Annotated in this window: 107 protein-coding genes, 5 pseudogenes and 1 other annotated feature (2 of these 113 cut by a window edge); of the genes and pseudogenes, 22 read left to right on the top strand and 90 right to left on the bottom strand. The window is 40.2% G+C overall.

The window, feature by feature from the left end:
• Positions 1-424 carry the 3' portion of a PucR family transcriptional regulator gene (locus tag EAF07_RS10725; RefSeq protein WP_245962679.1) on the top strand. It extends 257 nt beyond the left edge of the window, so only the last 424 of its 681 coding nucleotides appear in the window; its start codon lies beyond the left edge, outside the window; the stop codon is at positions 422-424.
• A gap of 42 nt (positions 425-466) precedes the next feature.
• Positions 467-1306, top strand: coding sequence for an aldo/keto reductase (locus EAF07_RS02420; protein ID WP_121834702.1), 840 nt, complete (start codon positions 467-469; stop codon positions 1304-1306).
• Positions 1307-1416: 110 nt separating this feature from the next.
• Here the strand turns inward: EAF07_RS02420 and EAF07_RS02415 are convergent, their stop codons facing one another.
• The 4 genes from EAF07_RS02415 to EAF07_RS02400 form a co-directional block, all read right to left on the bottom strand.
• Positions 1417-2442: a YeiH family protein gene (locus EAF07_RS02415; protein WP_121834701.1), complete on the bottom strand. Its 1026-nt coding sequence runs from the start codon at positions 2440-2442 to the stop codon at positions 1417-1419.
• Positions 2443-2546: 104 nt separating this feature from the next.
• Positions 2547-3254 (bottom strand): pyrimidine 5'-nucleotidase PynA, encoded by a 708-nt coding sequence (gene pynA, locus EAF07_RS02410; RefSeq protein WP_121834700.1) that lies wholly within the window; start codon positions 3252-3254, stop codon positions 2547-2549.
• Between the two features lie 793 nt (positions 3255-4047).
• The gene (locus EAF07_RS02405) at positions 4048-5541 is read right to left on the bottom strand and encodes a family 1 glycosylhydrolase (RefSeq protein WP_121834699.1); all 1494 of its coding nucleotides are present in this window, start codon (positions 5539-5541) and stop codon (positions 4048-4050) included.
• A gap of 19 nt (positions 5542-5560) precedes the next feature.
• The gene (locus EAF07_RS02400) at positions 5561-7411 is read right to left on the bottom strand and encodes a beta-glucoside-specific PTS transporter subunit IIABC (protein ID WP_121834698.1); all 1851 of its coding nucleotides are present in this window, start codon (positions 7409-7411) and stop codon (positions 5561-5563) included.
• A gap of 115 nt (positions 7412-7526) precedes the next feature.
• Here EAF07_RS02400 and EAF07_RS02395 point away from each other — a divergent pair, with 115 nt between their 5' ends.
• Entirely contained in the window at positions 7527-8525 is a 999-nt protein-coding gene (locus EAF07_RS02395; RefSeq protein WP_121834697.1) for an AraC family transcriptional regulator, read from the top strand.
• Between the two features lie 247 nt (positions 8526-8772).
• Here the strand turns inward: EAF07_RS02395 and EAF07_RS02390 are convergent, their stop codons facing one another.
• Together EAF07_RS02390 and EAF07_RS02385 are read right to left on the bottom strand one after the other, a co-directional pair.
• Positions 8773-10101: an NtaA/DmoA family FMN-dependent monooxygenase gene (locus tag EAF07_RS02390; protein WP_121834696.1), complete on the bottom strand. Its 1329-nt coding sequence runs from the start codon at positions 10099-10101 to the stop codon at positions 8773-8775.
• A 34-nt stretch (positions 10102-10135) separates the two neighbouring features.
• Positions 10136-11116 carry an NAD(P)H-dependent flavin oxidoreductase gene (locus EAF07_RS02385; protein WP_121834695.1) on the bottom strand — a complete coding sequence of 327 codons (981 nt, stop codon included), beginning with the start codon at positions 11114-11116 and terminating at the stop codon, positions 10136-10138.
• A 124-nt stretch (positions 11117-11240) separates the two neighbouring features.
• Between EAF07_RS02385 and EAF07_RS02380 the strand changes: the two genes are divergently transcribed.
• Entirely contained in the window at positions 11241-11792 is a 552-nt protein-coding gene (locus EAF07_RS02380) for a TetR/AcrR family transcriptional regulator (RefSeq protein ID WP_183121644.1), read from the top strand.
• A gap of 105 nt (positions 11793-11897) precedes the next feature.
• Here EAF07_RS02380 and EAF07_RS02375 read toward each other — a convergent pair.
• From EAF07_RS02375 to EAF07_RS02365, 3 genes and pseudogenes are all read right to left on the bottom strand, one after another.
• Positions 11898-12735 (bottom strand): annotated as a pseudogene (locus EAF07_RS02375) (alpha/beta fold hydrolase).
• A 3-nt stretch (positions 12736-12738) separates the two neighbouring features.
• Complete coding sequence (locus EAF07_RS02370; protein ID WP_121834693.1) at positions 12739-13743, bottom strand: NADP-dependent oxidoreductase; 1005 nt, start codon at positions 13741-13743, stop codon at positions 12739-12741.
• Between the two features lie 153 nt (positions 13744-13896).
• Positions 13897-14325: an Rrf2 family transcriptional regulator gene (locus tag EAF07_RS02365; protein WP_121834692.1), complete on the bottom strand. Its 429-nt coding sequence runs from the start codon at positions 14323-14325 to the stop codon at positions 13897-13899.
• Positions 14326-14820: 495 nt separating this feature from the next.
• Between EAF07_RS02365 and EAF07_RS02360 the strand changes: the two genes are divergently transcribed.
• Positions 14821-15060 carry a hypothetical protein gene (locus EAF07_RS02360; protein WP_121834691.1) on the top strand — a complete coding sequence of 80 codons (240 nt, stop codon included), beginning with the start codon at positions 14821-14823 and terminating at the stop codon, positions 15058-15060.
• Positions 15061-15150: 90 nt separating this feature from the next.
• Here EAF07_RS02360 and EAF07_RS02355 read toward each other — a convergent pair.
• From EAF07_RS02355 to EAF07_RS02330, 6 genes and pseudogenes are all read right to left on the bottom strand, one after another.
• Positions 15151-15381 (bottom strand): annotated as a pseudogene (locus tag EAF07_RS02355) (cupin domain-containing protein); the annotation flags it as partial.
• Positions 15382-15515: 134 nt separating this feature from the next.
• Positions 15516-16148, bottom strand: a complete 633-nt coding sequence (locus EAF07_RS02350) for a putative quinol monooxygenase (protein ID WP_121834690.1) — start codon at positions 16146-16148, stop codon at positions 15516-15518.
• 2 nt (positions 16149-16150) lie between these two features.
• Positions 16151-17046, bottom strand: a pseudogene (locus EAF07_RS02345) (amidohydrolase family protein).
• On the bottom strand, positions 17030-17488 hold the full coding sequence (locus EAF07_RS02340; protein WP_121834689.1) for a MerR family transcriptional regulator: 459 nt from the start codon (positions 17486-17488) through the stop codon (positions 17030-17032). The pseudogene EAF07_RS02345 and the gene EAF07_RS02340 overlap by 17 nt, the downstream one beginning before the upstream one ends.
• Before the next feature lie 129 nt (positions 17489-17617).
• Positions 17618-18568 (bottom strand): aldo/keto reductase, encoded by a 951-nt coding sequence (locus EAF07_RS02335; RefSeq protein WP_121834688.1) that lies wholly within the window; start codon positions 18566-18568, stop codon positions 17618-17620.
• A gap of 284 nt (positions 18569-18852) precedes the next feature.
• Positions 18853-20826 carry an elongation factor G gene (locus tag EAF07_RS02330; protein WP_183121642.1) on the bottom strand — a complete coding sequence of 658 codons (1974 nt, stop codon included), beginning with the start codon at positions 20824-20826 and terminating at the stop codon, positions 18853-18855.
• Between the two features lie 376 nt (positions 20827-21202).
• Between EAF07_RS02330 and EAF07_RS02325 the strand changes: the two genes are divergently transcribed.
• Together EAF07_RS02325 and EAF07_RS02320 are read left to right on the top strand one after the other, a co-directional pair.
• Positions 21203-23365 carry an ABC transporter substrate-binding protein/permease gene (locus tag EAF07_RS02325; protein WP_121834686.1) on the top strand — a complete coding sequence of 721 codons (2163 nt, stop codon included), beginning with the start codon at positions 21203-21205 and terminating at the stop codon, positions 23363-23365.
• Positions 23365-24105 carry an amino acid ABC transporter ATP-binding protein gene (locus EAF07_RS02320; protein WP_121834685.1) on the top strand — a complete coding sequence of 247 codons (741 nt, stop codon included), beginning with the start codon at positions 23365-23367 and terminating at the stop codon, positions 24103-24105. The genes EAF07_RS02325 and EAF07_RS02320 overlap by 1 nt, the downstream gene beginning before the upstream one ends.
• A gap of 620 nt (positions 24106-24725) precedes the next feature.
• Here EAF07_RS02320 and ffh read toward each other — a convergent pair.
• The 4 genes from ffh to EAF07_RS02300 all read right to left on the bottom strand — a co-directional run bounded on the left by ffh (position 24726) and on the right by EAF07_RS02300 (position 28378).
• Positions 24726-26306 carry a signal recognition particle protein gene (gene ffh / locus EAF07_RS02315; RefSeq protein WP_121834684.1) on the bottom strand — a complete coding sequence of 527 codons (1581 nt, stop codon included), beginning with the start codon at positions 26304-26306 and terminating at the stop codon, positions 24726-24728.
• A 63-nt stretch (positions 26307-26369) separates the two neighbouring features.
• Complete coding sequence (locus EAF07_RS02310) at positions 26370-26702, bottom strand: putative DNA-binding protein (RefSeq protein WP_121834683.1); 333 nt, start codon at positions 26700-26702, stop codon at positions 26370-26372.
• 324 nt (positions 26703-27026) lie between these two features.
• Entirely contained in the window at positions 27027-27725 is a 699-nt protein-coding gene (locus EAF07_RS02305) for a GntR family transcriptional regulator (protein ID WP_121834682.1), read from the bottom strand.
• An 11-nt stretch (positions 27726-27736) separates the two neighbouring features.
• Complete coding sequence (locus tag EAF07_RS02300) at positions 27737-28378, bottom strand: GNAT family N-acetyltransferase (protein WP_121834730.1); 642 nt, start codon at positions 28376-28378, stop codon at positions 27737-27739.
• A 110-nt stretch (positions 28379-28488) separates the two neighbouring features.
• On the opposite strand from EAF07_RS02300, the gene guaA reads away from it, so the two are divergent.
• A complete protein-coding gene (guaA, locus tag EAF07_RS02295) occupies positions 28489-30045 on the top strand; it encodes a glutamine-hydrolyzing GMP synthase (RefSeq protein WP_121834681.1) in 1557 nt (518 codons plus the stop codon).
• 208 nt (positions 30046-30253) lie between these two features.
• Here the strand turns inward: guaA and EAF07_RS02290 are convergent, their stop codons facing one another.
• Entirely contained in the window at positions 30254-31000 is a 747-nt protein-coding gene (locus EAF07_RS02290) for a class A sortase (protein WP_121834729.1), read from the bottom strand.
• Positions 30978-33434 carry a DNA gyrase subunit A gene (gyrA, locus tag EAF07_RS02285; protein WP_121834680.1) on the bottom strand — a complete coding sequence of 819 codons (2457 nt, stop codon included), beginning with the start codon at positions 33432-33434 and terminating at the stop codon, positions 30978-30980. Before gyrA ends, EAF07_RS02290 begins: the two co-directional genes overlap by 23 nt.
• Before the next feature lie 190 nt (positions 33435-33624).
• On the opposite strand from gyrA, the gene EAF07_RS02280 reads away from it, so the two are divergent.
• Positions 33625-34608 carry an L-lactate dehydrogenase gene (locus tag EAF07_RS02280; protein WP_121834679.1) on the top strand — a complete coding sequence of 328 codons (984 nt, stop codon included), beginning with the start codon at positions 33625-33627 and terminating at the stop codon, positions 34606-34608.
• Between the two features lie 273 nt (positions 34609-34881).
• Positions 34882-35232, top strand: coding sequence for a hypothetical protein (locus tag EAF07_RS10580; protein ID WP_183121641.1), 351 nt, complete (start codon positions 34882-34884; stop codon positions 35230-35232).
• A gap of 232 nt (positions 35233-35464) precedes the next feature.
• On the opposite strand, the gene EAF07_RS02275 is transcribed toward EAF07_RS10580, so the two are convergent.
• The 11 genes from EAF07_RS02275 to EAF07_RS02225 form a co-directional block, all read right to left on the bottom strand.
• On the bottom strand, positions 35465-35755 hold the full coding sequence (locus EAF07_RS02275) for a hypothetical protein (RefSeq protein ID WP_121834678.1): 291 nt from the start codon (positions 35753-35755) through the stop codon (positions 35465-35467).
• 18 nt (positions 35756-35773) lie between these two features.
• Positions 35774-36322 carry a hypothetical protein gene (locus EAF07_RS02270; protein ID WP_121834677.1) on the bottom strand — a complete coding sequence of 183 codons (549 nt, stop codon included), beginning with the start codon at positions 36320-36322 and terminating at the stop codon, positions 35774-35776.
• A 93-nt stretch (positions 36323-36415) separates the two neighbouring features.
• The gene (nox, locus tag EAF07_RS02265) at positions 36416-37786 is read right to left on the bottom strand and encodes a H2O-forming NADH oxidase (protein WP_121834676.1); all 1371 of its coding nucleotides are present in this window, start codon (positions 37784-37786) and stop codon (positions 36416-36418) included.
• A 688-nt stretch (positions 37787-38474) separates the two neighbouring features.
• Complete coding sequence (locus tag EAF07_RS02260; RefSeq protein WP_121834675.1) at positions 38475-39428, bottom strand: ABC transporter permease; 954 nt, start codon at positions 39426-39428, stop codon at positions 38475-38477.
• A gap of 3 nt (positions 39429-39431) precedes the next feature.
• Positions 39432-40493, bottom strand: a complete 1062-nt coding sequence (locus EAF07_RS02255; RefSeq protein ID WP_121834674.1) for an ABC transporter permease — start codon at positions 40491-40493, stop codon at positions 39432-39434.
• 14 nt (positions 40494-40507) lie between these two features.
• A complete protein-coding gene (locus EAF07_RS02250; RefSeq protein ID WP_121834673.1) occupies positions 40508-42028 on the bottom strand; it encodes an ABC transporter ATP-binding protein in 1521 nt (506 codons plus the stop codon).
• 139 nt (positions 42029-42167) lie between these two features.
• Positions 42168-43238: a BMP family lipoprotein gene (locus tag EAF07_RS02245; protein WP_121834728.1), complete on the bottom strand. Its 1071-nt coding sequence runs from the start codon at positions 43236-43238 to the stop codon at positions 42168-42170.
• Positions 43239-43311: 73 nt separating this feature from the next.
• Positions 43312-43782 (bottom strand): cytidine deaminase, encoded by a 471-nt coding sequence (locus EAF07_RS02240; RefSeq protein ID WP_121834672.1) that lies wholly within the window; start codon positions 43780-43782, stop codon positions 43312-43314.
• The gene (gene deoC / locus EAF07_RS02235) at positions 43688-44350 is read right to left on the bottom strand and encodes a deoxyribose-phosphate aldolase (protein WP_121834671.1); all 663 of its coding nucleotides are present in this window, start codon (positions 44348-44350) and stop codon (positions 43688-43690) included. Before deoC ends, EAF07_RS02240 begins: the two co-directional genes overlap by 95 nt.
• 23 nt (positions 44351-44373) lie before the next feature.
• Positions 44374-45651 carry a pyrimidine-nucleoside phosphorylase gene (locus EAF07_RS02230; protein WP_121834670.1) on the bottom strand — a complete coding sequence of 426 codons (1278 nt, stop codon included), beginning with the start codon at positions 45649-45651 and terminating at the stop codon, positions 44374-44376.
• Between the two features lie 154 nt (positions 45652-45805).
• Positions 45806-46399 carry a class I SAM-dependent methyltransferase gene (locus EAF07_RS02225; protein WP_121834669.1) on the bottom strand — a complete coding sequence of 198 codons (594 nt, stop codon included), beginning with the start codon at positions 46397-46399 and terminating at the stop codon, positions 45806-45808.
• 247 nt (positions 46400-46646) lie between these two features.
• On the opposite strand from EAF07_RS02225, the gene coaA reads away from it, so the two are divergent.
• Genes coaA through EAF07_RS02210 form a run of 3 tightly spaced genes read left to right on the top strand, consistent with a single transcriptional unit; the run spans position 46647 to position 48440 of the window.
• Complete coding sequence (gene coaA, locus EAF07_RS02220) at positions 46647-47567, top strand: type I pantothenate kinase (RefSeq protein WP_121834668.1); 921 nt, start codon at positions 46647-46649, stop codon at positions 47565-47567.
• A 34-nt stretch (positions 47568-47601) separates the two neighbouring features.
• Positions 47602-47868, top strand: a complete 267-nt coding sequence (gene rpsT, locus EAF07_RS02215) for a 30S ribosomal protein S20 (RefSeq protein WP_121834727.1) — start codon at positions 47602-47604, stop codon at positions 47866-47868.
• 50 nt (positions 47869-47918) lie between these two features.
• Positions 47919-48440, top strand: a complete 522-nt coding sequence (locus EAF07_RS02210) for an AAA family ATPase (RefSeq protein ID WP_121834667.1) — start codon at positions 47919-47921, stop codon at positions 48438-48440.
• A gap of 444 nt (positions 48441-48884) precedes the next feature.
• Here EAF07_RS02210 and EAF07_RS02205 read toward each other — a convergent pair whose 3' ends face one another.
• From EAF07_RS02205 to EAF07_RS02100, 21 genes and pseudogenes are all read right to left on the bottom strand, one after another.
• Positions 48885-50192: a sensor histidine kinase gene (locus EAF07_RS02205; RefSeq protein ID WP_121834666.1), complete on the bottom strand. Its 1308-nt coding sequence runs from the start codon at positions 50190-50192 to the stop codon at positions 48885-48887.
• On the bottom strand, positions 50185-50859 hold the full coding sequence (locus EAF07_RS02200) for a response regulator transcription factor (protein WP_121834665.1): 675 nt from the start codon (positions 50857-50859) through the stop codon (positions 50185-50187). Before EAF07_RS02200 ends, EAF07_RS02205 begins: the two co-directional genes overlap by 8 nt.
• A gap of 306 nt (positions 50860-51165) precedes the next feature.
• A complete protein-coding gene (locus EAF07_RS02190) occupies positions 51166-53697 on the bottom strand; it encodes a M1 family metallopeptidase (protein WP_121834664.1) in 2532 nt (843 codons plus the stop codon).
• 221 nt (positions 53698-53918) lie between these two features.
• Complete coding sequence (gene phoU, locus EAF07_RS02185) at positions 53919-54572, bottom strand: phosphate signaling complex protein PhoU (RefSeq protein WP_121834663.1); 654 nt, start codon at positions 54570-54572, stop codon at positions 53919-53921.
• A 30-nt stretch (positions 54573-54602) separates the two neighbouring features.
• Positions 54603-55361, bottom strand: coding sequence for a phosphate ABC transporter ATP-binding protein PstB (gene pstB / locus EAF07_RS02180; RefSeq protein ID WP_121834662.1), 759 nt, complete (start codon positions 55359-55361; stop codon positions 54603-54605).
• Positions 55362-55369: 8 nt separating this feature from the next.
• Positions 55370-56173, bottom strand: coding sequence for a phosphate ABC transporter ATP-binding protein PstB (gene pstB, locus EAF07_RS02175; RefSeq protein ID WP_121834661.1), 804 nt, complete (start codon positions 56171-56173; stop codon positions 55370-55372).
• An 84-nt stretch (positions 56174-56257) separates the two neighbouring features.
• The gene (pstA, locus tag EAF07_RS02170; protein WP_121834660.1) at positions 56258-57145 is read right to left on the bottom strand and encodes a phosphate ABC transporter permease PstA; all 888 of its coding nucleotides are present in this window, start codon (positions 57143-57145) and stop codon (positions 56258-56260) included.
• Positions 57135-58052 carry a phosphate ABC transporter permease subunit PstC gene (gene pstC, locus EAF07_RS02165; protein ID WP_121834659.1) on the bottom strand — a complete coding sequence of 306 codons (918 nt, stop codon included), beginning with the start codon at positions 58050-58052 and terminating at the stop codon, positions 57135-57137. Before pstC ends, pstA begins: the two co-directional genes overlap by 11 nt.
• Position 58053: 1 nt before the next feature.
• Positions 58054-58926: a phosphate ABC transporter substrate-binding protein PstS family protein gene (locus tag EAF07_RS02160; protein ID WP_121834726.1), complete on the bottom strand. Its 873-nt coding sequence runs from the start codon at positions 58924-58926 to the stop codon at positions 58054-58056.
• Between the two features lie 122 nt (positions 58927-59048).
• On the bottom strand, positions 59049-60356 hold the full coding sequence (locus EAF07_RS02155; protein WP_121834658.1) for an RsmF rRNA methyltransferase first C-terminal domain-containing protein: 1308 nt from the start codon (positions 60354-60356) through the stop codon (positions 59049-59051).
• Positions 60357-60405: 49 nt separating this feature from the next.
• Positions 60406-61185, bottom strand: a complete 780-nt coding sequence (locus EAF07_RS02150; RefSeq protein WP_121834657.1) for an inositol monophosphatase family protein — start codon at positions 61183-61185, stop codon at positions 60406-60408.
• Positions 61175-61453, bottom strand: a complete 279-nt coding sequence (locus EAF07_RS02145; protein WP_121834656.1) for a UPF0223 family protein — start codon at positions 61451-61453, stop codon at positions 61175-61177. Before EAF07_RS02145 ends, EAF07_RS02150 begins: the two co-directional genes overlap by 11 nt.
• Complete coding sequence (locus EAF07_RS02140) at positions 61446-61859, bottom strand: Spx/MgsR family RNA polymerase-binding regulatory protein (protein WP_121834655.1); 414 nt, start codon at positions 61857-61859, stop codon at positions 61446-61448. The genes EAF07_RS02145 and EAF07_RS02140 overlap by 8 nt, the downstream gene beginning before the upstream one ends.
• Before the next feature lie 79 nt (positions 61860-61938).
• Positions 61939-62853, bottom strand: a complete 915-nt coding sequence (locus EAF07_RS02135; protein WP_121834654.1) for a bifunctional riboflavin kinase/FAD synthetase — start codon at positions 62851-62853, stop codon at positions 61939-61941.
• Between the two features lie 5 nt (positions 62854-62858).
• Positions 62859-63737, bottom strand: coding sequence for a tRNA pseudouridine(55) synthase TruB (gene truB / locus EAF07_RS02130; protein WP_121834653.1), 879 nt, complete (start codon positions 63735-63737; stop codon positions 62859-62861).
• 118 nt (positions 63738-63855) lie between these two features.
• A pseudogene (locus EAF07_RS02125) lies at positions 63856-64098 on the bottom strand (PAS domain-containing protein); the annotation flags it as partial.
• Positions 64093-64258 (bottom strand): annotated as a pseudogene (locus EAF07_RS10890) (DUF1858 domain-containing protein); the annotation flags it as partial. The pseudogenes EAF07_RS10890 and EAF07_RS02125, both read right to left, overlap by 6 nt.
• Before the next feature lie 52 nt (positions 64259-64310).
• Positions 64311-64649: an ATP cone domain-containing protein gene (locus EAF07_RS02115; protein ID WP_121834651.1), complete on the bottom strand. Its 339-nt coding sequence runs from the start codon at positions 64647-64649 to the stop codon at positions 64311-64313.
• A 78-nt stretch (positions 64650-64727) separates the two neighbouring features.
• Positions 64728-65231, bottom strand: coding sequence for a GNAT family N-acetyltransferase (locus EAF07_RS02110; protein WP_121834650.1), 504 nt, complete (start codon positions 65229-65231; stop codon positions 64728-64730).
• Positions 65232-65249: 18 nt separating this feature from the next.
• The gene (gene dapA, locus EAF07_RS02105; RefSeq protein WP_121834649.1) at positions 65250-66185 is read right to left on the bottom strand and encodes a 4-hydroxy-tetrahydrodipicolinate synthase; all 936 of its coding nucleotides are present in this window, start codon (positions 66183-66185) and stop codon (positions 65250-65252) included.
• A gap of 72 nt (positions 66186-66257) precedes the next feature.
• Positions 66258-67334 carry an aspartate-semialdehyde dehydrogenase gene (locus EAF07_RS02100; protein ID WP_121834648.1) on the bottom strand — a complete coding sequence of 359 codons (1077 nt, stop codon included), beginning with the start codon at positions 67332-67334 and terminating at the stop codon, positions 66258-66260.
• 229 nt (positions 67335-67563) lie between these two features.
• On the opposite strand from EAF07_RS02100, the gene EAF07_RS02095 reads away from it, so the two are divergent.
• Complete coding sequence (locus EAF07_RS02095) at positions 67564-68064, top strand: transcriptional regulator (protein WP_245962677.1); 501 nt, start codon at positions 67564-67566, stop codon at positions 68062-68064.
• Positions 68065-68199: 135 nt separating this feature from the next.
• On the opposite strand, the gene tnpA is transcribed toward EAF07_RS02095, so the two are convergent.
• The 22 genes from tnpA to EAF07_RS01980 form a co-directional block, all read right to left on the bottom strand.
• A complete protein-coding gene (gene tnpA / locus EAF07_RS02085) occupies positions 68200-68664 on the bottom strand; it encodes an IS200/IS605 family transposase (RefSeq protein WP_121834646.1) in 465 nt (154 codons plus the stop codon).
• Positions 68665-68863: 199 nt separating this feature from the next.
• Complete coding sequence (locus EAF07_RS02080; protein WP_121834645.1) at positions 68864-70627, bottom strand: ABC transporter ATP-binding protein; 1764 nt, start codon at positions 70625-70627, stop codon at positions 68864-68866.
• Entirely contained in the window at positions 70581-72296 is a 1716-nt protein-coding gene (locus EAF07_RS02075) for an ABC transporter ATP-binding protein (protein ID WP_121834644.1), read from the bottom strand. Before EAF07_RS02075 ends, EAF07_RS02080 begins: the two co-directional genes overlap by 47 nt.
• An 86-nt stretch (positions 72297-72382) precedes the next feature.
• On the bottom strand, positions 72383-72994 hold the full coding sequence (locus tag EAF07_RS02070; protein WP_121834643.1) for a lysozyme family protein: 612 nt from the start codon (positions 72992-72994) through the stop codon (positions 72383-72385).
• The gene (locus tag EAF07_RS02065) at positions 72994-73968 is read right to left on the bottom strand and encodes a nucleoid-associated protein (RefSeq protein WP_121834642.1); all 975 of its coding nucleotides are present in this window, start codon (positions 73966-73968) and stop codon (positions 72994-72996) included. The genes EAF07_RS02070 and EAF07_RS02065 overlap by 1 nt, the downstream gene beginning before the upstream one ends.
• 8 nt (positions 73969-73976) lie before the next feature.
• Positions 73977-75227, bottom strand: coding sequence for a serine hydroxymethyltransferase (glyA, locus tag EAF07_RS02060; RefSeq protein ID WP_121834641.1), 1251 nt, complete (start codon positions 75225-75227; stop codon positions 73977-73979).
• Positions 75228-75713: 486 nt separating this feature from the next.
• Positions 75714-76553: a metallophosphoesterase family protein gene (locus tag EAF07_RS02055; RefSeq protein ID WP_121834640.1), complete on the bottom strand. Its 840-nt coding sequence runs from the start codon at positions 76551-76553 to the stop codon at positions 75714-75716.
• 29 nt (positions 76554-76582) lie between these two features.
• The gene (locus tag EAF07_RS02050; protein WP_121834725.1) at positions 76583-77323 is read right to left on the bottom strand and encodes a PHP domain-containing protein; all 741 of its coding nucleotides are present in this window, start codon (positions 77321-77323) and stop codon (positions 76583-76585) included.
• Positions 77324-77344: 21 nt separating this feature from the next.
• Positions 77345-77791, bottom strand: a complete 447-nt coding sequence (locus EAF07_RS02045) for a GNAT family N-acetyltransferase (protein ID WP_121834639.1) — start codon at positions 77789-77791, stop codon at positions 77345-77347.
• A gap of 11 nt (positions 77792-77802) precedes the next feature.
• A complete protein-coding gene (locus tag EAF07_RS02040) occupies positions 77803-78195 on the bottom strand; it encodes an NUDIX domain-containing protein (protein ID WP_121834638.1) in 393 nt (130 codons plus the stop codon).
• Entirely contained in the window at positions 78196-78711 is a 516-nt protein-coding gene (locus EAF07_RS02035) for a GNAT family N-acetyltransferase (RefSeq protein WP_121834637.1), read from the bottom strand.
• A 77-nt stretch (positions 78712-78788) separates the two neighbouring features.
• Entirely contained in the window at positions 78789-79223 is a 435-nt protein-coding gene (locus tag EAF07_RS02030; protein WP_121834636.1) for a riboflavin biosynthesis intermediates N-glycosidase, read from the bottom strand.
• Positions 79224-79232: 9 nt separating this feature from the next.
• Positions 79233-79829 (bottom strand): L-threonylcarbamoyladenylate synthase, encoded by a 597-nt coding sequence (locus EAF07_RS02025; RefSeq protein ID WP_121834635.1) that lies wholly within the window; start codon positions 79827-79829, stop codon positions 79233-79235.
• Positions 79816-80649: a peptide chain release factor N(5)-glutamine methyltransferase gene (gene prmC, locus EAF07_RS02020; RefSeq protein WP_121834634.1), complete on the bottom strand. Its 834-nt coding sequence runs from the start codon at positions 80647-80649 to the stop codon at positions 79816-79818. Before prmC ends, EAF07_RS02025 begins: the two co-directional genes overlap by 14 nt.
• The gene (prfA, locus tag EAF07_RS02015; protein WP_121834633.1) at positions 80649-81728 is read right to left on the bottom strand and encodes a peptide chain release factor 1; all 1080 of its coding nucleotides are present in this window, start codon (positions 81726-81728) and stop codon (positions 80649-80651) included. Before prfA ends, prmC begins: the two co-directional genes overlap by 1 nt.
• Before the next feature lie 267 nt (positions 81729-81995).
• Positions 81996-82577, bottom strand: coding sequence for a thymidine kinase (locus EAF07_RS02010; RefSeq protein ID WP_121834632.1), 582 nt, complete (start codon positions 82575-82577; stop codon positions 81996-81998).
• A 350-nt stretch (positions 82578-82927) separates the two neighbouring features.
• A complete protein-coding gene (locus tag EAF07_RS10720) occupies positions 82928-83116 on the bottom strand; it encodes an SH3 domain-containing protein (protein WP_245962675.1) in 189 nt (62 codons plus the stop codon).
• A gap of 128 nt (positions 83117-83244) precedes the next feature.
• The gene (locus tag EAF07_RS02000) at positions 83245-83784 is read right to left on the bottom strand and encodes a DUF1697 domain-containing protein (RefSeq protein ID WP_121834630.1); all 540 of its coding nucleotides are present in this window, start codon (positions 83782-83784) and stop codon (positions 83245-83247) included.
• 9 nt (positions 83785-83793) lie between these two features.
• A complete protein-coding gene (uvrB, locus tag EAF07_RS01995; RefSeq protein WP_121834629.1) occupies positions 83794-85785 on the bottom strand; it encodes an excinuclease ABC subunit UvrB in 1992 nt (663 codons plus the stop codon).
• 91 nt (positions 85786-85876) lie between these two features.
• Complete coding sequence (locus tag EAF07_RS01990; RefSeq protein ID WP_121834628.1) at positions 85877-86788, bottom strand: CPBP family intramembrane glutamic endopeptidase; 912 nt, start codon at positions 86786-86788, stop codon at positions 85877-85879.
• Between the two features lie 326 nt (positions 86789-87114).
• Positions 87115-87438 carry a putative heavy metal-binding protein gene (locus EAF07_RS01985; protein WP_121834627.1) on the bottom strand — a complete coding sequence of 108 codons (324 nt, stop codon included), beginning with the start codon at positions 87436-87438 and terminating at the stop codon, positions 87115-87117.
• An 89-nt stretch (positions 87439-87527) separates the two neighbouring features.
• Positions 87528-88025, bottom strand: coding sequence for a YkgJ family cysteine cluster protein (locus EAF07_RS01980; protein ID WP_121834626.1), 498 nt, complete (start codon positions 88023-88025; stop codon positions 87528-87530).
• Positions 88026-88104: 79 nt separating this feature from the next.
• Here EAF07_RS01980 and EAF07_RS01975 point away from each other — a divergent pair, with 79 nt between their 5' ends.
• From EAF07_RS01975 to EAF07_RS01960, 4 genes are all read left to right on the top strand, one after another.
• The gene (locus tag EAF07_RS01975) at positions 88105-88791 is read left to right on the top strand and encodes a phosphopantothenate--cysteine ligase (protein ID WP_121834625.1); all 687 of its coding nucleotides are present in this window, start codon (positions 88105-88107) and stop codon (positions 88789-88791) included.
• Complete coding sequence (gene coaC / locus EAF07_RS01970; protein ID WP_121834624.1) at positions 88784-89326, top strand: phosphopantothenoylcysteine decarboxylase; 543 nt, start codon at positions 88784-88786, stop codon at positions 89324-89326. The genes EAF07_RS01975 and coaC overlap by 8 nt, the downstream gene beginning before the upstream one ends.
• 16 nt (positions 89327-89342) lie before the next feature.
• Positions 89343-89921, top strand: a complete 579-nt coding sequence (locus EAF07_RS01965) for an ECF transporter S component (RefSeq protein WP_121834623.1) — start codon at positions 89343-89345, stop codon at positions 89919-89921.
• 88 nt (positions 89922-90009) lie between these two features.
• A complete protein-coding gene (locus EAF07_RS01960; protein ID WP_121834622.1) occupies positions 90010-91728 on the top strand; it encodes a phospho-sugar mutase in 1719 nt (572 codons plus the stop codon).
• Positions 91729-91831: 103 nt separating this feature from the next.
• Here the strand turns inward: EAF07_RS01960 and EAF07_RS01955 are convergent, their stop codons facing one another.
• The 15 genes from EAF07_RS01955 to EAF07_RS01885 form a co-directional block, all read right to left on the bottom strand.
• Positions 91832-92464, bottom strand: coding sequence for a deoxynucleoside kinase (locus EAF07_RS01955; RefSeq protein ID WP_121834621.1), 633 nt, complete (start codon positions 92462-92464; stop codon positions 91832-91834).
• A 781-nt stretch (positions 92465-93245) separates the two neighbouring features.
• The gene (locus EAF07_RS01950; protein WP_121834620.1) at positions 93246-96662 is read right to left on the bottom strand and encodes a S8 family serine peptidase; all 3417 of its coding nucleotides are present in this window, start codon (positions 96660-96662) and stop codon (positions 93246-93248) included.
• A gap of 285 nt (positions 96663-96947) precedes the next feature.
• Positions 96948-97676 (bottom strand): TraX family protein, encoded by a 729-nt coding sequence (locus EAF07_RS01945; protein WP_220702222.1) that lies wholly within the window; start codon positions 97674-97676, stop codon positions 96948-96950.
• Between the two features lie 139 nt (positions 97677-97815).
• Positions 97816-100992, bottom strand: a complete 3177-nt coding sequence (gene carB, locus EAF07_RS01940; RefSeq protein ID WP_121834618.1) for a carbamoyl-phosphate synthase large subunit — start codon at positions 100990-100992, stop codon at positions 97816-97818.
• A 143-nt stretch (positions 100993-101135) separates the two neighbouring features.
• Positions 101136-102221, bottom strand: coding sequence for a carbamoyl phosphate synthase small subunit (locus tag EAF07_RS01935; RefSeq protein ID WP_121834617.1), 1086 nt, complete (start codon positions 102219-102221; stop codon positions 101136-101138).
• Between the two features lie 325 nt (positions 102222-102546).
• Positions 102547-103479 carry an aspartate carbamoyltransferase catalytic subunit gene (locus EAF07_RS01930; protein ID WP_121834616.1) on the bottom strand — a complete coding sequence of 311 codons (933 nt, stop codon included), beginning with the start codon at positions 103477-103479 and terminating at the stop codon, positions 102547-102549.
• 2 nt (positions 103480-103481) lie between these two features.
• Entirely contained in the window at positions 103482-104003 is a 522-nt protein-coding gene (gene pyrR / locus EAF07_RS01925; RefSeq protein WP_121834615.1) for a bifunctional pyr operon transcriptional regulator/uracil phosphoribosyltransferase PyrR, read from the bottom strand.
• An 804-nt stretch (positions 104004-104807) separates the two neighbouring features.
• Positions 104808-105698: an RluA family pseudouridine synthase gene (locus EAF07_RS01920; protein WP_121834614.1), complete on the bottom strand. Its 891-nt coding sequence runs from the start codon at positions 105696-105698 to the stop codon at positions 104808-104810.
• The gene (lspA, locus tag EAF07_RS01915; protein WP_121834613.1) at positions 105689-106147 is read right to left on the bottom strand and encodes a signal peptidase II; all 459 of its coding nucleotides are present in this window, start codon (positions 106145-106147) and stop codon (positions 105689-105691) included. The genes EAF07_RS01920 and lspA overlap by 10 nt, the downstream gene beginning before the upstream one ends.
• A complete protein-coding gene (locus EAF07_RS01910) occupies positions 106144-107058 on the bottom strand; it encodes a LysR family transcriptional regulator (protein WP_121834612.1) in 915 nt (304 codons plus the stop codon). The genes lspA and EAF07_RS01910 overlap by 4 nt, the downstream gene beginning before the upstream one ends.
• 54 nt (positions 107059-107112) lie before the next feature.
• Complete coding sequence (locus tag EAF07_RS01905; protein ID WP_121834611.1) at positions 107113-107967, bottom strand: GNAT family N-acetyltransferase; 855 nt, start codon at positions 107965-107967, stop codon at positions 107113-107115.
• A 695-nt stretch (positions 107968-108662) separates the two neighbouring features.
• Positions 108663-108953 (bottom strand): 50S ribosomal protein L27, encoded by a 291-nt coding sequence (rpmA, locus tag EAF07_RS01900; RefSeq protein ID WP_027972895.1) that lies wholly within the window; start codon positions 108951-108953, stop codon positions 108663-108665.
• Positions 108954-108987: 34 nt separating this feature from the next.
• Positions 108988-109302: a 50S ribosomal protein L21 gene (gene rplU / locus EAF07_RS01895; protein ID WP_121834610.1), complete on the bottom strand. Its 315-nt coding sequence runs from the start codon at positions 109300-109302 to the stop codon at positions 108988-108990.
• A 34-nt stretch (positions 109303-109336) separates the two neighbouring features.
• Positions 109337-109408: a sequence feature (ribosomal protein L21 leader region), on the bottom strand.
• Positions 109409-109506: 98 nt separating this feature from the next.
• Positions 109507-110727, bottom strand: a complete 1221-nt coding sequence (thiI, locus tag EAF07_RS01890; RefSeq protein WP_121834609.1) for a tRNA uracil 4-sulfurtransferase ThiI — start codon at positions 110725-110727, stop codon at positions 109507-109509.
• Positions 110728-110730: 3 nt separating this feature from the next.
• Positions 110731-111873 carry a cysteine desulfurase family protein gene (locus EAF07_RS01885; protein ID WP_121834608.1) on the bottom strand — a complete coding sequence of 381 codons (1143 nt, stop codon included), beginning with the start codon at positions 111871-111873 and terminating at the stop codon, positions 110731-110733.
• A gap of 721 nt (positions 111874-112594) precedes the next feature.
• Here EAF07_RS01885 and EAF07_RS01880 point away from each other — a divergent pair.
• The 4 genes in view from EAF07_RS01880 to EAF07_RS01865 are tightly spaced (at most 13 nt apart) and all read left to right on the top strand, a layout consistent with a single transcriptional unit that may run on beyond the window.
• On the top strand, positions 112595-113362 hold the full coding sequence (locus EAF07_RS01880; RefSeq protein WP_121834607.1) for an amino acid ABC transporter ATP-binding protein: 768 nt from the start codon (positions 112595-112597) through the stop codon (positions 113360-113362).
• 8 nt (positions 113363-113370) lie between these two features.
• Positions 113371-114159: a transporter substrate-binding domain-containing protein gene (locus tag EAF07_RS01875; RefSeq protein ID WP_121834606.1), complete on the top strand. Its 789-nt coding sequence runs from the start codon at positions 113371-113373 to the stop codon at positions 114157-114159.
• Positions 114160-114172: 13 nt separating this feature from the next.
• Positions 114173-114877, top strand: a complete 705-nt coding sequence (locus EAF07_RS01870) for an amino acid ABC transporter permease (protein WP_121834605.1) — start codon at positions 114173-114175, stop codon at positions 114875-114877.
• Between the two features lie 12 nt (positions 114878-114889).
• Positions 114890-115343, top strand: the 5' portion of a protein-coding gene (locus EAF07_RS01865) for an amino acid ABC transporter permease (RefSeq protein ID WP_121834604.1). Its footprint extends 197 nt past the window's final position; 454 of the gene's 651 nt are visible here — the first part of the coding sequence; it begins with the start codon at positions 114890-114892; the stop codon falls past the right edge of the window.

The raw sequence follows: 115343 nt of genomic DNA, 5'->3' as shown, positions 1-115343 counted from the left end.
TACACTGATTTTTGGAGCTGGAACTCCTGGAAAAGGACATGGCGAGCTTAAAAAAAGCATTGATCAGGCCAAAACTGCTTTAAGTTGGAACAAACATTTTTCACATCAACAAACCTTAGCTTTCACTGATATGGCTTATGGTTTAGTTTTACACGATGTAAATGCCGGCAACAAATCGTATTTTCTAAACAATCTTTTTAATGACCTTCCCAAGCAAGACATTGAACACATGTTGTCACTGCTTGATACTTACGAATCATGCAATGGCAGCATTAAACAATGTGCGGAAACCTTATTCATTCATAAAAACACCGTCCAATACCAACTCAATAAAATAACCGATTTAACCGGTTATGATCCTCGTGTTTTATCGGATTTTTTCACCTTGAAATTGGCTTCAATCCTCTATAAACTTCAAGATTAGTCCTCTAACTAATAAAAACAACATCAAATAAAGGAGATTTCTATGACTAACACTCTCATCACACAACCTCATCTCGGTGTCGGTACTTGGTTTTTAGGCGAAAGTCCCCACAAAGAAAAAGAGGAAATTGCCGCGTTACAGTACGCCTTATCAAATGGTGTAACTATCGTTGATACTGCAGAAATGTATGGCAATGGCAGAGCCGAAACGTTAGTTGGCAAAGCCATCCAGCCATTTCAACGTGACAAGATTCACCTTGTGTCAAAAGTCTTGCCTTCAAATGCTAATGCTAAACGGTTAGAAGCTAGCCTTGACGCTTCTCTAAGTCGTTTGAAAACGGACTATCTTGACCTTTACCTTTATCATTGGCGAGGTAATACCCCACTGAATGAAACAATTGACATGCTCGAACAAATGAAAAAGAAAGGGAAAATACTGAACTGGGGAGTGTCTAATTTTGATTTAGAAGATATGCAAGAGCTGCTTGAATTACCAGATGGTAAACAGTGTGCAACCAATCAAGTTCTCTACCATCTAGGTTCAAGAGGAATTGAATACGCTTTAAAACCCTTTCAAGATGCTCATCAGATACCGACTATGGCATACTGCCCGTTAGCTCAGGCAGGTGATTTGAATCGTCGCCTTTTGACCAACCAAGATTTGCAAGCGTTAGCAGCAGATTTAAAACTAAACTGTTACCAGTTGTTGCTCTGCTTTACCCTTGCTCAGAAAAACATGGTATCCATTCCTAGAAGCGGCAAACTAGAGCACATGAAACAATTAGTAGCTTGCCAACAGATAACATTAACCCCAAAACAGTTGGACCTTTTAAACCAGCTATTTCCAGCACCACGTCATCGAGTTGCTTTAGACATGGAGTAATCTTAAAAAGCTAGGAATGATTTCCCAGCTTTTTCTTGTATTGGCATCTCAAGTATTGCTCCTACATGTTGAGCATTGGTCATGAGCTATACTAGTCCATTTCATCGGTCTTACCACATCCCCATTGCTTTTTGCATCATTAGACTGACAACAGTTATGGCTATCCAACAAGTGGCACCAACACCGATGGCTTGACCGCCTGTTTTGACTAATGTGATGATGTCTGTATTTAAGCCAATAGCTCCCATAGCCATGACGATAAAGAATTTTGATAAGATTTTGAATTGGTCAAAGAGTTCTACTGTCATTCCCAGACTACTAACTACGGTTGTTAACAGCGAAGCAAGTAGGAAATAAAGGAGAAACATCGGAAAAGATCGCTTAAAACTAAAAGTTGACTGAGCAGCTCCGCCATTTTTCAAAACCTGATAACTTCGATAAAAAGACAAGCCTAGTGTAATTGGAATAATGGCTAAGGTACGGGTTAATTTGACAATAGTTGCCCCATCTAGGGCGTTGCTACCGTGAATCGCGTCCCAAGCTGTCGCTGTCGCCGTCACAGAAGAGGTATCATTGACTGCCGTTCCCGCAAATAGGGCAAAACCTTCATTGGACAGCCCAAGCACCTCTCCCAGCGTTGGAAAAGTAAGCGCAGCTAAGATATTGAACAGGAAGATGACGGAGATCGCCTTAGCCACTTCTTCATCTTTGGCTTCGATAACTGGCGCTGTCGCGGCAATAGCAGAGCCTCCGCAGATAGAAGAGCCCACACCGACTAGAGTTGTGGTATTCACATCCAGTTTGAGCCACTTCTGCAAGACATAGGCGGTGAGTAGTGCAGTTACGATGGTGCTGATGATAATTGGTAACGACGTTAATCCAACAGCCCAGACTTGGGAAAGGTTCAGGCCAAAGCCTAAGAGTACCACAGCTGTCTGTAGCAGGTATTTTGATGTAAAAGTGATTCCTAAACGGGTCTTTTCTCGGTTTTGGTGGACACGTCCTACTAGCATACCAAGAAAAATCGCAAAAACAGGTGCCCCAACTAAAGGAAGCCACTTCCCAAACAACCAAGCTGGTATAGCAAGTCCGATACAAAGTAACAAGCCAGGTAATTTTTTCTGTAGTCCAAACATATATTCTCCTTATCTTGTGACCATTATAGACTTTTTTAAAGCCGTTGTAAAACGACAAAAGAATGGAACTCATCCACTCTTTTTGATTGATGTGCCATTGGTGACTAGCGTGTTTTCGCTTCAGCGGCTTGTAAAATGTCCACGATTTGGTCATAAGTCTCAGCAATATAGGTTGGAATGGCTGTGCTTTCGTTGACCAACTGAATCGGATTAAACCAAATCGTATCAATCCCAGCATTGCTACCGCCTTGAATATCTGCTGAAAGACTATCTCCAATCATGACAGCTTTTGGCGCTTCAAACCCGTCTACCTGCTCTGCTATGGTTTCAAAAAACGCCTTGTCAGGTTTATGGTGGCCAACTTCATCAGAAATGAAAATCTTCTCAAAGTACGGGGCAAGTCCTGAATGGGCTAAGCGACCTTTTTGGATAAAGGTCACCCCATTGGTTGCTCCAAAAAGACGGTAGCCCTGCTGGCACAAGGTCGCCAAAAACTCTGGAACCCCATCAAACACCTGTCCCTGCTGACTGAGGTGGTGCTGGTAACGTTCAGCCATGTAAGCACCGTCCACCTCTTGATTGAAGCGAGCAAATAACTTAGCAAAGCGCGTGCGGATGAGGTCGGGCTTACTGATTTTCCCAGCAGCTAAATCCTCCCACATAGCCTTATTCATCGGTACATAGTAATCTTTATAAGATTGAATATCAGTCACACCAGCTTCGGTTAATAATGCTTCTAAAGCCACATCCTCAGCCGCACCAAAATCAAGAAGCGTGTGATCAAGGTCGAAGAGTAGAAAGTTGTAAGGCATCATTATACCTCTCATGTATGTAATTGGATTTATTATACCATATAATTTAATACTTAACAAAAATCAAAAATTACTTTTTATTTCTTTCTTAAAAGTGCGGACGCTCAAAAGGTTTGGGGAACCTTTTGAGGTGGGAAATAGAGTTGACAAAGTCAATATCAAAACCTCCTACGGAGTTTCATTGCTAGATTTGAGCTTATCTCTATCGCAGTAGATGATTTGCTGTACTTGTCGACTACTCGACAGCGTCCAACCTAATCATCCTTGCGGGGGAACTACTACGAAATTGATTCTCAATTTCTGTAGTTCTCCCAAAAAGTCCGTTCTTATCAAGAGTTTACTCTGAGCTCCTGTATTTCTAAGCTCAGACTGAAACTGTCCACTGGGCAATTTCACTGCTAAGAATACCACTATAGCGAAAGAAACATTTCAGCCTCACTTCGTTCGATAGTGCCTCAAAAGTATTAGAGGTTCTAAAATGCTAATTTTGATTTTCGATGAGTATAAAACTTGTGCCCAACTATACTTTCCGTAACCTCTCATGAAAAAGAGAGTGGGACAGAAGTCATGATTTCGAAGAAATTGACTTCGTCGTCCCACCTCCGCACAGTTGATTAGGATGGCCGCTAACGATTGCGTGGTAGTAAAATAGTCCAGTGGACTATTTTAGGTGGACACTTGAAAATGAAGAAGTGTCCAGTTGCAGACCTTCAATCAACCACTGCGTCAATCTGTTATTACCATTAAAAATAGAAGGTTGAGATATTTATGTCCCAACCTCACTTTATCTATCTTATTCTAAATCTTCACCATTAGAAGCAATAACTTTCTGATACCAATAGAATGAATCTTTTGGAGTGCGATTGAATGTTCCATTACCCTCATCATCTTTATCAACATAGATAAAGCCGTAACGTTTTCTCATCTCTCCTGTTCCAGAAGAAACAATGTCTATACAACCCCAAGTTGTATATGCAATCAAGTCTACTCCATTTTCAATTGCTTTGGACATGGCAGCAATATGACTTCTGTGATAATTTATACGATACTTGTCATGGATACTTCCGTCATCTTCCACCTTATCAATTGCCCCTAGTCCATTTTCAACTACCATCAATGGAATTTTGTAGCGATCATAAATTTTTTCAAGATAGTATGTTAATCCTACTGGGTCTTCCGCCCAACCCCAGTCAGAGTACTCAAGATATTCATTACGGGCACCAGTTGAATAATTACCTTCAACACGGTCTTTCTCATCCAATGTATGAGTAGTGACGTTGTTGGACATGTAGTAAGAGAATGTGTAAATATCTACTTTACCTTTTTTGAGTTCTTCTAAGTCTTCATCTGTCATATCAAGTTTCACATCATATTGATTCCACAGACGCTTAGCATAAGTCGGATACTCTCCATTAACTTGCACATCACCACAATAATAGATACCTTGTTGCCACTTATACTCATTTGCGAGAATATCTCTTGGATCACAAGTTGCAGGGTAGAAAGTGATTCCACAAATCATGCATCCTATTTTATTTTCTGGGTCAATCTCGTGACCAATTTGTACTGCTTTTGCACTTGCAACAAATTGATAATGAAGTTGTTGGAAACCGTTTTGGAACATCTCATTTGTTGCCGTTCTGCCAAACATATCTAACATCATCACAGTATTATTGATTTCATTAAATGTTAACCAATATTTAACTAATCCTTTATACTCAGTAAAAATAGTTCTCGCATATTCTGCATAAAAGTCAATCAATTTACGGTTGTTCCAACCACCATATTTTACTTCTAGGTTAAGAGGAGTATCGAAATGCCAGATAGACACCAAGGGTTCTATTCCATACTTATGGCATTCTTTAAAAACATCACGGTAGAATTCAATCCCCTCAGGGTTTGGCTCCGCATCATCTCCGTTAGGAAAAATACGACTCCAAGAAATTGATAACCTAAAAATGGTATATCCCATCTCTGCAAACAACTTGATATCTTCTTTATAGCGATGATAGAAATCCACACCATCATGGTTGGGATAGTAATGGTCTTCTAAGATGGCATACTTAGCACCTTCAGGAATAACAGCATGATGACCTCGACCAGCAGCAGTATCCGGTTTACCATCTTTATCAATATAGGTTGTTTGCCTAGGAATATCTTTTGTTCCACCTGTTGTAACATCTAGTTTGATAAGGCCGCGCCCACCAACATTGTACGCACCTTCTGCCTGAGTGGCAGCTAAGGCTCCACCCCATAGAAAATCTTTTGGAAATTTTGTGTTTGACATAATCATTCTCTTTCCTATACTAGACTTCAATTGTAACCAATTGATCACCTGAATTCACTTGACCTGATGCAATGATATTAACTTTTGTAAAATCAGCAGAATTCGTAACAATAATCGGTGTAATTGTTTGCAGTTTTGCTTCACGAATTTCTGACAAGTTAAACTCGATTAATTTTTCTCCTGCTTGCACTTTATCACCCGCTTTAACAAAAGTTTTAAATCCTTTACCAGCAAGAGAGACTGTATCCATACCAACATGAATCAAGACTTCAGCACCATTATCAGTTTTCATACCAATAGCATGCCCTGTTGGGAAAACCAATGTAATTTCACCATTAGCAGGTGCGACTACTGTACCGTCAGCAGGATCAATTGCAATACCTTCACCCATACTTCCTGAAGCAAATACTTCATCTGGAACATTTTTCAAATCAACGATAGTACCAATCATAGGACTAGTTAGAACTTGTGAGGAAACAGGTTTTGAAGTAACTTTTATTTCTGAAGATTCCTCTCCACCAAATAGTGTTGGTACTGGTAAAACAAATTGAACAGCAAACGAAAGAGCAATAGCCAATAAATCAAGAGCGATAATAATAAACATTGGTTTCAAGCCTTCTGTTGGACTAATGTAGCCTGGAATACCAAAGATACCTAGTGCACCCATCGCATAGTTTTTAAGTCCAAAGAATTGTGTCCAACCACCTAGAACAGCAGATACAGCACATGAAATCAAGAATGGCGTCTTCATCGGAAGTGTAATACCATAGATAGATGGTTCAGTAACACCAAAGATTGATGAAATGAAAGCTGGCCAACCTACAGATTTAACTTTAGATTCCTTTGTTTTAAGCAAAATAGCAAGAAGAACACCTGTTTGAGTAAAGGCTACAATTGAGTTTTGAACAATGATAGTAGTCCAACCTTCGTTTGAGAATTGCAAAATAGCAAGAGGAATAATTGCCCAGTGTAGACCAAACATAACGAGCACTTGCCAAAGTGCTGCTAAAATAGCACCGTAAACAAACGGATTGAAATCAAGGATTGTCATAAATCCTTTTGATAGTCCATCAGAAATTAAATTAGCTACAGGCCCTACAATTGCAAATGTCAACGGCACTGTTACTAGCAAAGTCACAAATGGCACTAAAAACATTTTAGCAACTTCTGGTGAGACTTTTTTCATGAAACGTTCCACATGAGATGCAAACCAAATTGCTAAAATGATTGGAATAACAGTGGATAGATAGCTACCAGAAGCAGGTAGGGCAAACGGAAGACCTAACAATGTTGTTAAACCTGCTTCTTTCAATGCTTCAACACCTGCTGGAAGTGACGGGAATACTAGTGCCGCCCCAATAGCTGCTGTTACAGCAAGAATAATTGGTAAGAATTGGTAGAGACCATCACCAGTAGCATTTAATACTAGGGCTAAAGTTGATGTCTGAGGTGTAATTGCAAATACTGCTTTTAATAATGCCACTAAACCTTTAATAATACCAGCTGCCGCCATGACACCTAGAATAGGTTGAAAAATTCCTGAAATAACATCTATAACTCTACTAAAGATATTACCTCCAGTATCAGAATGAACAGTATCCCCTGAACGCACAACTCCTGCAATACCTTGTTCTAAGACTGCTGCATATACATCAGGAACATGATTACCAATAACAACTTGATACTGTCCACTTGCTTGAACAACGGTAACAATACCATCTCTTTTCTTTAAGTATTCTGTATCTGCTTTTGATACGTCCTTTAAAGTAAATCGTAGGCGAGTTACACAATGTTGTAAATCAACAACATTATCTTTACCACCAACGTGTTTCACAATATCTTTAGCCAAAGCTGTATAATCTTTTGCCATATTGAGTAACTCCTTAATAAATTTTATTTATGAACAAATTATATGATGGATAGCGTTTACATTCAATGGCATTAATTAAGTTGTTTACTGTCAAAAAGTAAGATATAATAATCTTATGAGACTAACTGAAAAACAATTACATGAGTTACTATTTACTCATACTGAAAATGAATCTTACTACCTTAATAATCCTGGAACTCTATCTGTTCGTTACAGTGAGGAATACACACCTCGGCAATTTATTAATGGTAAAGAAGTTATGATTATTGATGTCCCCCAGTTGAATGATTCTCCTTTATTTGTTAGAAAAGATTCACGCTATACTTTTTTACCATTCCATTGCTATAATGATATTAATATGAACTATATCTATTCTGGAACATGTACCTATTTTATAGAAGGCAAAGAAATTACTCTAAAAGCAGGCGACGTCTGCATTTTCGACAAACGCGTTATACGAGCAAAAATGCGACCTGATTACGGTGATATTATCATCAATATCAATATGAAAAATGATTATTTTAATTCTCTGCTATCATTTAATCAAACTAATGTACTTTTAGATTTCATGAATCGAACTTTAATAAATAATGACAGCCATGATAACTACATTATTTTCAAAACAAGAAATAACGATCAAATAACTAATCTCTTTAACAAACTTCTTATTGAGTACTACTCAAATCAAATTTACAGTTTAATTGCTATCCAACATTACTTTTCATTAATACTTTTAGAACTACTATACCTAGATTTTGAATCATCTGAAATTCATTTCTCTGATAAATTAGATACTCGTATTTTCCAAATTATAAATCACATTGAAAAAAATTATAAAACAATCACTCTGAGAGATTTAGCCAATCTATTTAATTATCATGAAAAGTACCTTTCTACTTTACTTAGTAAAAATTATGGTAAATCTTTTAAAGAGATTCAATTTGACTGTAAATTAAAAGAAGTCGAAAAATACCTAATTCATTCTGATTTACCAATCTCAGAAATAGCATTACTTTCTGGCTTTAGCAATCAGAACCAATTATATAAAAAGTTTAAAGAAAAATACGGTACTTTACCTAAAAAGTACCGCATACAGTATAAACTTCATCAATAATACCATTGTAAATAGTATCTTATTTCCTATAATGACTTAGAATACCATACTGATTTGCAAATAATTATAAAACACCATAAAGAATACAGCCAAGCTGAGTATGAATGCAGCTTTTAGAACTTTATACCTCACAAATAAAGCTTTAAAAATTCCAATCTGTCATTTTTATAATAACATGCACGTGTCGATCATCAAATCCAATTACTGCAATAATGTCGCTGTTACCTCATATCTGTTTTCGATATCATTATACTTCTTCTCTCACCCCGTATTGATAAGGGATTCCAAGATTTTCACGGAGGGTCTCCCCTTCATAGTCTGTATGGAAAATCCCACGCTCTTGAAGGATTGGAACAACTTCCTCAACAAAACGTTTTAAATCTGATTCATAGACATCTGGCATAACCCAGAAACCATCAGCTGCGCCACTTTCAAACCATTCTGTCAAGTGATCTGCAATGTCCTCTGGTGTACCGACTGCGGCAGGGTGATAGTCAATAACTGAGTGATAAACCACTTCTCGTAATGTCCAACCTTCACGCGCTACTCGAATGATGTTTTCTGTCCGTGGGTCGCTATATGGAGTAATCGTTACGCTGTCAAGAATTTCAGAAGCAATAGTTTTTTCAATATCCGCCATGGTAAATTGGACTCCCAAGGCATAGCCGATATGAGCTACCCGTTGATAAAAAGTATCTTCATCAATGAATCTTGCATGACGTTCTAAGGCGTCCTTTTTACTGTCTCCAATGAGAGGCATGACACCCGCGATAAAAGCAACGGATCCTGGTTGACGACCATTTTTAACAGCTGCTTGACTGAGTTCCTGGCGCATGGCTTTCCCTTGTTCAATGGTCCAGACTTCACCGACATAGACATCTGCATGCTGACCAGCAAAGGCAATACTATTACCAGAACCTCCTGAGTAAAAAATTGGCGGTTGACCTTGTTTTGATGGTGGAATTGGCAAGGTTCCCGATGTTTCAACATACTGACCTTTTACAGTAACAGACTTGACTTTCTCATAATCCGCAAAAATCTGCTTGTCATGATCTAGTTTAAGCGCATCTTCTTCCCAAGTTGCCCATAAGGCTTGGACTGCTTGCGTAAATTCTGCCGCCTTGCCATAACGGTCAAAGCTAGATGGAAGGTGCACACCATAGGCATTAGCGCTGACGCCATTAGCACCAGTTACGGCATTCCAAGCCACACGACCTTTACTAATCGCATCTAGCGTCTTGAATTGGCGAGCAACTTCGTAAGGATTGTTCCAAGACGTCGCTCTAGTAATCCCTAAACCAATATGCTTTGTCTGGCTAGCAATGACTGTCGCAATCAATAAAGGATCCAACCCCATGGTCTGCATATCAGCATCAGCCACTGCTTTTGTTCCTGGAAAATCACCAAAGAACATGAATTGGAATTTTCCTTTTTCAGCTAGTTGTGCCGCTTTGACATCCACTGAAATATCTGGGTAGTCTTGGAGGCGCACTTCCTGTGCTGTCCAAGATTTAAAGTTTAAACCAGCGGCTCCAAACATGGCAAGACCGAGTTTCATTTGTTTCTTTTCCGTCATGATAGTTTCCTCATTTTCATCTATATTAAATCGTTTAGATTAAATCCTCAATACCTGACATGAGTTTGTCCATGATTACTGAGACAGGCTCAATCTTGTCAATCATTGAAATACCGAGACCAAATGAGGCAAAGCCCTTGCTGAGATCTCCAAAGAGCATCCCATCACGCATGCCATTGTAGCCACGTTGAACAGCGAAAATCTCTTCTTCTGTCGCTCCGCTATTGCTCATTTCTAACAGTTTGTTTGGAATCTCACCTGGCAATGAGCGGTAGTAGGCCGGAACGGTACGGTATAGTAAGAGATCTGTAGCGTCAGCTTCCAAGGCCATGTCTTTGATATTTTGCGCCACGATAGATTCTTCTGACATCATAAAGGCTGTACCAACGTAGAGCCCTTCTGCCCCTAGGGCAAAGGCTGCGCGGGCAGTTCTTGCATCTGCGATACCACCTGCTGCCATAACAGGGACACGACCTTTAGCAGCATCCACAATCATAGGAACAATGGAGAAGGTTCCAATCACTTGACTAGGAACCGTTCCCCCTTCGTCAAATCCAGTTGCCACAATAATGTCTGCCCCACCTCGAATGGCTTCTTCCGTATTTTGAGCTGTTGGGTTTTCTGCTCGAAAAACAATTTTGATGCCTTTTTCTTTAAATTTTGCAGCCCAGTAAGCTGAAAATTGCCCAACCATAACAGCTACTGGAACCTTTTCTTCAACCATGAGCTCAAGCATAGGACCAGTAAAAATATCGGTTAATTCATGCCCAGGCGCCACATTGATACCCAGAGGTTTATCCGTAATCTCACGGGCAATACGGATTTCACGGCGCATGTTTTCAATGGTTTCTTCAACCGTTGTTGCAGCTACCTTTTGACCTGCACTAATCCCTAACACACCTAGTCCACCAGCTGCACTCACAGCCGCAGCGTACTTCCCATTTGTTAACCATGCTAAAGGTCCTTGAATAATTGGTTTTTCAATCCCTAAAATGTCTGTTACACGATTTGCCATCTTTTTCTCGCTTTCTTTGTTTCACTATGTTATAGTGTTTATATTACAAGTGTCATTTAAAAAGGTCAATGGACACTTAGCGAACATTTGTCACTTAGGTGACACATTAGAAAGGATTGTCATATTGAAACAAGATTTACGCTTTGAAAAAACCGAAAAAGCCCTCCAAAAGGCTTTTCTTAGCTTATTACAAACCAAAGAGCTCTCAAAAATATCTGTCAAAGAACTCTGTGAACTGGCCCAAGTATCTCGTAATGCTTTTTACCAACACTATGAAACGAAAGAACATCTTTACGATAACATTCTCAATGAGCTTCTCCTTTCTATCAAAGATGCTTGCCGTCCTGTTGCTAAAGACCTTAGCCATATCACACCGGGAGAAAACCGTCAGTTTTTAGACAATATCCTAAATGCTGTGGACCACAATCGTTTTATCATTCATCAGCTTCTGACCAGTCAACCAGCTAACTTTTCTACAGCTTTCCAACAGATGATTGTGACTGCTAATCTAGATGGCAGCCAAAAACTTGGTTTGACCATAGACACAGCTTCTATCCACATCTTCTCTGGCGCTATTGTCGCCTTTGTCGAATACTGGTTGTTAGAGACTGATTTGTCACTTACAGAGGCTCAAGATAAGCTTTTTGCCATCGTTGGACAGATGAGGGTGGGGTGAAAATGTCCAACACAATAACAAAAAACAAGTGTCTTCCATTACGTCATTAAGCTAGGAGGCCACTTGTTTTTTCTTATGATGACTATCGTTTCTGCAAAAAATACTTTATCTTAGAGTTAAAAACACTTCTAACTCCTTAGCAAAATCTTCCGCATACTGAAAGATCGACCCATGGCCTGCATGAGGATAGATAATCAGTTGGCTATTCGCAATCTTGTCATGAATGATGTAGGAGTTTTCTGTTGGTACCATCATGTCCTTGTCACCATTGACAATCAGGGTTGGTGGGGTCACAAACTGTAGGTCATCTTCAGGTGCTTCCCCCAGGTTTTAATGGCTTTTAACTGGCGCAAAAAACTGGGCACAGCCATCTCTTTGTCTGCATAAGCTTTCTTGCGACTGGCTAGGCGACTGAGCACCTTATCTGCTTCTGCTCTGCCATTGTCATCATGACCATAAAAAATATAACGTTTAGGGTCCACACGATGCCAAGCAGCTCGTGCCATATAACGGAAGGTCTTTGCTGTTACCTGATCAATACCAAGTCCGCCACGGTGACCAGTCCCTACTAAAATCAAGCGATTCACCAAAGTTGGAGCCATACGCACCACTTCTTGAGCAATCATCCCCCCATAGACAGACCGAGAAGGTTAATTTTGTTGTAGCCTAGGGCTTTGACAATATCTATCATCTGCTCTGCCATTCCTGGAATGGTACCTGCAACCTTACCGTCGCTGTCCCCAACACCAGGTAAATCAAGTAAAATGACATGCTGTGTTTGGGTCAAAAGGTCTATGAGTTTAGGGTCCCAATTATCCATGGTTGCTGCGAGATGGACTAACATAACCAAAGGATAGTCTGACTTCCCCTTACCGATTTCACGGTAGGCAATGTTCTTCTCTTGAACAGTAAGGTATTGGTTTTTGGTTTCTAAATAAGCCATGCGTTATCCTTTCATGCTGAGAACAGTTTTACCGCGTGAGCGTCCATTTGCCACCTTATCCAGCGCAGCATTGACCTCATCAAAAGGATAAACCGTATCAATAGATGGCTTAATCTCTAGTTTGGTAAAAATATCTGCTACTTCTTGGAGTTGTTGCCCATTGCTTTCGACAAAGATAAAGTGATAGTGAACGCCATATTTGTCAGCCATCTTGTCAAATTGGCGACCAACCAGTGTAAAGAGGATTTGTTTCCACTTAGGAAGTTTCATGCGTTTGGCAAAGGCTCCATTTGGCATGGCACGGAGAGATACCATCTGACCACCTTTTTTCATGATAGCCATTTGTTTCTCGGTCTCAGTACCACCTAGAGTGTCCAAGACATAATCAACATTGCTGAGGATTTTGGTGTAGTCCTGAGTCTTGTAATCTAGGAACTGATCGACCCCGAGCGCCAAGACTCGGTCACGATTCCTGATGTCCCCATTAGTGATAACGGTTAATCCTTTGGCTTTAGCAAGAGGAATAGCCATGGCACCGACACCACCAGTCCCACCAGAAATAAAGAGGGTCTTGCCAGCTTCAGCATCCATAAGGCCGAACGCTTGCATGATGGTTAGAGCCGTCAGAGGAACCCCTGCTGCCTCCTCATCTGTCAAATAATCAGGAACCTTAGCTAGAGCCACCGCATCCACAGCAACGTACTCGGCAAAAGCGCCAATACTATCTAGTGGCAAGCGACCAAAGACACGATCCCCTACGGCAAACTGGCTCACGCCGGTACCTATCTTTTCAACCAATCCAACCACTTCGTTTCCAGCGGTAAGGGGTGTTTTGTAAGGAACAATCATTTTGACCTCACCACGGGTAATCATATTGTCCAGCGGATTGACCCCGGCTGTCAGCACCTTGACCAAGACTTGCTTATCTTTTGGCTCAGGCCTTGGGACATCGACGATATTGAGGTTAAGGTTGTTTTTATTGTAGGCATTTAATTGTGCTGCTTTCATTAGTTTTCTTCTTTCTTTTTTGGAAATAGCAGAGCTGGTCTGCAAGGTTGAAACTTCAAACGACGTTTAGAGAATGTCATGATAATCTTTTTGTAACTTTTTGTATCTGTCGTAGATACAGATACAAATTCAATAATAGAAATTACCAAGCGCTTACTTGGTAACTCCTGCTTGACGGTACAAATTTGTAATGACATCTGCAAGGCTTTGACTGGCCAGCTCCTTTTCTAGCTGACGCTCTGCCTTTTTAAATACTGGATTGATTGCCCCTTCGATATGTTTACCAACAGGACATTCCAGATTGGCATGCTGATGCACTTGAAAGAGTTTGACTTGAGTCACTTCTTGCGTCGCATAGTAAATGTCTAAAAGACTGATTTCTGTTGGTGTTTTCGTTAACGCATACCCGCTCTTGCCTTGATGTGACATCAATAAATCGGCATTTTTCAAGAGAGCAATGACCTTACGAATATAACTGGCATTGGTGCCCACACTGGTTGCCAATGCCTGAGAAGATAAGGTCTCCTTACTCTCAGAAATCATGGTTAAAATGTGGATGGCTACTGAAAATTTCGTATCCATAAGACTCCTTCTTAAACAAATGTTAGATAAAATCCTCTAACTTGTTCTTGTTTATGATACAAGTGTAAGTTGAAGAGACAAAAATGTCAACTAAAATCTTTTATTTTTTAGTAAAACCTGCTAATACCGATTGCTATTGCTATGCTATCACGAGCAGGTGTGCATGATAGCTGTGAGGCACCGGACCATTTGTTACTTTAAAATAGTTCAGGAGGCTACCTACTTGCCTCAAAGACTACTTTATCAGATTTAACTCCGTCAATTTAAGACTAGGGCTTTACAACAATTCAAGGTCATATTGAATTGAAAAAGTAATCAGAAAGAGCAAGGAGCTACTGATAGAACTAAAATTGATCAAAGCGGCTTAACGCTATCCCAGCCTTTATGCCATTACTATATCATACAGAGTTTACCGTTTTCACCACACTCGTGGTCTTGTTCTATAGAAACTAATAGTGTACAATAAAGGAAACAAATATTAAGGAGACTAAACTCATGAAAAACACAATGCAAGCCTTCGCTAACTTAATATTAGGAATCGTCTTCATCGGTCTAGGATTTTGGATGCGTAGCGATATCCTGCTTTGGGAACAGACAGGCGGTACAAGACGACTAAATGCTATTATCTATGCGGTTTACAACATTGCTGGTGCTAACGGTGTTTTGGCATTGCTTATCTTAGTATCTCTTATTTTCTTCTACACAGCTTATCAAAAATTCACTAAGAAAGCTTAGGAGACAGTCTTGTCGGCAACAAAAAACGAGCAATCCTTTAGATTTGCTCGTTTTTTTGGCTGTCTATATTACGATTGGCGCTCTCTAATACTTACCGTCTTCCTCGCCTCCAGTAACAAGAAGAATTTGGTAGCCATCCAAATGCACATGCCAATTATTACGGCACCCCGGTTCAAAGGTCACATTTCCAACACTGGTAATACCATCTGGCGCTTGTGCCAACATTGCTAGATAGGATTGTCCCGTAAAACTAGCACCGTACGGATTTTCTTCTCCAAAGGCAAATAAGGGATTATTTTTAACACCTTCATGTTTAAACATGAGTCATCACTTCTTTCTACAATAATGTTAATCTCGATTACAGTATACCTCTAACTACTAACAGTGACAAATACCTATAATGAAAGTTAATAAATGCTTCAAAAGTATTTTAACTTGTCATCAGGCTACTAAATCTATCCTCGATTCACCAACATATCACCATGCAACGTCTGAAGGTGTTTATCTAGGACCAATTTAGCACTTCGTTCAATATAGTCTTTAAAATGCGGTGTTTCTCTGTGTTGCTCATAAGCAGTTTCATTTTGATAGACCTCAAAGAAATACCACGTATTAGGATTGTCCACATCTGTACCAGCATACATGACCCAAACGCCATCTTCTTTTTCCATGCTGGTCTGCATTTCAGGTAATACAATCTCTGAAAAAGCTTTGCTATCGCTAACCGTCACGGTAGCTAGTCGAACAGCTAACTGCTTATCATCAAAAATCCGCAAGGCTGTTGGTTTTTGAAGCAATAATTGTGGCACCAAGGTTACCACTTCACGACTAGTCAGTGCTTTTTGTGCTAAACCTACAAAAGCCTTAAAATGAGATGATTGAATATGCTTCTGATAAGCCTCTTCATTATCATAGCGTTCCACAACGATTTGCTGGCTGTAATCTTCTGGAAGGTGACTACCATACATAGCCAAAGTCCCTGGTTCTAGTGCCATTGATTGGGTAAAATTCGTATAGCCAATTTGCTTATATTCTTCTTTATAACCTAAGTCCAAACCAAGACGAAATAGTCTAAATATTTCTGTCATTTTCAACCTCCTAATCCAAAGAGCCTATTGGCATTCCCACGAAAAATCTTTTCCTTATCATTATCCGTCAAAGGTAGTTCTTTGATAGCGTGACGGATAACCTCTGTCGCTCCAGCTGGAAGAATCCCAAGAGGTGCATCAGTCCCAAAAAGAACATGGTCAACACCGTAATAGTCCACACAGAGTTCCAGAGCTTTGCTATTGCCTAAAAGAGCTGTATCTACATAGAATTTCTTGAAATCACTCGCCTGCTCCTCTGGTAAAATATGCTCAATCCGCCCCGCAAAATAAGGAACCATAGCCCCACCATGATGAACCAAGATGTTGAGATTTGGAAATTCTTGAAAATACCCAGCCTGCACAATGTCTAGCATGGCTTGAGTCAATTCGTACTCCCAGCTAAAAATAATATTATTGTCTGGCTTTCGTGGATCAAAAACTGGGTGGAGCCAGATTGGCATATCTGCCTTAGCAGCAGCTGCAAAGACGGGCTTGAAACTCTCATCTGCTAAAGATTTTCCTAGATGACGCGTAAATAACTGAATCCCAAGTATTTCAGGATGACTAGTGACAAAACTTTCTATCACGCGCACCGCTTCTGGAATATTGTTCATAGCCACCATGGCTACACCACCCGCAAAGGTATCCGTATTCGCTTTGACCGTCGCTAGCAATTCCTCATTCGCAAGTTCTACCAATTGAGTCGCTTCAGCAGTATTTACATCATCTCGATGTGTTTAGGGGTATCGGGCATACTCTCTCGACACTTGGTCATACCCGTCAAGACAGGATTTGGGACAAAGTGCATTTTTGAGACTAGATTCTTATCCAGCGCCAGCATTTTTCCAAAAAACTCAGGGAGTAGCACATGAGCAAAAGCATCAATTTTCAAAGTCATCCAGTCTCTCCTTCCAGCTGCCATCTTCATCAAAGATAATGCCATATTCTTCATAGTAAGTGTCCTTATTTAAAATCTCTCCAGATTCATAAAGACTAATTTTGCGTGTCAAGCGATCAATGGAACGTTGGAGATTTTTTTGCTTCTGTACAAGTACTGCTAGTTGCTCACGTAACAAGGCTTCACGCGCTTCCACCGTTTGATCACCCTGCATAAGTAACTGACAATAATCAATCAAAGCTTCTATCGGTATGCCAGAGTGACGTAGGCAAATAATCATTTCAAGCCACTTATTAAGGTCATCTGTAAAATAGCGATTGCCATTAGACTGACGGGGAATCTCTGGTAAAAGCCCTATCCGTTCATAATAACGCAGGGTATTGGGATTGATATCATATTTTTGTGACACTTCTGTAATGGTGTATTTTTTTGTTTCTGACATTGTATTACCTTCTATTACTAAACGTATCTTTCAATTCTAGTATACTAGAATTTTTGTTAAGTTACATTTTTTAGCACGTCAACTCTTGCATCATTTAGTTACTCAGACAGGCCTTGTTGATTCATTCTATTAAGCTTGTCCTTCCCAGCCACCGCGTGTATCGACACCAGCTTGTAAAGCCAATTCTTCTAATCTTGCCATTTCAGACGCACTGAGAACTAGGTCGCTAGCTTTAGCCGCATCTAGAACTTGTTCAACTTTTGTCACGCCTAAGATTGGTGTTGTTCCACGCCCGATTGCCCAAGCTGTCGCAATTTGTGCTGGACTAACCTCGTGTTGTTCAGCCAAGTGTTTCAATTCAGCCAGTAAATCGCCCAAAGCTGGGAACATCGGATTATAGGTTTTACCTCGATTGGAATCGGCTGGCATAGGATGCTGGTTATCATATTTACCAGACAACGCACCTTGTTCTAGAACCATGTAAGAAAAGAATTGGATATCATTTTCCTTGCAATAGTCAAGCAATCCATTCTCAATAGAATTGCGATAAAGCAAGCTAAAATGGTTTTGAACGGCTGAAATTTGTACCCCAGCTGGTTTCAAGATTTCCTGAACACGTTTCACTTGGTCAAGACTATGGTTCGACACACCAATCCGTTTCACACGCCCTGATTTAACTAAATCTGCTAAAAACGGTGTCCAACGTTCAACATCAGCTGCGTTATGAATCCAATAAATGTCAATATCGTCTGTTCCCAGACGCTTAAGACTGCCTTCTAACATATCTGCGACTGGATTTTCTTTGGTATCATCCTGCATTCCTGGTGTAAATTTGTCAGATAGGACGACTTCTGACCGGTCATATTGGCTCACTAACTCACCTAGAATCCTCTCAGATTCTCCATTAGCATAGGCAAAGGCAGTATCAAAGGTGTTGAGACCATTTTCCATAGCAACCGAAAAAACATCTTTCAAGTCAGTCGTATCAAGATGATTGCCAAAAACCACATTACCACCAGCAAATCCTCCAGTTCCCCAAGACCATGTTCCAAGTACGATTGATGCGGTATGTTTTGTCATTTTATTTCTCCTTTTTTGTTGATGGTGATAGTGTACCACTTGTAGTTGACTACAAGTCAAGTGTTTTTTTATGTAAAAATAAGTGAGACAAAAGTCATGCTTCCAAAATCAGGACTTTTACCTCACTCTCTTTTATACATTAATCGGTATGATCTAACATTTATCTTTTTAAAATAGATATCTGCAAATGATCATTTTTATACCTAAATAGCTAAATTTTACGTAGCAAAAACTCTGACAACAGATAACTATATTATCTTTTTATCAATTATTTCACTACCTATTTAGCCACTCATCGCACTCCGTTTGACTAGAATCCATTTATCACGATCTCTTGGATCAACACCTCGACGTTTACCGATAGCACCATCTTCTAGACGGCAGGGTTGATAACCATCAAAACGGACTGATAGCACCGCTTTTCCAGAAGACAAAGACGCTAAACGAATCGGATAATCAAGGCTAGTAGCCACAGGGACTCTCGCTTCTAGAGTACAAATCCCCTCTGAAATTTGTGGCGCCCCATAAGTGGCACGCATCTGGATCAAGTCTCCGATAATTTTACCAATTAGACTTTCATCAGCAGTAATACGCCATTTCTGCATAGGCTCAAGCAAAGTCATACCGGCATTCTGTAGACCATCTATTACAGCTAGAGGAGTTGCCAAGAAAAAATCTAATGGATGTGTGTGCATACGGTGATGTTCTCCACCAATCAAGGTAACTTTAATATCTGTTACTTCCCAATTATAAACACCCTGCTTAAGAGCGCGTGGTAATTCTGCCGCAATGTGGGATTGGTATTTATAATGCATGTCATCATCTGATACAATTGACTCAAATTCAATGCCAGAACCTATTGGTAGAGGCTCAATTTTCAAATCAATAACAGCCCAACAAGGTTTTGGCATGGTGTAGACTTCATGACCATAGCCAATTCCAGTTGGTGTTTCTTTATAAATCACCGTTGGTTGGGTAAAGGTGACCTCCAAACCATATCGCTCTTGAACCATTTGACTTAGAATTTCCAGTTGGATACGACCTGTTATCGTTATGTTTAGTTCACGTGTTTCTAAATCATAGGTACTATTAAGTTGTGGATCCTCAGCAGATAATTCACGAAAAGCCTCTATCACTTCAGGCGTAGCAGGCGAAACCCCAACTTCTAAAAGTGGAATAGCCAAAGGATAACTAATATGAGTTGGTTTCTGTCCAATAATATCACCGACTTCTGCGTCTGCCAAACCACAAAGTGCTACAACATCACCTGCAATAGCTTCTGATAAATCGTTAAATTTTTCACCTTGATATCTTCTAATTTGAGTCACTTTTGGGGCATACTTAGGCTCTTCTTCTATTGAATCATTTCTAAATTTAGAAATAGAAACACTGTCACGCACCTTAATTTTGCCACCAAAAAGTCTAACATGAGCTAAACGTCCCATGGTTTTATCATGGGAAATTCGCCAAACAATTCCTGATAATTTTTCTGACTGTTCTGCTATATTTTTTGACAAAAAATAATCTGAAGACAAGGCATTTAGTAGCGTATCAACACCAACATCATGAAGGCTACTTCCAAAAACAACGGGAACAAGTTCTCTTTTCCTAATAGCTTCTTTCAAGGTTGCTAAAACGTGATGCTCAGATAATTCCTTGCCATCTAAATAGGCTTCTAGCAACTCCTCATCAAAATCTGCTGAAACTTCTTGCCAAATAGTAGATGATGGGGTTAGACCTTGGCAGGTTGCTTCACGCGTTTCTTCAGCTAGGATTTGATTAAGGGGCAAAAGATGAGGAGTAAAGGTCTCTCGAATTTTTTTCATTACGGCTTGACTGTCACTCCCAACACGGTCAATTTTATTGATAAAAATAACGATATTAGTTCCTTGAGCTTTTAATGCTTCATAAAGCACTTCTGTCTGAGCTTGAATCCCTTCTACCGCAGAAATAACTAAAACTGCTGTATCAAGAACAGACAAGGCACGTTCAACTTCAGATACAAAATCAACGTGTCCAGGTGTATCCAACAAATTAAGACGAACATCATTATGAATAAAACTAACCGATGCAGCTTTGACAGAGATTCCTCGTTCTTTTTCCACTTGTAAATTATCAGTCAAAGCAGTACCTTCATCAACTTTTCCTAATTGGCGAGTCACACCTGCATGATACAAAAGGCTTTCAGTTAAGGTTGTCTTACTCGCATCAACGTGAGCAACTAGACCAACATTCATAATAGATTTAAAATCGGGCATAACTCCTCCTTTATTATTTGATTTCTCCATGACCAAATATCTCTCATTATGCAAAAATGCTATGTTGTATATCTAATACCATCCTAAAAAATGATGCAAAGCAACTTCAGGTTCTGGAAAAATCTTTATAGCCATAAGAACTAATAGAGCCACTGTTAATAATGTTAATAATATTTTTTTCATAATGACATTATAGCCAAAAAATAACTAGGATACCATTAACAGCTTTATTAGATTAAACAAATTAAAAGGTTATCATATAACGAGATTTCTGCTTTTTATGTCACATAATCTAACATATAAAAGAGGTGAGATTTGCTTTTGATTTTCTTTTTTGATATAATAGTCTTTAATTTTACAAAAAGGAGTTCTCTGTATGATGAAAAAAATGCAATTATTGATGGCAAGTTTTCTGTCATTGTTCCTTCTATTTGGAGGTGCAACCATCCTTGCTGATACCGTTGATGTGGTTTCAGACACTGCCTATGCTCCCTTTGAATTTAGGGATGCTGACCAAACTTACAAAGGCATTGACGTCGATATTATCACTGAAGTCGCTAAACGTTCTGGCTGGGATTTAAACATGTCCTACCCTGGTTTTGATGCAGCAGTCAATGCTGTCCAAGCTGGACAAGCTGACGCTTTGATGGCAGGAACGACTATCACTGATGCCCGTAAAAAAGTCTTTACCTTCTCAGACCCTTACTACGATACTAAAATTGTCGTTTACACACGCGCTGATCAAAAAGTATCTTCCTATAAAGAATTATCAGGAAAAGTTGTCGGAGTCAAAAATGGTACTGCTGCGCAAGCTTTTCTTGAAAAAAACAAAGACAAGTATAACTTCACAATCAAAACCTTTGATACCAGTGATTTAATGAATAACAGCCTTGACACTGGATCTGTCTTTGCGGCTATGGATGACCAACCAGTCGTTGAATATGCCATTAAACAAGGTAAAAACTATGCCATTAATATCGCAGGTGAATCTATCGGTTCCTTTGGTTTTTCCGTTAAAAAAGGCTCTGAGTATGAGTATCTTGTTAAAGATTTCAATACTGCTCTTGCTGCAATGAAAAAAGACGGTACTTACGATACGATTATGAATAAATGGCTTGGGGCTGATACCTCTAAATTAGCCTCAACAGGAGATAGTTCTGCTAAAGCAACACCTGTTAAATCATCTTATAAAATCGTTGCTGATTCATCATTTGCACCCTTTGAATTTCAAGATGACAGTGGTAACTACGTCGGTATTGATATCGAGCTAATCAAAGCAATCGCTAAACAACAAGATTTCACCATTGAAATTACCAACCCTGGCTTCGATGCAGCCTTAAATGCTGTTCAAGCTGGACAAGCTGACGCTGTTATTGCTGGTATGTCTATCACAGATGCCCGTCGCGAAATCTTTGATTTTTCAGACCCTTACTACACTTCTAACATTTTACTCGCTGTCAAAAAAGGGACAGTCGTTAAAGAATACGCTGATCTCTCAGGAAAAACAGTCGCCGCCAAAAACGGTACAGCTTCTTACAATTTCTTAGAAAAGCATGAAAAAGAGTATGGCTATAAACTAAAAGCCTTCGATGAAGCATCAACCATGTATGATAGCTTGAACTCAGGTTCAGTTGATGCCCTCATGGATGATGAAGCAGTTCTCAAATATGCCATCCAACAAGGACGAGATTTTGACACACCACTAGCTGGGGAAAAATCTGGGGAATACGGATTTGCCGTAAAAACTGGTACAAATCCAGAACTCCTTGCTATGTTTAACAATGGTCTAGCTGTCTTAAAAGAATCTGGTGAATACGATAACATCATCAATAAATACCTTGGTTCAAACAACAGCACTACTGCTGTCGATGAGACAACGATTTCAGGTCTTCTCTCAAACAACTATAGCCAACTCTTATCAGGACTTTGGACAACCCTTAGCTTAACCCTCATTTCCTTTGCTATCGCTACCCTTATTGGTATCCTATTTGGTATGATGAGCGTTGCACCAAGTAGAGTTCTGAGAACCATTGCTAGCATTTTCGTTGATGTGGTCCGCGGTATTCCTCTTATGATTGTGGCTGCTTTCATTTTCTGGGGAATTCCTAATCTTATTCAAAGCTTAACAGGCCAACAATCCCCTATCAATGACTTCTTTGCTGCTACGATTGCCCTTTCGTTAAATGGCGGAGCTTATATTGCCGAAATCGTTCGAGGTGGTATCGAAGCCGTTGATAAAGGTCAAATGGAGGCCAGCCGAAGCCTTGGTATTCCATATAAAACAACCATGCGTAAAGTCATTTTACCTCAAGCTGTCAAATTGATGTTGCCAAACTTCATCAACCAGTTTGTTATCTCACTCAAAGATACTACTATTGTCTCTGCAATCGGGCTTGTTGAACTCTTCCAAACAGGTAAAATTATCATCGCTAGAAACTACCAATCTTTCCGCATGTATGCTATCCTAGCAGTAATGTATTTAGTAATCATTACACTGCTTACCCGCTTGGCAAAACACTTAGAAAAGAGGACTAAATAATGGCTGAATTGAAAATTGATGTACAAGACCTCCACAAATATTATGGAAAAAATGAGGTTCTAAAAGGCATTGATGCCAAATTCTATGAAGGCGATGTGGTTTGCATCATTGGTCCTTCTGGTTCTGGTAAATCAACTTTCTTACGAACACTCAACCTACTTGAAACCATTACATCAGGTAAAGTTGTCGTAGACGGATTCGAACTATCTGACCCTAAAACAAATATCGACCGTGCACGTGAAAATATCGGAATGGTATTCCAACACTTTAACCTCTTTCCGCACATGACTGTTCTAGAAAATATCATTTTCGCTCCTGTCGAATTAGGAAAACAAACCAAGACAGAGGCTGAAAAACTAGGAATGGAACTCTTAGAAAAAGTCGGTTTAGCTGATAAAGCTAACGCCATGCCTACTAGCCTATCTGGTGGTCAAAAACAACGTGTTGCGATTGCTCGTTCCCTCGCTATGAATCCAGATATCATGCTCTTTGATGAACCAACTTCTGCCCTTGACCCAGAAATGGTCGGTGACGTTTTAAACGTTATGAAAGACCTTGCTGAACAAGGAATGACCATGCTCATCGTAACTCATGAAATGGGATTTGCTCGCAAAGTTGCCAACCGTGTCATCTTTACCGACGGTGGTCAGTTCCTCGAAGACGGGACACCAGAAGAAATCTTTGACCATCCAAAACACCCACGCCTTATCGAATTTTTAGATAAAGTCTTAAACGTTTAAAAGAAGTTCATCCCGAACTTCTTTTTTATGTTGTAAAGTCAATTAGTTTTTATTTAGTATTTTTGTTAGCACTTCTCCTAATGTGGTGTGGGGCGCTCAAAAGGTCTGGGAGACCTTTTGAGGTGGGAAATGAAGCTGACGAAGTCAACATCAAAACCTCCTACGGAGTTTCATTGCTAGATTTGAGCTTATCTCTATCGCAGTAGATGATTGGATGTACTTGTCGACTACTCGACAGCGTCCACCCTAATCATCCTTGCGGGGGAACTACTACGAAATTGACTTTCAATTTCTGTAGTTCTCCCAAAAATCCGTTCTTATCAAGCCAATTACCCTCACTTTTTAATTTCTAAGCTCAGGCTGAAACTGTCCACTGGACAGTTTCACTAATAAGAATACCACTATAGCGAAAGAAACATTTTTTCTCGTTACGCTCGTCACCATCTCAACGATATTAGTGGTTCTAAAATTCTAATTTTGATTTTGGATGAGTATTAGGTGGACTCTTGAAAATATAGAAGTGGCCAATTGCAGACTTTCAATCAACCACTGCTGCATTCTGTTATTACTATAAAAAAATAAGGCTGGGAAAATCACACATACTCCCAGCCTCTCTTTGGTTATTTACGCTTCTTCTTCGCTTTTTTGAGTTTGTTGGCTTGGCGTTTCATCATTTGCTTCATGGCAAATTGCCCAACTTTTCCTTTGAGGCCACCACCAAACATTTGGCTCATATCCGGCATGCCTGCGCCACCCAGAGCTGATAAATCAGGCAATCCTGAACCTCCCATCATGCTCTCTAAAGCAGACATGTCCATGCCACTCATATCTGGCATATTTGGCAAGTTCTTAGGAAGATTGTTAGGATTGATGCCCATTTGACGCATCATCTTATCCATATCACCTGACATGACACCTTGCATCATGGACTTAGCTTGGTTGAAATCTTTAATGAACTTATTGACTTCCACAAAGCTATTTCCAGAACCATTGGCAATACGGCGACGGCGACTCGGTGTCAGTAAATCTGGATTTTCACGCTCTGCTGGTGTCATTGACGATACAATGGCACGTTTGCGAGCGATTTCTCTTTCATCCACTTTCAGGTTTGCCAAGGCAGGATTGCCAGCCATCCCAGGTAGCATTTTAAGAAGGTCTTCCATCGGTCCCATGTTTTGGACTTGGTCCAGTTGCTCAATGAAATCATTGAAATCAAAGGTGTTTTCACGCATCTTCTCAGCAAGCTCAGCTGATTTTTGCATGTCGTATTCTTGAGAAGCCTTTTCAATCAGGGTCAACAAATCACCCATGCCCAAAATACGGCTAGCCATACGATCTGGGTGGAAGGTTTCAATGTCGGTAATCTTTTCACCAGTACCTGTAAACTTGATTGGCTTCCCTGTGATTTCACGGATTGAAAGGGCAGCACCACCACGGGTATCACCGTCAATCTTGGTTAAGATAACCCCTGTCACTTCCAATTGCTCATTAAACTCACGCGCAACATTGGCAGCTTCTTGACCAATCATGCTATCAACAACCAAAAGGATTTCATGTGGTTGCGCTAATGCTTTGACATCGCGCAATTCCTGCATGAGTTTTTCATCAATTTGGAGACGACCAGCGGTATCGATGAGAACATAATCATTGTGATTCTCACGCGCTTTTTCTAAACCTTGGCGCACAATTTCAACAGCCGGTGTATCAGTCCCCATATCAAAGACAGGGACACCGATTTGCCCACCCAGAGTTTTAAGTTGATCTATCGCAGCTGGACGATAGATATCCGCTGCAATCATCAACGGACGAGCATTTTCTTCCTTGATAAGCTTGTTTGCCAGTTTACCAGCAAAGGTTGTCTTACCAGCACCTTGAAGACCAACCATCATGATAATGGTTGGAATTTTAGGGGATTTTTCAATTTCTGCCGTTTCAGAACCTAAAATGGCTGTTAATTCTTCATTAACAATCTTGATGATTTGTTGAGACGCATCCAAGGTTTCGATAATCTCATGACCAACAGCACGCTCACGAACACGCTTAATAAACGTCTTAACAACCGGAAGTGCAACGTCCGCCTCAAGGAGTGCCAGACGAATTTCTTTTGTAACGTCTTGAACTTCTTTTTCCGTTAGCTTTCCTTTACGACGTAGATTTTTAAACACGCCTTGCAAGCGTTGTGTTAGACTTTCAAATGCCATCTGTTTTTATTTCTCTCCTTTTTTCTTCTCGCTCTTGCTGGCTACATAAGCTCAACAACCAGCTTAATCTCTATTATCAATACTCATTAAAATAGCGATTTTTTCTTGCAAATAGTCATCGTTTGCATATTTCTCAGTCATCTCATCAAAGATTTCACTACGCACAATATAATCAGAATACATGTGCAGTTTCATTTCATAATCCTCTAGAATTCTCTCTGTACGCTTAATATTGTCATAGACAGCTTGCCGACTGACCCCAAACTCTTCAGCGATTTCTGCCAAGCTGTAATCATCTGCGTAATAGAGTTCAATATAATTCATTTGCTTATCTGTTAAAAGCGCTGCATAAAACTCAAAAAGAGCGTTCATTCGATTGGTTTTTTCAATTTCCATATCCTATATTTTACCATAATATCTAGGATTTTAATAGGGGAAATGGCAGAGCTTTTGAGCTGTACCACCATGAACACTCTAGTTTAGACAAGGTAAACACTGGAATAGCTAACCAGCTATCCTGATTGCAAAGCTCAAGGTACTCACAAATAGCATGGCGCCCAAAAACCACTACATCACCTATAAAAATCACACAATCTAAAATACCTTATTTCCAACCTTGAGCATTAACGCAATACTATCTTCAGTAGTCGTTTCTCCCACAGATACCACCATATATGCGGATATATCGTTACAAATCAATCATAATTTGACTGGTGTCACCTAATTGTTTTCTAGGTAGAACTCAAATCGATCGCCTACATACTGACTTCTCACATATTCAAATGGGCGATTATCTGTGAAATAGGAAACTTGTGTGAGTGCTAAAATAGCATGACCTTTAGCAATCGAAAGATAATCTGCCACGCGCTCACTGGCAATTTTAGCTGAAATCACTTGCTGACTTTTGCCAATTTCATAGCCATTATCCGTTAAGGTTTTAAAAAAATGTTCCGTAATGGCTCGTCGTTCAACATTACGAATCAGTTCCTCAGGAATAGAAGCCACTTCATAGACAACAGGAACATTATCCGCATACCGTACCCGCTCCATTCGAATCACATAGTCCGTTTTCTTCAGCTGCAGACGGTCCATTTCCGTCTGGCTCGCCAGTTTCTTTTGATAAGAAATAACTTTCGTAGAAGGGGTCTTCCCTTGCGCTGTCACAATCTCGGTAAACGATGTGGTACCACGCATTTTTTCCTGAACCCATCTGCTGGCCACATAGGTGCCGCTTCCTACTCTCCGTTCTAAGATACCTTCATCAACCAGTAAAGTAATCGCTTGACGAAGCGTCATTCGGCTAACGGAAAAATCATCTGCCAAGTCACGCTCGCTAGGCAGACGGTCTCCAATCTTCCAAATGCCTTTATCAATCTGCTCCTTCAATGCATCGTGAATACTAATATAGGCTGGCGCCATCGCTTTTCCTCCTAATGATATCGCTTGAGGTAGGTGCGTTCTTCATAGACCTCCTCAATCTCAAACAACTCCAAATCTGTCTCTTTAGCGACAATATAATGCCCCTCGCGCTGATAGTATGGCAACTCCCCATCTTCAGTAACAAATGCTAGTCGCTTCTGATCTGGTAACACCTGAAAAGTGAATGATTGATCCTGTGATTTTGGTGTTCCTACAACCAGCCAGTCACGACAGATGACTTCTGCTCCCCATTTCTGATAAAGGTGGTTCGCTTTTTCATCGCCTCTTGTAAAAATGGCTAGCGCTTCAACCCCTTTTTCTCGAAGAAGAATCTCAGCTCGTTCAAATAATTGATTTGCGATGCCCTGCCCCTGATAATCTGGATGGACAGCTAAATTAGCAAAATAAGCGACTTTGTCACAGGAATAATAGGCATATGCTCTGCTATTTTCCCTAGAATAAATCCCAATATCTAGCAGACCAACAACAGTATCTCCCTCTAAAGCAACGAGTTCAATGCTGTCTTCGTAAAAATCCGTAAAGTTATCCTTAGTACGGCTGATATCATCAAAAAAGTCTGAATATAAGTAAGAAAGGGCTTTACAATAGACCCAACTTTTTTCATATTGGTTCTCAAAAGGTTTAATCGTTATCATAAGATTAGTTTACCATATTTAATAAAAAAAGGACTGCAAAAAACCAGAATTTATGCTAGAATAATAGAAACCGTCTATAACATCTGACGTAAAAAGAAAGGGAATCCATGACTGAAACGTTGACTGATGTTCAAAAAATCATCGTTCTCGATTACGGTAGCCAGTACAATCAACTGATTGCGCGTCGTATCCGTGAATTTGGTGTTTTTTCAGAACTTAAAAGCCATAAAATTACAGCAGATGAGCTTCGTGCCATCAATCCTATCGGAATCGTCCTCTCAGGAGGTCCTAACTCTGTCTACGCTGACAATGCCTTTGGTATTGACAAAGATATTTTTGAGCTTGGGATTCCCATTTTAGGAATCTGTTATGGTATGCAATTGATCACACATACCCTTGGAGGGAAAGTGGTCCCAGCAGGTGAAGCTGGTAACCGTGAGTATGGTCAATCTACACTACGTCTTCGTGCCGAATCTAAGCTATTTGCTGGAACACCTGAAGAACAACTTGTTTTGATGAGTCATGGTGATGCCGTCACTGAGATTCCAGAAGGTTTCCACTTGGTTGGTGACTCTGCTGACTGCCCGTTTGCTGCGATGGAAAACACTGAGAAAAACTTCTACGGTATCCAATTCCACCCAGAAGTTCGTCACTCCGTTTACGGTAATGACATGCTTCGCAATTTTGCGGTAAACATCTGCGGTGCGCGTGGTGACTGGTCAATGGATAACTTCATCGACATGGAAATCGCTAAAATCCGTGAAACAGTTGGAGACAAAAAAGTTCTCCTTGGTCTTTCAGGTGGGGTAGATTCATCAGTCGTTGGTGTCCTTCTGCAACGTGCGATTGGTGATCAGTTAACATGTATCTTCGTTGACCACGGCCTTCTTCGTAAGAATGAAGGCGACCAAGTTATGGAAATGCTTGGTGGCAAATTCGGTCTTAATATTATCCGTGTTGATGCCGCAGAACGCTTCTTGAGTCTTTTAGCAGGTGTTGATGATCCTGAGAAAAAACGTAAAATTATTGGTAATGAGTTTGTTTACGTCTTTGACGATGAAGCAAGTAAACTCACCGATGTTGATTTCTTAGCACAAGGTACCCTTTACACAGATATCATCGAATCAGGTACTGAAACTGCCGAAACCATCAAATCTCACCACAACGTTGGTGGACTTCCTGAAGATATGCAGTTCAAACTCATTGAGCCACTCAACACCTTGTTTAAAGATGAAGTACGCGCACTTGGTACTGCACTTGGCATGCCAGATGAAGTTGTTTGGCGCCAGCCATTCCCAGGACCAGGTCTTGCAATTCGTGTGATGGGTGAAATCACTGAAGAAAAACTTGAAACGGTTCGTGAATCAGATGCTATCCTTCGTGAAGAAATTGCAAAAGCAGGCCTTGACCGCGATGTATGGCAGTACTTCACTGTAAACACTGGTGTCCGTTCTGTTGGGGTTATGGGTGACGGTCGTACCTACGACTACACCATCGCTATCCGTGCCATCACTTCTATCGACGGCATGACAGCTGATTTTGCGCAACTCCCTTGGGACGTTCTTAAGAAAATCTCAACCCGAATCGTAAACGAAGTTGACCACGTTAACCGTATCGTCTATGATATCACAAGTAAACCACCTGCAACTGTTGAGTGGGAGTAAAGATTAGTAATTATCTTTAACTCAATAATAGAGATATAACCCCCTGCATGAATCATGTAGGGGATTGTTTATAAATTTCAGCATTCGTAGATGCGATAAGTTTATTATGTTGATCTGATTAACGGAATTTTCCCCATATACACAAAAAATGGTTCCTACTTCTAATAAGTAAGAACCGTTTTTTATTACCTTATTTCAATCATGTAACTCACCAAGCAACTTGGTTATAATTTTGTTCAAAAGATTTGAGAATCGATTTATCCGCATCATTAAATGCCACTTGTGTTTCAAGCAAACCTTTCACAATTGTACGTTGTGTTGCCTCAGCATCTGTACAAGTTACTAGTGTGATTTCGTTGACACCTTCATGATCTTCTAGGACATAAATAGCCTCTGGTTCAACGATTTCTACACTGTTAATCACATAAGTGTAAATAAATTCTTTGTCAGTCAGATAGATTTTCATACCATTTTGAGCTCTCTCAAGTGGTGAAAACAGCATATCTGAAGCACCGACCATCGAAAAAATATGATGGCTAGCCAGCGTATAATTGCCTTGTCCCATAACCTGACTTTCTTTCATGGTACCTGCACCATAAGATAATTCAGTGTTACCGAGACCTTTAAAAATAGGCAAATTAATTTTTAAATCTGGTATAGCTATACCACCTATTACAGGTAGAAGCTGTGCTTCCATTTGAGATTTTAAAATGGATTCTGTTGAGACAGATTCAACTGCTGAGAAATCAAAACTCGCTTCTTTTTCCTTATTCTTTTTGATGGTCTCCTTTGAAACTTGAGAAACTTGATATTTATTAGAATTCCAAGCAATCAAAGTATTTCGAATGGATTTATTAAATACCAATGCTAAACCAACAATAAACAAAAGAACAATTAGGGTGTTGTGTAAAAACGTTTTAAAGGTTTTCTTTTTATTCCGTCTCATCAGCACCATCCTCATCTGTAGCTCCAGATTTCACTAAAGCAAAGGTCACAATTTTAGCTTGTTCATCCAAACGCATCACTTTAACACCTTGGGTTGAACGTCCTGTCTGAGAGATATTTTCAATGCCTGTGCGGATCATGACGCCAGTATCGGTGATAATCATAATATCCTCATCACCACTAACTGTGACAAGCCCAGCAAGTGGTCCATTTTTCTCAGTAATATTAGCAGTTTTAATCCCTTTACCGCCACGACCTTTAGTTGGATATTCGCTTGCAGCGGTACGTTTACCATAACCTTTTTCAGTGATGACAAGAACTTCCTGATCTTGAGCAATAGCTGACGCACCAACAACGATATCTCCATCGCGTAGGGTAATCCCTTTAACACCTGTTGCAACACGGCTCATGCTTCGCACACTATCCTCACGGAAACGAACAGAGTAACCTGTTTTCGTACCAATGATAATGTCATCTTGTCCATTCGTTAAAATCACATTAATCAATTGATCATCATCTCGTAAGCCCAAGGCTTTCAAACCATTTTGACGAATGTTATTAAACTCAGAAACACTTGTACGTTTGACAATCCCTTGTTGGGTGATGAAGAAGAAATGCTTATCTTTGAAGTCTTCTTTCGTTAAATTAATCACCGTCTGGATAGTTTCCCCTTCATCAAGCTTCAAAAGATTGATAATAGGAAGACCTTTTGCGGTACGACCATATTCTGGGATTTCGTAAGCTTTTAGGCGGTAAACACGTCCCATATTCGTAAAGAACAACAAGTGGTCATGTGTCGAGGTAGATACCAAATCTTTGACAAAGTCATCATCATTAACACCTGTTCCTTGAACACCACGTCCACCACGTTTTTGGGCACGGAATTCATCCTGAGCCAAGCATTTGATGTAACCTTTGTTAGATAAAGTGATGAGAACATCTTCTTCTTCGATAAGATCTTCGTCTTCTAGTGACAATACCTCACCGACCATAAGCTCTGTACGACGATCATCAGCATATTTACGCTTGGTTTCATCCAATTCTTCTTTGATAATTGTCGCAACACGTTCAGGCTTAGCCAAAATATCAGCCAAATCTGCAATTAAAGTCAACAAATCATCATATTCAGATTGAATTTTATCGCGTTCCAATCCTGTCAAACGACGCAGACGCATATCCAAAATCGCCTGACTTTGACGCTCTGACAACTCAAAACGACTCATCAGCTCTGCTTGTGCCTCGGCATCAGTCTGACTACCACGGATAATCGCAATCACTTCATCAAGGTGATCAAGTGCGACTAACAATCCTTCTAAGATATGTGCACGCGCTTCTGCTTTCTCTTTATCAAAACGCGTCCGACGAACAATCACTTCTTTTTGGTGAGCAATATAATTGTCAATAATCTGACGTAGGGAGAGAATTTTTGGCACTCCCTTTTCAATAGCCAACATATTGAAACTAAAGTTTGTCTGCAAACTTGTTAGTTTAAACAGATTATTTAAAATCACATTAGCTGACGCATCACGACGAACTTCAATGACAAAACGAACACCTTCACGACTCGATTCATCACGAACAGCTGTGATTCCTTCAATGCGTTTTTCCTGTGCCAAACGAACAATATGCTCGTGAACCTTTGTTTTATTGACACCATACGGAAACTCTGTGACAACAATGCGTTCACGACCAGTCTTAGTCAATTCAATTTCTGTACGAGAACGTAAAACAATTGATCCTTTACCGGTTTCATAGGCACGATGAATACCTGATTTCCCCATAACAAGAGCCCCTGTTGGGAAGTCTGGACCAGGCATTACTTCCATCAAATCACGTGTTGTGACTTCTGGATTATCCATTACTAATTTAACCGCATCAATGGATTCTCCAAGGTTATGCGGTGGAATGTTGGTTGCCATACCAACAGCGATACCTGTCGCTCCATTAACGAGAAGATTAGGAAATCGTGCCGGTAACACTAGTGGCTCACGTTCAGAACCATCATAGTTATCCTGAAAATCAACCGTGTTCTTATTGATGTCACGGAGCATTTCTAGAGCGATTTTGCTCATGCGCGCTTCCGTATAACGTTGAGCGGCCGCACCATCTCCATCCATAGAACCAAAGTTTCCATGACCATCAACCAACATGTGACGATAACTCCACCACTGAGCCATACGAACCATAGCTTCATAGATAGAACTGTCACCGTGCGGGTGATATTTACCCATAACATCCCCGGTAATACGGGCCGATTTTTTATGAGGTTTATCTGGAGTAACACCAAGTTCGTTCATCCCGTACAAAATACGGCGATGTACCGGTTTTAGACCATCACGAACATCAGGTAGGGCACGTGCCACAATAACGCTCATCGCATAGTCAATAAAACTCGTCTTCATCTCACTCGTTAGATTAACATCTACCAAGTTTTTATCTTGCATGTACATGCCTCTTTTCTTTTCAAAAGTCTTTATTATTATATCATAAATTCCTTGGAAAATCTGTATTGGTATCGCTTTCTGTAAGCAATTTTCATTTTTCTTCTTTCTTCCGTGACAAACAGCAAAGAACATGGTAGAATAGTTAGATGTATGGGAATTCCCCAAAGAAAAAAATAAGGAGACGTTTAGCATGACTTTAACTAAACAACACAAAAAAGTTATCCTTGTCGGTGACGGTGCCGTAGGTTCATCTTACGCTTTTGCTTTGGTAACACAAAACATCGGTCAAGAGCTTGGAATTATTGATATTTTCAAAGAAAAAACTCAAGGTGATGCAGAAGATTTAAGCCACGCATTGGCATTTACTTCACCTAAAAAAATCTATGCAGCTGATTACTCAGACTGCCACGATGCTGACCTTGTTGTCTTGACAGCTGGTGCTCCTCAAAAACCAGGTGAAACTCGTCTTGACCTTGTTGAGAAAAACTTGCGTATCAACAAAGAAGTTGTTACTCAAATCGTTGCATCAGGTTTCAACGGTATCTTCCTTGTAGCCGCTAACCCAGTTGACGTTTTAACTTACTCAACTTGGAAATTCTCAGGATTCCCTAAAGAGCGCGTTATCGGTTCAGGTACTTCTCTTGACTCAGCACGTTTCCGTCAAGCACTTGCTGATAAAATCGGTATCGATGCTCGTTCTGTCCACGCTTACATCATGGGTGAACACGGTGACTCAGAATTTGCCGTTTGGTCACACGCTAACGTTGCCGGTGTAAAACTTTACGACTGGTTGCAAGCTAACCGTGATATCGATGAGCAAGGTCTTGTTGATCTCTTCATCTCTGTTCGTGACGCTGCTTACTCAATCATCAACAAAAAAGGTGCTACTTACTACGGTATCGCAGTAGCTCTTGCTCGTATCACAAAAGCTATCTTTGATGATGAAAATGCAGTGCTTCCATTGTCAGTTTTCCAAGCTGGTCAATACAACGGTGTTGAAGATGTCTTTATCGGTCAACCAGCTATCATTGGTGCACACGGTATCGTTCGTCCAGTAAACATTCCACTTAGCGATGCTGAATTGCAAAAAATGCAAGCTTCTGCTGCTGAGTTGAAAGCTATCATTGACGAAGCATTTTCTAAAGAAGAATTTGCATCAGCTTGCAAAAACTAATCTCTGAAAAAGACTGGAATACTGCTATTCCTAGTCTTTTTTATATGTTTTAATGATTGTTCAAGCACCTACAATTAGAATCTTTTGTATCGTTAGCTTCCAATCACCAGCTGCCTCAAAGTGCTTCTATTACAATATTTCAGACGGTTTAAAGATTTTTCTTATACTAGAGGAAGCAAATATTATGAAATATTAAAGATTTCTATCTCTCGTTGACAAATACCTTCATTCATTGTATTATGTAATCAATATAAATAACTACAGAGGTCTACAATGAAAAAACGTCCAGTTTCTGAAGAGTTTAGTAAAAGATTGTTTTATCTTATGCTAATTCTCATACTTTTCTGTTATTTACTAACATTTTTTGAAAAAACTACCTTAGGACCACTTGTGCATCTTACTCCCCTATTTGTAGGGATTAGTTACGATTGGAAAGCTATTTCAAAAGAAAGTATCAAATATCTTCTAGCTACTGTAATAGTCACCCTCAGTTATCCTTGCATCATGCTGATTATTGGTTTAGGTAAGCCATTGTCTCATTATTACACCATTGTCATCTATTTTTTAATAGCAATCTATATTCTTTACTTAAATGTCAAAAAGAGAGTGGGACAGAAGTCATGATTTCGAAGAAATTGACTTCGTCGTCCCACCTCCGCACAGTTGATTAGGATGGCCGCTAACGATTGCGTAGCAAGGGTTTAGGACCTCCAATCAACCACTGCGTCAATCTGTTATTACCATTAAAAATAGAAGGTTGAGATATTTATGTCCCAACCTCTTTTTATTATTCTAATAAATCCGATAACAATATTTGGATTATTTTTAATTCAAGCACATTCATAAAAGAAACCATCTACAAAGTCTTAACATAGCAAAGATAAGTTCCTCTTTCTTTAAACCCTAAAGCTCTTAACAGCTCGCACTCCTTTTCATCACTAAAAAATAATATTTGTCGAATACCTGACTGACGTGCTTCTTCTATAAGAGTATAAAGTAACTCACGAAGAATGCTTTGAGAATCATCAGCCATTTGTTCAGCAATGACATAGCCATAAATTTCCATTTGACAATCCCCAAATGGTCTTGCCCAAAGGGCACCTTTATCAGGAAACAAATAGATTACCCAATTGTCTAATTCTTCCATCAATCGTTCAGGTGACCACTAAACATTTTCAGAGTTATCCCGTGGAAACAGAGATTGAAAGTGTAACTGATTAGAATGGCTGACACGGATAATATCTGACTTAACAGCACATGGCTCACATCTTATAAACGGTTCTTCTAACAGATTGACGACTTGAGGTGCTTCTGCAATCCACCCCTTATCCTTTAAAACTGATTGATAAGTCGCATTTCTCGCATCAATGCCAAAAAGTATCTGAAAATCTTTAAAATGTGATTCTAAGTGCTCAACCAACTCCGTAAGATGTATGTCAGCATGATAAGATAGATTTAACAGATCAACTTGCAAATACTTGTCATCAGGCAGGTAAAAATACCCAATAATCCCTTCTACTTGTCCTTCAAACTCTGCAATCAATAACCTACTATTCTCATGTTCTAATCGCCTCATCAACAATCTTTCAAAATCATCCTTAGTCTTTGTCCCATCAAAATAGGCTGGGTAACCTGATGTTAATGGATTTAAACCTAGTTGATAAAAGGTGTCACCATATCTTTTAATATCACTAAGAGTAGCTTCTCGTAGCATAATATCTCTCCATTTCTAAGACACATTATAGCATAGGGAAAAATAAGCGTCAAAAAAACCAGCCAATCGGCTGGTTTGCATGCTAATCACAAATTAGTCTTTTGCACCAAGTGCTGCCATTGTGATGTAGTTGTATGGTTTGTTGAAATGTGGCAAGAAGAAAATATCTGTCAATGCCAATTTCTCAATAGTAACACCTTCTTGGATAGCAAGTGAGAACATGTGGATACCCATAGAGATATCTTCACGTGCAGCCATTTGCGCACCAAGGATACGGCGTGAATCTTTATCGTAAACGATTTTAAGTGTTACTGGGAAGTTACCATGCTCAATGAATTCTGGTTTTTGATTGTCAGTGTATTCAGTTACAGCAGCGTTGATACCAAGGCGAGTTGCTTTTTCAAGCGTTAAACCAGTTGAAACAAGGTTAAGACCATAGATTGAAATACCGTTTGAACCTTGTACACCAATACCTTCAAGGTCAGTTCCACAGATGTTGTGAGCTGCTACGATACCTGTACGAACAGCGTTTGAAGCAAGGGCGATATAACTTGTGTCACCAGTAGCATTGTCGTAGATTGTAGCACAGTCACCGATAGCATAAACATCTGGAAGTGATGTTTGTTGGCGTTTGTTTACAAGGAATGCACCATTGCGGAAGCGCTCAATACCTTCACCTGCGAAAGCAGTGTTTGGACGGAAACCAACAGCAAGGATTACCATGTCAACATCGTATTCATTTTTATCAGTAATGATTTTTTCAACTTTACCATCACCAGCAACTTCTTTAACAGTCTCACCGAAGGCAAGTTTAATACCATGCTCTTCCATGTTTTTCGCCATAAGATCAGACAAATCACGATCATAGTAGCCAGCAAGACAAGTATCAACAACATCGATAAGAACAACTTCTTTACCTTTGCGTTGGAATGCCTCAGCAAGCTCAACACCGATATAACCAGCACCTACAACGGCAACACGGTTAATGTCTTTGTTCTCAAGTTTTTGAATAACATCTGCTGAGTTTTGGTACAATTTAACAAATTGAAGATTTTCAAGAGTTGCTTCAAATTCAAGTGAGCCTTCTTTAATTTCAGCACCTTTAATTGGTGGCAAGATTGGTTGTGAACCTGTCGCAAAAAGCAATTTGTCGTAGCTTTCAACATGCTCTTTACCATTTACAAGAGCTGTAACAGTTTTAGCCTCATAATCAATAGCTGAAACTGGTGATTCCATGTAAACAGTTGCACCAAGTGATTCAAGTTCTTCTTTATCTGAGTAGAACAATCCTTCTGGACCAGAAATTTGTTCACCGATCCAAAGAGCCATACCACATCCTAAGAATGAAATATTTGAGTTTTGGTCGAAAACAACAATCTCATTAGCATCACCATAGTTTGTTAACATGGTTTTAATAGCAGCTGTACCAGCATGGTTGGCACCTACAACAACGATTTTAGACATAGTAAAATCCTCTTTCAAAAATATATTATTTTACTACTCTATTTTATCACATATTACAAGCGCTTTCCATATATTTGCTCACTATCACATGGCAAATTGAAAAAAATATTTATACTTAACAAAAATCAAAAATTACTTTTTGTTTCTTTCTTAAAAGTGCGGACGCTCCAAAGGTCTGGGAGACCTTTGGAGGTGGGAAATAAGACGAACAGAGTTCGTCACAGTCGATAAGGTTTGGGGAACCTTTTGAGGTGGGAAATATAACTGACTAAGTCAGTGTCAAAACCTCCTACGGAGTTTCATTGCTAGATTTGAGCCTCTCTATCTCAGTAGATGATTGGCTGTACTTGTCGACTACTCGACAGCGTCCAACCTAATCATCCTTGCGGGGGAACTACTACGAAATTGATTCTCAATTTCTGTAGTTCTCCCAAAAAGTCCGTTCTTATCAAGCCAATTACCCCCGCTCTTTTATTTCTGAGCTTGGGCTAAAACTGTCCACTGGACAGTTTTACTAATAAGAATACCACTATGGCGAAAGAAGCTCTGGAAAATCAATCCATTTATTGGTTCTTGATTTGATTTAAACTGCTAATTTTGATTTTGGATGAGTATTAGTCACTCCCTCCCCTACTAAATGATTTTATGTAAAAAATGAGATTAGTGTTTTACTAACCTCATTTTAGGATTATTTAGTTTTAATATAGTTAACACCATCTGCTTTTGGAGCAACAGCTTTACCAAAGAATGCTGCAAGAGCAATCACTGTAATTAGGTAAGGAGCCATTTGAAGGTAAACGGTTGGAATATTTTGTAATCCAGGCAATTGGCTTCCAATAACCGCCAAACTCTGAGAAAGTCCGAAGAAAAGACTAGCGAGCATAGCACCAAGCGGATTCCATTTACCGAAAATCACAGCTGCAAGGGCGATAAATCCAGAACCAACGATAGTCGTTGCTGAGAAGTTAATGTTCACAGATTGAGCACTTACTGCTCCACCAACTCCTCCAAGGAATCCTGCAATCATTACGCCTGCAAAACGCATTTTGTAGACATTTATCCCAAGTGTATCAGCCGCCTGAGGATGTTCCCCCACCGAACGGAGTCTAAGACCAAAACGAGTCTTATAAAGCACAAACCAAGCAGTGAAAGCTGTTAGAATAGCAACATACCCCATCAAGCTAGTATTCTTGAAGAATAGTTCACCAAGAACAGGAACATTTTCTAGCACTGGGAAAGAGAATTTACCAAATGACTGACGAATTGAGTCTGTTTGACCTTTACCGTAGATAACTTTAACGAGAAAGACTGAGAAGGCTGGTGCTAAAAGATTAAGTACTGTACCAGACACGACGTGGTCTGCTCGGAAAAGAACCGTCGCAGTGGCATGAATCAACTGGAACAAGATTCCAACAAGCCCACCAATTAATACTGCCAAAAGTGGTGTTACGCTGCCGAATTGTTCCGCAAATTCAATGTTAAATACGACACCTGCAAAGGCACCGATAACCATTGTCCCTTCAAGACCAACGTTAACAATACCTGCACGTTCAGAGAATACTCCTCCAAGACTGGTAAAAATCAAAGGTGCTGAATAGATTAACATCTGCGAAATCAATAAAGCTAATAAGTTTAAACTCATCTTTTACTTACCTCCTTTCGCAAAACGTTTAGATCTTAAAACTTGTTCAAAGATAAATTTCACACCGATAAAGAAAATGATTGAAGCCGTTACGACGTTAACCAATTCTGGTGGAATTTGAGCACGAACCATACCTGAAGAACCTACTGATAGTGCCCCGAAAAGGAAGGCTGCAAATGGAATACCTAATGGTGAGTTAGAGGCTAAGAGAGCAACTGACATCCCATTAAAACCGATATCTAGGTTAGCAGATTGGATGTAAACATTTTGGAATGTTCCTAAACCTTGTACGGCACCACCTAGACCTGCAAGAGCACCAGAGATAATCATTGAAAGAACGATTGTACGTTTCGTACTCATACCAGCATAATCTGCTGCTGTCGGATTAAGACCTGCCGCACGGATTTCAAATCCAAGTGTTGTTTTGGCAAACAAGAACCAGATAACTACTACTGCTATAAGGGCAAAGAAGATACCGATATTCATGCGTGAATTATCTGTTAGAGCTCGTAGCCACTCTGTCTGGTAAGAAGCGTTCGCAGAAACATTGATACTTGAGTCCGTATTTTTCATTAATTCATCCGCAAAAACATCACGAATAATGTGGTTAGAAAAATAGAGTAAGATGTAGTTCATCATAATCGTTACGATAACTTCACTTGTCCCAAGGAATGCTCGTAAAAATCCTGGAATCGCACCAGCAAGACCACCAGCAATCATAGCAATCACAACTGTCGCTAGTACTAATAGAGGTCTAGGCATATCAGGATTTGCTAAGGCAAACCAACCTGCAAAAACCCAACCAACAAGTGCTTGACCTGATAGACCAACATTAAAGAACCCTGCTCGGCTTGCAACTGCAAAACCTAAAGCTGTAAAAACAAGCGGAGCTACTGCACGGAAGATTTCCCCAACGCTCTTAACAGAGCCAAAAGCAGTATAGAGAAGCTCTTCATAACCCCAAACTGGGTCATACCCAAAGACTAACATAATCACTGCCCCAAGTAGCAAACCCGAAAGGACTGCCATCAAGGGAATCAGGATACTTTCATATTTTTTTAGCATAATGATTTCCTTTCTTACTTGAGATGATCTCCAGCCATGAGTTTACCAAGCTCTTGCTTAGTTGTCTCAGCTGGCAACACAATACCATGAATACTTCCATCGTGAATAACAGCAATACGGTCCGATACATCAAGAATTTCATCCAATTCGAAACTCACAACGAGTACCGCTTTACCTTTATCACGTTCAGCAATCAAACGTTTCCGGATATATTCAATCGCACCGACATCAAGTCCACGTGTCGGTTGGCTAACAATCAATAAATCTGGGTTGCGATCAATCTCACGAGCGATAACCGCTTTTTGTTGGTTACCACCAGAAAGGGATTTGCCTGGAATAAGTTCTCCTGCTCCACGAACATCGAACTCTTCCATTAGTTGACGCGCTTTTTCATTAATCTTAGAGTAATTTAAGATACCATTTTTAGAAATTGGTTCTTTATAATAAGTTTGTAAAGCAAAGTTTTCTGCAACTGTCATATCCAAAATCATACCATCACGATGACGATCTTCTGGGACATGACCAACGCTAAGCTCAGTAATCTTACGTGGAGGATAATGTGTGATATCCTCTCCTTTAATAGTAATTTTACCTGACTTAACTTTACGAAGTCCTGTAATAGCCTGGATTAATTCACTTTGTCCATTGCCGTCAATACCTGCAATACCTACAATTTCACCTGCTCTAACTTCCAAAGAAAGATTTTTAACAGCTGGAATTCCACGGTTTTCATTGACAACAAGATTTTCAACTGACAAGATAACTTCTTTTGGATTTGGAGCAATTTTTTCAGTTTTAAATGATACTGAACGACCAACCATCCACTCAGCCAAGTCATCGTTTGTAGCACCGGAAACTTCTACTGTTTCAATGGATTTACCTCGACGAATAACAGTGACACGGTCTGCAACTGCACGAATTTCATCTAGTTTATGAGTAATCAAAATGATTGATTTTCCTTCTGAAACCAAGACCTTCATAATTTTTAGAAGCTCTGCAATTTCATCCGGTGTCAAAACAGCTGTCGGTTCGTCAAAAATCAGAAGATCTGCTCCACGATAGAGAGTTTTCAAAATTTCAACACGTTGCTGTGCACCAACTGTAATGTCTGCTACTTTAGCAGTTGGATCAACTTCAAGTCCGTATCTCTTAGAAATTTCTGTAATTTCAGCAACAGCTTTTTTGAGATCAATCATGCCAGTAGCGTTAGTTGTCTCACTACCAAGAATGATATTTTCAGTAACGGTAAAGGCATCTACCAACATGAAGTGCTGGTGCACCATACCGATACCAAGCTGCGCAGCTTTCGATGGTGAGTCAATATTAACAGTTTTTCCGTTAATTAAAATTTCACCACTCGTTGGCTCAAGAAGACCAGCCAACATATTCATAAGGGTTGATTTACCTGCACCATTCTCTCCGAGAAGAGCATGAATTTCACCTTTTTTGACATTTAAATTGATATGGTCATTTGCAACAAATTCACCAAATCGCTTCGTTATGTCTCTCATCTCGATGACATAATCTTGTGTCATAATCATTTCCTTTCAAAACTGTCATTTTTTGTCAGTAAAACCTACCAAAATGTGATAGGCTTTACTGAGAGAAAATCTCCCAGTTCCCTAAAAAGAGCGACCGATGTCAGTCGCCTTTTCGGAAGTGTTTACTATTTCATTATTTTTTAGGCTTTTCTGGAACTTCAACTTTACCATCAAGAATAGCTTGTTTAGCATCAGCAACTGCTTTAGAAGCCTCTTCTGAAAGGTTAGTTTCAGCCAATTCTACACCTTTATCTTTAAGAGAGTAACGAACGATTTCACCACCAGGGAATTTATCTTCTGAGGCTTTAGTTGCAATATCTTTAACTGCAGCACCAACTTGTTTCAATGTAGAAGCTAATACAAAGTTAGATTCTTTACCATCTTTAGACTTATAAGCACCTTCAGCTGATTGGTCACGGTCAACACCGATTACCCAAACTTTATCAGCTTCGTTGCGAATTTCGTTTTCTGCTTTAGCTGCTGCAAACACACCATTACCTGTTCCACCTGATGCGTGGAAGATAATATCTGCACCTGCTGCGTATTGAGCTGCTGCAATTGTTTGACCTTTAGCAGAATCATTGAATGAACCCGCATATTGAACATCAATCTTAATTGATTCATCAACTGATTTAACACCAGCTACAAAACCAGCCTCAAAGCGGTCAATAACTTCACCCTTCATTCCACCTACAAAACCAACTTGTTTTGTTTTTGTTGATTTAGCAGCTGCAACACCTGCAAGGTATGATGCTTCATGGTCAGCAAATCCAACGCTAGCAACGTTATCTTGATCAGCTACAACACTATCAACGATAACATAGTGAGTGTCAGGGTTATTAGGAGCTACTTCAGCGATAGCTGATTCTAGGGCAAAACCGATACCGAATACAACATTGTAACCTCCTGCAACAGCTGAATCAAGATTAGTGATGTAATCTGATTCAGATGCAGATTGGAAGTAATCGTAACCGTTACCTTTTGAAAGACCAGCTGCATTTCCCCACTCTTGAAGACCTTCCCAAGCTGATTGGTTGAATGAACGGTCATCAACACCACCGATATCTGTGACGACAGCAGCTTTTAAGCTTGCTTCAGCTTTATCTGACGAAGCGGCCTCTTTTTTAGCCGTACGGCTTCCACATTCAGCAAGTGACAATGCTGCAACAGTAGCTAGACCAAGTCCAACAAATTTTTTGTTCATCTTCATGAACCCTCCTAAATATTTTTGTGCAACGATGTTGCAAGAATAAGATAACCCGAAGGCTAAATACAGATTAGGTCAAATCTGTAAAAGAGTATGGTAATAACTCCCCGACCGTCGTCTCGACCGTCTGACCGTTTTTAGCAATTAATGTAACTTTTGCTGTTGGTTCAAAGAACTCCACCATGACTTGGCGACAAGCACCACATGGAGAAATTGGTTCAGCTGAAGTGCCGTAAATCGCAATTTCTTCCAATTTTTGGTGCCCATCTGAAACGGCTTTAAAAATTGCCGTACGCTCACCACAGTTTGTCAAACCAAAGCTTGCATTTTCAACATTACATCCCGTATAGATTGAACCATCAGCCGTTCTCAGTGCTGCCCCAATCGGAAATTTTGAGTAAGGGACATAAGCACGACTACTGGCTTCAATAGCTAACTCGACCAGATTAGTAGCCACCATTGACTGTTTCTCCTTGAATAATAGCCACACCTGAAGATGTTCCAAGACGTGTTGCTCCTGCTTCAATAAATGCTTGCGCATCTGCAAGAGAACGTGCCCCACCAGCAGCTTTAACACCGATATCTGGACCAACAGTTTGACGCATAAGCGCAACGTCAGCTACTGTAGCTCCCCCAGTTGAAAATCCAGTTGATGTTTTCACAAAATCAGCACCTGCTTTTACTGAAAGTTCACATGCTACTACTTTTTCTTCTTCTGTTAATAGACATGCTTCAATAATAACTTTAACAAGCTTACCATTTGCAGCTTCGACAACTGCACGGATATCTTCTTCTACTAAAACAAGGTTTCCTGATTTTAGGGCACCGATATTAATCACCATATCGATTTCATCCGCACCATTTGCAATAGCATCCTTTGTCTCAAATGCTTTGACTGCTGGAGTTGTTGCTCCCAGTGGGAAGCCAACTACTGTACAAACCTTAACATCAGAGTCAACAAGAGCTTTTGCTGAGTAACCTACCCAAGTTGGGTTAACACAAACACTCGCAAAATCATATTCTTTTGCTTCTGCAAGCAATTTATCAATTTGACTTTGAGTGCTTTCTGGTTTCAATAGAGTGTGATCAATATATTTATTAATAGACATCAATTTTCCCTCTTTTCTTGCTACTAGCTAATAATTTTTAAAATTTCTTGTGACTCTACACGTTCATTACCTATTTTAACATTTTTTTGGAATTCTGTAAGCATTTTATCACTTAAAATTTCGTTTGTGTAAATGGTAGCGATTTTTTCACCCGTTTTCACAGAATCTCCAACTTTTTTGTCGAACACTATTCCAGTTTCATAATCTAAAGAATCGGTTTTTACGGCACGTCCTGCTCCTAATCGCATGGCAAAGAGTCCAAATTCTAAAGCTGGTAGGGCAGTGATATAGCCATCTGCCTCTGCTTTTACTTCTGTGACAAATGCTGCGCTTGATGGGCGATGTAAATCTACTAAATCACCGCCTTGGGCAATAATCATCTCTTCAAATTTTTGAAGGGCTTTTCCATTAACCAGGGCATCTCGAATATCATCTAATGATTTTTCTTGACCTGCCAATTGAAGCATGATTTGAGCAAGCTCACAAATAAAGTGAGTGACATCTTCACGTCCTTGTCCTTTCATGATTTCAATAGCTTCAAGAACTTCAAGACGGTTACCGATAGCACGACCAACAGGTTGACTCATATTTGTGATGACTGCAACTGTCTTACGACCAACTTCATTTCCTAAAGCGACCATGGTTTCAGATAGTTTTTCTGCATCTTCCAAGGTTTTCATGAAAGCACCATCACCAACAGTAACATCTAATAGTATACTATCTGCACCAGCTGCAATTTTCTTAGACATTACTGAACTTGCAATCAAAGGAATGATATCAACAGTTGCTGTCACGTCTCGAAGGGCGTAAAGAAGTTTATCTGCTTTTACCATATTATCAGATTGCCCAATGACTGATAAGCCGATATCTTGGACTTGTTTGATAAACTCTTCCTGAGTACGTTCGATTTGATACCCTTTTACAGATTCTAATTTATCCAGCGTACCACCTGTATGACCAAGACCACGGCCACTCATTTTAGCTACTGGAACACCAAAGGAAGCTACCAGAGGTGCTAAAATTAAAGTAACTTTATCACCAACTCCCCCTGTAGAGTGTTTATCCGTCTTAATACCTGAGATGGCAGACAAATCAATTTGCTCTCCTGAGGCTACCATACTCATCGTTAAATCACGTGTTTCTCTCATGGTCATCCCACGGAAGTAAACTGCCATTGCAAATGCAGCCATTTGATAATCAGGTACAGAGCCATCTGTATATCCTTCAACCAACCATTTAATTTCTTCGGTTGATAGTTCAAAACCATCTCTTTTTTTCTGGATTAAATCAACTGTTCTCATAGTTTCTTTATAATAGTGAGCAAATAAGACCTAACCAGACCTTTACTCCTTGCATTAAAATGGTATTTTACTGCGTAGAGAGTTTTTCTATCTAGAAGTTCTCCTCACATTACTTTCCTTTCCGTAAATTTATCTACTATAATTCTACTGAGCGTTACTTTTCCTTAACACTCTTTAAAATGTAATAGCCTTTATCTTTTTTGACGATTTCACAATTGCCAAACACCTCTTCCATCTTAGCTTTGGCAGAAGGGGCACCCTGTTTTTTCTGGATAACAATCGTTAAGTCACCACCGTCTTCCAAATGATGGTAGGCGCCTTCCAAAACTTCATGAACAACTGCCTTACCAGCTCGGATTGGGGGATTAGAAATGATATGCTCAAAACGTCCTTCAACCTTCTCATAAAGATTTGATTGAAAAATTGTCGGTGTGACACCATTTTTTTCTGCATTTTGCTTCGCCAAGTCTAAAGCGCGATTGTTAATGTCAACCATCGTTGAAGAAACACCCTGAACCTTGCTTAGTGCAATTCCCAGTGGGCCATAGCCGCACCCAACATCTAAGAGGCGGTCACCTTTCTCAAACGCTAAACAATTAAGAAGGACTTGACTCCCAAAATCAATCATTTTTTTTGAAAAAACACCCGAATCAGTCATGAAAGAAAAGGCTTCACCCAAGAGCGTCACTCGTAACTCATGTAAGTCGTGTGCGCTATCAGGATTTTCTGTGTAATACATATTTGCCATATCTTCTCCATTTTCAATAAATTAATCGGAAATTCTGAGCTATTCCCTCTTAAAGCTCGGAATTTAATTATAACATACCTCGGAAACGGTTGCAATCTCTCGAAGTTGATTTTAATTTTAATAATTTCCGAACGTTTTAGAAGTTATGATAAGAAGATTTCGTTTGAAGTATAAAAGTTATTTGCTTTTTCCATTTAAAAACACCCTATGAGCTCAGATTATTAAGAAAAAGTGCTATAATGGCACTATGACAAATGAATTTATAAATTTTGAAAAAATTTCGCGACTTCGATGGCAAGACCTCCATCAAACCACTACACCACTATTGACAGAGGAAGAATTAGAAAATATCAAATCCCTTAACGATAAAATAAATATACAAGATGTTATCGATATCTACCTTCCTCTGATTAGTCTTATTCAGATTTATAAGCATCACCAAGAAAATTTAGCCTTCTCAAAAGGGATCTTTCTACAAAAAGATGTTGGAAAACGTCCTTTTATCATTGGTGTTTCAGGGTCTGTGGCAGTAGGAAAATCAACGACCAGTCGTCTCCTACAACTCTTGTTAACACGAACTTACAAGCACAGTAAGGTTGAAATGGTCACAACCGATGGCTTTCTTTACCCCAACAAGGTACTGACTGAGCGAAATATTTTAAACAAAAAAGGCTTTCCTGAAAGTTATAATATGGAATTACTCATCAATTTTTTAGATGCCATGAAAAGCGGAGCTGAAGCTTCTATTCCTGTCTATTCTCATGAGATTTATGATATTGTTCCTAATAAACAACAGACCCTTTCAGCACCAGACTTTTTAATTGTTGAAGGTATTAATGTTTTTCAAAACCCACAAAATGAACGCCTTTATATGAGTGATTATTTTGATTTTTCTATCTATATTGATGCTGATAGTAAACACATTGAAAATTGGTATCTGGAGCGTTTCAAGGCTCTGCTTGATTTAGCAAAAATGGATACGACGAACTACTACCACCGCTTTACAGAATGGTCTGCTGACGAAGCGCTAGCTTTCGCCAAAAACATATGGAAAAGTATCAATCTCGTTAATCTTGAGAAATATATCGAGCCGACTCGAAATCGTGCTGAATTGATTTTACACAAGTCTGAAGATCATAAAATTGATGAAATTTACCTGAAAAAGTAATTTAGGCTTGCCAAACGACTGCTTTTTCTATATAATAAGGAGGTTAGTAAAAAGGGAGGTAAGAACATTGGCAAACATTAAATCAGCTATCAAACGCGCTGAGAAAACCGTTAAACAAAACGCTCAAAACTCAGCTCAAAAATCAGCTATGCGTACTGCTATCAAAGCTTTTGAAGCAAACCCATCTGAAGAGCTTCTCCGTGCTGCTTCTTCAAGCATCGATAAAGCCGCTACTAAAGGTTTGATTCACGCAAACAAAGCAAGCCGCGATAAAGCACGTCTTGCTGCTAAACTTGGTTAATTTTAGAACGACCTTAGGGTCGTTTTTTTGTCTCCTTACGAGGTAAGTTTATGAAAATTATCATTATTGGACATAGTGGATCTGGTAAATCAACATTAGCCAAAAAACTGGCTCATCATTATAATATTCCCTGTCTTCATTTAGATACACTCCAATTTTTACCTAACTGGGAAAATCGTGCTCCCGAGGACTTCACAGAAAAATTATTCGATTTTTTATCTCACAATAGCTCTTGGGTCATTGATGGGATTTATTCAAAGTTTCTTTTCGAAGAAAGATTAGCTCAGGCAGATTTGATTATTTATCTTAATCTAAATCGTCGGGCTACTTTCTACCGTATTTTGAAACGCTACTTCAATTATCGTGGGAAAAATCGGTCTGACAGGGCCATCGGCTGTCCAGAAAAACTAAATTGGAATTTTCTGTACTTTGCACTCTTTCATTCTCGTAGACCCAAACGGCTGCGGCTGTTTCATACTATTTGTCAAACCTATCGCGAAAAAGCCATCATGCTCACCAATCAAAGAGCTATTGATCAATTTATTATAGACCTTAAAAGAGCAGAATCCTAGGACCTGCTCTTTTAAAGTCAATTAGTTTTTATTTAGTATTTTTGTTAGCACTTCTCCTAATGTGGTGTGGGGCGTTCAAAAGGTCTGGGAGACCTTTTGAGGTGGGAAATGAAGCTGACGAAGTCAGTGTCAGAACCTCCACTCCTACAGAGTTCCATTCCTTCTTGGCAAGCCTAGGTCTCCTTCGCTCTCTGGTTTCTAAGCTCAGGCTGAAACTGTCCACTGGACAATTTCAGCCCCACACACTAAAACTTATTAGTTTTAGTGTTATCACCACTGCGGAAAGTGCTAGTTGTGGCGACTTCGTCGCTCGTAATGATTGCAGAAACTACCAGCAATAAGATATTATAAAACAACCATATGTTGAAGGGAAATTCTTTGTGACTGAGACAATTTATCTTAATCGAGTTTACTATTTTAAAGCTAAAACACTTTAACCTTTCTTTATAACTTCACTTCAAAAATGCTTCCTTTTGGCGTATTATCTTTTATTGTGATTTGTCCTCCAAGAGAATCTGTAATTTGTTTTGCCAAGGACAAGCCTAAACCAAAACCACCTTTTTGACGTGTTCTTGCCTTGTCAACACGGTAAAATCTATCAAAGACTTTCTTTTTATCCTCATCTTTGATACCAAAACCATCATCCATTGCTGTGATATAAAAATGTTTATCTGTCGTTCGCACTTCAAAATGAATCTTTCCGTCATCACTGGTATATTTCACAGCATTATCAAAAAGAATTGTCATCAATTGTTTCAGTAAAGTTTTATCAGATTTAATACTACGATTAACAAGATTTTGACTTGTAAATTCCTTCTGGGCATCTTCAGCAATCATCTGATAATTGTTAAAAATATCAGAAAAGAAAGTTGGTGAAATCTCTGTTATTTCTAATTGTAGACCATCATCTCTACGTGCAAGGTTAAGGAGATTCGTTGTTAACAGTCGCATATTTCTGACTTCTTCCAAACTGGATGCAATATTCTCACTATTTTCCAAAACCGTCGAGTCAGGTCTTCTAAACAGCGACTCTAAGCGATTTTGTAACACTGCCAAAGGCGTCCGCAATTCATGACTGGCATTTTCAACAAAACTTTTTTGCTTCTCATAACTTTCTACAATCGGCTTACGAGACCAATAGGCTAAATAGACACTCACACCTATAGAGACAAACCAAAAGAGTATCATAACCGTCATAATGATGGTGAAGGAGCGTTTGGTTGACTCTTCAATTTGTTTAATACTGACCAAAAATGTTGCATACTTAACCTGCGGATAACTCGCATTATCAACTGCTACCGTAATAGCATGATAGCTTTCAAGCTGACCATAGGGACTCACTGTATCTCCTTCGATAATTTTTCCGAGATGTTTGACATTTAAGGCAACATTAGAAAAATTGGAAAAAGCATCCGCTGTATTAAAAAGATTACCATTCTCATCATAAAAGAGGGCATCCACGTTCATCATTTTCTCTTTGGGTTTTTCCTTATTGGGAAAAGCTTCGATAATGACTGCTGTATCAGTATTATTAACATAAAAATTACGTGTCATTGCCATATTAACGTATGCATCTACCGAAGCCACTGCATTTGTCAGACTGGTATCAACAGACGAATAAATGCCCATCCGAATGACTTGAAGAATAATAACCGTCATCACAAAGAAAATGCCGGTAAAAACAGATAGAAATCTTAAAAAGGTTTTGGGATTTTCCTTATCTGTTCGCCACAACGTTACGATTTTAACCATTTTTTAAAATATACCCCACACTTCGCAAGGTTTGAAGGTTCTCTCCAAAATCAGACCCTTTTAATTTTTTACGAATTTTAGACACATAAACCTCGACAACAGAAATTGTGGTATCACTGTCAAATCCCCACAGACGATCAAAAATTTGTGTCTTAGGCAGGATAACATTCTGGTTTTGCAAGAAATAAACCAGCAATTCAAATTCTTTACCCAATAATTCCACTTCAGCATCATCAACAGTTGTTCTATTGGTCGTCAAATCGACAGAGACATTTCCATAAACCAGGTTATTATCTGTTAATTTCCCAGAACGCTTCAATAGTGCTTGTATACGCATTTTTAACTCTTCTAGGTAGAATGGCTTTGTGAGGTAATCATCCGCCCCTAATTCAAAGCCATGCCCCTTATCATCAAGACTTTCTTTAGCTGTCATGATAAGAACTGGGGTTGTAATCCCCTTTTCACGTATTTCTTTCAACACCTGAAACCCATTTTTTTCAGGCAACATGAGGTCTAAAAGGATTAAATCATAAATACCTGATTCAGCTTCATAAATACCCTCAGCACCATCAAAAACCTGTATGACATCAGCAAAACCATCATCTAAAAAATCAAACACAGAATTTGATAAACTCAAATCATCTTCAACAAGTAAAATTTTAATCATTACAACCACCTCTTTTATCTCTTGAATTAATTATAACACGCTTAACTGTTCTCATACTCAACTAAATTTAGGATACATTAAGTTTATGATACTTTTCTTAAACAGAGCTAAAAAGAGAGTGGGACAGAAGTCATGATTTCGAAGAAATTGACTTCGTCGTCCCACCTCCGCACAGTTAATTAGGATGGCCGCTAACGATTGCGTAGCAAGGGTTTAGGACCTCCAATCAACCACTGCGTCAATCTGTTATTACCATTAAAAATAGAAGGTTGAGATATTTATGTCCCAACCTCTTTTCATCTTTTTTTATTTTTTCAACAAGGCAGCTGATACAGCGGCTTTATTATTTTTCACAAGTTCAGCTCGTGCTGCAATTTCTTTAATTCCCATTGCAATGTTACGGCTTAATGCCATGTCAGACAAGAGTGGTTCAAAGAAGGCTTTATATTCAGCTAAGCGCTCTTCTGTTTTAAAGATTGCTGATGGAATAATGACAAACTTATCAAAGCTCATATCACCACCGAGTGCTCCTTTAATCCATTCCCAATCTTGGCGCGCCCATGTCCAAACGGTTTCTTGAGCAAATGATTTACGCAAGAAGGTCGCATACCAGATAGACAAGTCTTGTGGCTTGACAATATCTTTATTTTCAAAGGCAGCAACTACTGTTTCCAACACAGAGGTCTGCTTAGTTTCTGCTAAAGCTGCAATTAATTGACGTTGGAAGACACCATCAGTTGTCGTTGCGTAAGTATCCAATAACAAGTCTGTCAATTCTTTGGTCTCATCATGTTTCACTTGATTAATCAAGACATCTGAACGTACTGCTGCTGGAAGAGAAGCAATGTTGTCTTTATGCGCTTCAAAGAGTTCCTTAGCCTTTTCAACAGCATCTTCATAACCTGCGTAAAGCATGTAAGCTACTGCAAATTCACGAGTAAGTTCGTCTTCATCTGACTCACCCTCTTTTTTCTCAAACCCAAGACGAGCGTAGTTTTTCGCAAAGATATCAGAAATAATAGCTTGGAAGACTTTCTCCTCTTCACTACCTTCATCAATGAATTGCTTCAATCCACCAAGAACTTGTGAAAGTGCTCCTAGGACTGCTGAATCAGTTTCTTCTGTCATTCCAGAGACAAGTGACACTAATTCACTGTAAGAGATCACTCCACTTTCTGCTAAAAGGCGGCGCTCTTGCAAGACTTGAAGTTTAGAAATTTTATCTAAATTAGCCCATCCGCTCAAAAGGTTGTCTAACAATTCACCTTGATAAGCCGTCAAATAGTGTGACGTGTTTCCTGTGTTTAACTGTAGAGGCTCTTTATTAGCAGCTAATTGGCTGAAATTTGGAATGACAAGTTTTTCTTCTGTCAACGTATCTGGTAATTCGCTCCAGTTACTGTTGAGTGGAACAGGCCAAAGACGATTCTTAGGCTCATTTTCTCCAATAAAGAATTGTTCTTGAGACAGTACCAATTGGTCATCTTCCACTTTTGCAGTTACCAATGGGTATCCTGGTTGCTCTAACCAAGCATCCATAAATCCTGCCACATCACGACCTGATGCTTCAGACAAGGCATTCCATAGGTCACGTCCAATAGTATTACCATATTGGTGACGCTCAAAGTAAATTTTAAGCCCTGCACGGAAATCGTCGTCACCTAACCAACGGCGTAGCATGTGCATGAGGCGGCTACCTTTGGCATAAACGATAGCTGGGTCAAATAAGGTATTAATCTCATCTGGATGATTCACGGCAACGTGTACTGATTGCACACCATCTGTTGCATCACGTTTAAGAGCAGCTTGAACACCTGATGTCTGGAAGTCTTCAAAGATATTCCATGTTGGCTCAATGGCATCAATAGCCACATACTCCATCATATTGGCAAATGACTCATTTAACCAAAGGTCGTCCCACCACTTCATTGTCACAAGGTTACCAAACCATTGGTGAGCCACTTCGTGGGCGATAACAAGTGCAACCTGTTGACGACTTGAAACAGTTGAATTTTCATCAACAAGAAGGTACACTTCGCGGTAAGTAACAAGTCCCCAGTTTTCCATCGCACCAGCTGAGAAATCTGGCAAACCAACGTGAAGACATTGTGGAATTGGGTATTTGACACCAAAGTAATCTTCGTAAAACTCAATCACACGTACGGCAATGTCAAGTGAAAAGTCAAGTTCAGTTGGTTTATGAGCAATTGTTGCATACGAACCAACGAGTGTCCCATTTTTAGTATAGGTCGTTTTTCCATGCAACTCACCGAATGCAAAGGCTAAAAGGTACGATGACATACGTGGTGTTGTCGCAAAGGTCCAAATACCAGTTTCTTGGCGACGTTCAACATTGATTTCAGGCATGTTTGACAAGGCAATGTCACCCTCTACCTGATCAAATTTCAATGAAAAATCAAATGTTGCTTTCGCTTCTGGTTCATCAATACATGGAAAGGCTTGACGAGCAAAGTGACTTTCAAATTGCGTTGAAATAATCTCTTTTTTAACCCCATCAACTGTGTAATAAGATGGGTAAATCCCAGACATATTATCTGTGATTTTTCCTGAGAATTCCACGACAAGTGTCAAACTACCTGTTTCTGGCAATTCAATGTGCACAGCTTCATTCTCGTCATCCATGTGGAAGGCTAATTTTTCATTATCAAGTAAAACAGAGGTAATAGTCAAATCTTTTTGATGCAATGACATTTGATTATCCAATGCTTCACCACTGATAGCAACGTTACCATTAAAGGTTTTAGTTGAGCGATCAATATCCAAGAAAAGATTATAATTTTCTGGGATAAATTTAGTTATCAGATGTTCTACTGACATAAGGGTTCTCCTAAATCTAAATAAAAATGAGAGTGGGACAGGAATCAACTTTTACGGAATTTGATTTCGTCGTCCCACCTCAACACAGTTGATTAGGATGGCCGCTAACGCTTGCTATGCAAGGGTTTAGGACTTCCAATCAACCACTGCGTCAATCTGTTATTACTATTAACAAGAGAAGGTTGAGACATTTTTGTCCCAACCCCATTTTATCATATTTTTTACAATTCAACAATTTTTCCTGTTTTGAGGTAAACAACCCATTCACAGATATTTTTAGCATAGTCTCCGATACGTTCTAAGTACATTAAAACTTGGAAATATTCTTTACCTGCAAATACCGTGTCTGGATTTTCACGAATACGTTCAACGGCAAGGTTTTGAATTTCTTTGAACATGTTGTCAATCAATTCATCTGATGCAGCGATTTCATAAGCTTTTTCATCATCACCTGACATATAAACTTCAAGAGCTTCTTCAACCATTCGCTTAACAGCTTTCCCCATTTTGCGGATTTCTTCTTCCACTTCGGCAATGCGTTCTTCACCTTTGGTACGAATCGTCGCTTTGGCAATAGCTGACGCATGGTCACCCATACGCTCCACATCACTTGAAGCCTTCAAAACGGTGATAACAGTACGTAAATCATGTGCTACCGGTTGCTGAAGTGCGATGATTTCAAGCGATTTTTTTTCTAAGCGGGTTTCATAAGCATTGACAACGTCGTCACTTTCGATAACTTCTTTTGCCATTTCACGATCATGCGTCACAAAAGAACGAACAGCGTTGTTAATTTGCGCTAGAACCTCAGTTCCCATTGCGTAAAACTGATTGTGAAGTTTTGATAATTCTTCTTCAAATTGTGCACGTAACATGTATTTTTTCCTTTCGTAAGTCGTAAGAGATTACCCAAATTTACCAGAAATGTAGTCTTCGGTTTCTTTATGTTTAGGACTAAGGAACATTTCCTTGGTCTTGTCATATTCAACTAGGTTACCATCCAAGAAGAAGCCTGTGCGGTCTGAAATCCGAGAAGCTTGTTGCATTGAACGTGTCACAAGGAGCAACGTGTAGTCTTTTTTCAACTCGTAAAGAGTATCTTCAATCTTTCCAGCTGAAATCGGGTCAAGAGCCGATGTTGGTTCATCCATAAGCAAGATTTTAGGACTATTTGCCAAAACACGGGCAATACAAACACGCTGTTGTTGACCTCCTGAGAGCCCCAGAGCAGAATCATGAAGCCTGTCTTTGACCTCATCCCAAATTGAAGCCCCGATTAAGGATTTTTCAACTGCTTCATCTAAAACAGCCTTGTCTTTGATCCCCTTTAAACGAAGTCCATAAACGACATTTTCATAGATAGACATCGGAAATGGGTTAGGTTGTTGGAAAACCATCCCAATCTCTTTACGAAGTTCTACTGCATCCGTGCGTGGGCTATAAATATTATGTCCGTTATAGATAATAGAGCCTGTCAATGTCCATTCTGGATTGAGGTCTCCCATTCGGTTAATGGCACGAAGCAAGGTTGATTTTCCTGAACCTGATGGGCCAATCAATGCTGTAATCTCGTTAGGATAAAATTCCATACTCACACTATTGAGCGCTTTTTTCTGGCTGTAATAAACAGAAAGATCTTTTACTTCTAAAATAGGTTCTGTCATGATTCCTCCTAACCAAAGTGTCCAGTAACGTAGTCATTCGTTGACTTGAGCGTTGCATTTTGGAAGATATTTTTAGTTTTATCGTACTCAATCAAATCCCCTAAATAAAAGAACGCTGTGTAGTCACTCGCACGAGCAGCCTGTTGCATATTATGGGTAACAATAATAATTGAATAATTCTCTTTAAGGTCAAACATGGTTTCTTCCAGTTGCATCGTCGCAATTGGGTCAAGGTTTGACGCTGGTTCATCCATTAATAAAATATCTGGTTTTACAGCAATCGCACGAGCGATACAAAGTTTTTGTTGCTGACCACCTGAAAGGGTAAAGGCAGACTTGTGCAGGCTATCTTTAACCTGATCCCAAAGCGCTGCTTGTTTCAAAGAGGTTTCAACGATTTCATCAAGAACCTTCTTATCTCGAACACCTGCACGTTCATGTGCAAAGGTAATATTTTTATAGATAGATTTTGCAAATGGATTTGGTCGTTGGAACACCATCCCAATGTGCTTACGCATTTCGTAGACATTGATTTCAGGGGCATTCACATCGATTCCTTGGTACATGATTTCACCAGTTACTTTAGCAATATCAATAGTGTCATTCATGCGGTTAAGGCTACGAAGAAAGGTTGATTTACCACAGCCTGATGGACCAATAAGTGCTGTGATTTTATTTTTTTCGAACTGCATATCAATTCCCTTGATAGCTTCCTTTTGACCATAATAAACGTGGAGGTCTTTGGTTGAAAGGATTGTCTTTTCTTCTGGGAAGGTAATGATATGACGCTCATTCCAGTTATATTCTGACATGTGGTCTCCTTATTCATAAGATACCAAGCCTGTGATGTCTGCCGGGATAGATTCTAAATTCAGCACACATCTGGCAGGTTAAGTTTATTCAGCAGAAGTCAATTTCGCATGAAGGAATTTGCCAAGGCGACGAGCAACAAAGTTGAAAATCAAGATAAAAATCAAGAGCACTGCTGCTGATCCCGCTGACACAAGGGTTCCATCTGGAATTGTCCCTTCACTATTGACCTTCCAAATATGAACGGCCAACGTTTCTGCTTGACGGAATGGTGAGATTGGACTTGAAACGCTGAGTGGGTTCCAGTTACTCCAATCCATCGCTGGTGCAGACTGTCCTGCTGTATAAATAAGCGCTGCTGCTTCACCAAAAATACGACCCGAAGCAAGTACAATACCAGTGACAATTCCTGGAAGTGCTTCTGGAATAACCACATGGAAAACTGTTTCCCAACGTGAAATTCCCAGCGCTAAACCAGCTTCACGCTGGGTATGGTGTACCGTGCGCAAGCTATCTTCAACGGTACGTGTCATCTGAGGAAGGTTAAATACAGTCAGAGCTAGGGCACCTGAAATGATTGAAAAGCCGTACTCGAACTGAACAACGAAAATCAGATAACCAAAAAGACCTACGACCACTGATGGGAGAGATGACAAAATCTCGATACAGGTACGAATAAAGTTTGTCAACGGTCCTTTTTTAGCATATTCAGCCAAGTAAATACCAGCTCCCATTGATAGAGGTACTGAGATAATTAGGGTAATAATCAGCAAGAAGAAGGAATTGTAAAGCTGAATACCAATACCACCACCAGCCTTGTAAGACGATGATTTCCCAGTCAAGAAATCCCAGCTAATATGTGGAATTCCGCGGAGCAAGATGTAAAGAATAAGCGACGCTAGAATGGTGACAATGATACCTGCAATGGTATAAAGAACACCTGTCGCTAATTTATCCATTTTTTTAGCGTGCATAATTTCTCTTTCTCTCTCTCGTAATAAATTTAACTAACATGTTGAAGGCAAGGCTCATAAGGAGCAAGACAAGGGCAAGTGACCATAGTACATTATTTTGAACCGTTCCCATAACGGTATTACCAATTCCCATTGTCAAAACAGAGGTCAGGGTTGCCGCAGGTGTTGTCAAAGATGTCGGCATCACTGCTGAGTTACCTACGACCATCTGGATGGCCAGAGCTTCACCAAAAGCACGTGCCATACCAAAGATGACTGCTGTGAAAATCCCTGGACGAGCTGCATTTAAAGTCACACGCCAAGTCGTTTGCCAACGTGTCGCTCCCATCGCAAGACTGGCCTCACGGTAATGACGAGGCACCGCACGCAGGGTATCTGTTGTCATGAAGGTAACCGTCGGCAAAATCATAACGAAAAGGACAAATACCCCTGATAAGATACCAAAACCAGTACCACCAAAAATCGAACGAACGAATGGCACGACCACTTGCAAACCGATAAATCCGTAAACAACTGACGGAATACCTACTAAAAGCTCAACCGCTGGTTGAAGAATTTTAGCACCATACTTAGGTGAGATTTCTGTCATAAACACTGCTGCACCAATTGCAAATGGCGTCGCAATCAAGGCAGATAAAATCGTAACAATAAATGAGCCTGCAATCATTGGAAGAGCTCCAAATTCTTTTTGACTTGGATTCCATTTTCCATCAAACAAGAAGGTAAAGATATTCACACCATCTGAGAAGAAGGTCGACAAGCCTTTTTGAGCCACAAAAATCAAAATCATTGCAACGATGAAAACAATTAAGGCGAGACACATAAAAGTGATGGTTTTACCAAATTTTTCCAATCTTGAATTTTTTGAAGGTGACATCAGTTTTTTAGCTAATTCTTCATTTTTCATCTTAGTCCTCCTTCTCCGTTACCACACCATCAGCTGACTTAGTAACTTTCATGTCATTGATTGAAATATATCCCATACTTTCTACAATGCCTTCTTGTACTTCGTCTGAAACCATGTAATCTAAAAATTCTTTTGTCAGCTTTTCTGACTTACCTTTAGTGTACATGTGCTCATAAGCCCAAATTGGCCAATCATTAGTTGCGACATTTTCTGGTGTCGGAGCAAAGCCATTCAATTTCATGGTACTGATCGAATCATCCACGTAGGCAAAAGCTAGGTAAGAAATAGCACCTGGCGTCTGTGCGACGATAGATTTAACCATACCATTTGAATCTTGTTCCTGACTCTGTTTAGCATTTTTGCCATCCATAATGACGCTGTCAAATGTTGCACGAGAACCTGAAGAAGCCGCACGATTGATAATGGTAATATCAAGGTCTGAACCCCCGACCTCTTTCCAATTAGATATTTCACCAGTAAAAATTTGACGTAGCTGCTCTGTCGTCAAGTTATCTACTGTCACTTTTTCATTGACAATCACTGCAAGACCCGCTACTGCTACTTGATGGTCAACAAGCGCTGAAGCATCAATACCATCTTTTTCCTCAGCAAATACGTCTGAGTTACCAATATCAACTGCTCCTAATTGCACTTGAGAAAGTCCAGTACCTGAACCACCACCTTGGACATTGACTGATTTTCCAATATGGGTAGAACCAAATTCATCGGCCGCTGCTTCAACCAATGGCTGTAAAGCCGTAGAACCTACCGCAGTAATAGACTCACCTCGATCAATCCAACTAGAGCAAGCTGAGAGAGTTGCACTTGACAAACCGACTAGGGCTAGTAGTTGCCACTTAGATTTTTTCTTAATTGTCATTGTTTTTCCTTTTCATTTTTTTCTGAAAACAATTGTGGTGCTTTACACCAATTACATCATAACATATAGAAACTCTTGCTATCTAGAATATTTTTATAAATTGTATTCCATAACACTTAGGTGTTAAAACGCAAGCCTTTGGGGAAATAATTTTTGAGCGTATTCCCAACAACCTTAGCAAATCCCATGCCGTTGCCCTCTACAACCACTTGGTACCAACCATTTTTATACTGTTCTGGTAACTGAATGATATTTCCTGCGACATAAAGTTCAAACTGTTCTATATCAATTTTTACAAACTGTTCTACATCATCAGGCGATAAGGCAAGTCCTAAAGCAAAAGACGGTTCAAAACGTTTCTTTTTAAAGGTTCCAAGATGTAGACCGTTACGTGCAATTTTCAACTTTTTCAAATCAGGTAAGCCATCCGGTAACAGGTAAAGCTGATCACCAAAGGTCTGCAATAAACCTGATAAAGAAATCGTAAGGTGCTCTCTAGTAAACTCTTGCCAAAGCGACAACTGCTCACGGCTGAGATTGGTTTTGGACGTTTTCATTTTTTGAGTGACTGGCTGGCGCTGATCTTTCAAATGAGCGACAAATTGCCCTTCACCTTTAAAATGATGAGGATACATCCGCCCAACCTCTGGAATGCCAATCCCTTCAACCATACCATTGATTTTAGGAACATCTATCAAATCAAGTTCATATGAATCAAGGAGCCATTTAACCACCTCTTCATTCTCCTCAGGAGCCCAAGTACAGGTTGAGTAGACTAAGCGCCCGCCTGGGGCAAGCATTTTCATGGCATCTTTTAAAATGGATTTTTGCAGCTCTGCACATTCTGCGGGATAGGCTTCGTGCCAATACTGTGTCGCTTCATGGTCTTTACGAAACATTCCCTCACCTGAGCAAGGTCCATCAAAAACTATAAGATCAAAATAGTTCGAGAAGACTTTTGATAGTCTTTCAGCACTCTCATTAGTGACGACCACATTTCTAGCACCAAAACGTTCAATATTTTCTACAAGAATCTTGCTACGTTTCGTCGAAATTTCATTGGAGACGAGGACACCTGTATTTTGTAAATAGCTGAGCAGGTGTGTTGATTTTCCTCCCGGTGCAGCTGCAAGGTCCAAGACTTTCATTCCCTTTTTAGGCGCAGCAATTTGCCCAACAATCTGAGCAGCAGGCTCTTGAGAATAGACTAATCCTGTGACATGCTCTGCACTTTTTCCAGAAACTTTTCCATAAAATCCCCACGGGGTATTAGGAATAGGATCACTAAAGGACTTCTGCTCCTTCTTGAGAGGATTTATGCGATAAGCTGATTGCGATTCTTCATCAAAGGTTTTGAGAAAATCATCAGCCTCTTCTCCCAAAATAGAACGATATTTTTCGATAAATGGTTTAGGTAAATACATGTCTATATTATACTAAAATCACTGTTTTTAAGCAAAAAACAGAACTGAGCTATGCCCAATTCTGTTCATTTTTATTTAGTAAGTGTAAGACATCTGCCTTATACTGTCTTGGAAGAAAAACAACTTTCTCACGGCTGATAAAATCAACCGTCTGACCATCTAAGGTCAGCAGTTCATATCCCAATGATTGGCCTAAAATACTAGCTGCGGCATAATCCCAAGGATAAACATTTGAAAAATATGCCCAAAGCTGATTATTGAGAACCTTAGCCATGCTCAGACCAGCACAGCCATAATTTCTAATCCCTAAAGCATTCTGTAAAACCGCTAGAATATTATGATCATTTTGCACAATCATGCCTGTATTACACGCTACAAGAGATTGATTTAGTGGGCGACCGTCAAAAACAGGAAGTTCTCTGCCATTACAAGTTACTGGAAAAATGCCACCACCAGCGTAGAGTTTATCTGCCATCACATCATAAATCAATCCAAATTGACCAACACCCTGCTCAAAATAAGCTAACATAATGGCAAAATCGGATTTTTGTGTGACAAAATTAAGCGTACCATCTATCGGGTCAATCACCCAGACATTACCATCAGAAATCGCTTGCTGATTATCTGATTCCTCAGCCAAAAAATGATCCTTGGGGTAGGAAACCGTAATCTTCTGCATTAAAAAGGTTTGAATAGCAACATCCACCGACGTTACAATGTCATCATTTGTCGATTTAACGGTGATATCAAAGATGTCTTCCATTTGTTGAAGAAGTAATTTGCCTGCTTCTTTGATTACATTTTGAGCAAAGGTAAATTTACTTTCCAAGCGAAATCACACCCTTCCCCTTATTTTTTGCTGCTTGCACAGCACGGTAAGTCGAGTAACCACTGGTTGCCTCAAATTCACGGTCAATCTGCTTTTCTTGAGCCTTACTTTTCACAATGCTTTTAAAAATAGCATAGCTACTTAACAATTTTTCGGCGTCTATTTTAGACTCGTAGGCAAGCTCTACGGCGTTCAAAAAAGAAAGCACTGAAGTAATCTCATCAGTGCTCCAAGTCAAATCAAGTGGATAAGAATAACTCTTATGCATGTCTTCCCTCAATCTCTGCTCGAATAGTGGCTTGTCGCAAGCCCTGTTTACGATAATCGCGTGGTAAAAAGGCACGGATTTCATCTTCATTAAAACCAATCTGCATCCGTTTGCTATCCATAATAATCGGACGACGAAGAAGGCTAGGATTTTCAGCAATCAACTTAATCAACTCCGAAATAGACAATTCGTCCACATCAATATTAAGCTTCTGAAAAACCTTAGAGCGTGTTGAAATAATATCCTCAGTCCCATTTTCAGTGTAAGATAAAATATCTAACAATTCCTCGCGTGAAAGCGGACTTGTTATAATGTTATGTTCGCGAAACTCTACATCGTGCTTTAATAACCATGCCCTCGCTTTACGACAACTGGTACAGCTAGGCGATAAATATAGCGTAATCATGTCAACACCGCCTCTATCCTTAACTATTTACACTTTATTATACAAAAAAGTAAATCATATTTCTAGACTTTTTTCATAATTAAGCCCATTTTTTTGAAAATTGTTCATCTTTTTCCAATTGTGTAATCAAATCATCAATGCCAGAGAATTTGACCATGTCCCGAATTTTATGCAACCAGAAAATCTCAACTTCTTCACCGTATATTTCCCCAGTAAAGTCAAAAAGATGCGCTTCCAGTCGTAACTCTGTTCCACCAAACGTGACGTTCTGACCAATCGAAGTCATTGCGCGATAGATTTTTCCTTTGACACGAACGTCTGTGACATAAACCCCATCTGAGGGTAAATGTGTCCGATCAATCGGAGCTAGATTGGCTGTTGGGTATCCGATGGTACGACCACGCGCATCACCATGGACCACAATGCCTCGTGTCGTGAACGTATATCCCAGCAATTGATTGGTTAACCCGATATCGCCTTTCGTTACCGCTTCACGGATACGTGTTGAGGAAATCTTTTCACCATCTAGTTGGACTTCTTCTACGGTGTGCACAGTAGCATTAGTATTACGAGCTAGATAGTCGCTGTTTGTTTTATTGTGACCAAATTGGTAATCAAAGCCGACAACAATGTCCTGAGCCTGTAATTTTTCGACGTAATGCTTGATAAAATTGTCTGAACTGGTTTTCGCAAAATCACTGGTAAAGTTGGTCAAATAGAGGTAATCGACACCATACTCTTCAAATTTTGCGTAGCGCTTTTCAGGATAAGTCAGGTGCAACAGCAATTCTGGACTAAAACGAGCAAAGGTCAGCTTTGGAGACTCATGAAACGTCAACACTGAAATCGGCAAGTTTTTTTGCTCTGCTATTTCTCGTGCCTTATCAAAAAGAGCCTTGTGTCCCAGATGCAGACCATCAAAATAGCCTAAAACCAAGACTGTCGGTTGTGTAGTTAACAAATCGTGATGATTTTTTATCGTTATGATGTTCATGTTCGTTAAATCAATACTTTTCTAGGTTTATATAAGTCGTCACGCGCTTCTAAAATGGCAATCACTTTGCCCTCATGAAAACCTGCTATTAATTCTGCAGAAGTTTCCAGCTTGACACGACGACCATAGGAAATTTCAGTGACGTCCGCTGAAGTCAGTTCAACGTGCGGCAAGTCAGCAACACCGTACTCAATCGGCAGCAAAAAGCTCCAATCATCGTCATTGACCTTTTCTTTGATTTCTTCCAGAGTCAAAGCAGAGCTTAATTCCAATCCTGCCGAAGCTGTCCTTTGAAGAGCAGACATATGACTGGCATAGCCAAGCGCTGCGCCTAAATCAACAGATAAGGTTCGAACATACGTTCCCTTGCTGCAAGCCACTCGAAAGGTAAATACCGCTCTGCCATTTTCCAAAGAAATCGGTGAGGTACGTGCAAATTCCGTAATGGTCACTTGACGTGATGGGCGTTCAACCTCTTCACCAGCACGCGCATATTCGTAAAGTTTGCGTCCATTGACTTTGACCGCAGAATACATGGGTGGGGTTTGAGTGATTTTGCCAACAAAAGCAGACATGGCGAGATCAACAGCTTCCTCAGATAAATCTGATACCGGTGTTGTCTCAACAATCTCACCAGAAGCATCTTCTGTTGTGGTTGAAAAACCAAGCGTTATCTCACCCTCGTAGACTTTTCCAGCCTCAGTCATGTACTCAATAACACGCGTCGCTTTTCCAACGGCAATAGGTAAAACACCCGTCACATCTGGATCAAGAGTCCCCCCGTGACCAATCTTTTTTTCTTTTAAGAGTTTGCGAAGCTTGAAAACAGCATCATGGCTAGTCATTCCCGCTTCTTTTTTCAAATTAATAATTCCTGAAATCATAACATTTATTATAACAAAAAATCTCACCAATTGGCGAGATTTTACTATGTTTAAAAACGATAAAGCTTTTTAGAAATCCACAATTATTATCCTAACAGCATATGATGAAGAATAAGACCTATTTAATAGCACGCATAATATCTCCATCTAATTCAAAGAAATCCTGAATTTCTTGGATATATTCCAGAACGCCTTGAAAGTCACCAGATTCATCACATACAGCTACATAAGTCATGTGAACAAACTTACCCAGTTTTTCTGATTTGAACCACATGGCTACCTTGTCTTTTTGACCTGTTCGTAACAGTTGAAAAATCATTTAAACTTTATCAAGGACTTTGGGTGGATGGCAGAGCTCAACAGGAAGGCTAATCAATTTAGAACCAACTTTCAAACTGGTCACTTTTCCAACAGTATTTAACATGGTTGGGCTGCTAGTGGTTTAAAACCAAATTCAATCAAAATATTTTATGGCGTTTAATGACTTCTGCAATGGGTATCGTTAACTCAAGCGTATTTATCGTAACACCTTGTCTAAATAGTAGTCAAAAAGGAACCTAAGCTCCTAAAACATTATTTCGTCTGTTCAAAACGTAAATGCACGATAATGCTATCCCCGTAGCCATTGCGCTCCAAATCACGCTGCAGGCGGTAAGAAATGTAATGCTCTGCAATATTGATATAACCAGCATCCATGAGACGATTTTCAACACAAGACTGAATCATGCTAATCGTTGGTCGTTCAACATGGGCTTCTTCAAGGTCAATCGTCACCTTTTTAGTCACTTGGGCAAGGTTTTGACGCCACGTATCATCAATCACATAAACTGTTTGTGCTGCCTTGATAATCGCTTGATAAATTTTTTCAGGATCAAAGTTAGCGACTTGACCATCACGTTTGATAATCTGCATAAGAACACCTCTTTTCATTCGTTTTCATCTTTACTTACATTATGCAAGTGTTTTCATGATTTGTCAAGCTTTTCTTTGTTAAACTGAGCGTTTTAGATGAAAACTTCGAGGAAATGAGGGGGATTTCTTACTTTCAGTAGCGTATTGGAAGATAAAGCCCTGCTTTTCATAAAAAGACAAGCCAATCCGATTGCCCTCCATGGCAGAGGTAATCCATTGTTTCTCAATACCATAGGTTTCCTTTTGATAGGCTGTGAAAGCATCGACTAGCTGACTACCAATACCTTGTCGTTTCAACTCAGGGTCAACATAAAGAACATAGATGTGTCCTTCGTTATGCTCATCAATACCACCACCGATACAACCCAGAACCTTGTCGTCTTCTACAACAACCCAATAACCGTGATAATAAGGACTATCGTCCAAAACATCCTTAGTAACACGCGCTTCGTTATAATAGTCTTCAATCACTTGGTTGATATAGGATTGTGGCACCAAATCTTTATAGGTCTCTCGCCAACCTCGACTACAAACAGCCATAATCTGGGGGACATCTTTTAATACTGCACGCCTGATAATCATGCTAGCTTCTCCTTAGCCTTAGTAGTCTGGGCGCACAACCCCTGTTACAGTTGCACGAGTTGCCTCATAATCACCGTCAACGACAACTTTGACAATACGTTTCGCATCTTCTGCTGGCGCTGGTACAAGAGGGAGACGCAACGGACCAACATCGAAGCCAAGGTAGTTAAATACCGCTTTAACAGGCTCGGGACTTGGATAAGAGAAAAGAGCGTTGACTTTCGGAATGAATTGACGCTGAATAGCTGCCGCTTTCTTGATATCACTCTGCTCAATGGCTTGAAACATCTCATACATCTCGTCACCATTGGTGTGCGAAGCAACCGAAATAACCCCATCAGCACCCAAGTTCATGGCATGGAAAGCATCCCCATCTTCCCCAGTATAAACAAGGAAATCTTCTGGCTTATGTTCAATCAGATAAGCCATATTAGCAAGGCTGGTACACTCTTTAACGCCAATAATATTAGGATGCTCTGCTAAACGAAGCATGGTTTCAGGAGTCATTTCCACAACCACACGCCCTGGAATATTATAGATGATAATTGGCAAATCGCTCGCATCCGCAATCGCTTTGAAATGCTGATACATGCCTTCCTGAGACGGTTTATTGTAATAAGGTACGATGGCAAGACCTGCAGCGAAGCCGCCAAATTCAGCAACCTCTTTGGCAAACTCAATCGAGTCACGTGTATCATTGGTCCCCACACCTGCAATCAAAGGCACGCGCCCCTTCACAATCTTTTGGACCGCAGCAAACAATTCCAACTCTTCCTTGTGGGTTAAGGTTGGACTTTCAGCTGTTGTCCCTGCTAATAAAATCCCTTCTGTATGGTGGGCTAACAAATGCTCTACCAAATCAGGCAAAGCTTCAAAATTAATAGACCCATCTTCGTGAAATGGTGTAATCATGGCAGTAATAATTTTGGCTTGACGTAATTGCTCAATAGACATTTTGGACTCCTATCTTTTCCTTTTCTAGCAAAAAACTGAGACTAAGACTTCTCTTAATCTCAGTTAAAGCACTTATTTCAATTCAAAAACAAGTTCTTTTGTCGGACGTACCAACCCACGCTCATGAAGGCTTTCAGCAATTTGGACTGAATTCCATGCGGCACCTTTTAGCAAGTTGTCAGAAACCACCCACATATGGATACCATTTTCAGCATCCAAATCTTTACGGATACGACCAACAAATGTCTCACGACGGCCAACAGCATTGACAGCCTGAGGGTAGATTTGGTTAGCGACATCGTCTTCTAACACTGCCCCTGGGAAGTTGGCAATCGCTTCTTTGACATCAGCAATTGGAGCTGGATCAATCGTTTCAATGTAGACTGACTCTGAATGACCTGACAAAACAGGGACACGAACACAAGTTGCAGAAACCTTAATGGCATCATCTTCCATGATTTTCTTGGTTTCTTTTGTCATTTTCATTTCTTCATAAGTGTAGTCATTATCTGTAAACAAATCAATCTGCGGCAGAGCATTAAAAGCGATTGGGTAATGCTTTTTATCACCACCTGATGGTAAAATTTTAGCCGTCAAATGTTTAGGGGCAACACCATCAACAACTGCTTCATGCAATTGACCAAGCGTTTCTTGGATAGCTGTTGCACCAGCACCTGATACCGCTTGATAAGTTGATACGATGATACGGTCCAGTCCCCAACGCTGACGAATCGGCTCAAGCGCCACCATCATTTGGATGGTTGAACAGTTTGGACAAGCAATAATTCCCTTGTGAACATCCATGGCGTGAGCATTAACTTCTGGAACCACCAATGGTACATCAGGATTTTGACGGAAGTAAGAAGTATTATCAACCACAACAGCGCCAGCTTTTACCGCATAAGGAGCAAACTTAGCAGACGTTCCACCACCAGCTGAAAAGAGGGCAATGTCGACACCTTCAAAAGCCGTCTCAGTCGTTTCCTCAATAACGATTTCTTGCCCTTTATACGTCAAGGTCTTACCAGCCGAACGCGCAGACGCCAATAGGCGTACCTTGTCAATCGGAAGCGTTGACTCTTCCAGCATTTTAATCATTTGTGTTCCTACGGCACCTGTGGCACCAACGACAGCTACTGTATATCCCATGGTTTCTCCTTCATTTGAACACTAGCAGAGCTACTTTCAAAATATTCTAACAATTTATATAAATTTCATTATACTACAATAGCCAGTGCTTGAAAAGTTGAAAATTCAAAAAAGTTGCACAAAATGAAAAAAGTTCCCAAAACGTGAGAACTTTTCATCCTATTTTTAAAAGTCATCCACTGAAATCACCTCATCTGCCATTTCCCAGATTGATGGATTATGGGTCGCAATGATTGATTTTTACTCCAATAATAAGAAAGATGAGGCTATAGATACCCTAGAAACCTTGTCTAAACAGATCAATCATCAAACAGATATTTACTTGAAAATCCTAAATACTTTGGCAAATTTTTATGATGAGGTTGAACGACGTGAAGATTATGAAGAGATTTATCATAGGCTAATGAAGCTCTATCAAGAAAAAGATCTAACTAATCAAGAATATCTTTTTGGCTATCTTAAGGCACGTTACAACTATGCTCATCATTTACAATTAAAAGCGCAATACATGGAAGCTGCTGAGCTTGCTTTAGAAACGATTGCTATCTGTAAAGAAAAAGAGACCAGTCATCAACTTGCTCTCTTACTGATTATTGTTGGAAATGCTGGTAGGCATTTTATGGACGTTGAAAAAGTTAAGGGCTACTATCTACAAGCAAGGGATTTGTTTAGCATTTATGGTAATCACATCATGCTCCTTAAAATTGAAGATTACCTTCAAGAATCATGACCACCCGTCAAACGGGTGGTTTGAACAGGGGCTATAAGCCCACATCACCAGCCAGCGCCTAAAGACGCTGGCTTTCACTTTGTTCAAGCCTAATCGCTTTTGACTCGTCACTTGCCTCTTAAAGAGGCGCTGGTATTACTTGCCATCATCCCTAAAGGGATCTTCGTATTCTTTTACGCTCAATTTATCCAGAGCAATATCATGTTTTTCGTGTTCTTGGATATATTTTTTAATAGTCGCTTCATTCAGTCCAACTGTGCTCACATAATAACCCTCTGCCCAAAAATGGCGATTCCCAAACTTGTATTTGAGATTAGCGTGTTTGTCAAACATCATCAGAGCACTTTTACCTTTTAAGTAGCCCATGAAACTTGAAACGCTGATTCTTGGGGGAATACTAACTAGCATATGAACATGATCTGGCATTAAATGTCCTTCTATTATTTCGACTCCTTTATAACTACATAAACGTCGAAATATTTCGCCTAGACTGCTTCGATATTGATTATAGATTACTTCTCGTCTATACTTAGGTGTAAACACAATGTGGTATTTACACATCCACTTTGTGTGTGATAAACTATGTGCCTTTTGTGCCATATATTGCTCCTTTCGCTTTACTTCAGGCTTGAACACCTTTATTGTATCGCGTTTGGAGTTTTTTGGGTATAACCAACGATGCGCACCCGCATAGCGGGTGGTTTATTTGTTTCGCACCTACGGAGCGAAACGGACTTAAAGTCACATAACTTGAAAAGTGACCCCGAATGTTCGAGAGGTCACTTTTTCTGTTAGATTTCTAACTTGCTTGAGCCATCTGCATGTGATAGTAAACACCTTTTTGGCTCATGAGTGTGGTATGATTGCCATGCTCAACGATATTGCCATCCACCATAACAAGGATAATATCAGCTGATTGAATGGTTGATAATCGGTGCGCAATGATAAAGCTGGTTCTGCCTTCCATCAACTTTTCAAAAGCTTCTTGTACCAAAATCTCTGTTCGCGTATCAATAGATGATGTCGCTTCATCCAAGATTAACATTTGTGGTAACTTGACAAAGATTCTGGCAATGGTTAATAGCTGACGCTGACCTTGCGATAAGGAGTCACCACCATCAGTTAGTACGGTATCATATCCTTTTGGCAATTGGCGAATAAAGAAATCAGCATTGGCAGACTGTGCTGCTGCAATCACTTCTTCTCTTGTCGCATCTGGTTTGGCATAGGCGATATTATCATGTATGGTGCCATTTTTTAACCAGGTTTCTTGTAAGACCATACCAATCTGACTACGGAAATCGGCACGTTTATAGTCTGTCAATGGCTGCCCATCTAATAAAATCTGTCCACCTGTCACATCATAAAAGCGCATCAATAGATTGATTAGGGTTGATTTTCCAGCTCCTGTTGGACCTACCACTGCTACTTTGCTTGCTGCTGGAATGTCAATGGAAAGGTCATTGATCAAGGTGCGTTGGCTATCAGGATAACCAAACGAAATCTTGTCAAAACTAACATGACCTTTCAGTAAGTTCTGACCTAGCTCTGCTTGTCCCTCATCTACTAAACTTTGCTCATCTAAAATAGCATACAACCTCTCCGCACAGGCTAGAGCGCTCTGCAATTCTGCCAAAACCGAAGAAATATCGTTAAACGGCTTGGTATATTGATTGACATAATTAAGGAAGGTTGTCAGTTGACCAACCGTGAACGTTCCTGACATAATGCGATAGGCACCTACACCGGTCAACAGAGCATAGATAAGAGCATTGACAAATCGCGTCGAAGGGTTAACCGTTGAGGAGTAGAAAATAGCTCCTAGTGAGTTCTTAGCATACCGATCATTGATATTTTGGAATTGGGAAATGGCTTGCGCTTGACCATTGAAAGACTGAATAAGACTTTCTTGCCCAATCATTTCTTCTATGAGCTGCGTTTGTAGGCCACGTGACTGCGTTTGATTCTGATATAGGCGATATGATTTTTTAGCAATAAAGCGGGCTAAAAAGAGCGACAAGGGAGTCAACACTAAAACCAAGGCTAACATCACAAAGTCTAATGTTGCCATGGTTACGATAGAGACTACAATCGTTAAAGCACCAACTAAAAACTGATTAAAAATCATCAAGAGACCGTTGCTCAATTGCTCCGTATCGGTTGTTAATCGACTCACCATATCTCCCACACCACGCTTGTCTAAGTAAGCAATTGGTAGCTCATGAAGTTTCGTCATCACAGCTTGACGAAGATTTTTAATATAAGAGAAAATCAAGCGGTTATACAATATCGGAGATAGCCATTGTACCAAAGTATTGGCAACTATCACACATAACATTTGCACGATCAAGCCAGATAAAAGAGACAAAGCATCTGGCTTAACCACGCTGTCAACAGCTTCACCAATCAAAATCGGTAAATAAATGGTCAATCCCACCTGAGCAATGGTCAATAGGAGAATGGCAAATACTAACCAAGGATTAGCCAGTAAATCTTTCATCAATCGTTTAAACATGCTATTCCCCCTTTTCCTGTGATTTGCAAATGGCTTGATAAATCTCATTTTCTGACAATAATTCTTGGTGAGTTCCAAGTCCAGATTGTTGTCCCTTATCAAGAACTAAAATCTTGTCTGCCTGAGACAGACTCCCTGGTCTTTGCGAGATTAAGATTACAGTGGTATCAGATAATTGTTCACGAAGAGCAGATAAGAGACGGCTTTCTGTGAGGTAATCAAGAGCCGAGGTCGCATCATCCAAAACAAGAAATGGTGCTTTCCTCAAAATAGCTCTTGCAATTGTCAGCCTCTGCCTTTGACCTCCAGAAAAGTTTCGTCCGAAGGCCTCTACCTCAGCATCTAGCTGTCCATCTTTCTCACGGACAAAATCACTCGCTTGCGCCATTTCTAGTGCCTGCCAAAGCTCATCTTCACTAACAGGCTGATGTAAGCCTAAGGTAAGATTTGAACGAATCGTTCCTTTAAATAGCTCTGCTTTTTGTGGAACAAGGGCAACCCAATCACGCCACTCACCTAGTGACCTTGGACTTTGTCCATTTTGAAAAATAGCAAAGCTACCTAGAGTTGGACGGTAGAGACCATTAATCATTTTGACAAAAGTGGACTTCCCAGAACCAGTCCCTCCAATAATACCCAAAAATTGGCCCTTCGCTAACCTTAAATGAATCTGATGTAGAGAAGGTTCAGATGCATTTGGATAGGTAAAGGTGACCTCATCCACAACTAAAGCGTGTGAGGAGGTTTCCCGTTCTAATTCGGCCTCTACTTCCTCTGATGTTAAGTCAAAAACAGAGGAGATCCGTTGAGCTGAGATAAAGGATTGGTTAAGCGTTGTCACTAACATGGTCAATTTAATCAATTCAACTAAAATTTGTAACAGGTAATTAACAAGGGCAACTAACATTCCTTGAGACAGTAAACCTGTTCCGATTTTAACGCCACCATGCCAAATCACAATGACTAAGGTCACATTTACCACAAGATAGGTTAAAGGGGTAACAAGAATAGAAAGATTGCCTGTTTTGAGTTGCTGATGAGTATAACCTGCGTTAGCCTGACTAAAATCAACGATCTCTCGCTCCGTCTGATTAAAGGCACGTATCACTCTTATGCCCTGCATTTGCTCCCTAGTCAAAGACACAATACTATCTAATTGCTGGCGAAGACGCAGATACATTGGGCTAAGAAGTCGACTCATTATGCCTACAATGAGGAAAAGCACGACCACCATTAGCAAAAACCAAAGGGTAATGCCACGATCAATGGTCAAAGCCATGAAAATAGCACCAAAAACGATGAACGGAGAACGTAAAAAGAGACGTAAAAACATATTGATGCCTGACTGAACCTGCATCGTATCACTCGTCATCCGTGAAATCAAGCTAGACGTTCCTAGTTTATCACGCTCCTCTTGAGGTAAGGTCATGATTTTAGCAAATAAATCCTGACTTAATTTTTGAGTATAGCCAACCGCAGCCTTTGCTGAAAAATATTGAGCTGTTATCGCAACGACACAACCAACAACAGCCAGAATAAAAAGCAGAAAAATCATCATATACAGATGATTTTTATCTTGATGTGGAATGGCTTGGTCTAAAATTTGTGCTAACACCAGTGGTACTAGAAGCTCAAAAGAAGCCTCTAGTAACTTGAAAACTGGTCCTAAAATGGTTTCCTTGAGATAGCCTTTAAAATAGGCAAGTAGATTTTTCATAAGTTTCCTTTTAAGTCAGTGATAAGCTGAACTCGAGTTTTCGCAGCTGCAATTATTTCAAGTAATCATAACACTCTCATACCTTCTCAGTTAGAAAAAAGGCTAAAGAATTTGATGAGGTTTAAATTGACTTGAACCTGCCGTGAATAGTAAAAATTGCCACCGTTTTGATAAAGCTCCCTGTCACCATTAATGATTGAGAGAAAGCTATTGTAGGTATAGGTCTTTCCAGTTGTATTTCCAAGACTAGGAGCTAAAACATCACGTGAATAGACCTTAGCCAGTTCGATACTATTTTGACCACCGTGCTCAGCAACGTAAGAAATATAAGGCGAACCAAAATTATAAGCCTGCACTGCGGTCCAATCATCGACATGGTAATCCTCTGCCAAAAGCAAATTTTCTGATAGGACTAATACGCCCTGACGAACACTCTCACGACTATCGGTGATGGTATTGGTCTGCCCAGTAGAGCTTTCACTGGACTGCATGACATCTTGCTGTTCCCCTTTGGTTTCAGTGTAAATCATTGCTAGAACAAGATTTTCATTGGCCAGCGTATCATTTTCAGCTAACACTTCTCTGACCATACCACGGTAGGAAAGAACTGTCTGAACAGCCTGATTTGTCCGATACCCCCATCCTACAATACCAATCAGTAGCAACAGGACTGTCAAGCGTCTTAATTTTTTTAACATTATTTATTTTGAATATCCTGTATGTTCTTGATTAAAATGGAGTAGGTACCATCATTATTTTGGATGAATTCCACACTTTCCGCATCCTGATAGACATTATTTGGAACAATCAGCTCAATGCCATTTGACAAGGAGAGTTTCTGACTTTCCAGTTTCTTAATTTGACGTGAACTATCAATATCCGATATTTTAATTAGCTCTGGAATGGTTTCTTTTAACTCGTCAATAAAGGTCAAACGCGCCGTCAAATTATCGTCAAAGAGCTGGTTAGCCAATTTTTCTGGAGACAATTCTTGCTCTTCCAAATTGTTAAAGATGGCTGTCTTAACCTTTGATTGGAAGGCAAAATCATCCTTATTAAAGCTATCCGCCACCTTCTGTGCCACCTGCTCCACTTGCTTAATGGACTTCTTGACAGACTGCTCAGGCTTGACCTGCAAGAGATTTTCAGAGAAATAATTGGCAAAAGACCCATTATGCTTAATCCGTTTCTCGATTAAATAATACTGGTGTGTTTTTCGGTTAATGAGCAGGGCTTCATCTGGTGTCTGGGCAGCTGATGGGAGATTATTCTGAGTCACCTTGATAGGACTTTCGCTGTCGCCTGAAATATGCGTGAAGTTCTCTTTGAGTCCGACTCGAAGAAAGGCAAAGTATTCCTCGCCATCTCGATCAAACTGGATAAAGACCAAGTCGTTGGTCTTTTGATCCTCGGAAATCACAAATTCTTCCTTCCAGAGCTCTGCTATTTTCACTGAAGTTGCCATCAAATCGTCGGTCAAGTAAGACAAGAAGACATTGTCAGCCTCAAATTGGCCACGCTTAGCCTCATCTGAAAAAACTTTAGATAATTTCTTTCTGAAATAGTCATCAATCCGAGGGGTCAAAACCAAAGGATTTTCAGCTAAAATCAGCTCAGTATCGTCTGGGGTAAATTGGTGAATGATAATTTTTTTGATGTATAAATCTAGCATAACTCACCTTAGTACAATGGGAACGCATCTGTCAAAGCACGAACCTCTTGACGCACTTCGGCTAGGACTGTTTCCTGATCATGGTTTTCAAGAGCTTTGATAATGAGCTCGGCAACTTTTTGGCACTCTGCAACACCAAAACCACGGCTGGTCACCGCCGCTGTTCCGATACGAATACCAGAGGTTTTAAATGGCGATAGCGTTTCAAAAGGAATGCTGTTTTTGTTGAGGGTAATATTGACCTCATCAAGTAAATCTTGCGCTTTCTTACCGTTCTCAATCACCTTTGTCACATCAACCAGAAAGACATGGTTATCTGTACTACCTGAAATGACTCGGAACTTGTCATGTTGATTGAAAACGTCTGCCATAGCTTGACAGTTGGCAATGACTTGCTGAGCATAGTCTTTCCAAGCAGGATCAAGATTCTCTTTGAAGGCAACTGCCTTAGCCGCAATTACATGTTCCAGAGGGCCACCTTGCAGACCTGGAAAGACCGCAGAATTGATTTTCTTCGCTAATTCTTCATCATTCGTCAAAATCAAGCCACCGCGAGGGCCACGAAGGGTCTTGTGGGTGGTTGAGGTTACCACATCAGCGTAAGCCACAGGATTTGGGTGCAGACCAGCTGCGACAAGACCAGCAATGTGCGCCATATCTACCATGAGTTTTGCCCCTACTGCGTCCGCAATCTCACGGAATCTCTCAAAATCAATGGTACGTGAATAAGCTGACGCACCTGCAACAATCAATTTGGGTTGCACAGCTTTAGCCTGTTCCAAAATAGCATCATAGTCCAATTGCTCTGTCTCAGGATTGACAGAGTAACCTACAAAGTTATAAGTTTTTCCAGAGAAATTCACTGGAGAACCGTGAGTCAAGTGACCACCTGCTGCCAAGTCCATACCAAGAACCGTATCGCCTGGTTCGATAAGTGCCATGTAGGCTGCTGCATTAGCCTGACTACCTGAGTGCGCCTGCACATTGGCATACTGAGCACCAAAGATGGTTTTAGCACGCTCAATGGCTAAATTTTCCACCACATCAACACAGTCTGTCCCACCGTAATAGCGTTTGCCTGGATAGCCCTCGGCATATTTATTGGTCAAAACAGAGCCTTGCGCAGCCATAACTGCCTTAGAGACCACATTTTCTGAGGCAATCAATTCAATATTGTGCTGCTGACGGTCTTCCTCAGCTTCAATAGCTTGCCATAATTCTGGGTCAAATGCCTTGTAATCTTCTTTGTCAAAAATCATTTTTGTTCTCCTTTTATCTAACAGAGGTATACGGTAATACTACTATTTTATGCCAAATTTTGCCAATAATATTATTAATACTTAACAAAAATCAAAAATTACTTTTTTGTTTCTTTCTAAAAAGTGCGGACGCTCCAAAGGTCTGGGAGACCTTTGGAGGTGGGAAATATAACTGACGAAGTCAGTATCTCAACCTCCTACGGAGTTTCATTGCTAGATTTGAGCCTTCTTTTCGCAATATATGATTGGCTGTACTTGTCGACTACTCGACAGCGTCCAACCTAATCATCCTTGCGAGGGAACTACTACGAAATTGACTTTCAATTTCTGTAGTTCTCCCAAAAATCCGTTTCTATCAAGAGTAAACTCCTGATAGCAATACCACTATAGCGAAAGAAACATTTTGGCCTCACTTCGTTAGGAAGTCTATCAATGATATTAAAGGTTCTAAAATGTTAATTTTGATCTTGGATGAGTATAAAACATTTAGGTTAATAACTTCTCTTTAAAACCTTTCACATCGTCTAAATAATGATTTTCTTCAATCACTGTTGTAATCCATTCTCTGTCGTGTACGCGATTAACGCCTGTTTCAACCTGTGATTGGTACAAATCAACAAAAGGGAGTTTTTTCTCTTTGGCACGTTTAACCTCCAAAGAAACATCATAAGTAACCTTACGGAAGTCAATAGAAACGCCATGTTCATCTACCGTCAAAATCGCATACTGGGCACGTAGGTCATGTCGCAACTTTTCCCAAGGAAAAAAAGGGTTCCCAACCGAACCTGGATTGAACAAGAGTTGCCCTTTACTACTGTATCTTAAAACAGGAATATGAGTATGGCCATAAATGGCGACATCACAGGGATATTTTTCAAACAAGCCATCAATCGTTTCTTGACTTGCTGTCGGACCAAGCTCCCAGCCATAGTTTTTTTCAGGTAATTGGTGGGAGAGACTAAAAGAAATCCCTTCTCGATCAGTCATAACATGCATGGGAGTTTCTCGAATACTCGTTACAGATTCAGACGTTAACTCTTCCATGGCGTATTGCACCAGACGATTGAGGTAGATTTCCTCACAATCCTCAATACCAACATCACCATTCAAAACTTCCAAGAGACAATCATCCCAGTTCCCTCGAACCTTGATAGTTGAATTAACCTCATTAAGTAAATTGAAGAGCTCCATTCGTCCATGCCCTGGCAGCAATAAATCCCCAAGAATCCAATACTCTTCTACGCTCTGCTCTTTAGCATCAGCCAGTACGGCTTCTAATGCCGTGGTATTTCCATGAATGTCCCCTAAAACAGCTATTTTAACCATTTAAAACTCCTTGATAATTTTCTATAAGGTTAATGAATTAACATTTCAGAAGTAATGCCGTATTCGACCAATAAATCTGACACCCTATCAAAATACAAAGCATAATGCTCTAATTTATGACCATCTGAACCAATAGAGTACGAGGTACATCCAAGTTTTTTCAACAAATCTAAAGCATAGCGATAAAGATGTTCATGCTCATAAAGGTACATGCTTTTACTATTAATTTCAAAAGCTAAACCAAACCGCATCATTTTCTCAAAAATACGAATCAACTGTGGTTCATATTCTTTTAATTCCTCAATAGTCATTTCAAACGGTCTAAACCCATAATCAAAATGTGCTAGTACATCCGCCTCAACACGTCCAATAGCATATTCTAGCGCTTCAAGATACCTAGGGATAATATTGTCTTTACCTAGTGGAAAAACAAATTCTCTCTGTAGATAGTCAAACTGACCATTATGATGAACAGACAGGAGTTTTAAATCAAACTGCTTATCAGATAAATAATCTAAAATATCATTCTCTCGTGGCTGATAATAACCAATTTCAATGCCTTTTTTGATCCTAACACCCAACTGCTCTTCTAAAATTGAAATTTTTTTACAATAAGCTTGATAATCTGGGATATCATCATTTCCAGAATAAGGATTTGACAAATCAAAATGCTCAGTAGTCACGAATCCATCTGCCATAACTGGCAAATAGTTATCGAAATCCTCCTCACAATCATAAGAAAAATTAGTATGCAAATGATTATCTTGTATCATAACGAGACTCTCCTTTACTTATCTTAACTCCTTGATAAATCTCACTTGGGTTTTATCACCATTGTAGCCGATTTTTCGGTAAAAAGCATGCGCTTCTAAGCGATGGGATCCCGAGTTTAAGCGAATAAAGGCTAAATCAGCTTCAAGAGCTTGTCTTTCTAGTTCTTCCATTAGTAAGTGCCCAATCCCTTGTCCTTGATGGTCTAATGACACAGCTAAACCTAAGACATTCAGTCCTCTTTCCGAATAGATGGCTTCATAAATTTGTGCCTGAACATAACCAATCACTTGGTCAGTTTCATCTACTGCACCAATCAAGAAATGGCTGTCATTGGCTAAACATCTCTCAAGCTGCTTCTCCGTTTCTTCCAAAGAAAAAGGATAACCAAGCGCTGTTTCACTAATCACTTGAAGTTGTGGGGCGTCTGATAGAGTTAATCGTCTGAGGGTTACTTGCGTTGTCATTACTTGCTCCTTTAATTCAGTTGTCTGGCGAGCCATTCTCTGTCAATCTCAGGAAAAATGCTCAGCTCTGCCATTTCTTCCAAAGAAATCCAATGGGGTAGATATTGATTTTTAGGAGTTGAACGCTCCGCTTCTTCACCATGAATAGCCAAAGGACCAACACTTTCTTGCGACTGAATGAGAAAAAGCCAACCATCTTGCTGTTGCATTTCAGCCCTAATCGCTTCCGAAGGAACTTGGATAGCTAATTCCTCCGACAATTCCCTTAGGGCAGCTTGTCTAGGAGTCTCACCAGCCTCAATACCACCGCCAGGGAAAACTAAGTAAGTTTTATCTGGCTTTATTCGCTTAATCAGAACTATAAATTGGCCTGTCTTATCCAATAAAATCACACTTGCTCTCATTTAGTTCACCTTTGTTTTGACCATTCCTAAGAAAAATTGGCTGACATCTTTTGAAAAACCTTTCTTATCAAAAGGCTGTTTAGTTGTCATGATCTGATAGGTTTCTGTATTTTCCTGATAAAAATGGTCTGTTAATGTAAAACTGTTTTTCTCATAAAAAGCTAGTCGTCGTAATCTCTGCTCTGCATTTTCTGAAACCTCAAAAGGAGGTTCAATGGTCACAATCAGAGGCTTTCCACCAGCTTTTTCTTTTACCTTTTGTAAAATAGCGGTGCCATAGCCGTGTGACTGATGACTTTCAGCAACAGCCAGAAACAGTAAGAAATCACAAGACTGACCTTTTACAGTGTAGGAAAAACCAACCAGCTTTTCTTGGTCAAGGTAAGCAAAAAATTCTGCCTGTTTCAAGAGTAAAAACCAGTAGGGCAACCGTTCTTCCTTGGGAAAAGAGGCAAAATATAGATTTCTAACGTCTCTCGCTTTTGAACTAAATGGGGTAACCAAAATGACTTTCATGCATTATCCTCAAAAACAAAATTTAAGTTTTTCTAACAGAAAAATCATAGCTTACATATCAACGCTTCAATAATTCTTTATTTTAATAATTCTCGAGTCTCCATTAAAATAAGACCTAACATATTTTTGCCACGTCCATCACCACCGTCTGCCCAATAGGCATCATTTGTCGTGTGTTCAATCAAAGTAGCATCACCGGTTGAAAGAAGCAACGATTTAAGAACAGGATTTTGTTTAAATTTTTCTAGCACAGCGAATCGCATCACATCATCCTTAACCTCTTCCCAATCCTCACGCAGAGGATTAGACCGATTTCTTCCCTCTAAGGCAGCATCCATCGGAGAAACAATATTTCTAATTTTCTCTTGAATATCTCTGTCCAAAAATTTTTGTGCTTGAAAATAATGCTCAGAAGTTGGCCAAATCCTTTCGCCATCAGAAAAAGGATAAGCCGAAAAATTTGAGAATTCTCCATATGGGTCATTGACACGATAAAATAAAATTTCAGACATATATACTCCTTAAAATCGTAATTCTGGTACGACAGCTAATAAATCTTCCTTAGTAATCGCCCCTTGTCTTAAAATACGAGCCTTTTCTCTAGATAAGTCTAAGATGGTTGAATCTTGACCAGTTAAAACACCATCATCCTCATAGCCCGTCACTTGATTGTCAAAATCTTGTATAATTTCCTTGAAAACAGTACCACTACTCTTACCAGAAATATTGGCAGAAGGTCCAATCAAAACTTTCTGTGAACGAATAAGTTCTAATGTTCTGAGATGATTGGGTACTCTAAATCCAACTGTCGCTAAACCTGAATTAATCCAATTTGGTACCTCAGCATTCGCCTGTAAAATAATAGTCAAAGGGCCTGGTAAGAAGGCGTCATAGAGTTTTCTGAGATAGGGTGGCTGATTCTTAGAATAAGCTAAAATCGTCTCAAAATCAGCGACATTTAGGTTCATGGCCTTGTCTTTTGGACGCTGTTTCAGGGCATAGACACGTTCAACAGCGTATTCGTCAAGTGCTTTAGCAAAGAGTCCGTAGACTGTTTCTGTCGGTAAAACGAGCGCTCCGCCATCTTCCAATATTTTGATGAAATCACATTCTGCCATCTAGCACCACCATCCTATCCTTGCCAAACATATCCTGTATTACACGCACGCGAGCTTCAGGGAAAGCCTTATTAAGTAGCGAAGTCAGTCCATTCCCCTGCTTATAACCAATTTCAAAGTATAGTTTTCCTTTAGCTGTTAAATAAGAGGACGACTGCTCAATAATCTGACGGTAAATGGCATAGCCATCTTCATCCGCAAACAAGGCAAGGTGGGGTTCCGATGCTAAGACATTGCCACCGACTTCATCTTTATCATCGTAAGCAATGTATGGCGGATTAGACACGATAATATCAAAGGAACCCGACACCTTTTCAAACACATCTGATTGAACAAAAGTTACCTCAAGTTGATTGGCTTGCGCATTTTTCTGGGCTAAACTCAGGGCTTCTGATGAAATATCACTTGCCGTGACTTCCCATTCTGGTCGGGCTTTTTTGAGGGATAAAGCTATCGCACCGCTTCCTGTTCCAATGTCTAAAACTCGCAGGTCTGCTCCGCTATTTTCCCTTAAAATCAAATCAACAAGTTCCTCTGTCTCAGGGCGAGGAATCAGTACACGGTCATCAACCGCTAACTCAAGATCTCTAAAATAAGCTTTTCCTGTGATGTACTGAGGGGGAATCTGCTGGCTTAGTTGCTCAAAAATTCGGTGAAACAGTCCCTCGTCAGCAGCCGTAACAGCTTGCCGTAAATGCAAGACAAGGTCGGTCTTTGTCCATCCCTTTAAGGCTTGAAAGACATAGACCAGACCTTCTCTCTCCTCACCAAGCTGCTCAAGGCGCTCTTCTAGTTGCGCAATAAGGTTGGCGTAAGTCATTAGTTATTTAGTTTCTCCAATTTTTGTGTTTGGTCATAAAGCACTAGCGCATCAACGACTTCATCCATTTTACCAGACAAAATGGTATCTAATTTTTGAAGGGTCAAGCCAATGCGGTGATCGGTCACACGGTTTTGTGGGAAGTTGTAAGTACGGATACGTTCAGAACGGTCACCCGTACCGATAGTTGATTTACGCTCGGCATCTTGCTCATCTTGGGCAATTTGGGCAAAATGGTCAGCCACACGCGCACGGATGATTTTCATCGCTTTCTCACGGTTTTTCTGTTGTGTCCGTTCTTCCTGCATTTCAACCTTGATATTGGTTGGTAAGTGAACGATACGAACGGCTGTCGCAACCTTATTGACGTTCTGACCACCAGCACCTGAAGCGTGGTAAATATCCACACGAAGGTCTTTCGGGTCAATATCATATTCAACTTCTTCGATTTCAGGCATGATAAGAACTGTCGCCGTTGAGGTGTGAACACGACCTTGACTTTCTGTCACAGGAACACGTTGCACACGGTGAGCACCTGACTCGTATTTAAGTTTAGAATAAACTGACTGACCTGATACCATGGCAACCACTTCCTTGATACCACCAACACCATTGTAGGAAGCCTCCATGACTTCAAAGCGCCAGCCTTGGCTCTCCGCAAATTTTTGGTACATGGTCAAAAGGTCACCTGCAAAGAGGGCTGCTTCATCACCACCAGCTGCACCGCGAATTTCAAGGATGATATTCTTATCATCGTTAGGGTCTTTTGGCAAGAGAAGGATTTTCAATTTTTCTTCGTAGGCTTCTTTATCTGCCTTAGATTGCTTAAGCTCTTCCTTAGCCATTTCTTCTAACTCAGGGTCGCCACCAGCATCCTTAATCATTTCTTCTGCGTCAGCGATGTTTTGGATAACTTGTTTGTATTCACGATAAGCTGTCACTGTCTCACGCGTGTTCGCTTCTTCACGCGATAATTCCATAAAACGCTTCGTATCGCTCACCACATCAGGATCCGATAAAAGCTCTCCAAGTTCTTCGTAACGGTCTTCCACCGCCTGTAATTGATCATAAATGTTCATAATAATAAGATATTAATGCCGTTAAGCAAGGCAACGGAAAATAGGAATTCTGACGAAGAAGCTCCTGCTTCTAGGAAGAATTATCTTTTTCCTCAGCCTTGTAGGCATATTCAGTTCCTTTCTAAGATATTAAGGGCGTTAAGAAAGTTAGAGAAAAATAGGAGACTGACGCTTTGTGCACGCACACAAGGAAGGTCTATCTTTTTTCCGACGCTTTTAGCCCGTATTCAGTTTCTTTTCTATGATATTAATGCCTTATTGCATTATTCATTCTGTTTCACTAATCGGCGGGTTAAAATAATGTTTCCGACAAACTGAGGTATAGCTTTCATTGCCACCAATTTGCACCTGTGCTCCGTCATAAGTTGGCTTCCCATCTTCCATACGAAGAACCATAGTTGCTTTTTTCTTACAGTAATGGCAAATGGTTTTGATTTCGTCAATTTTGTCTGCTAATAACAGCAGGTGCTTAGACCCTTCAAAGAGCTCATTTCTGAAATCATTTTTAAGACCAAAAGCCATCACTGGAATATCCAATTCATCAACAATACGAGCCAAATCATACACATTTGCTCGTGTTAAAAATTGCGCTTCATCTATCAGAACACAATACGGTTGTGGGCTCTGCGATTGAATAAAACCAAAAATATCCGTATCTTCACTGATGGGATAAGCCTCACGTTTCATCCCAATTCGGCTAGAAACGTAACCAACACCATCGCGAGTATCTAGACTTGACGTCATCAGGATAACAGGTTTCCCCTGCTCCTCATAGTTGTAGGCAACTTTGAGAATCTCAATGGATTTCCCTGAATTCATAGCGCCGTAGCGATAATATAACTGTGCCAAAACACACTTCCCACTTTCACATAGTATCCTTATTATTTTACCATAAAGAGAAAAATATAGCACTTGTGGAATTTAAAAAAGAGACAGATTAACTGTCTCTTGCTTGATAATGGGGTTTTCAATAACTCTAAAGTTTTCACATCAATCAAACTCCAATGCTTCAACTTCTTCAAGTCTCCATTGTATTTCTCTACTTTACTGCAAAAAGTCCTGTTATTAGTGTCAATGAAACATATCAGTAATTTGAATTAAGTTTAGGACATTATTGGTTCATTTTAACCAACACTAATATCATGAAATACCTATGTTTTATCCTGTCCATGTTTCAACTAACGATAACTTTTTCCTTATCATGATGACGAGCGAAGGATAGAGAAGGGTAACCAGCCAATTTCTTCTTGGAAGCGAACCAAAGCCCATTGAAAATGTACTTCCAATAGTTCGACGCTATCTCCTACTTGCACCATTAACTCAGTAGGATTGTAATCTCTATTCAGTGCATTCCCCTCTAAAAAATCGGCAGATACATAGGTTTTCATACCTACTATTTCACAAGAAAACCAATTAGGATAATTGGAGCAGGGAGAAAGATTGACCACTCTTGTTCCTTTCGGAAATGTCGGAAACTTCCCTTCACCTCTATGATTTTGAGAGACATATAACTTCATCACTTCTCCTTTGCCAGAGATATTAGCTTATTGAACGTATTGGCATTTCGTAGAGTCACCATTTGATTGAAAGGCTTGGTCATGATTTTCTTAGAATGAGCTGTTTGTTTAGCATTAGCTTCCTCTCTCACTCGCCAAAACAAGGCTGTTTCACCAATCAAAAAATCTTCGTCTACCAATTCCCAATCCTCTATCAATGCTTCTATCGTTTGTTTTGTTGTTCCCGGTAAATAGAATAAAGCATCTTTACGTTTGGCAGAATCTTCCCACCAAATAGGTAGGCTTTCTGTCAAAATCAGACTCCTTTCTATCACTACAAAAGGAATTGAAAAATCATAGTGAAGAGAAAGAACATCAGTAATCTTTTTCTCAATATCAGACTGATTTTCTTCAGATGAAAAGAATAAATTTCCTGTATTGATATAAGAAGAGACCTCCTCTAATCCAATCTTCTCTAACTGCTCACGAAGTTCAGGCATGATCACCTTGTTCTGTTTGCCAAGATTGATGCCTCGTAATAACAGAAGATATCTTTGCATAATCTCCCCCTAATCCATCGCTTTCAATTCTAACACCAAGTCGCGGATTTGTGCTGCCAGTTCAAAGTCAAGGAGCTCGGCAGCTTCCTGCATTTGTTTTTGGAGTTTCTTGATGGCGTCTTGGCGCTCTTTTTTGTTCATAGCTGAGTAGTCAACTGTTTCTTCTGCCACATCGGTTTCTGTGGCTTTACTGATAGCGATGAGGTCTCGGATGTCTTTCTTGATGGTTTGTGGGACAATGCCGTGCTTCTCATTGTATGCCATCTGAATCTCACGACGGCGTGCCGTTTCGTCCATGGCACGTTGCATGGAGTCAGTAATCTTATCCGCGTACATGATGACATGACCTTCACTGTTACGAGCCGCACGCCCAATGGTCTGAATCAGTCCACGCTCATTGCGGAGGAAGCCTTCCTTATCTGCATCAAGAATGGCAACCAAGCTCACCTCTGGTACGTCAATACCTTCACGGAGCAGGTTAATCCCAATCAGCACATCGAAGACACCGAGGCGGAGGTCACGAATAATTTCTGTCCGTTCTAGCGTCTTAATATCCGAGTGCATGTATTTGACCTTGACTCCCATTTCCTTGAGGTAGTCGGTCAAATCTTCCGCCATTTTCTTGGTCAAGGTGGTGACAAAGACACGCTCACCTTTTTCAGCTCTGCTATTGATTTCACCAAGGAGGTCATCCATCTGCCCCATCGTTGGGCGAACTTCCACCTCAGGGTCAAGAAGCCCTGTCGGGCGGATAATCTGCTCAATCACGGTGTCGGTCTGCTCCATCTCGTAATCGCCAGGTGTCGCTGACACATAGACAATCTGGTGAACATGGCTCTCGAATTCTTCTCGGCGCAGCGGTCTGTTGTCCAAGGCTGACGGCAAGCGGAACCCGTAATCCACCAACATCTGCTTGCGTGAGCGGTCGCCATTATACATGCCCTTGATCTGCCCCATGGTCATGTGGCTCTCGTCAATCATGATGAGGAAATCCTCTGGGAAGAAATCCAGCAAGGTGTAAGGTGGCTCGCCCTCTGAACGGCCGTCCATATGGCGAGAATAGTTTTCGACACCATTGGTGTAGCCCATTTCACGGAGCATCTCTACATCGTATTCTGTCCTTTGGCGAATGCGCTGCGCTTCAATCAATTTGCCTTCTGCTTCAAACTCTTTAACCTGAGCTTCCATTTCATCAATAATATTTTTGATAGCATGTTCCATATGCTCCTCATTGGTCATGAAGTGAGTGGCAGGAAAGAGCACTAAGTGTTCCACTTCTCCCATTGGGCGCCCAGTCAAGCTCTCGATTTCTTGAATGCGGTCAATTTCGTCGCCAAAAAATTCCACACGGAAGGCATGCTCGTCACGAGAGGCAGGGAAAATTTCCACCACATCACCACGCACACGGAAACGCCCACGCTGGAAATCAATGTCGTTACGTTCAAACTGAATATCCACCAATTGGTTCAACAGTTTGTCCCTTGAAATCTCCTGACCAGGTCGCAAGCTGACCGCTGAATCCGCGTATTCCTTTGGAGAACCCAAACCGTAGATACAAGACACCGACGCCACCACAATGACATCATTACGTTCTAAGAGTGATGATGTCGCAGAATGGCGGAGTTTATCAATCTCATCGTTGACTGAACTATCTTTTTCGATATAAGTATCAGATGAGGGCACATAAGCCTCTGGCTGATAATAATCATAGTAGGAAACAAAGTATTCCACGGCATTGTTTGGGAAAAATTCCTTGAACTCCCCATAAAGCTGACCAGCAAGGGTCTTGTTGTGGGCGATGACGAGGGTTGGTTTATTGACTTTGGCAATCACCTGACTCATGGTATAGGTCTTACCAGTCCCTGTTGCCCCCATAAGGATTTGCGCCTTTTCACCACCTTCAATATTATCCACCAGCTGCTCAATCGCCTGCGGTTGGTCACCAGATGGTTCGTATTTTGACACCAGTTCAAACTGATTATCGTCTCGTCTATCAATCATGTCTTTCTTCTTTCTCAGTTTTTTCTTATTTTATCATAATTTTGTTATTTTTATGGATAAGAAAAACGGTCTAGTGACTAAACCAAACCGCTTATGCCTTTTCTTTTTTAATCCCATAGTAGAGATACACAATGAGAAGAAGTTCAACCAGTGATGTGATTAAGCTCCCTTCCGTTCCAAAGCCGCCACCAGAAATCCATTCTGGAGCGCCAGCTTTTTCCACAAAATGAAACAAAGAGGCACCGACACTTTGACCTGAAACAGCTACACCATAGACATTTCCTTGAACGAAATTCCAAGCCCCATGGATACCAATAACTCCCCATAGGTTATCACGTTTCAGCATATAAAGCGCCATCGCAATACCAAATAATACGATATTGAGAATAGATAAGAAAGTGATATGATTATTTGCAAGGTGCATCAAACCAAAGAGGGAACTGCTAATCCCAACAGCAATAGCAAGATTGGTCCGCTTATTTAAAATTGGCAAGAGCCAGCCACGAGTCAGTAGTTCTTCGGTACCACCTTGCAACAACCAAAAAGGAATAGTTGATAGAACATATAGCCATGCTAAACCAGAAAAATCTACGCCAGAAAATCGCACACCTCCCAATAGATAAACCAAACCAATAGCCAAACTGAATTGAAGAGAACCAACCAGAAAACCTAGTGCTAGCTCCTTAAACCAGTTCTTTTTAAAAAAGCCTAGACTTGAAATTGAACGTTTCTCAACCCATTTGACCCATATAAAAAGTAAGCCTGATACAAAGGAAAAACTCAATAATTCCACATGGAGAGGTAAGGTCATTCCTTCTGTGAAGGCGTCAAAATTACCATTGGCTATGATGAAAAAGACAGCTGCAAGACCAAAAATAATCCCAAATAAGACACTACCTATTATAAAGAATCCTTCAACCATTACAGGTGTCAAGATAGCCACAAGCCAAGTAGGCATTTTTTGATAAAGTTCTGTGGGAGCTTGCAAGATGCGCTTGTTCATAAGATTCTCCTTTGTGTCATTAATCTAATACTATTTTAATCTGCTAATACCTTATTGTCAATAGTTATTGATAGTTAGTAAAACAAATATAAAACTGCACCTATCATTTTTGACAAGCGCAGCTTTTGTTCACTAAAAATCATTCTTTAAGACAACTTACTGGGACTAGGAAACGTCTTTTCACCACTTAAATTTTGTAATAATGACAGTTTGATGCGATGACAGATTGAACATTTGTAACTGAACAGCTTTTCAAATACCCTCTGCTTCCTTGCTTCATTGTTTCCGAGCTCAGACTTAAAATATCCCAATCAACTGTTTCATTCTCACTTGGTTAGGGTTACTGCTGTACCGCTGCAAGTCACCATCAGCATGCCATTGTCTGCTCCTAGGACTTCATAATCCATCTTAACACCAATAACAGCATCTGCTCCTAACTCAGTTGCCCGTCTCTCCATTTCTTTGAGAGCTGTTTCACGCGCCTCAGTCAATTCATTTTCATAACTTGCTGAACGACCTCCAAAGATATTGCGCAAACCGGCACCAATATCTTTAAACATGTTGATTCCAGTGATGACTTCACCAAAAACAATTCCTTTATAACCGCTCACTTGAGCGCCATCAACACCATTAGTTGTTGTTATAATCATAAAACACCTCCGTTTTTGTAATCGTTTTATATATTTTCCAGTGGTTGTTATCTCTCACCACACGCGTAGTCTAAGGCAATATCACTCCCTTACAATCTCTTTTGTAGTTTTTCAACAAAGAGATAAGCTGCTGGGCAAAAGAGGGTATTCTTAATCGTCAAATTATTAATTTGATAAATCTTCTTGCGGTCTGTATGGGGAAATTCACGACAAGCCTTGGGACGAACATCATAAATACTACAAAGGTTGTCATCCCCTAAAAACGGACACGGCATCGATTGAAAAACCTTGTCCCCATCTTCATCTGTCCGTAAAAACGCTTCTTCAAAAGCAGGCAATTTCATGCGAAAATGTTTTGCAATCCTCGTGATATCTGCCTCCGTAAAAAGAGGCCCCAGATTACGACAACAATTAGCACACTTGGTACAATCAATCTCAAGAAAAACCTCACGATGAACCTCTTGGACAACTTTATCCAAATTTTTCGGAGCTTTTTTCTTTAAACTCGCCAAAAACTTACGATGTTCTCCCTGTTTTTGCAACGCTAATTGATGATATTTTTCAATGTCAATACCTTGACTAGCCACAATTTTCTCCTCTATTCTTTATCTTCTTATTATAACTCAAATCATTTACAAAATCAGTATTTTAGTGTAAAATCAGCCTATGAAAATTTTGATTACATCTGGTGGTACCACAGAGAACATTGACAGTGTTCGCGGGATTACGAATCACTCTACCGGTTACCTTGGAAAAATAATAGCAGAAACTTTTTTATCCAAAGGCCATCAAGTCACTTTAGTAACGACAAAACAAGCTGTCAAACCTCTTGAACAAGCAAATTTGACAATCCAACTCATTAGTAATGTAGAAAGCCTGCTCACGACATTGGAGCCTCTCGTTAAGTCACACGATGTCCTCATTCACAGCATGGCGGTATCAGACTATACGCCAGTCTACATGACAGACTTAGAAGAACTGGAGCAAGTAAACTCTCCTGCTCAGCTTTTGTCCAAAAAAAATGGTGAAACTAAAATCTCATCCAAATCTGACTACCAAGTGCTTTTCCTGAAAAAAACACCAAAGGTTATTAGTCAGGTTAAAGAGTGGAATCCCAATATCCGTCTCATCGGTTTTAAACTTTTGGTGAATGTTCCAAAAGCAGAGCTGTTTGACGTGGCGAGGGCTAGCCTTGTCAAAAATCAAGCTGAGCTTATTGTCGCCAATGACCTTAATGAGATTACAGGTGACCAACACATCGCCTATCTCGTTGATGAGACAAATGACATTAAAGCTCATACCAAACTAGAAATTGCTGAAAAACTGTATGAAAAGGTGACTGCTCATGACTAAACGCATTCTACTAGCTGTATCAGGTTCCATCGCTGCCTACAAAGCTGCCGACTTGACTAGCCAACTCACCAAGCGCGGCTATGACGTCCATGTCCTCATGACGGAAGCGGCGACTCAATTTATCACACCACTAACCTTGCAGGTCTTGTCTAAAAATCCTGTTCACTTGGATGTGATGGAAGAAAAAATAGCAGAGCGGATTAACCATATCGACCTAGGAAAAGAAGCCGATCTTTTTATCCTAGCACCTGCTTCTGCTAATACGATTGCTACTTTGGCACATGGCGGAGCAGATAATATGGTCACAGCAACCGCACTGGCTTTGCCAGCAGACCTTCCAAAGCTCATCGCACCAGCTATGAATACAAAAATGTATGATAATCCCTTAACCCAGCGCAATCTCGCTATTTTAAAAGAGGTGGGGTACAAAGAAATCACACCAAAATCAGCTCTCTTAGCCTGCGGTGATGTCGGACGAGGCGCTCTAGCTGATCTAGATACCATTCTACAAACCATTAACGAAAATTTATCATAGCAAAATAGGAGAATAAATGAAAAACAAAAACTCTACTACTGTTGCAACCATCTCAATGTTCTTTGCGACAATGATTGTCATCCATCTTCTGACGTCTATCATTTTTAATGTTCTGCCGCTTCCAATTAAACCAACTTTGGTGCATATTCCAGTTATCATCGCCTCCATTCTCTATGGACCACGTGTAGGAGCAACACTTGGCGGTTTAATGGGACTCATCAGTGTCGTTACTAACACTGTTATCCAAATCCCAAGTAGCTACCTTTTCTCACCCTTTGTCGAAAATGGTAATATCTATTCGCTCATTATTGCAATGGTCCCACGAATACTAATTGGTATCACACCCTACTTTGTCTATAAATTAATCAAAAACCGTAGTGGACTTCTTATCGCAGGTGCTGTAGGATCAATGACCAACACCATCTTTGTACTCGGTGGTATCTTCATCCTCTTCTCAAATGTTTACAACGGTAATGTCCAAGCGATGTTAGCTACTGTTTTAGGAACAAATGCTATCGCTGAAATGGTGATTTCGTCATTCCTAACCTTTATCATTGTGCCACGCCTCGAAAAGCCCCACGCCTCGAAAATTTAAAAAAATAATGAAAATCACGAAAACTCGTGATTTTTTTACATGAAAATGATATAATGAAAGCGGTTAATAAAAGTTAAAGGAGAATGCAATGACCTATCAAGAAAATTACCAAAAATGGGTGGATTTTTCTGAACTGCCCGACTACCTTCGTACTGAATTAGAATCTATGGATGAAAAAACAAAAGAAGATGCCTTCTACACAAACCTTGAATTTGGTACCGCAGGTATGCGTGGCTATATCGGAGCTGGTACAAACCGTATCAATATTTATGTGGTACGCCAAGCAACTGAAGGCCTTGCAAAATTAGTAGAAAGCAAAGGTGAGGATGCTAAAAAACGTGGCGTAGCTATTGCCTATGACACACGTCACTTCTCACCAGAGTTCGCCTTCGAATCTGCTCAAGTCCTAGCAGCACACGGTATCAAATCTTATGTTTTTGAAAGCCTACGCCCAACACCAGAACTATCATTTGCAGTGCGCCACTACGGTACTGTTGCCGGTATCATGGTAACAGCTAGTCATAACCCTAAAGAATTTAACGGCTACAAAGTTTACGGTGAAGACGGTGGCCAAATGCCACCAGCAGACGCTTCTGCTTTGACTGATTTTATCCGTGGCATTGACAATCCATTTGCCGTTGAACTCGCTGACCTTGAAGAAAGCAAAAGCTCTGGTCTCATCACTGTTCTTGGTGAAGAAACAGACCGCCTCTACCTCGATGAACTCAAGGCTATCAACATCAATAAAGAACTCATTGCCGAGCATGGCAAAGACATGAAAATTGTTTACACACCTCTTCATGGTACTGGGGAAATGCTAGCGCGTCGTGCCCTTGCTGAAGCTGGATTTGAGTCTGTTCAAGTCGTAGAAAGCCAAGCAACCGTTGACCCTGATTTCTCTACCGTTGCATCACCAAATCCTGAAAGCCAAGCTGCCTTTGCCCTCGCTGAAGAACTCGGACGTGAAATCGGAGCTGATGTGCTTTTAGCAACGGACCCAGATGCTGACCGTGTCGGTGTTGAAGTTCGTCAAACTGACGGTTCATACTGGAACCTCTCAGGAAACCAAATCGGTGCAATCATCGCCAAATATATCCTTGAAGCCCACAAACAAGCAGGAACATTACCTGAAAATGCAGCCCTTGCTAAATCAATCGTATCTACTGAATTGGTTACTAAGATTGCTGAAAGCTACGGCGCAACCATGTTCAATGTGTTGACAGGATTCAAATTCATCGCTGAAAAAATCCAAGAATTTGAAGAAAAGCACAACCACACCTACATGTTTGGTTTTGAAGAAAGCTTCGGTTATCTCATCAAACCATTTGTTCGTGACAAAGATGCTATTCAAGCTGTTTTAATGGTGGCTGAAATTGCAGCCTACTACCGCTCTCGTGGCCTGACACTTGCAGACGGTATTGATGAAATCTTCAAAGAATACGGCTACTTCGCTGAGAAAACTATCTCTGTTACCCTCTCAGGTAAAGACGGTGCCGAACAAATCAAAGCAATCATGGCTAAATTCCGTGACAATGCACCAGAACAGTTCAACAAAACAGACATCGCCCTCTTTGAAGACTTTGCTCTTCAAAAAGCTGTCGCCCTTGATGGTACAACAACTGAATTGACAACACCACCATCTGACGTCCTTAAATACACATTGACCGATGACAGCTGGTTTGCAGTTCGCCCATCAGGAACAGAACCAAAGATTAAATTCTATATCGCAACAGTCGGTGAAACACTTGCCGAAGCAGAGGAAAAAATTGCTAACATTGAAACAGAAATCAATGATTTTGTGAAATAATCACACTTTATGACATCAAAACCACCCGCTAAAAAACGGGTGGTTTTAGTTTTCCATATCTAAAAACAAAGTACAAGGCACAAAACCTTGTATTTTCTTGTATTTATCTCTCTAAAGTACTTAACGTTTCTTTAATCTGTGCAAATACTTTTTCCCAGTCTTCATCATTGGTCACATCAAAATGATCTGTATCAATCTTCATTTTTGGACTGTAATCATAATTATCATACCAGTCACCATAATGTCCATGCAAGAGGCGATAGTAATCTAATAGACCATTTTCATCTGTAGGTTGCTCAAAATCACGACCACGTTTTTTGATATTGCCCATGATATGATCAAAACTACCATCAAGATAGACTAACAAGTCTGGTGCTTTCTTAGGCATACCTTCGAGCTCTTCCATCATATTATCCAAAAGCTCTAGGTAAATTTCGTACTCTTCCTGGCTAATATTTCCTTCCAGCGAATTAATGTAAGTAAAGAGCGCATCCTCGTAAATCGAACGATCTAAAACATTATCATTATTATAATAAGCTTCTTTGATTGACTTAAATCGCTTATTTAAGAAATAAATTTGTAGAGCAAAACCATACTTATCAGGATTTTCATAGTATTTATCCAAGATAGGGTTATTTTCTACAGGCTCATAAAATGCCTCTGTACCTAAGGCCTCAGACAGACGGGCAGTATAAGTTGTCTTTCCTACACCAATCATGCCAGCTAATATTATCACAATTGTTCTCACCTCCGAGAAACTATCTTAACACAAGATATGGTAAAAAGTCAATACAGCAATCACAAGATATTGGAACGGGTTAAATATCAAAGTCATTTCCAGCTGAACAGAAAGCTAGAAATGAAACAGAGAAGATACTACAACCGCTCGCAGTTTTTAGCCATATTTTTTAATTTTATACTCAACCAAAATCAAAATTAGCATATTGAGCAAACTCAAGGACCAATAAAGGTATCAATTTCCCAAGCGCTTCTTTCGCCATGGTGGTATTATAATCAAGAGTAAACTCCTGATTATAGCGGGCTTTTTGAGACCTAGACTCAAAAAGTAGCAATGAAACTCCAAAGGAGGTTTTGACGCTGACTTTGTCAGCTTCATTTCCCGCCTCAAAAGGTTCCCCAAACCTTATCGACTGTGACGAACTCTGTTCGTCTTATTTCCCACCTCCAAAGGTCTCCCAGACCTTTGGAGCGTCCGCCACTTTTTAGAAAGAAGCAAAAAAGTAATTTTTGATTTTTGACAAGTATTAATCACCACTTCTAATGTCTCGCAGTCGCTAGTTTTTATAAGTGATATGACTGCTGGTTCACGGTATCAATGATATTTATTCATACTAAAAATAAGAAGCTGAGAAAAATATTCCCAACTTCTTTGATATTTGGCTTTTGACACTAAATTCTATACCAATCAAACTTAGAATGTATTCACAATATTATAGATTGTAGAAAACAGTCAATTGGTTCTCTCTTTGTCACAGAGAAAATCACATTTTTAGCCATTAACGCTTGCGAGTGTTCTTGCGATAAGCCATGCTAAGAATAGCTCCACCGATTGCCAATAAGCCAGCTGAAATAGCTCCGATAGCTGTTTGTTCACCTGTTTTTGGCAATGCTGCTGTCTTAGAAGTTAGCGATTGCTTCTTAGCTACTCGTGAAAACTGATTTGGAGTTTTCGAAACAGTAGTTGCCAACGTTGAGTGAACTGAACCTGTCTCAAGAGATTTCACTTCTGACGACAATTTATCTTCTTGCTTCGTCTCTTTATCGTCCAATTTTGGAGCGATTTCAGATGGTTTGTCATCCTTAGCTTCTGGCTGTGTTTCACCCTTGCTTTCTGGATGTGGAGAAACTTCTGGAGCTCTGTGAAACTCAACTTCTGGTTCTTTCTCTTCGTCCATAATCTCTGGAGCTTTGCCTTTTTCAATCAACTCAAGCAAAGGCATTTGATTATAGTTTCCAGCCATGTCTTCGACAACATAGCTCACATTTTCTAATGTGATTTCAATATCGTCTTCAGTCATCTCTGGAATTGTAACGGTACCATCTTCAGCGATTGGTAAATAAACCACGCTATACAGACCTTCTTCCTCGTCTAGTGAAAGGAATGCTAGACGCTGACGGTAAATTGGCAAGCCTGTTACTTCTGGTTGACTGACAGTCAATTGACGTGTTTCTTTGTTATAATTCACGACTTGAGGAAGAGCTGGTTTTGTCACATTGACCATGATTTCAAAATCCATATGTTGTTCTTTAGCACCTGTTGTCATTGGCGTGTAGAGGACACGATAAATGTAGGTACCATTCGCTACAGTTTCGCCATCCTTATTCGTGCCATCCCAGCTCGTGTTGGTATATTCAACAGCTCCCTGAACTTCATCACTCTTATTGTAGTTTTTATGAGCGATTGCTTCGTTATCACTTTCCCAAATCACGTCACCTGTTTCTTTATCAAGCACTTGAGCTTTTAAGCCCTTGGCATTTCTAAAGAAAGTTCCTTGGAAAGTAACGGTATCCATATTACCATCTTCATTTGGAGAAATAGCAAGATAAGGTTTATCACCTTGATGAATTAAAAGACGTTTGTTTTCATCATCTATTTTTTCATATGACCCTAAAACCGTATTCACTTCTGATTCTGGAGCATCTTCATCTGATAAACCAGCTCCTACAGCAGACCATGGTTTATAGTGTGATTTTAAAGCAGTAAAGCCTTTTTCTACAAAATTACCATATTTTAAATCAAATTCATTAGTCTTTTCTTGAGGTTGGTAATAGAATGTGCCTTCAAGACGGTTATAAATAGCTTCTTCAGCAGCAGGTAAATCTGCAAAGTTTCCTCTAAAGCCAACAAATGGGATACTCATATCTACTCCTTGAGCATCAACGGCTTTAAACTGTACAAAACCATCTAGGAAGTAACCATTTGGCATCTCAGCTTGCAATTTCTGATCTGCTGACGATACGTCAACCTTAAGCGTCACCAATTGACTGCTACGCGGCGCAACGATGACACGTTGTTTAGCTGTATCGAGAACATGCTGAGGTGATAACGTAAAGGCTTTATCAGAAACCTGATCACTCATCACTGTTGCATGGTAATCAAACGTTTTTGGTGTGTCACCAAGATTGTGCACCATGACTGGGATTTCAAATGTGGTTGCCACATCATTTAAGTGGATTTTAGTCTGTTGACCATTACCTGTAACATAGGTATCTGATTTCACAACTTTTGAAAGATCAAGTGCACCTGCACCCTGCTGACGTGGGGAAATAAAGGTTCCAGCTTTAACATTTTTAATTGGATTTGCCGTTGACATCAATAAAGCTTTTGCCAATTCCAAACGTTTTTCTGGAGTAAGGTTTAAATGTGCAAATTTTGTTTCCACATGTTTGAGCAATAAGTTCATTACAGCTGTCACATGCGGTGTTGCCATACTTGTTCCTGACCAAGGTTCGTACTTATTACCAGAAATTGATGAATAAATCCCATGACCTGGTGCAGCGATATCCGGTTTCATATGACCATCTGCAGTCAATCCCCAACTTGAAAAATCATCCATGTAGGCACCTTTAGGTAAGGTAAATTGGCCATAATCACCTGTAAAGGTGAGCTTAGCATCGGTCATACCTTTCAAGATTACACCATCTTCGAAGGTCATAAATCCTGCTGGAATATCCCCTTGTGGCAAACTTTCTAACGAACGTCCTTCCAAGTGGTTAACAATAATGATACCTGCTGCCTTATGTTTAGCAGCCATTGCCATTTTTTCTGCGAATGAGAGTGCGCCTCCACGGTTAACAATGACTATTTTTCCTGCAACATCTTGATTACTATAATCAGCCTGTTCTCCTTCTTTCAAAACAACAAAGGAATACGCCTTTTGATTATCTAATGGTGCTGTCAATTGAATGGCCAAACGTTTTGGTTCAGTAGTAGGAGTTGTTACTGTAACCACTTCTGCAACGAGTTTTTCTGGAACGTAAGAAGCTACGGTTAGCACATTTTCTGATGTTGCCGGGGTTCCAATAATCCCAAAATCAGGATTTTCAGCACTCGGTTTACGATCATAGCCTCCAAAGGCACCATCGTTTCCTGCTGATACAACAATAGCAACACCTTTTTCTTTAGCCTCTTTAATGGCTTGAAGGGCTTCTTCTGATAATTCTTGCTCAGCTTCTGCCGTATTTCCAAAACTCATATTAATAGCTGTCGCACCCAATGCTACCGCATCCTTAATCGCTTGAGCGTATTGTTTAGAATTTTCCAAACGCTGAGAACGTCCTGCTAACTTGGTTCTCATAAAAAGAAGTTGTGCTTCAGGTGATAAGCCTTCAACAACAAATTGATTGCCAAGAGCATGCTTAGACTGACCTGCGACAATACCTGCCACATGTGTCCCATGATCCGTATCTGTCACTTTGACATTGCTACTGTAATCATGGCTGTAAACGATTTTCTCGTTATGCCATTGCCCTCTGTCAATGCCAGCTTCTTTCTTCTTCGCTTCTAGAGCTTCCTTTGTTGGGTAAAGACCTGATTCTGAACTGTTACCTTGAAAAGCTTCATGAGATAAATCAATCCCAGCATCAATCACAGCAATAGCTGTTCCAGCACCTTTTCCTGCTGCTTGCCATAGATCATTAACCTCAGGTGTCACTCCTTGAACAGTTGACGCTTTTTCTTGAGCAGTATCAGATGACTCCTCAGATACCAAAGCGCTTTCTGAAACAGCAGCTTCTGAGTTTTCTACTTCCGCTTTTTCTGGAACAGGTAAAAATACTGGCTGTGAGACTTCTTCTGTTCCCAATTCCGAAATCTGATTGGCCGAAGCCACACCACTATGCCACAACAAAACACTGGTAGCCATCAAAGTGACTCCCATCCATTTACGTTTCTTATAAGACTGATGTTTCAAAATAAATCCTCCAAATTCTTATCGTACCTCAATCTTACAGAAATTATTTACACCTTTCAATAGCAATACTAAAATCAAATCTATTCCTAATGTTATCTAAACGTTATCTTTATAATCTTTATTTTAAATTAATGTTTCTGGGATGTTTTAAGATTTTTTAAGAAAAAAACTTCATAAAATAATGAGTAATTCATTAGCCTTGAACTCAACAACTGTCAAAAAGGCTGGATATCATCCAACCTTATGTCAACTTATCTGAACAAGTTAAACTATCCATATTCTTACCTACCTACTAATAATCGGGATAATAATATATGTATTGATAAGTATGAGTAGTAATAGGTGCACTGGATAAAACCAATAGAAGAAATATTTTGATTGTAGTCCCCGCTCGCCATTGTACAAATTAATAAATAATAACGAAAACACCGATAATAAGAAATTTGGCTCCATAAGGCCTTGTATTGAAAAATCCAAGCCACAAATGTACATAACCAAAGCCGCTAAAACTGTTTTTAATACAGGTTTATCACGAAAAAGATAAAATACAGAAATCAGAAAAATGCCATAATACCAGCCGTCAAATGAAAAAATATACGACAAGGTAGCTCCTAACAATACAGCCAAACTACTCCTGATGACATTTCCTTTATAGTGTTGAATAACTGTCAAAACTGCTAAACCTAATAACAGGGTAAATAGCACATTTTGCTGACGGAGACTAAAAAGTTTCCCAGTTAACGCTAAATCGTAGATAGGTTCTGATAGGACAGCAAATACCCCTAAATTTAAAAAATACCTTTTCAAGCTTCGAGTACACAAGAAACCTTCTACTAACAAAAAGCAGAAAATAGGAAAAGCCACTCTACCCAAAATATGAAACAATTCAGAAACGAATAACAGAATTGAAAATTGTGCATCCGTAAGCATTGAATACGGTGCTGTTAATATAATCCCCTGTTCCAATATAATTTGACTAAAGTGATCCAACACCATTGCTACAACAGCTACCATTTTCAACGTACTACTGGTAAAACATTTTTTCATTATAGCACCTCACTACCACTTGAGTTGTTATTATTATACCATTCTTAGATTTAATTTAGCCATAAAAAAGAAGATGAACTAAGACTTTAGCCCATCTTCTGATAGTTTATATCGCCTGTGTTGTAAAGCCACGGCTTTCGAGGACTTGAAGCATAGCTTCTGCGGTGTCCAAGGCTGTGAAGAGTGGCACGCCTTGGGCAATGGCAGAGCTACGGATAACTTGTCCATCTTCATCTGCGGTACGTTTGGTACCTACGGTGTTGATGATTGCCTGTACTTTCCCTTGACGAACAAGGTTTGGAATGTCGGTATCATCTTGGCCAATTTTACCAACAAGTTGTGCCTCTAAATCATTTTCTGCAAAATATTTAGCTGTTCCTTCTGTCGCAAGGACATTGTAACCAATACGATCAAAGCGTTTTGCCAAGGCTAGCGCTTCTTCCTTAGTATCATCAGCAATGGTGAAGACCACATTTCCAAATTCTGGCAAGTGGAAGTAGCTCGCTTCAAAGGCTTTATATAAGGCTTTTTCAAGGGTCACATCAGAACCCATGACTTCCCCTGTTGACTTCATCTCAGGTCCAAGAAGGCTATCTACCTTAGCTAATTTTGTAAAGGAGAAGACTGGTGCTTTGACGTGAACCAGCGGACTTTCTGGATAAAGTCCATCTTCATAACCTTGCTCTGCTAATGATTTGCCAAGAATCAAGTTGGTCGCCACTTGTGCCATTGGAATATCGGTCACTTTAGACAAGAATGGAACCGTACGACTAGCGCGTGGGTTAACCTCAATCACGTAAACCGTCTCATCCTTGATGACAAACTGAATGTTCATCATCCCGATGCAGTTAAGCCCAATAGCCAAACGTTTGGTATAGTCAGCAATGGTTTCTTGAATTTCTTTGGACAATCCTTGCGGTGGGTACACAGCCATTGAGTCACCTGAGTGGACACCGGCACGCTCAATATGCTCCATAATACCAGGAATCAAGACATCTTTCCCATCAGATATCGCATCTACTTCGCACTCACGACCAACGAGGTATGAGTCAACGAGAACAGGGTGTTCTGGACTTGCTTTTACAGCTGTACGCATATAGCTACGCAAATCCTCTTCATTTTCGACGATTTCCATGGCACGTCCACCGAGAACGTAAGATGGACGTACCAATACTGGGAAACCAATTTGGCGAGCCGCTGCAACAGCTTCTTCTTCATTGGTTGCTGTCTGACCAGGTGGTTGTGGAATGCCTAAGTCTTTCAGAGCTTTTTCAAACAGCTTACGGTCTTCGGCACGATCCAAATCCTCAACTTGGGTACCAAGAATAGTTACACCTGCATTTGATAGCGCTTCTGCGAGGTTAATCGCTGTCTGACCACCAAATTGTACCACGACGCCTTTTGGTTGTTCCAACTCAATCACATTCATCACATCTTCAAAAGTGAGTGGCTCAAAGTAGAGTTTATCAGAGACTGAGAAGTCTGTTGATACCGTCTCAGGATTTGAGTTCATGATAATCGCTTCGTAACCTGCTGCTTGGATGGCTTTGACAGAATGCACCGTCGCATAGTCAAACTCGACACCTTGTCCGATACGGATTGGACCTGAACCAAGTACAATCACTGACTCTTTATCTGATTTGACAGACTCATTTTCCCACTCATAGGTTGAGTAGAAGTACGGCGTTGAGCTTTCAAATTCAGCCGCACAGGTATCTACCATCTTGTAAACAGGGACAATCTTATTCTCTAGGCGAAGAGCTCGTACCTCTGCTGTCACCATGTTCCAAAGCTCTGCAATTTTACGATCTGCAAAACCATTACGTTTGGCTTCTTTGAGCAACGCTACATCACCAGCATGTGTTGCCAGCTCTTGTTCGATTTCAAAGATATGAAGGAGCTTATCTAGGAAGAAAATATCAATCTTTGTCAGCTCTGCCAATTCTTCAATCGTATAACCACGGCGAATGGCTTCTGATAAGTAGAAAAGACGGTCATCTTGAGCTTTAACAATTTTTTCAACCAAAGCATCATCTGTCACATCTGCTAGTTCTGGCATTTCATTGTGATGAACACCAATTTCCAGAGAACGGCAGGCTTTCAGAAGACTTTCTTCAATGTTACGACCAATTGCCATGACTTCTCCAGTCGCCTTCATCTGTGTCCCAAGGCGGCGTTCACCGTGTTCAAACTTATCAAATGGGAAACGTGGAATTTTTGCCACCACATAGTCAAGTGCTGGCTCAAACATAGCGTAAGTCGTCCCTGTAACAGGGTTAATCATCTCGTCAAGCGTCAAACCAACTGCAATTTTGGCTGCCAATTTGGCAATCGGATAACCTGTTGCCTTTGAAGCTAGCGCTGATGAACGAGACACGCGCGGGTTCACTTCAATGACATAGTATTTGAAGCTGTGAGGGTCGAGTGCTAACTGAACATTGCAGCCTCCCTCGATTTTAAGGGCGCGAATGATTTTTAGGCTGGCATCACGGAGCATTTGATTTTCAATATCAGACAGCGTCGGCGTTGGCGCAAATACAATCGAATCACCTGTGTGGATACCAACTGGGTCAAAGTTCTCCATGTTACACACAACTAAGGCGTTATCAGCGGCATCACGCATCACTTCATATTCAATTTCTTTGAAACCAGCGATGGAACGCTCAATCAAACACTGGGTTACAGGCGAGAGCTTCAAGCCATTTTTAGCAATGGTGCGAAGTTCCTCTTCATTGGCACACATCCCACCACCTGTACCACCAAGGGTAAAGGCAGGGCGGACGATAACAGGGTAACCAATGCTGTTGGCAAAGGCTACCGCTTCTTCAACTGTTTCAACAATCTCAGATTCAGGAATCGGCTGCTCCAACTCCTCCATCAATTGTTTAAAGAGGTCACGGTCCTCAGCTTGGTCAATAGCAGACAATTTTGTCCCCAAAAGCTCAACACCAAGTTCATCAAGAATACCAGCTTTTGAAAGTTGCATGGCCATATTCAAACCAGTCTGTCCACCAAGGGTTGGTAAAAGAGCATCAGGTCGCTCCTTACGGAGAATGCGTGTGACAAATTCTAAGGTAATCGGTTCAATATAAACCTTATCCGCAATTTCTTTATCCGTCATGATGGTTGCAGGGTTTGAATTGACCAGAACAACGCTATAACCTTCCTCTTTCAAAGCCAGACAGGCCTGTGTTCCAGCGTAGTCAAACTCAGCTGCCTGACCGATAATAATCGGACCAGACCCAATCACCATAATTTTTTTAATATCTTTTCTCTTAGGCATCTTATTTCCTTTCGTATTTCCTATCTCTCTGGATAGAATTAAATAGTGGCTCCGACACAAGAAAACAACTTCGACAAACCGTTCCAAATTGTTTCAATTCGTAGGAGCTTAAAGACTGTCTATCATCATAACTTCTGGATATCCTATTCCGTTACCTTATCCAATTTCCAAGCATCAATCATCTCAAGAAATTCATCAAAGAGATAGCTAGCATCATGTGGACCAGGTGCTGCATCTGGGTGGAATTGGACTGAAAAGGCTGGAAAATCACGGTGGCGAACCCCTTCAACGGTCTTATCGTTGATTTCTTCGTGCGTAACCATTAGACAATCTGGTAAGCTGTCTCTATCAACTGCAAACCCATGGTTCTGACTGGTGAAATCAACACGACCTGTCGCAATCTCACGCACCGCATGGTTAAAACCACGGTGGCCAAATGTCATCTTATAAGTCTTAGCGCCGTTTGCTAGGCTAAAGAGCTGATGTCCCATACAGATACCAAAAATCGGAATTTTACCTTGAACACCACGTATCATCTCTAAAACTTCTGGAACATCTGTCGGATCCCCAGGACCATTTGACAACATGACACCATCTGGATCGAGGTGTAAAATGTCTTCTGCCGTTGTGTTGTAAGGAACAACCGTCACATTACAATCACGTTTTGAAAACTCACGTAGGATTGAGTGTTTTAAACCAAAATCAACAAGGACAATCGTTTTACCAACTCCTGGAGCAGGGTAAGCAGTTTTAGTGGAAACTTGCTCGATATTATTTGTAGGTAAAACCGTAGCTTTAAGCTGTTCTTGTAAATGTGCTAACTCACCACCATTAGCAAGCGTCGCTTTCATTGTACCGTGTTGACGGATAATTTTAGTTAGGGCGCGTGTGTCGATGCCAGAGATACCAGGAATATTTTTAGACTTTAAAAAGTCATCCAAGGTCATCTGATTACGCCAGTTGCTTGCTCGTCGTGTTGCTTCAGAAACTACTACCCCTTTACAAGTCGGCGTAATGGATTCATAGTCATCACGGTTAACCCCATAATTTCCCACCAATGGGTAAGTAAAGGTTAAAATCTGTCCATTATAAGATTGGTCGGTGATTGACTCCTGATAGCCAGTCATACCTGTGCTAAAGACAATCTCTCCAGTCACATCACATTCCGCACCAAAGGCTTTTCCTTCAAAAACAGTACCGTCTTCTAAAATCAATAATCGTTTTGCCATTGTTTTACTTTAAGGGATGCTAATGTTACTCAGCTTAATCCCCGCCCGCTAGCATCGCTAACAAGCTTCTCCTTTCTATTTGCTGTCTCTCTGGACAGCATTAAATAAATACTTCTGTCTAAATAGCGTGAATGAGTCACTCCGATGTGAGAAAACAACTGCGATCGTTCAGTTGTTTTCGAGCTAGTGCCTGACATAGCCAAGTCACCATAGTGATTGGCGTTTGACAAGGAGCTACTTTAGTAGCCCTTGGAAAGTGGTAGGTCTTTCTATTTGTCGCCTCACAGGACAACATTAAATATCTAAAAACTAACCGAGAACCTTGCTATTGTTCTTTCCGCCCTCTCATAATCGCTTCTAAAATCGCCATTCTCACAAAGACACCGTTAGTCATTTGCTTCACAATCCGTGATTTTTCAGCTTCGACCAGACTATCAGCGATCTCCACATCACGGTTTACTGGGGCTGGGTGCATGATAATAGCAGAGCTTTTAAGACGTTGATAACGCTCTTGATCCAAACCGAATTGACGATGATATGTTTCTTTTGAAAAGGTCCCATCACCATCATGACGCTCATGCTGCACTCGCAACAACATCATCACATCAAGTTCTTCAATGACATCATCAATAGCAATGTACTGACCGTAGCTGTCAAACTCTTCTGAGTACCATTCAACAGGTCCTGCAAAATAAAGCTGCGCTCCCAAGCGTTTTAAAATTTGCATGTTTGACTTTGCCACACGAGAATGCGTAATATCTCCCGCGATGCAAATTTTTAGGCCTTCAAAACGACCAAATTCTTCATAAATCGTCATTAAGTCAAGTAAACTTTGACTTGGGTGCTGACCAGATCCATCACCACCATTAACAATGGAAGCTGAAATCGTAGCACTCCCAATGAGCTGTTTGTAGTAATCAACCTCTGAATGCCTAATCACACAAATGTCAACACCTAGAGCATCTAATGTCAGCACTGTATCGTAGAGGGTCTCCCCTTTATTAACGGAGCTTGTTTCAGCATGGAAATCAATCACATCAAGTCCCAGTTTTTTCTCTGCGACTTCGAATGATTTATGGGTGCGCGTCGAATTTTCAAAAAAGAGATTCGAAACAAATACCTGATGCTCCAATGCATGTGAAGCTCTGCCATTTTTTAAAGAAATCCCTCGAGAAATTAAACCTAGAACCTCTTCTGCACTTAAGTGCTCCATCGACACTAAATGTTTTAGCACTACCTTATCATCTACAATGGGCATGCTTATGCCTCCTCAACTAAAGTGACACGGTCTTTGCCATCCACTTCGACCACTTCAACAATGACTTCTTCACTACTGCTGGTCGGAATATTTTTCCCAACATAGTCGGCACGAATTGGCAATTCACGGTGCCCACGGTCAACCAAGACCGCTAAACTCACACGCGCAGGACGACCGAGACTAACAAGATTGTCAATGGCCGCGCGGATGGTACGCCCTGTATAGAGCACATCATCAACCAAGATAACATCTTTATCCGTGATATCAACCGACATGACAGTGGTATCTTCTTCAACCTTGATGTCATCACGGAAAGGCTTGATATCAAGCTCTCCTAATGGAACATCTAAATTTTCAAGTTGAGATAGACGCTCTTGAATACGTTTGGCTATAAAAACACCACGTGTTTTGATACCAGCTAAGACAATATTATCTAGGTTCTTATTGCGTTCAATAATTTCATAAGTAATGCGCGTGATGGCACGTTTCATCGTCACATCATCGATGATTTCTTTACTCTTCATAATAATCCCTCCTGATAAATGAAGCGCTAATGATACAAAAAATCCCCTTGTTTCCAAGGAGACACTGAAAAATAGAGACAATTAACCCACCGCTATTGCCTGTTTTTTTAAGCTCTCCTTAATCGCCTCACGGGACGATGTTAAAGGATTTTTAATTATCCCTATTATAGACAAAAAACTGAACAATAGCAAGTAAAAAAACAATTTCATTCTGAATTTTATACTTAACAAAACTCAAAATTTACTTTTTTTGTTCCTTTCTTAAAAGTGCGGACGCTCCAAAGGTCTGGGAGAGCTTTGGAGGTGGGAAATAAGACGAACAGAGTTCGTCACAGTCGATAAGGTTTGGGAAACCTTTTGAGGTGGGAAATGAAGCTGAAGAATTCAGCGTCAAAACCTCCTACGGAGTTTCATTGCTAGATTTGAGCCTGTTTTTCGCAGTAGATGATTGGCTGAACTTGTCGACGGCTCGACAGCGTCCAACCTAATCATCCTTGCGGGGGAACTACTACGAAATTGATTCTCAATTTCTGTAGTTCTCCCAAAAATCCGTTCTTATCAAGCAAATTACCCTCGCTTTTTGATTTCTAAGCTTGGGCTAAACTGTCCACTGGACAGTTTCACTAATAATAATACCACTATAGCGAAAGAAACATTTTAGCCTCACTTCGTTCGGTGGCCTATTAACGATATTAGAGGTTCTAAACTGCTAGTTTTGATTTTGGAGGAGTATAATCAGTATTCTTGATAGATAAACCAATCAGCCCAAACAAAAACTCATCGGCATTTGCCGACAAGCTTTCGCTATCCTTTTCTTAACTGCTCCAAGGTTTCTTGGAAAATGGCAGGTACAGGTGCGGTGAATTGCACCAATTCTCCTGTTCTTGGATGGGTAAATCCAAGGGTTTGGGCGTGTAAGAACTGACCGTGACCTTTAAGGGTTTTACGTGGTCCATAGGCTTCATCACCAGCAACAGGGTGTCCAATATAGGCCATGTGAACACGAATTTGATGGGTGCGACCTGTTTCTAGCGTCAATTCTACTAGCGTGTAATCCCCAAAACGTTCCAAGACTTGGAAACGTGTCACTGCTGGTTTTCCTTTAGCAGTAACGGCTTGTTTTTTACGGTCTTTTTCAGAACGGCCAATCGGCGCCTCAATCATACCACGGTCATTAGGTAAATTGCCATGCACAATAGCAAGGTATTTACGAAGTGACTTTTGAGCTTTTAATTCCTCTGCTAGGGCATTGTGAGCGACATCGTTTTTAGCAACCATTAACAAGCCAGAGGTATCTTTGTCAATGCGGTGCACAATTCCTGGACGAACCACACCATTGATAGACGATAAATCTTTGATATGGTACATAAGGGCATTGACTAAAGTTCCTCTTGTGTGACCTGCAGATGGGTGAACGACCATGCCTTGTGGTTTATTAACCACAGCAACATCCTCATCCTCATAAACAATATCTAAAGGAATATCTTCTGCCACGTACTCTAAAATTTCTTCTTCTGGTACTTCATAAGTGATGATATCACCTGCTTTGACAGCATATTTTGCCTTGACAGCTTTGCCATTGACCAAAATCGTCCCAGCCTTAATGCCTTCGTTAGCTTGAGCGCGTGACAATTCCGTCAACTCTGCCACTGTCTTATCAAGACGATGACCACCTTCTTTTACAACTACTTCCATGCTTCCTCATCTTTCCACAATGCTAATGCCAACACAGCTACTCCGACCGTTAGGTAAGAGTCCGCCACGTTGAAAATCGCAAAATCCACAAAATCCAAATGTACCATATCGACCACATAGCCTAGTCGTACACGGTCAATAAAATTACCTAGTCCCCCTGAAATCACAAGGATCAAACCAAGCAACAGCAACCAATTTCCCTTAATATTTTTAATCAGATAATAAATAGCTGCACCAATCACAACAACTGTGACGAGAGCAAAGAACCATTGCTGATTTTGCAACATGGAAAAAGCTGCGCCATAATTTCTGACGTAGGTCAAGCTAAAAATCGGAGGTAAAAAAGACTGAACCTCTTCTAACGCAATATGTTCCACAATCCAAAATTTACTCAACTGATCCAGAGCAATCAACATAGCAATCATTGTTGGAATCACATATTTTCTCATGACTTGTCCTCCTCTAAATCATTAAAGTAGGCTTTCATGACAGAGACAAATTTCTCTGCACATGCTGATAAATCCATTTCTGCACGCTTGACGTAAACCATCTGATTATCTGTAGCCCCTTCTAATGGGATAACAGTAATCCCATTAACACTGGCACTATCAAGAAAACCAGAACCTGTGGCATAAGCATCCGTACGTTCTAAAATACCATTCAAAGTAGCGCGGTCGGTCACTTTAAAAACAGTAGTCGAATCGCTTCGGTCAACTAAATTTTCAGAATAGTAAAGGTACTCATCCTTCTCCTGTGTAAAGAGAACAGACGGAAAACCCGCTAAATCGTCCATCGTTAGACTCGATTTAACCGCCAACGGATGTTTTTTTCGTAGGTAAATGTGCGTTTGAAAATGGCTGAGCTCCACATATTCTAAGCCCTGCTTTTCCATTTTACGTAAAATGCCATCGCGGTTCTGCTCATTGAGGTAGATAATCCCAAGCTCGCTATGCCCTTCTACCACCTCATCCAAAATCTGAACCGTCGTTGATTCAAAAATCCTAAAGTGGGCATATTCTGGATAAGCCTCTGAAAACTTGGTAATCACAGGAGGCAAAAAATCATAATGCTGACTCGAAATCGAAAACTCTTTTTGACCAGATTTATTATAGGTGTACTGATTTTCAAAGGAATCAAAATTCGCCACCAAGCGCTGTGCTTTTTCAAAGAAAATCGTCCCACGTGTCGTCAAAACAGCACCCGAAGTGGTTCTCTTGAAAATTTTAAAACCAAGCTCTTCCTCAAGGTCTTTGACAGCAACTGACAAACTAGGCTGACTAACATAAAGTGTGGTCGCTGCCTCACGAAAAGTCCCCGTGCTTGCAATCGCCACAACGTATCGTAATTGTTGAATATTCATGAGAACTATTATAGCAAATTTTACAAAAAAAAACCTGCACAATGCAGGCTTAGTTTATCTAAGATAAGTAATTTCTGAGGCAATAACAAAGCCAAGTTTTTCATACAAACGTTTAGCAACAACATTGTCAGCCTCCACTGCAATTTGAAAAGGACGACTATCATTCTCAATACGATCATTAAGAATATACTTAGTCATGTAAGTCCCAATACCTTTGCCTTGCTCAGCATTTTTAACAGCCAATCCATATAAAAGTTGATCGCCTGATGATAAATCAACCGTACAAGAGGCGATAACCTCTTCAGCTCGCAAAACAACATAAAGAAGACTCGTTTCATCCTCAATCGCCTCACGCGCATACTGACGACACAACTCCAAGTCTTCTTCAAAGGTTTCAGATTGAAACTTTGCGATCGCTTCCAGATGTTGTAAGTCAGCCTGACACACCCTAATATCAGACCTTTCCTCTAGCGCTACTTTATCACAACCGCGGCTCATCCAAAATTCACTTTCATTAGTCTCATTGACCTGCCAAGCAGATAGCAACCAAGGATTATTAGTCAAAAAATGACGCTCAATATTAAAACTTGGTTTTCCAAGGCCGTAATCTCTTGTTGACTCCTTATAATTTTCAAAAAGCTGGCGCGCAAGTCCCTGACGACGATACGCTGGTGCTACCCAAATAAATAAGTCCACTTCATTAGGGTCGTCTGCATACACGGTCAAAAAACCACGAAGCTCATTTTTTTCATAAACTAAAAAGAAGGCGGGCATGTCTTGATCAAAATTGAGCATATTTGAAAGATATGGCTCGCGTGTAAAGTTATCATAGTCCCTAATTTCAGCAATTAATTGGCGCACTTCTTGCTCCTGCTGTTTTGATAACTGATTCGTTACAATAATTTTCATGATTTCTCCTTGTGTAGATACTTAGAATTAATACTTAACCAAATTCAAAAATTCCTTTTTTGTTTCTTTCTTAAAAGTGCGGACGCTCCAAAGGTCTGGGAGACCTTTGGAGGTGGGAAATAAGACGAACAGAGTTCGTCACAGTCGATAAGATTTGGGGAACCTTTTGAGGTGGGAAATGAAGCTGACAAAGTCAGTAACAAAACCTCTTAGAGAGTTTCATTGCTATTTTTTGAGCCTGTTTTTCGCAGTGGATGATTGGCTGTACTTGTCGACTACTAGACAGCGCCCCCCCTAAACATCCTTGCGGGAGAACTACTACGAAATTGACTTTCAATTTCTGTAGTTCTCCCAAAAATCCGTTCTTATCAAGCCAATTACCCTCGCTTTTTGATTTCTAACCTCAGGCTGAAACTGTCCACCAGACAGTTTCACTAATAAGAATACCACTATAGCGAAAGAAACATGTTAGCCTCACTTCGTTCGGTGATTTATCAATGACATTCGAGATTATAAAATGCTAATTTTGATTTTGGATGAGTATTAGAGTCCTATTATCTAATCGTGTTTATTTCTTTCAGTATGAGTATTGAGCATTTGGTCAATACTTGATGTACGTAGTATATCAAATTTTTTTCAAGAAAAATAGGACCTCCCATTTGGGAAATCCTACTTTTTCTGTTAGTTAAACTAAATTATTTCGCAATTGGGTAAACAGAAACTTGTTTTTTATCGCGACCTTTACGTTCGAAGCGTACAACACCTTCAACTTTTGCAAAAAGTGTGTCATCTCCACCACGTCCTACGTTCACACCTGGGTAGATGTGAGTTCCGCGTTGACGGTAAAGGATTGAACCACCAGTTACAGTTTGTCCATCAGCTGCTTTAGCACCAAGACGTTTTGCTTGTGAGTCACGACCATTTGATGTAGAACCTCCACCTTTTTTGTGGGCGAAAAGTTGCAAGTTTTCAAGATTTTTCAACATAATATTTGTCCTTTCCTATAAATCAGTTGCCAGATTACGCGTTGATAGCGCTGATAACAACTTTTGTGTAAGGTTGACGGTGACCTTGTTTACGGTGGCTACCTTTTTTAGGTTTGTATTTGAAAGTAACAACTTTCTTTTGTTTACCTTGTTTTTCGATAGTACCAACAACTGTTGCACCTTCAACGACTGGAGTACCAACTTTAGTAGTTTCTCCGCCTACAAGAACAACTTCGTTAAAAGTTACTTCTGCGCCTGCTTCAGCGTCGATTTTTTCAACGTAGATAGCTTGACCTACTTCAACTTTAACTTGTTTACCACCAGTTTTGATGATTGCGTATGTGCTCATGATGCACCTCCTATAAATTTTTAATGTGAGGTTTCCCTCTGTGAAGACTCGCCTTGTACCGTGGGACAAACCACTTAAAACGGGACTCGCGCGGTTGCACAGGATGTGCATTTAGTCAACGTTACTATTCTAACACTCTTAGTTATCTTTTTCAAGAAATTTGTTGCGATTTATAACATTTATTTATCATTTTTTCTATAAAAATTACAACAAATCTTCAATCAAATCTTCAACGTCATCATTTTCGGCTTGTGGTGTGATTTCTGTAATCATAATTCCTGCAACAGCTCTTTCAACCAGCCCTTCGACATCCATGCGGCGTTCATACTGTTCGGCATTTTTTATTTTAGGATTTGTTTTTGGACGGTCTGGGGCAAAAATAGTACAACAATCCTCAAACGGTTGGATGGAGATATTGAAGGTGTCAATTTTTTCGGCAATGTCAATGATTTCCAATTTGTCCATCGTAACAACTGGTCGAATAATTGGCGTGTTAGTCACCGCATTAATCGCCTGCATGCTCTCCAAGGTTTGACTGGCAACTTGTCCTAGGCTTTCACCATTAATAATCACCAAGCCATTTCTTTCCTCACGGATACGGTCTGTGATTCGCATCATAAAGCGACGCGTCAAGGTCATCAAGTAAGCTTCAGGGGCTTTTTCTTTAATTTCTTCTTGAATTTCAGTGAAAGGAACTTCGATAAATTGGATATTTCCACCAAATTTCGTTAGCTTACGGGTTAAATCATGGGCTTTCTTGAGGGCACCTGGACTGGTGTAAGGTGGGCTTGCAAAGTGAACAGCTTCAATATCTACTCCTCGTTTGAGGGCAAGGTAGCCAGCCACAGGAGAGTCAATACCACCTGATAACATCAGCATTCCCTTACCAGAAGTACCAACTGGCAAACCACCAGCACCTTTTATTTCTTCGTGGGAAATGTAAGCTGCTTCGTCACGGATTTCAACCTTGAGTGTCACATCTGGCTTTTTCATTTGGGCTTGGATGGATGGCAGAGCACGAAAAACAGCGTCTCCCAACGCATGGTTAAGTTCACGACTATCCAACTCAAAGCTGTGATCCGCACGCTTCGCTGCTACCTTAAAAGTCAATCCTTCCTTATACAAACCAGTCATGATTTCCTGCACCGCTTTTTCCAAAACAGCGACGTCTTTAGAAAGGCGATAAACCGGATTAAAGGCTTGGATACCAAAAATTTGCTTGAGGCTTTCTGCAACCGGTGCATAGTCCTGACCATTGAGAAAAACGTGGCAACGATCGCGGTCAGCAGTGACGTGGACCTCTGGATAAATGGATAACACATCTTGAATATTGCGTTTTAATTTGTTGATAAAACGCATACGGTTTTTCCCTTTTGTTGATAGTTCACCGTAACGAACCATAATTTCTGAATACACTAAGGTCATTTCTTATCTCACTTTCTTTGTCTTGTCATAAATTTGTCTAAAAACGGTCAAAAATTGTTCCACTTGGCTCATATCATTATCATCATCAAGACTGATACGAACAGCTGTTTGTGCAGATTTGGTCGAAACTCCCATTGAAATCAGAGTCCCTGCTGGTTTACCAGCTTTTGATGAACAGGCTGACGTCGTTGAAATGTAGATTTCATGCTCTTCAAACGCATGAACCACAACCTCTCCTCGCACCCCTTTAATCCCAAAGGTCAAAATGTTAGGAGCAAACTGTTCATTTCCTGAAAAGACCGTGATATCTTCATAGCGCAGCAATTCGTCGCGAATAACCTCTCGCATTTTTGCAATTTTAACAGTTGCTGTTTCTGCCTTATCTAAGGTTAAACGCAGAGCTTTTGCCATGGCGGCGATACCTGCCACGTTTTCAGTCGTTGAGCGCAGGTCTTTTTCTTGCCCTCCCCCTGTCAAAAGCGGTGCGATTTTCTTACCTGACTTTTTATATAGGAAACCAACACCACGGACAGCATGGAATTTATGACCTGAGAACGATGCCAAATCAACACGCTCTGTCAAGAAAACCTCTACTGGAACTTTACCGATAGCCTGTACGGCGTCCACATGAAAAGTGATTGTGGGCTTATCCGCTAACAGCTCTGAAATCTTTTGAATTGGCTGAACAGAACCAATTTCATTATTAACAGCCATAATAGATACTAAAATCGTATCTGGTCTCAAAAGCCCTGCCAATTGGTCAACATCTACAAAGCCATCCTTATCAACCGGAGCGTAGGAAATGTCAAATCCTTGTGTCTTTAACCATGTCGCTGATTCCTTAACCGCAGGATGTTCAATATCAGAAACGATAATATGCTTGCCATAGCGTGCTTTTTCAAAAGCCACACCCTTAATCGCCCAGTTATCACTCTCCGTCCCACCAGAGGTAAAGAAGATTTCTTCCTGTTTTTTCCCTAAAAGCTCTGCAATTTGTCGGCGAGAGGCTTCTAAAATTCGTGTTGATTTGTCGCCAAGACTATGTAGGCTTGACGGATTTCCGAAAATTTTAGTTGCCACTTCTTGATAAGTATAAAGTGCCTCAGGATAAGGCTGCGTTGTGGCTGCATTATCAAAATAAATCATCTATTTCTCTCCATAAAATCAATCCTCACTATTATACCACATGTCTTGCAATCTGTTAGTAATTAAGATAAGAAAACGATTGAACGGTTGATATAGTGTTTTAGCTTTAAAATAGTAAACTCGTTAAGATAAAATGTCTCAGTCACAATGAATTCCTCTTCAATATATGGTTGTTTTATAATATTTTATTACTGGTATTTTCTGCAATCATTACGAGCGACGAAGTCGCCACAACTAGCACTTTCCGCAGTGGTGATAGAGAGTGGGACAGAAGTCATGATTTCGAAGAAATTGACTTCGTCGTCCCACCTCCGCACAGTTGATTAGGATGGCCGCTAACGATTGCGTAGCAAGGGTTTAGGACCTCCAATCAACCACTGCGTCAATCTGTTATTACCATTAAAAATAGAAGGTTGAGATATTTATGTCCCAACCTCGTGGGGGTGAAACTGTCCACTGGACAATTTCACTGCTAAGAATACCACTATAGCGAAAGAAACATTTTTTCTCGCTACGCTCGTCACTATCTCAATGATATTAGAAGTTCTAAAATTCTAATTTTGATTTTGAATGAGTATAAGCATAATTGACAGTCATCCAAAATCAATGAAAGATTAGAATTTTCTAAAAATTCCACACAAATACTTGACACCGTTTTCTATTTGTGATATCTTACTTTCATGTTATATTATATAACATAAATCATTTTTGGAGGTGTCTTATGGCATTGATTGAATTTAAGAACGTCAATAAATATTATGGTGACTATCACGCCCTACGTGATATTAATTTATCCATTGAAAAAGGACAGGTTGTTGTACTTCTTGGTCCCTCTGGGTCTGGAAAATCAACACTTATTCGCACGATCAATGCTCTTGAAACGATTGATTCTGGAAACCTTCTTGTCAATGGGCACGAAGTTTCTCAGATTAAATCTAAAGAACTCCAAACACTTCGTAAAGAAGTTGGTATGGTTTTCCAACATTTCAACCTCTATCCGCACAAAGATGTGTTAGAAAATGTAACACTTGCACCAAAAAAGGTTTTAGGACTCTCTGACAAAGAAGCGACAGCTTTAGCCGAAAAATACCTAACCTATGTAAATATGTGGGACAGAAAAGACTATTACCCTGCCACCCTGTCTGGTGGACAAAAGCAACGGGTCGCCATTGCTCGTGGTCTTGCCATGCAACCTGAACTTCTCCTTTTTGATGAACCGACATCTGCCCTCGACCCAGAAACTATTGGTGATGTTCTTACCGTCATGCAAAACTTGGCAACTGAGGGTATGAGCATGGTCGTCGTCACTCATGAAATGGGCTTTGCTCGTGAAGTTGCTGACCGTATTATCTTTATGGATCAAGGAACTGTTCTGGTTGACACTACTGACGTCAACGCTTTCTTTGAACACCCAACCGAACCACGCGCCCAGCAATTTCTCAGCAAAATTATCAATCACACTTCTGAAAAAGTCAGCAAGAAAGGCTAGGTGATTCTATGAAAAAATGGCTTCTTTCTGCCCTGCTTTTACTTCTAACAACTATCGGTGTTACCCGCGTCTCAGCCGATACCAATAAGGTTGATGCGATCAAAAAAGCTGGCGTCCTTCGTGTCGGTGTGAAGCAAGATGTCCCAAATTTTGGCTACCTCAATGCTGAGACTAATCAATTTGAAGGCATGGAAATTGATATTGCCAAAAAATTAGCAAAATCCCTTGGAGTTAAGGTGGAGTACACTCCTGTAACCACCCAAACTCGTGAACCGCTTATGGATAACGGACAAGTTGATATTATCATTGCCACTTACACCATAACAGAGCAACGTCAGGCTAGCTTTAGCATCTCCGATCCTTACTACTATGACCAAATTGGTTTTCTCGTCCGCAAAAAAAGTAAAATTCAAACTATGGATGATTTAGATGGTTTGACCATCGGCGTTGCTCAAGGGGCAACAACTAAGGCGAATTTAAAAGCCTACGCAGAAGAAAATGGCTTATCCTTTAAGTTTGTTCAGCTAGGCTCTTATCCTGAATTAACCATGTCTCTTCAAGCCAAACGTATCGATGCCTTTTCCGTTGATAAATCTCTTTTATCAGGCTATGTCCATAAAGGTAATCGCATGCTAGATGATGGTTTTAACACACAAGCCTACGGCATTGCAACTAAAAAAACAAATACCGATCTCACTGACTTTATCAACCAAGAATTAACGAAATGGCGTCAGAATGGCAGTCTTCAAAAAATCTACGATAAATTTGAATTGACACCAGCTGAGCCAACCAACTAAGAAAGGAGCGCATATGATATTAACAACTGCACCTCTTAGCCCTTGGGCTTTGGAACGCTGGACTGGTTTGCTAGACCATCTTGACGAATTTGCCTTTGGTTTTTTATACACTTTAGGTACGGCAGCTGGCGCCTTGATTTTAGCACTTGCATTAGGAACAGGATTTGCTATGCTAAATCGCCACCGCCTCCCTCTCGTCCGTTTAATCGCTAGAATTTATGTCGAGGTCTTTCAAAATACTCCCCTTCTAGTTCACTTTGTTTTCCTATACTATGGACTAGCCATTGTGACCGAGGGTGCTATTCGCATTAACACCTTTTTCACAGCTGTTATCTGTGTTGGGCTTTACCACGGTTCGTACATTGCTGAGGTCATTCGCTCTGGTATTGAATCTGTACCAAGAGGTCAGACAGAAGCTGCCTTATCGCAGGGCTTTTCTCAAAAAGAGACAATGTGGTTGATTATTCTTCCCCAGGCGGTTCGCTCTATTTTACCACCTCTGACTAATCAAGTGGTTAACCTGATTAAAAATACGGCAACAGTTGCCATTATTTCAGGAGCAGATATCATGTTTACCGCCAAAAACTGGGCCTATGATACAACAAACTACGTCCCTGCCTTTGCTTCTGCTGCTCTTCTTTACTTCATCATGTGCTTCCCAGTTGCGGCTTGGGGACGTCGTATTGAAGCTCAAAACAAGAAAGCCTATCACCTCTAAAAGGAGAATGCTATGTCTGATATTTTCACATTAACCAACCTAAGCTTTTTATTAAGCGGTTTAGGACTGACCCTGTATATCTCTTTCTGCGCCATTATCTTATCAACGCTTTTTGGTAGCATTTTGGCGCTCATGCGTAATCATCAGAAAAAATGGCTGAGCATCCCAGCCAGCATCTACATTGAGTTTGTCAGAAATGTCCCAAATCTTTTGTGGATTTTCATTATTTTTCTGGTCTTTCAAGTCAAATCAACACCAGCAGGTATCATCGCATTTACAGTGTTTACCTCGGCTGCGCTAGCAGAAATTATTCGCGGAGGGCTAAACGCTATTCCTACTGGGCAGACAGAGGCAGGACTCGCTCAAGGATTTAACCATATCCAAATCTTTGTTTATATCATTTTCCCCCAAGCCTTTCGGAAAATGTTACCAGCTATTATTTCCCAATTTGTCACGGTTATTAAAG

Source organism: Streptococcus hillyeri (genome assembly GCF_003686955.1).
Lineage (GTDB): Bacteria > Bacillota > Bacilli > Lactobacillales > Streptococcaceae > Streptococcus > Streptococcus hillyeri.
This window is presented reverse-complemented; position numbering and strand designations above follow the sequence as displayed.

Bases quoted from the DNA above. Each gene is read 5' to 3' on its own strand.
- EAF07_RS02420 (WP_121834702.1), top strand. From the start codon at position 467: ATGACTAACACTCTCATCACACAACCTCATCTCGGTGTCGGTACTTGG.
- EAF07_RS02415 (WP_121834701.1), bottom strand. From the start codon at position 2,442: ATGTTTGGACTACAGAAAAAATTACCTGGCTTGTTACTTTGTATCGGA.
- pynA (WP_121834700.1), bottom strand. From the start codon at position 3,254: ATGCCTTACAACTTTCTACTCTTCGACCTTGATCACACGCTTCTTGAT.
- EAF07_RS02405 (WP_121834699.1), bottom strand. From the start codon at position 5,541: ATGTCAAACACAAAATTTCCAAAAGATTTTCTATGGGGTGGAGCCTTA.
- EAF07_RS02400 (WP_121834698.1), bottom strand. From the start codon at position 7,411: ATGGCAAAAGATTATACAGCTTTGGCTAAAGATATTGTGAAACACGTT.
- EAF07_RS02395 (WP_121834697.1), top strand. From the start codon at position 7,527: ATGAGACTAACTGAAAAACAATTACATGAGTTACTATTTACTCATACT.
- EAF07_RS02390 (WP_121834696.1), bottom strand. From the start codon at position 10,101: ATGACGGAAAAGAAACAAATGAAACTCGGTCTTGCCATGTTTGGAGCC.
- EAF07_RS02385 (WP_121834695.1), bottom strand. From the start codon at position 11,116: ATGGCAAATCGTGTAACAGACATTTTAGGGATTGAAAAACCAATTATT.
- EAF07_RS02370 (WP_121834693.1), bottom strand. From the start codon at position 13,743: ATGAAAGCAGCACAATTAAATGCCTACAATAAAAACAACCTTAACCTC.
- EAF07_RS02365 (WP_121834692.1), bottom strand. From the start codon at position 14,325: ATGGATACGAAATTTTCAGTAGCCATCCACATTTTAACCATGATTTCT.
- EAF07_RS02360 (WP_121834691.1), top strand. From the start codon at position 14,821: ATGAAAAACACAATGCAAGCCTTCGCTAACTTAATATTAGGAATCGTC.
- EAF07_RS02350 (WP_121834690.1), bottom strand. From the start codon at position 16,148: ATGACAGAAATATTTAGACTATTTCGTCTTGGTTTGGACTTAGGTTAT.
- EAF07_RS02340 (WP_121834689.1), bottom strand. From the start codon at position 17,488: ATGTCAGAAACAAAAAAATACACCATTACAGAAGTGTCACAAAAATAT.
- EAF07_RS02335 (WP_121834688.1), bottom strand. From the start codon at position 18,568: ATGACAAAACATACCGCATCAATCGTACTTGGAACATGGTCTTGGGGA.
- EAF07_RS02330 (WP_183121642.1), bottom strand. From the start codon at position 20,826: ATGCCCGATTTTAAATCTATTATGAATGTTGGTCTAGTTGCTCACGTT.
- EAF07_RS02325 (WP_121834686.1), top strand. From the start codon at position 21,203: ATGATGAAAAAAATGCAATTATTGATGGCAAGTTTTCTGTCATTGTTC.
- EAF07_RS02320 (WP_121834685.1), top strand. From the start codon at position 23,365: ATGGCTGAATTGAAAATTGATGTACAAGACCTCCACAAATATTATGGA.
- ffh (WP_121834684.1), bottom strand. From the start codon at position 26,306: ATGGCATTTGAAAGTCTAACACAACGCTTGCAAGGCGTGTTTAAAAAT.
- EAF07_RS02310 (WP_121834683.1), bottom strand. From the start codon at position 26,702: ATGGAAATTGAAAAAACCAATCGAATGAACGCTCTTTTTGAGTTTTAT.
- EAF07_RS02305 (WP_121834682.1), bottom strand. From the start codon at position 27,725: ATGGCGCCAGCCTATATTAGTATTCACGATGCATTGAAGGAGCAGATT.
- guaA (WP_121834681.1), top strand. From the start codon at position 28,489: ATGACTGAAACGTTGACTGATGTTCAAAAAATCATCGTTCTCGATTAC.
- EAF07_RS02290 (WP_121834729.1), bottom strand. From the start codon at position 31,000: ATGGTGCTGATGAGACGGAATAAAAAGAAAACCTTTAAAACGTTTTTA.
- gyrA (WP_121834680.1), bottom strand. From the start codon at position 33,434: ATGCAAGATAAAAACTTGGTAGATGTTAATCTAACGAGTGAGATGAAG.
- EAF07_RS02280 (WP_121834679.1), top strand. From the start codon at position 33,625: ATGACTTTAACTAAACAACACAAAAAAGTTATCCTTGTCGGTGACGGT.
- EAF07_RS10580 (WP_183121641.1), top strand. From the start codon at position 34,882: ATGAAAAAACGTCCAGTTTCTGAAGAGTTTAGTAAAAGATTGTTTTAT.
- EAF07_RS02275 (WP_121834678.1), bottom strand. From the start codon at position 35,755: ATGGAAGAATTAGACAATTGGGTAATCTATTTGTTTCCTGATAAAGGT.
- EAF07_RS02270 (WP_121834677.1), bottom strand. From the start codon at position 36,322: ATGCTACGAGAAGCTACTCTTAGTGATATTAAAAGATATGGTGACACC.
- nox (WP_121834676.1), bottom strand. From the start codon at position 37,786: ATGTCTAAAATCGTTGTTGTAGGTGCCAACCATGCTGGTACAGCTGCT.
- EAF07_RS02260 (WP_121834675.1), bottom strand. From the start codon at position 39,428: ATGAGTTTAAACTTATTAGCTTTATTGATTTCGCAGATGTTAATCTAT.
- EAF07_RS02255 (WP_121834674.1), bottom strand. From the start codon at position 40,493: ATGCTAAAAAAATATGAAAGTATCCTGATTCCCTTGATGGCAGTCCTT.
- EAF07_RS02250 (WP_121834673.1), bottom strand. From the start codon at position 42,028: ATGACACAAGATTATGTCATCGAGATGAGAGACATAACGAAGCGATTT.
- EAF07_RS02245 (WP_121834728.1), bottom strand. From the start codon at position 43,238: ATGAACAAAAAATTTGTTGGACTTGGTCTAGCTACTGTTGCAGCATTG.
- EAF07_RS02240 (WP_121834672.1), bottom strand. From the start codon at position 43,782: ATGCGCAAGCATTTATTGAAGCAGGAGCAACACGTCTTGGAACATCTT.
- deoC (WP_121834671.1), bottom strand. From the start codon at position 44,350: ATGTCTATTAATAAATATATTGATCACACTCTATTGAAACCAGAAAGC.
- EAF07_RS02230 (WP_121834670.1), bottom strand. From the start codon at position 45,651: ATGAGAACAGTTGATTTAATCCAGAAAAAAAGAGATGGTTTTGAACTA.
- EAF07_RS02225 (WP_121834669.1), bottom strand. From the start codon at position 46,399: ATGGCAAATATGTATTACACAGAAAATCCTGATAGCGCACACGACTTA.
- coaA (WP_121834668.1), top strand. From the start codon at position 46,647: ATGACAAATGAATTTATAAATTTTGAAAAAATTTCGCGACTTCGATGG.
- EAF07_RS02210 (WP_121834667.1), top strand. From the start codon at position 47,919: ATGAAAATTATCATTATTGGACATAGTGGATCTGGTAAATCAACATTA.
- EAF07_RS02205 (WP_121834666.1), bottom strand. From the start codon at position 50,192: ATGGTTAAAATCGTAACGTTGTGGCGAACAGATAAGGAAAATCCCAAA.
- EAF07_RS02200 (WP_121834665.1), bottom strand. From the start codon at position 50,859: ATGATTAAAATTTTACTTGTTGAAGATGATTTGAGTTTATCAAATTCT.
- EAF07_RS02190 (WP_121834664.1), bottom strand. From the start codon at position 53,697: ATGTCAGTAGAACATCTGATAACTAAATTTATCCCAGAAAATTATAAT.
- phoU (WP_121834663.1), bottom strand. From the start codon at position 54,572: ATGTTACGTGCACAATTTGAAGAAGAATTATCAAAACTTCACAATCAG.
- pstB (WP_121834662.1), bottom strand. From the start codon at position 55,361: ATGACAGAACCTATTTTAGAAGTAAAAGATCTTTCTGTTTATTACAGC.
- pstB (WP_121834661.1), bottom strand. From the start codon at position 56,173: ATGTCAGAATATAACTGGAATGAGCGTCATATCATTACCTTCCCAGAA.
- pstA (WP_121834660.1), bottom strand. From the start codon at position 57,145: ATGCACGCTAAAAAAATGGATAAATTAGCGACAGGTGTTCTTTATACC.
- pstC (WP_121834659.1), bottom strand. From the start codon at position 58,052: ATGAAAAATGAAGAATTAGCTAAAAAACTGATGTCACCTTCAAAAAAT.
- EAF07_RS02155 (WP_121834658.1), bottom strand. From the start codon at position 60,356: ATGTATTTACCTAAACCATTTATCGAAAAATATCGTTCTATTTTGGGA.
- EAF07_RS02145 (WP_121834656.1), bottom strand. From the start codon at position 61,453: ATGCATAAGAGTTATTCTTATCCACTTGATTTGACTTGGAGCACTGAT.
- EAF07_RS02140 (WP_121834655.1), bottom strand. From the start codon at position 61,859: ATGATTACGCTATATTTATCGCCTAGCTGTACCAGTTGTCGTAAAGCG.
- EAF07_RS02135 (WP_121834654.1), bottom strand. From the start codon at position 62,853: ATGAACATCATAACGATAAAAAATCATCACGATTTGTTAACTACACAA.
- truB (WP_121834653.1), bottom strand. From the start codon at position 63,737: ATGATTTCAGGAATTATTAATTTGAAAAAAGAAGCGGGAATGACTAGC.
- EAF07_RS02115 (WP_121834651.1), bottom strand. From the start codon at position 64,649: ATGCAGATTATCAAACGTGATGGTCAAGTCGCTAACTTTGATCCTGAA.
- EAF07_RS02110 (WP_121834650.1), bottom strand. From the start codon at position 65,231: ATGATTATCAGGCGTGCAGTATTAAAAGATGTCCCCCAGATTATGGCT.
- dapA (WP_121834649.1), bottom strand. From the start codon at position 66,185: ATGTCTATTGAGCAATTACGTCAAGCCAAAATTATTACTGCCATGATT.
- EAF07_RS02100 (WP_121834648.1), bottom strand. From the start codon at position 67,334: ATGGGATATACAGTAGCTGTCGTTGGTGCCACAGGTGCCGTAGGAACA.
- EAF07_RS02095 (WP_245962677.1), top strand. From the start codon at position 67,564: ATGATTGATTTTTACTCCAATAATAAGAAAGATGAGGCTATAGATACC.
- tnpA (WP_121834646.1), bottom strand. From the start codon at position 68,664: ATGGCACAAAAGGCACATAGTTTATCACACACAAAGTGGATGTGTAAA.
- EAF07_RS02080 (WP_121834645.1), bottom strand. From the start codon at position 70,627: ATGAGATTTATCAAGCCATTTGCAAATCACAGGAAAAGGGGGAATAGC.
- EAF07_RS02075 (WP_121834644.1), bottom strand. From the start codon at position 72,296: ATGAAAAATCTACTTGCCTATTTTAAAGGCTATCTCAAGGAAACCATT.
- EAF07_RS02070 (WP_121834643.1), bottom strand. From the start codon at position 72,994: ATGTTAAAAAAATTAAGACGCTTGACAGTCCTGTTGCTACTGATTGGT.
- EAF07_RS02065 (WP_121834642.1), bottom strand. From the start codon at position 73,968: ATGCTAGATTTATACATCAAAAAAATTATCATTCACCAATTTACCCCA.
- glyA (WP_121834641.1), bottom strand. From the start codon at position 75,227: ATGATTTTTGACAAAGAAGATTACAAGGCATTTGACCCAGAATTATGG.
- EAF07_RS02055 (WP_121834640.1), bottom strand. From the start codon at position 76,553: ATGGTTAAAATAGCTGTTTTAGGGGACATTCATGGAAATACCACGGCA.
- EAF07_RS02045 (WP_121834639.1), bottom strand. From the start codon at position 77,791: ATGACAACGCAAGTAACCCTCAGACGATTAACTCTATCAGACGCCCCA.
- EAF07_RS02040 (WP_121834638.1), bottom strand. From the start codon at position 78,195: ATGAGAGCAAGTGTGATTTTATTGGATAAGACAGGCCAATTTATAGTT.
- EAF07_RS02035 (WP_121834637.1), bottom strand. From the start codon at position 78,711: ATGAAAGTCATTTTGGTTACCCCATTTAGTTCAAAAGCGAGAGACGTT.
- EAF07_RS02030 (WP_121834636.1), bottom strand. From the start codon at position 79,223: ATGTCTGAAATTTTATTTTATCGTGTCAATGACCCATATGGAGAATTC.
- EAF07_RS02025 (WP_121834635.1), bottom strand. From the start codon at position 79,829: ATGGCAGAATGTGATTTCATCAAAATATTGGAAGATGGCGGAGCGCTC.
- prmC (WP_121834634.1), bottom strand. From the start codon at position 80,649: ATGACTTACGCCAACCTTATTGCGCAACTAGAAGAGCGCCTTGAGCAG.
- prfA (WP_121834633.1), bottom strand. From the start codon at position 81,728: ATGAACATTTATGATCAATTACAGGCGGTGGAAGACCGTTACGAAGAA.
- EAF07_RS10720 (WP_245962675.1), bottom strand. From the start codon at position 83,116: ATGAAAACCTATGTATCTGCCGATTTTTTAGAGGGGAATGCACTGAAT.
- EAF07_RS02000 (WP_121834630.1), bottom strand. From the start codon at position 83,784: ATGCAAAGATATCTTCTGTTATTACGAGGCATCAATCTTGGCAAACAG.
- uvrB (WP_121834629.1), bottom strand. From the start codon at position 85,785: ATGATTGATAGACGAGACGATAATCAGTTTGAACTGGTGTCAAAATAC.
- EAF07_RS01990 (WP_121834628.1), bottom strand. From the start codon at position 86,788: ATGAACAAGCGCATCTTGCAAGCTCCCACAGAACTTTATCAAAAAATG.
- EAF07_RS01985 (WP_121834627.1), bottom strand. From the start codon at position 87,438: ATGATTATAACAACAACTAATGGTGTTGATGGCGCTCAAGTGAGCGGT.
- EAF07_RS01975 (WP_121834625.1), top strand. From the start codon at position 88,105: ATGAAAATTTTGATTACATCTGGTGGTACCACAGAGAACATTGACAGT.
- coaC (WP_121834624.1), top strand. From the start codon at position 88,784: ATGACTAAACGCATTCTACTAGCTGTATCAGGTTCCATCGCTGCCTAC.
- EAF07_RS01965 (WP_121834623.1), top strand. From the start codon at position 89,343: ATGAAAAACAAAAACTCTACTACTGTTGCAACCATCTCAATGTTCTTT.
- EAF07_RS01960 (WP_121834622.1), top strand. From the start codon at position 90,010: ATGACCTATCAAGAAAATTACCAAAAATGGGTGGATTTTTCTGAACTG.
- EAF07_RS01945 (WP_220702222.1), bottom strand. From the start codon at position 97,676: ATGGTAGCTGTTGTAGCAATGGTGTTGGATCACTTTAGTCAAATTATA.
- carB (WP_121834618.1), bottom strand. From the start codon at position 100,992: ATGCCTAAGAGAAAAGATATTAAAAAAATTATGGTGATTGGGTCTGGT.
- EAF07_RS01935 (WP_121834617.1), bottom strand. From the start codon at position 102,221: ATGGCAAAACGATTATTGATTTTAGAAGACGGTACTGTTTTTGAAGGA.
- EAF07_RS01930 (WP_121834616.1), bottom strand. From the start codon at position 103,479: ATGCCCATTGTAGATGATAAGGTAGTGCTAAAACATTTAGTGTCGATG.
- pyrR (WP_121834615.1), bottom strand. From the start codon at position 104,003: ATGAAGAGTAAAGAAATCATCGATGATGTGACGATGAAACGTGCCATC.
- EAF07_RS01920 (WP_121834614.1), bottom strand. From the start codon at position 105,698: ATGGAAGTAGTTGTAAAAGAAGGTGGTCATCGTCTTGATAAGACAGTG.
- lspA (WP_121834613.1), bottom strand. From the start codon at position 106,147: ATGAGAAAATATGTGATTCCAACAATGATTGCTATGTTGATTGCTCTG.
- EAF07_RS01910 (WP_121834612.1), bottom strand. From the start codon at position 107,058: ATGAATATTCAACAATTACGATACGTTGTGGCGATTGCAAGCACGGGG.
- EAF07_RS01905 (WP_121834611.1), bottom strand. From the start codon at position 107,967: ATGAAAATTATTGTAACGAATCAGTTATCAAAACAGCAGGAGCAAGAA.
- rpmA (WP_027972895.1), bottom strand. From the start codon at position 108,953: ATGTTGAAAAATCTTGAAAACTTGCAACTTTTCGCCCACAAAAAAGGT.
- rplU (WP_121834610.1), bottom strand. From the start codon at position 109,302: ATGAGCACATACGCAATCATCAAAACTGGTGGTAAACAAGTTAAAGTT.
- thiI (WP_121834609.1), bottom strand. From the start codon at position 110,727: ATGACCTTAGTGTATTCAGAAATTATGGTTCGTTACGGTGAACTATCA.
- EAF07_RS01885 (WP_121834608.1), bottom strand. From the start codon at position 111,873: ATGATTTATTTTGATAATGCAGCCACAACGCAGCCTTATCCTGAGGCA.
- EAF07_RS01880 (WP_121834607.1), top strand. From the start codon at position 112,595: ATGGCATTGATTGAATTTAAGAACGTCAATAAATATTATGGTGACTAT.
- EAF07_RS01875 (WP_121834606.1), top strand. From the start codon at position 113,371: ATGAAAAAATGGCTTCTTTCTGCCCTGCTTTTACTTCTAACAACTATC.
- EAF07_RS01870 (WP_121834605.1), top strand. From the start codon at position 114,173: ATGATATTAACAACTGCACCTCTTAGCCCTTGGGCTTTGGAACGCTGG.